This window comes from Nocardiopsis sp. SBT366, assembly GCF_001083815.1.
In the GTDB taxonomy this organism is placed as follows: domain Bacteria; phylum Actinomycetota; class Actinomycetes; order Streptosporangiales; family Streptosporangiaceae; genus Nocardiopsis; species Nocardiopsis prasina.
This window is the reverse complement of the sequence record NZ_LAVM01000011.1, coordinates 1-87,803: the sequence shown is the minus strand read 5'-3', so window position 1 is coordinate 87,803 and position 87,803 is coordinate 1. Positions and strand designations below refer to the sequence as shown.

Below are 87,803 nucleotides of genomic sequence, written 5' to 3'. Positions count from 1 at the left end.
TCTGGGGGCCGCAGGGGCGGCGTTGGCGCTGATCGTGACGGCGGGGTTCGCCCCACTCGACGAGCAGGACCTCGCACGCTCGTTCTACGGGCAGCACATCGACTGGCGACCCTGCCTGTCCCCGGAGGAACTGGCCGAGGCCGAACCGGTCGAGGGCGACCCCGACTGGCGGGCACGCCTGGAGTGCGGCACCGTCACCGTTCCCGTCGACCACGGTGACCCCGGCGGCCGGACCATCGAGACCGCCGTGGTGCGGCACCCGGCCCAGGGACCGGCGGACCAGCGCCGGGGCTCCCTGGTGTTCAACTTCGGCGGCCCCGGCCGCGCGGGCGTGGCCCAGTTCGAGTCCGGACCCCTCCCCGTGAGCAGGCGGATCCGTGACTCCTTCGACCTCGTCTCCTTCGACCCGCGCGGCGTGGGGGAGAGCGCAGGGTTCACCTGCCCGGAGTGGGACGCCATGGAGCGGCCGCTGGAGGAGATCGCGGGCCTCGAACCCGACAGGGTCGGCCCCGACCAGCTCCGGGACCTCGAACGCACCGCTCATAGGTTCACCTGGAGCTGTGTGGACGAGGTCGGCACGGAGTTCCTCGCCAACATGGGCACCGTCAACGTGGTCCGCGACCTCGACCTGGTCCGCGACGCCCTGGGCGATGAACGGCTCACCTACGTGGGTTTCTCCTACGGCACCTACGTCGGCGCCCTGTACGCCGAGATGTTCGCGGAGAACACCCGCGCACTGGTGCTGGACGGGGCCCTCCAGAACCAACGCGGCGTGATCGCGGACGGGGTGGAGCAGAGCGAGGGGGCGCAGAGGGCCTGGGAGGCCTTCGTCTCCTACTGCCTGGAGAAGGCGCCGGAGTGCCCGTTCACCGGTGCGGAGGAGGCCCCGGCCGAGGCCGAAGCCCTCCTGGCCGGGATCGACGCCGACCCGATCGTCGTCCAGAACACCAGGATCGACCGTCACGAGATGCTCGCGCTGCTCCGGGACTCCCTGTACACCGAGCGGCAGTGGGAGAGCGACGCCCGCCTGTTGGCCCGGATCGTCGAGGGCGACACCCAGGACCCCTTCGTCCAGGCCTACCTGGGGAGCTTCGTCGCCGGTCAGCGGGACGACCGGGGTGCGACGCAGTCAGCCTTCACGGCGGTGCAGTGCGCCGACCACGCGCGGCCCGGTGGCATCCGTGCGTACCAGGAGGGAGCCCAGCGCGCGGCGAGGGTGTCCCCGTTCTTCGGCGGCGACGAGATCTGGTCGTACCTGCCCTGCGCCTCCTGGCCGGACACCGAACTCGCGCCCGGCGGCCTGAGCGCCCCGATGGCGCCGCCGCTCCTGGTCGTCGGAACCCGAGCCGACCCGGCCACCCCGTACGCGTGGTCCGAGGAACTGGCCGACCAGCTGACCACGGCGACCCTGCTCACCTACGAGGGAGGCGGGCACACCGCCTACGCGGGCGGCCGCGCCTGTGTGGACGGCGTGGTCGACGCCTACCTCCTGGACGGCGTGGTCCCCGCGACCGGCGCCTCCTGCCCCGGAGAACTCTGAGCGGACCCGGACTCGTCCAACGCGGGCCGCTCGGTGGGATCGGACGCCTCGCGGTAGCGGCCGGGGGACAGTCCGAACTCGCGCTTGAAGGCAGTGGCGAAGGCGAACTGGGACGAGTAGCCCACCCGAGTTGCCACCGAGCTGATCGGAGCGTCCTCCTCGCGCAGCAGCCGAGCGGCCGTGGTCAGCCGCCACCACGTGACGTAGGCCAGAGGTGACTGCTTCACCAGCGCCGTGAAGCGACGGGAGAAGGCGGCACGGGAGAGACCGGCCCGCTCGCCCAGCTCCGCCACGCTCCAGGTGTGCGCGGGGTCGCGGTGCACGGCCTGGATCGCGGCGTGCACCCCGGGGTCGCGCAGGGCGCCCGCGAAACCGCAGCCCGGATTGTCGCCGCTCTCCCGGATCTCCTCCAGATAGGTGCGCAGGATGTACACGACCAGCATGTCCAACAGGTGCGGGATCAGGGTGTCCCCACCAGGACGGTTCGTCCCCAGTTCCCGACCGAGGAGCCCCACCGCCAACGGGAGCTCCGATCTCCGTCCCACCTTTGCGGGCAGGTGCACCACGGAGGGCAACTCAGCGAGCAGGGGATGCGGTCTCGACGCGCTCGCGTGGTAGGAGCCACCCACCGTGACACAGGTGGGCTCGCCGTCACCAGAGTCCCCGATCGTGGTGGCCCCGAAAGTGGTCGGGACCTCCTTGGGGCGGGCGTACCCCCGTGAGCACACCAGGGTGGGCACGGTTTCACCGGCCGCGGCCGTGGCGATGTCGCTCTGGTGGCGTAGCACTCCGGCGCAGTCCACGGCGCCCTCGGTCTGTGGGGAGCTGCCCAGCGAGTGCTCCCGGCCGCGCGGCAGGAACAGCACGTCGCCCGGGCCCAGCTGGAGGGGCTGCTCGCCATGTGTCAGGAGCCAGGTGGAGCCCTGCAACACCACCAGAAACTTGGCTCCGGGGATCTCCGGGAACCGTGTCGCGTAGGGGGCGTGCCACTCGATCCGTGCCGAGTGCGGCTGACCCGTGCGCACCGTGGAGATGACGTCGCTCAGTACATCCATAGCGCGATCGTACTCGCTCGTGGACGATCACGCATAAATTCAAGCGGATCACGCATAGGAAGTCTCGAACACGCTCCGTATGGTCGTTACGAACCTCCATCGAAGCAGGGAAATGAGCTATGAGCGTCACCGAGCCCCGAACCGTCACCCGCCCGACCTGGCAGCCGCGCCTGGTCGCCGTGCTCGCGGTCACCGTCGTCAACACCGTCCTCGCCCTCGCGGCGCCCCTGTTCGGCGCCGACCTGGTGGTCGCGCCCCAAGGGCAGGAGCCCGGGGCCCTCGCATGGCCCGCCTTCACGGTCTTCACCATCGGGTTCGCCCTGCTCGGTTGGGGCGTGCTCGCTCTGGCCGAGCGCCTCCTGGGTGCCCGGCGCGGCCGTCTGGTGTGGACGGTCGTTGCGGTGCTCATCGTCGCGGGCATGTTCCTGCCACCGCTCACTGTGGGCGCCACGACCGCGACGGTCGTCGTCCTGCAACTGGCGCACCTGGTCGTGGCCGCTGTCATCCCCGTGTTCTGGCGCACCTCCCGCGCCTGAGGCCGCTGACACGCCACGGCCACCTCTGATGAGGTTGGCCTCACCTAGCCAAGGAGGCCGTGGCGTGTCCGACGAGCGGCCCGAGTTCGACCATCTCCTGCACTGGGTCCCGGACGTGCCCGAAGCGGGCCAACAGTAATCCGGTGAGTTTTACTGACCCTGACGGGCTGTTCCTTCGCAAGACCTGGAACAAGGTGCGTCGTGCGGCAAGTCGAGTGAAGAATCGAGTACGGACATCCGTGCGCAGCCGGTGGAACAACTCCCGAGCCCGAACCATTCGTCAGTCCATTCGACGTACGACCATCAGGATTCAACGCCGTACCTTCAATCGAGTCGAGCGTGTGACACGGAGGGTTCCCTTCCGGCGGCAGGCGTGGAACGCTATGTATGGGCTAACTGCGTCCACCCAGAGAATCAATTCGGGCATGTGGGTTGCCGATAGAATAGCCAGGACAATTGGGCTCCCAACGCAAAAGGAGACGTTCGAGAGGTTCGGAGGAGACAAGAACTCTAGGTCATTCCGGAGTGTCGAACTCGCCTTTGATGCGGGTATCGAATTGGCAACAGGGCCTATTCCCGCGGGCAGTGCGATGCGGGCCCTGCGCAACGGTGACAAACTCAAGGATGTCTTCTCCCGCTTCCGCAGGGGCGGGAACTGCAACAGCTTCGCTGCGGGAACCCCGGTGGTGATGGCTGATGGAACCACCAAGCCGATCGAGGAGGTTCAGGTCGGTGACCAGGTGTTGGCCACCGATCCTGAGACTGGCGAAGAGGGCACTCGTGAGGTGCTGGCCACGATCGTGGGGTCGGGTGCCAAGACCCTCGTCGAGATCACCGTGGACACCGCCGTTCAGGTGGAGGCCACCGACGTCGGACACGGTGTGATCGATGAGGCGCTCGGTCGTCCTGGGCCGATGGTGCTGGGTGATGTCATCATCGCCACTGATGGGCACCCTTTCTGGTCCCCGGAGCTGGACGCCTGGATTGACGCGATCGACCTGGTTCCGGGCATGTGGTTGCTCTCCTCTGAAGACACTCTTGTCCAGGTCACCGGGATCGAGGTGTGGACACAGCCCGCCACGGTCCACAACCTGACCATCCAAGGCATTCACACGTACTATGTACTCGCTGCTCAGACGCCGGTCCTGGTTCACAACAGCAACGGGTGTGTGAACTGGGCGTCCAATAGCGTGAAAACTTGGGGGCACACATTCAAGACCTGTGGCGCTGGGGCGAAGAACACACAGGCGCTGACTGATCGTGCGCGCAGTACGGGGAACCAGCAAGGTCAATGGTTGGACAACGATGCTGCTGCAGAGTTTCTCAGGGGGATCCATGTCGAAGGAGCAGGCCCCAGGTCGGTGCAGATCCCGGAGGGAATGGGTCAGGTCATTATGCCGGATGGGAGCATTGTCCAGGCACGCGCAGCTACCGTCGTACCGAGCCGAAATGGTCTGTACAAAACAGGATTTCCGATCATTGGCTCGAACTAGGAGGCTGGAGAGATGAGCTTCTCAGTGTCGTTGACTCTGGCCGTGCCGCCAGCCGCCCCGCCTCCTGACTCAGCGAGTCTGGAGCTGGATGGAGACTACGAAACTCTCGTCATGGAGGCGTGTAGTGTCCTCTCCGAAGTTGAAGGCTGCAGATTCCACATTGGCGGCTTCGGGGATGATGAGTGGCCGCTCGATGTCGCGTATGACTTGTCTGTTTTCATGGAGCAACTGCCATCGCTTCTGGTGGGCGTGCGCGAACGCCGCGAAGTCGAGGTGGATCTTTACTCGCAAGGCATCGAGAGGACTTTGACCTTCCGGCCAAGCGGAGATCTCGTGATGATTCACTGTGATTCTCGGACCCACTGGGTTCCAGATCCGGTGTGTGAGAGCATCGCGCAGTGCGAGCTGGTTGCGATGCTCTCAAAATTGGCCGAGGAGTTCGCTGGAGGGTTGAAGGCGATCAATTCTGAACTGTCAGAGATCGCGCCATTCGAAGGCTGGTTGGAGGGTGAGGCGTAGCCTGGCTGCCCGATCCCGCAACCCTCGCGCTGAATAGCAACAGCAAGGTTGAAGCCCCGTCAGGTGCGTCCTGGCGGGGCTTCTGGGGTGGTTGACGGCAACGTCAGCGGACGGCGGCTCCGACGAGGGGCCGGGTGAGGGTGGACACTTCGATCGGGGCGCCGTCGGGGCGGGTGAAGACGCAGCCGCTGTCCTTCCATTCCATCCCCATCGCCTCACGTTCCTGGAGTTGCTGGTCGCGGTTTGGTTCGAGGGCACCGCGTGGGAAGCGCGATACGTCGTTCGGTGCGTGCCCTGCTGTCGGTGCTGGGGGTTGTCCTTGGAAAATTTGTTCTGGATTGGAATTCCGACTGTACATTTGATCCCGTTGGGACTGTTTATGACGGTGCTGCCAACATGACGTCGACGGTCATTGGGAATGAGATTTCTCAGCGTGGGTGATTCAAAGCCAGGGTTCGATATTGAATGACTTTTCGGGGTGTTATCTTGAGGGTTGATGTCAGATTCCAGCGGTGGTCTTCGGTGTCGGCCGCCTGTGTTTTCTCCCTGCTCTTCGCTCTGTTGCTTTTTGGGGTTGGGGTGGGGGTGGCTGCGTCTGGGCAGATGAATATCGATGGAGTGGCGTTCATTTTGATTATCGTTCCGGTGGCGTCTGTCTTCTTCTGGTTCATATTCAAGCTGTCAATATTCTCTGGCCTTGATCCGCGACAGGGTGTGAGTTCGGAATTTTTCGAAGGGGGAAGATATTCCGATTGACCTGATCTCCTCGGTGGGGTGGAAGGGCGGAGTGCATCTCACTTTGGTTGACGGGAGCAGGGTTGGCTGCCTGGCCTATCCGAACTCGCTGTTTTCTTTGGCATTGCGATACGGGAACTTCAGGAATGTGGCCACATCGTTGGGAAGGGAAATCGAAAGAAGGTACAAAGCCTCCAATGAAGGGGACTTCGTGGGTTTGCAGGAGAGGCAACGATGGCATGCGTACCTAATGCCATGCATCGGCTTGTCCTGCGCTCTTCTGATCCTGGTGGGCTATCTGACCTCTTCCTGAGGTGGACACGTCTTCTGTGGCCAGGCGAGTCTCGTCAGCCGGACTTCGGTCTGGTGCGTGCTGATCGGAGATACCGCTTGACCCTCTGGTTACTGCAACCCTGAGACTGGCGTCATGGGCCTTTCGATCAAGGATTTCAGCGAGATGAGCGAGCTCTCTCCGCAGACGTTGCGCTTCTACCACTCCGAGGGGCTGCTGGTCCCCGCCATAGTCGACGAGGACACCGGGTACCGCTACTACGACTTCGAGCAGGTCCAGTCCGCCCTGCTGGTCAGTGCCCTGCGCGGCACGGGCATGAGCGTGCGGGACGTGCGCCGGGCGGTGGAGGCACCCGACACGGCGGCCGGGCTGCTCGACGAGCACACCGAGGGGTTGCGCCGCCAGCGCGAGGCCGAGGACGAGGCGATCACGACCGCCCGCAGCCTGCTCACATCGTGGCCCGAGGTGCGACGGCGGGAGGTACCGGAGATGACGGTGCTCTCGACGGAGGTGGCGGTGGTCGGGGTGGAAAAGCAGAGGGGACAGCCGGACCAGTACGACTGGGACGAGGTCGCCGCAGCGGTGAGGGCCGCCGTGGCGGAACTCAGCGCCCTGGCCGAGGAACACGGTGCCGCGGTCGCGGGGGCCCCATGGTTCACATGGGCCGGTGAGACCCACGAACAGCGGGAGAGGGCACTCACCCCGGAGGGGCCGCACTGGCTGGCCAAGGTCCCGGTCGCGGCAGAGGCCCGGCAGTTGGCCGCTCTGGCTGAGCGTGTCGACGTGCAGACCTTCGAGGCCCGCGAGGAACTCGCCATCCACCTGCCGGGCAGGGCCACCATGCCCAAGCACGCCACGGCCCAACTCCGGCTGGTGACCGAGGCTCCCGAGGGTCTCTTCCCCGACGCCTCCACGCAGCGCCACATCCTGCACGGGGACGGGATCGAGACCGCCGTGCGCCTGAACCCCCTCAGCGGGGACCACACCTGAGCCACGGTGGCACCCCGCCACCGGGAGAAGTACGCAACTGCTCCGGTCCGACCCGCGTGCCGACGCGATGATCGCCTCGGCTCTCGGCTGTGTCGAGGCGCTCCTGTCCGCGTGGAGGCCGAAGCGCCACACTGAGCCGCTCTCGGGGATCCTGGCCATCGCCATGGGGCCACCTCCCACTTGAGGGGTCCCCGGACACGACGACGCCCCGGCCGAGTTCCGGCCGGGGCGTTCGCCTGTGCGGCTACAGCTTCGAGGCGGCGGCCTCGTCCACCCAGAACACCGTCTTGTCGGTACCGCGCGCACCGGCCACCGGGGCCTCGTCCACGCTGCCACCGGCCACACCCAGGCGGACCGCGTCGGCCTTGGCCGCACCGGAGGCCAGCACCCACACCTGGCGGGAGCTGCGGATCGACGGCAGGGTCAGGCTGATCCGCGTGGGCGGCGGCTTGGGGGAGTCGTGCACCGCGACCGCCGCGGCCTCGTTCTCGTGCACCCCCGGCAGACCCGGGAACAGCGAGGCCACGTGGTTGTCCGGGCCCAGGCCGAGCAGGCACACGTCGAACTCGGGCACCGGGCCGCGCCCACGAGCCGCCACGGAGAGCGCCTGCGAGTAGTTGGTGGCCGCCCGCTCTGCCTCGGCGTGGTCGGTCCCGTCCGACGACGGCATCGGGTGCACCTGGTGCGACGGGATGTCGATGTCGTTGATCAGCGCGTCACAGGCCTGAGTCTGGTTGCGCTCGGGGTCCCCCTCGGGCAGGAACCGCTCGTCACCCCACCACAGGTGCACGTGCCCCCAGTTCATCCCGCTGGCGAGCGCCTCGTCCCGCAGGACACCCAGCGTCTGGATGCCCACGCCGCCGCCGGTGAGCACCAGGTGGAACTCGCGCTCCTCGGCCTCGGCGCTCACGATCAGCTTCGCCAGCCGCGACACCACGCTCTCGGCGAGCTGCTTGGCGTCGGTGGTGCGGACGATCTCCGGTTCGGTCATCCTCATGCTCCGCTTCCAGCGAGCAGCGGACCCAGGTGGCGGGCCGCACTCGCGTACGTCTCGTCGGCGTCCAGGCGGCGCAGTTCCTCGGCCAGCGCCTGGGAGGCGCCGCGCCGGGACAGCGCCACCGTCTGGTCCGGCTGACCGGTCCTGGACAGTGTGGCCACCCGGCCGTCCACCCGGGAGATCGTGATGTCCCCCTGGTCGGTGGTCAGCCGGACCTCGGTCAGGCCGGGCCCGTGCGAGGTGCCGCGTTCCACCTCCACCTCCAGCCTTTCCGACAGCCAAGCGGCCAGCAGCTCGGCGCTCGGGTAGTGCGGTTCGGCCGTCACCTTGGCCGAGTTCACCCAGCCGCACGGCTGGTCCATGGCGCTGGCCAGCAGCGACCGCCACGGGGTCAGCCGCGTCCAGGTCAGGTCCGTGTCACCCGGACGGTAGTGGGCTACCCGCTCCAGGAGGTCGGCTACCGGATCCTGGGCGCGCAGGGCGTCGGTGATCCGCCGTTGGGCGAGCTTCCCCACAGGGTCGGCGGCCGGGTCGGCCGGACCCTCTCCGGGCCACCACACGACCACGGGCGCGTCCGGGACCAGCAGCGGCGTCAACACGGAGTCGGGGTGCTCGCCCAGCGGACCGTACAGGCGCAGCAGCACCGCCTCACCGGGGCCGGAGGTGCCGGGGCGGCGGATCTCCGCGTCGATGGCGGGCTCGGCCCCCGGGTCGCGGCGGATCAGCGCCACCACCCGCGAGGGGTGCTCGCGCCCCGCCTCGGTGGCCGCGCGGACGGCGTCGTAGTGGTCGGCCTCGTCGGTGACGATGACCAGGGTGAGCACCATGTTCATGGCGCCCCCGCCGACGCTGAGGCGCTCGGCCATGAGCGCCTCGGTGATCTGCGAGGTCGTGGTGCGCGGCAGATAGAGCGTCATCTGTTCCTCCCGGCGTGGACGCGGACGGTCACGGGCGGCGCCACTGGCGTCCGTCCCTGGCGAGCAGTTCCTCGGCCGACTCCGGGCCCCAGGTACCCGAACCGTACTGTTCGGGCTGGCCCGACTCGGCCCAGTACTCCTCGACCGGGTCGAGGATCTGCCAGGACAGCTCCACCTCCTCCTGGCGCGGGAACAGCGGCGGGTCGCCGATGAGCACGTCCAGGATGAGCCGCTCGTAGGCCTCGGGGCTCGCCTCGGTGAAGGACTGCCCGTAGGTGAAGTCCATGCTCACGTCGCGCACCTCCATGGAGGCGCCCGGCACCTTCGACCCGAACCTCAGGGTGACCCCCTCGTCGGGCTGGATGCGCAGCACGAGCGCGTTCTGCCCGAGTTCGCTCACGTCCCCACGGGCGAACAACTGCTGCGGGGCGGCCTGGAACACCAGCGCCACCTCGGTCACCCGGCGCCCGAGCCGTTTGCCGGTGCGCAGGTAGAACGGCACACCCGACCAGCGCCTCGTACCCACGTCCAAGCGCAGCGCCGCGTAGGTCTCGGTCACCGATTCGGACGGGATGCCGTCCTCCTCCAGGTACCCCGGGACCGCGGCCCCGCCCTGCCAACCGGCCGCGTACTGGCCGCGCGCGGTGCCCTTGGACAGGTCGTCGGGGAGCGTCACCGCGGAGAGGACCTTCTCCTTCTCGGCGCGGATCGCGTCCGCGCTGTAGGAGACCGGCTCCTCCATGGCGACGAGCGCCAACAGCTGGAGGAGGTGGTTCTGGATGACGTCGCGGGCCGCGCCGATCCCGTCGTAGTAGCCCGCGCGTCCGCCCACACCGATGTCCTCGGCCATGGTGATCTGCACGTGGTCCACATAGCTGCGGTTCCACAAAGGCTCGAACAGGGTGTTGGCGAAGCGCAGCGCCAGGATGTTCTGGACCGTCTCCTTGCCCAGGTAGTGGTCGATGCGAAACACCGCCGACGGCGGGAACACGTCGTCCACCACCGCGTTGAGCTCCTGGGCGCTCTCCAGGTCGTGCCCGAACGGCTTCTCGATCACCACCCGGCGCCACGGCGTGGTGCCCCCGGCACCCTCACCCTCCTCGGGGGTGGCCAGACCACTGCGCTTGAGCTGGGTGACCACGGTCGGGAACAGCTTGGGCGGCAGCGACAGGTAGAACGCGTAGTTGCCGCCGGTGCCGCGGTGGGCGTCCAGCTCGTGGACGGTCCGGGCCAGTTCGTCGAAGGCCGCATCGTCGTCCAGGTTGCCCTGTACGAACCGCACGCCCTCGCTGAGCTGGCGCCACACGTCCTCGTGGAACGGGGTCCGCGCGTACTTGCGCACCGCCTCGTACGCCTCGGCCGCGAAGTCCTGGTCCTCCCAGTCGCGGCGGGCGAACCCCACCAGACCGAAGCCCGGCGGCAGCATGCCGCGGTTGGCCAGGTCGTAGATGGCGGGCAGGAGCTTCTTCCGGGCCAGGTCACCCGTGACGCCGAAGAGCACCAGCACGCTGGGCCCGGCGATACGGGGGAGCCTTCGGTCCAGGGCGTTGCGGAGCGGGTTGGGTACCGCTCCCGGCATCACCGGTTCTTTCACGGGTTCCGTCTCTTCCTGTCAGGAACGGCCTGGTGGCTGCTGGAACCCGCGTCCGCGCGGCTCGTGCGCGGACGCGGGTCGGTGACCGGGAACGGGGTCCGGGTCAGGAGAGCTCGTCGAGCTTCAGGGTGAGTTGGCCCAGCAGGCTCTCCCAGGAGTCGACGAACTTGACCACGCCGTCCTCCTCGAGGTGACGCGTCACGTCGTCCAGGTCCACGCCGACCTCGGCCAGCCCGGCCAGGTCGGCCTGGGCGGAGTCGTAGTTGGCGCGGACGGTGTCCCCGGTGATCTCACCGTGGTCGGCGGTGGCGTCCAGGGTGGCCTGCGGCATCGTGTTGACGGTGCCGGCCGTGACCAGTTCGGTGACGTAACGGGTGTCCGCGTAGGCGGGGTCCTTCACACCGGTGGACGCCCACAGCGGCCGCTGCGGGGTGGCGCCCTCGGCGGCGAGGGCCTGCCAGCGCTCGGAGGAGAAGACCTGCTCGTGGTCGCGGTAGGCCAGGCGCGCGTTGGCGATGGCGGCGCGGCCGAGCAGCTCCTCGGCGCGCGGGGTGCCGATCTCCCTGAGCCGCTTGTCCACCTCGGCGTCCACGCGGCTGACGAAGAACGACGCCACGGACTGGATGCGGGACAGGTCGTGGCCGTTCTCGCGGGCCAGCTCCAGACCGGCCAGGAACGCCTCCATGACCGCGCCGTAGCGGGCCAGGGAGAAGATCAGGGTCACGTTGACGCTGATGCCGTGCCCGAGCGCCTGGGTGATGGCGGGCAGGCCCTCGACGGTCGCCGGGATCTTGATCATGAGGTTGGGCCGGTCGACCAGCCACCACAGTGACTTGGCCTCGGCGACGGTGCGCTCGGTCTCGCGCGCCAGCCGCGGGTCCACCTCCAGGGAGACCCGGCCGTCCAAGCGGTTGGTGGAGTCGTACACGGGGCGCAGGGTGTCCGCGGCCCAACGGATGTCGTAGGCCGTCAGCAGCCGGACCGCCTCGTCCACCGACACCCCGCGCACACCCAGTTCGTGCACCTGGATGTCGTAGGCGTCACCTTCGGCCAGAGCCTTGTCGAAGATGGACGGGTTCGAGGTGACGCCGGTGACGTGGCGGGTCGACAGCAGTTCGGCCAGGTTGCCGGTGCGCAGTCGGTCACGGCTGATGTCGTCCAGCCATACGGACTGACCTGCCTCGGCCAGGTCCTTCAGAGCGGTGCTCATGTGGGTCTCACGCCTTCCTGGAATTCACACGGAGTGCGGGCCGCCGGGGCCTCCCGGCGGCCCGCGTCGTCAGCTTCCGACCTTGGCCAGGCTGTCGCGGACCGCCGCGACGACCGCCTCGGAGGTGATGCCGAACTTCTCGTAGAGCGTCTCGTAGGGGGCGGAGGCGCCGAAGTGCTCGAGGCTCACCGAGACGCCGGCGTCGCCGACGTAGGAGCGCCAACCCATGGCGATCCCGGCTTCGACGGAGGCGCGGGCGCGCACGGAGGACGGCAGGACCTGCTCTCGGTACTCCGGGCTCTGGGCCTCGAACCACTCCACACACGGCATGGAGACCACGCGGGTCGGCGTACCGGCCGCCTCCAGCTCGGTGCGGGCGGCCAGAGCCAGCTGCACCTCGCTGCCGGTGGCGATGATGATCGCCTCGGGGCTGCCGCCGGAGGCCTCGGCCAGGACGTAGCCGCCCTGGGCGGCGCCCTCGGCCGAGGCGTACTCGTCCCGGTCAAGGGTGGGCACGTTCTGGCGGGTGAGGGCCAGGGCGCAGGGGCCGTCGGCGTTGGCCATGACCTCGCGCCAGACCACGACGGTCTCGTTGGCGTCGGCCGGGCGGATCACGTTCAGGCCCGGGATGGCGCGCAGCGCCCACAGGTGCTCGATGGGCTGGTGGGTGGGGCCGTCCTCGCCCAGACCGATGGAGTCGTGCGTCCACACGTAGGTGACCGGCAGCTTCATCAGCGCGGCCAGGCGCACGGCCGGACGCATGTAGTCGCTGAACACCAGGAACGTGCCGCCGTAGGGGCGGGTGGGGCCGTGCAGGGCGATGCCGTTGAGGATCGAGCCCATGCCGTGCTCGCGGATACCGAAGTGCAGCACGCGCCCGTACGGGTTGCCCGGGAACATGCTGCTGGCCCGGTCGAAGGGCAGGAAGGACGGCTCGCCCTTGGGCGTGGTGTTGTTGGACCCGGCGAGGTCGGCGGAGCCGCCCCACAGCTCGGGCAGCACCGGGGCGATGGCGTTGAGCACCTCACCGCTGGCCTTGCGGGTGGCCACCCCCTTCTCGCTGGCCTCGAACGAGGGCAGGGAGTCCTCCCAGCCCTCGGGCAGCTTGCCCGACTGGAGGCGGTCGAAAAGCTCGGCGTGCTCACCGGCGCCGCGGTGCCAGGCGGCCAGGGCCTCGTCCCACGCGGTGTGCGCCTCGCGGCCTCGGACCAGGGCCTCACGGGTGTGCTCGATCACGGAGTCCTCTACCGCGAACGGGGCGTCGGGCAGGCCGAGGATCTCCTTGGTGGCGGAGATCTCGTCGGCGCCGATCGCCGCGCCGTGGATGGCGCCCGTGTTCTGCTTGTTGGGAGCGGGCCAGCCGATGACGGTGCGCAGGCGGATGAAGGTGGGACGCTCGGTCTCGGCCTTGCCGCGCAGGATCGCCTGGTAGAGGGCGTCGATGTCCTCGACGTACTCGCCGGTCGCGGTCCAGTCGACCTCCTCCACGTGCCAGCCGTAGGCGGCGTAGCGGGACACGACGTCCTCGCTGTGCGCGATGCGGGTGTCGTCCTCGATCGAGATCTGGTTGTCGTCCCAGATCATGACGAGGTTGCCCAGGTTCTGCGTCCCGGCCAGGGCGCTGGCCTCGTGGCTCACGCCCTCCTGGACGTCGCCGTCGGAGCAGAACGCGTAGACGTGGTGGTCGAAGGGGCTGGCGCCCGGACCGGCCTCGGGGTTGAACAGGCCGCGCTCGCGGCGGGCCGCCATGGCCATGCCGACGGCGTTGCCGACACCCTGGCCGAGGGGGCCGGTGGTGGTCTCCACACCGGCGGTGTGACCGACCTCGGGGTGGCCCGGGGTCAGGCTGTCCCACTGGCGCAGGTTCCGCAGGTCGTCGAGGGTGAGGCCGTACCCGGCGAGGTAGAGCTGGATGTACAGGGTGAGGCTGGAGTGACCGATCGACAGCACGAAGCGGTCCCGGCCCACCCACTCGGGCGCTGCGGGGTCGTGCCGCATCACCTTCTGGAAGAGGAGGTAGGCGGCGGGCGCGAGGCTCATCGCGGTGCCGGGGTGACCGTTACCCGACTTCTCTACCGCGTCCATGGCCAGCGCCCGAACCGTGTTGACGGCGCGGAGGTCGAGGTCCGACCACTCCAGGTTCTTCGGGGTGTGGGCGTTCACGGACTTGTCTGCTCCTTCTCGGCACCCGTGCACCCGGTTCCGGGGCGGGTGTGGGTTGTGTGCGTGCTGTAGGCCGGGCACCCCGTCGGCGGCCCACCGGGTCGGCGGATCGCGGGGGAGGGCGGGATCGGCTTCGACGGCTCGCGCGGCGTGGCCCCGTGGCGTGGGGCTCGGGCCGCGGAGTCGGCGCGACAGCGTCTGGGTCACGGTGTCCGGAGCTCGGTCCCCGTGGTGACGGGGTCGAGAACAGGGCCGTATGTGAGCCTATCGTCCGTGGCCGTGGATGTCGTTTCCCGACACCTTTGGTTACTGGCTGGTAGGGGCCCGTGGGCGCCGCCTCGCGTCCGCCCGCAGGTGCCGTGAGGTGCGGCCGTGCGGCCGCTCGGGGCGCGTGGCACGTTGGAAGCTCCAAGGGGCCTGTGCGACCCTTCTGTACACCCAAGCGGAGGTCCGGTGCCCGGAGCGATCGGTCGCCAGGGCCGGAGGTCATCCGTACGGAGGGGGCTGGTCACCGATCCGGACAGGTAAGTACTACACTTTGTCGTTGACGGGGTTTTCGCTGATCCTGCCGCTTTGTCGGTCCGATCCACCCCGCGTGGCGAGCAGTGTCGATTCCCTAAGAGTTGTCGAGGTATCCGCGTGTCTGAAACCGAGCCGGCCCCCCAGGGGACACGAGTGCCTCCGGGCGTGAGGGCGCCGATCTGATGGCCCTCACCAACCGCGCACCCCACACCGGTGAGTCCGACATCGAGGCGTCCGACCCCGAGGCCCCCCGCAAGGCCTCCTTCGGCGACCACGCCCGTGCCTACGTCGCCCTCTCCAAGCCCCGCGTCATCGAGCTCCTCCTCATCACCACCATCCCGGTGATGTTCGTCGCCGCCGGGGGCGTGCCCCCGCTGTGGACCGCCGTCGCCACCCTGGTGTTCGGCACCATGTCCGCCGCCAGCGCGAACGCGATGAACTGCTACATCGACCGCGACATCGACCGTGAGATGCGTCGCACCCGACAGCGTCCCGGCGCGATGGACCTGGTCACACCGCGCGGAGCCCTCACCTACGGGCTGATCCTGGCGATCGGCTCCACCGTCGGCTTCCTCGTTCTCGTGAACGTGCTCTCGGCCGTGCTGTCGGTCTTCGCGATCGCCTTCTACATCTTCGTCTACACGATGCTGCTCAAGCGGCGCACCGCGCAGAACGTCGTGTGGGGCGGCATCGCGGGCTGCATGCCGGTGTTGATCGGCTGGGCCGCCGTCACCAACAGCCTGGACTGGGCGCCGTTCGTGCTCTTCCTGGTGGTGTTCTTCTGGACGCCGCCGCACACCTGGACGCTGGCCATGCGCTACCGCGAGGACTACGCGGCAGCCCAGGTCCCCATGCTGCCCGTGGTCGCCAGCGACCGCCGTGTGCTGCTGGAGTCGGTGCTCTACACCTGGGCGACCGTGATCGTCTCCCTGATCTTCTGGCCGGTCGCCGGGACCACCTGGTTCTACGGCGTGGTCGCCCTGGTGCTGGGCGCTCTGCTGGTCGTGCAGGCCCACCGCCTGCTCAGCCGCTCCAAGGCGGGCGTGACCGGCGCCCAGCTCAAGACGATGAACTTCTTCCACCTCACCAACGCCTACCTGGCGCTGCTGTTCGTGGCGGTCACCGTCGACCCGCTCATCGCGCGCTTCCTCTCCTAGACACCGGCCCCGCTGGCACGTTGGCCGCGGGGTCCTTCACGACGGCGTTCCTCCCACGGGGGGGAACGCCGTTCGTGTGGGTGGGCGCACCTTCCCGTCACGGGTGGGCGCTCCAGCTTCCCGATGGCAACAACCACCCCTTGCTCCCGCTTCCTCGAAGCGGCCACCAGGCAGCTCTGTGAGGTGGACACCAACCTGGTCGTCCCGCAACCCCTGGCCTCGGCTCTGGCGATGGCCGACACCCGTGCCCGCGCCGCCGTGGAGAGCCTCCTGCCCCACGCCCTCCACTCGCACACCAGCCCCTCCACCCAGATCACCGACACCTGTGCGGACCTCCCCGCCTCAGCCGACTCCGGAACCTCCGCCGCGGGGTTCCCGGAGATTCCAGTCTCCCCGATCGGAAGCGGGCCGGACGGGTTGTCCACAGGGTCGATTTCGGAGGCATCCGCGCCACGAGGCGCTCCACTCCCACCAACCCCGGCAACCACCACCCGGTCCAAGGCCCGCGACTGGTCGGCCCGCCGAGAGCCCCCGCTCCGTCCCGCCGACGGCCACAGCGGTACCGAGGCTTCGGAGGGCCGCGCCCACCCACCCCACGGCCGTGCGCTCCCAGCTCGACACCTTCGCCCGGGGCTGACGCCCTGTGAGGGTCTCAGGAGGACGGGGTCTCAGCTCCGGCTGACGCCCCGCCCCCCGTTGCGGCGCCACACCAGGACCGCGGACCACACGACGGTGGCCACGAGTACCAGGGCCAGTGGCACGTGCGCCTGGAGCGGCCCGTAGGTGCCCAGGGCGGCCTGCGGGAAGCCCAGCACGAACGCCAGCAGACTCACCAGCGCCACCAGCCGGTCATGCGCGGGACCGGCCGACGATCCCGCGCGCCACACCAGGACGGCGGCCAGCAACTGCACGCCGCTGGCCACGTGCACCGCGAAGGCGCCGCCCCAGTGCAGAGGCAGGGCGGCCATGTTGAACGTGATCAACTGTCCCGCCGTGAGGAACTCCCACAGGAGAGCGGCCAGGCTGGCGCCCACCGCGACACGAAGGAGCAGGAGCCAGGGTGGGTTTCCCCCGCGCTCGGTGGTGGTGTTCGGGTCCATGCCGTGGCCTCATCTTCCGTGTTGACGATCGCTCCGATCCTCTCGTACCCAACCGCAGCCGGGCACGAGATCGCGGGCGTGGCGCGGGTCGTGGCCCCCGCCCTCCGGGGACCGGCGCCGAGGCGGAGCCGACCCCGCCGAACGCCCGCTGACCCGCTACGATCTGTGCCCATGCCCCGACTCGACAGCAGGGCGATCCTGCAAGGACGCCGCTCCCGGTACTCGATGACCCTCATCCTGGGCACCACCGTCAGCGTGGTGTGCATGATCGGCATGCTCACGTACCTGTGGTTGCTGGCGATGGCCGGGGGAGCGGCGGCGGGGATCGACGGCGCCACGGGGTTCCTCGTCAGCCTGGTCGCGGCGATCATCCCGGTGACCATCCTCGTGCCGCTCATCCTCATGCTCGACCGGCTCGAACCCGAACCCGGCTGGGTGCTCTTCTTCGCGTTCGCGTGGGGAGCCGGGGTCGCGGTCGTGGCGTCGTTCCTGCTCAACAGCTGGGGGTTGACCTACCTCACCCAGCCGGTGTTCGGCGACGGCGTGGCGGAGTTCCTGAGCACGTCACTGGTCGCGCCGGTGGTGGAGGAGAGCGCCAAGGGCATGGTCCTGCTCATCCTGTTGTGGCGGCGCCGCAACGAGATCGACACCTTCACCGACGGTGTGGTCTACGCCGGGATGGTGGCCACGGGGTTCGCCTTCACCGAGAACATCCTCTACTTCCTCAGCGCCTTCTTCGACGGCACCCTCGTCGCCACCTTCGCCATCCGGGGCCTCATCGCTCCGTTCGGTCACCCCGTCTACACCGCGATGATCGGGTTGGGCGTGGCCTACGCGGCGATGCGCACCGGCCGGTTGCGGTTCCTGGCGCCGATCGGGGGATGGGTGGCGGCCGTGCTGCTGCACGGCATGTGGAACGGTTCGACCTACTTCGGCTGGACCGGCCTGGGCGTGGCCTACCTGGTGCTCTTCGTGTTCCTGCTCGGCATCCTCGCGATCGCCGCCCACGATCGGCGCGGCCAGGTGGCGGCGATCGACCGCTACCTGCCGCCCTACATCTCCACGGGGCTGGTCACCCCGGCCGACATCACGATGCTCAGCTCGATGACGGGCAGGCGTCGCGCGCGAGAGTGGGCCACCCGCAACGCGGGGGCCCGGGGCCGCTCGGCGATGAAGGACTACCAGCTGGCCGCCACCGAGCTCGCCCTGCTGCACCAGAAGCTCGACGCGGGCCTGCCCCGGGACGACTGGAAGGTCAACCGGGACTCGTTCCTGGCGTTGATGCACGTGGCCCGCGACACGTTCCTGGGGCGCGTCCCCCAGCCGGTGACGCCCGGCTGGGCGGAGAACCCCACGGACTCCGGCTTCCTGCGCCGGGCCGACTTCGCGCACGTCATTGCCCAGGCCCGGGCCGAACAGCCTACTGTCCAGCAGCCGCCGAGCCAGCAGAACTACGTTCCCCGGCACGGTCAGCCTCCCCGCTGACCTCCTCACCCGGAGGGACCAGGCGGGTGGTGGCGAAGTACAGGCGGGAGATCGCGACCCAGGTGAGCGCGGAGCCCAGCACATGCAGGACCACCAGGGCCTCGGGCAGCTCCAGGGAGTACTGGACGTAACCCAGGACTCCCTGGAGCACCACGATCACCAGCAGACTCACGCTGCTCGTCCGCGCGATGCGGGAGGCACCGCCGCGGAAGGCGATCGCGGTGGCCAGGATGCTTCCCAACAGGGCGAGCCAGCCCAGGGCCGAGTGCACCCGGGTGACGGTGGGCAGGTCCAGCTCCCAGCGCGGGGCTGCGGCGTCGCCGCCGTGCGGACCGGTGCCGGTGACCACGGTTCCGGCGATCAACAGCAGGAAACCGACCACCACCAGGCCGATGCTCACCGCGTGCAGCATCGGTCCCACGGCCAGCTGGGGCCTGCCCTCGGGTTCCTGGCAGCGCACGTAGAGCGCCACCGTGACGAAGACCATCACCATGGACAGCAGGAAGTGGGTGGCCACCGAGGCCGGGTGCAGGTCGGTCCAGACGGTGATGCCGCCGACCACGCCCTGTCCCAGGACACCGAACGGGATGATCGCGGCCAGCAGGACGAGGTCGCGGCGGCGCGGGGTCATGCGCAGCACCGCGATGAGGGTGATCACGGCGACCGCGAGCACCACGAAGGTCAGGGTCCGGTTGCCGAACTCGATGGCCGCGTTGAGGGCGGCGTGACCGGTGTCGATCGGCACGAAGCTCTCTGGCGTGCACCGGGGCCACTCGGAACATCCCAGGCCCGAGGAGGTGACCCGCACGGTCGCGCCGGTGACGGCGATCCCGGCGTTGACGGCGATGTTGCCCAGCGCCCAGGCCCGCAGCGACTTCTGGGTGGGGTTCCAGATGGTCCGGGCCAGGAGGATCAGTGCCAGGACGCCCGCGGCGGCCACGGCGATCTGCCAGCCCCAGAGGGGGAATCCGAGCAGGATGATGTCGTCCATCGCGTCCGCCGCGAGCGGGGTGATCGTGTTGAGGGCCGTCGTCGCGGAGGCCGGGGATGCAAACATACGACAGACTGTAGTACATCCTTCCGAGGGAACGAATGCGCCCTCCACTTGTGCGTTGGCCTGCGCAAACCCGGTGCGCCGAAACCGTGTTCCCACGGTTCGTGTTCGAGTGTGTGTGCCAGGCACCCGGGATCGAACGGGCCGGTCGCGGAGCAGGACAGGCCGGGGAACCCTCCGGGCCCGCGAGGCCCACGGGTCACCGGCCGGGCGCCGAGCGGCCCGGAACCGGCCCGGCCCACCGGTTCGTGTGGCCGGGGGCCTCAGGGAACGCGCAGCTCGTCGGCCCGGGCGCCGAGCAACGACCCGAACGCCTCCATGCCCTCCGGGGTCACCTCGACGGCGCGGGGTGTTCCCGTGCGAACGATCCATCCGCAGGTGAACGCGTGGGAATCGTGGTGCCCGGAACCCAGCACATCGATCCCGACCGCTGGAATCCGCTGGTCTACAACTTCCGGCACTACTTCGGTCTGGGAACCGAACTGGGACGCTCCCACCGCTCTCAGACCCCGCCACGGGAGCCGGTCGGCCGGGCGGTCCGTCCCTAGGGGCTGCTTCGTGGACGCTTTCGGCGGCGGTTGCGGAGCCGCCATCGACGCGAGCGGCCGTCCCTCCTGCTGCGCCGCTACGCACGGCGCGGGGCGCCGCAGCGGGGCCCACCCGGAGTTGGCTGTCCGCGCTTCGTCGGCTCGGTGAGAGGGAGCCTGGTGGCCGCGAGCGCGGAACATCCCGGGGCACCCCTCGGATCGGCCGTGCCCGCGCGACGGGCCGCGCGCACGCACGGGGGCCCCGGAGTACTCTCCGGGGCCCCCGCCGTCAGGATCGTGGGTCAGACCAGTCGATCCGCTACTTGTTGTTGCTGTTCTGCGCGATGCACTGGTTCAGCAGGTTCAGGTCGAGGTTCAGCAGACCGAGGGTCTGCTGCTCCTGGACGCACTGGTGGTAGACCGACGAAGACTCCGCGGAAGCGGCCCCGGCACCCAGCCCGAGCAGGCTGGCGGAAAAGAAAGCGGTCAGGGCGAGCTTGGCGGCGATGCGCATGGGTTTCCCCTTTTAAGTGCGAGTGCTCAGGAATTGGGTCGGCTGTCCCGGAGGCCCGCCGTCCCAGAGGCAAGGGTTGCCGGTGCCGACTCGTCGGAAACACCGACGGAACGAGGTTTGCCTGATCAGTGGCGGTGATCTTCCGTCCAATGGACGAGGGCCTTCCGCCTTGGCCTCTAGTTGTCCCCACTCGTATCCGTGTTGGTGTGGTCACGCTCGGTGTGTTTTTGCTCATCGCGGTCGGCCGAGGTCCGAGTCGCGCCCGCGCTCGCGGCGATCACACAGCCCACCGCCAACCACTGCCACACGGTCAGCAACTCACCCAGCAGCACCAGCCCCACCATGGCGGCGGCCGCGGGCTGGAGGCTCATGAGCACTCCGAAGACCCTCGGCGGCATGCGTCGCAGCGCGTTCAGCTCCAGCGTGTAGGGCACCACGGAGGAGAGCACGCCCACGGCCAGGCCGAACAGGAGCAGACGCCAGTCGAGCAGGGCCGCGCCGCCCTCGGCGATCCCGGCCGGTGCCAGCACCAACACGCCCACCACACTGGCGATGGCCAGCCCCGACGCGCCGCTGAAACGCTGCCCCGTGGCGGCGCTCAGGAGGATGTAGCCCGCCCACGCGGTGGCGGCCAGCACGGCGAACAGCACGCCCACCGGATCGAGCTCACGGAACTCGATCCCCAGCGCGGCCACACCCAGCCCGGCCAGGCCCGCCCACAGCAGGTCCACCCGGCGGCGTGAGCCCAGGATGGCGATGGCCAGCGGACCGAGGTACTCGATGGTCACCGCGATGCCCAGCGGAATGCGCGCGAAGGCCTGGTAGATGAAGTAGTTCATCGAGGCCAGGGCCACGCCGTAGCCGATCACCACCATCCAGTCGGTGCGGCTGCGCGCCCTCAACGCGGGCCGGACCAGCAGGCCCAGGATCACGGCGGAGGTGAGCAGGCGCAGCCACACCACGGCGGCCGGAGGAAGGACCTCGAACAGGTTCTTGGCCACGCCCGCCCCGGTCTGCACCGAGACGATGCTGATCATGACCAGCCAGACCGGGGGCAGGGACCCCAGGGCGGCGCCGGGGGAGAGGGGGCTCGTCGAGCCGCTCCGAGAACTCATGTTGAGTCATCCTACGTTTTGCGTGACCCTCTCCGTCTCATGGGCCCCCTCGCTCCCGGGAACACCGGGGACGGTGGTCCCGAGCCCGGGCTGGGTCACCAGGGCCAGCAGGAGGAGCAGCCAGGCCACGATCACCGTGCCCGGTTGCAGCAACGTCATCACCAGCCCGACGACCGTGAGATCGCCCTCCCCGGTGAGGATCTGGACCCCGATCCACAGGAAGGGAAGCGCGGCCGCCACCAGGTTCACCGCGAGCGCCGCCCAGACCATCCAGGCCCGCGCGGGCCGACGCCACACGAGGAGCGCTCCGCCCACCACGAGAAGGAAGAGGGGCGGCCCCAGGTAGCGGACCACGATGAACCAGGGGACTCCGATGGCTTCCATGGTCGGTCACCCTATCGAGGCGTTACACCATGAACCGGGAAGAAACGGGATGGATGCTCACAGGCGGCCCGAACGTGCGCCGGGGGTCCCAGTGGTGTGAAATGGTCCGAGCCCGTGGAGATCACGGGCGGCCCCGTTCCCGCAGGAGAGTTCCCCGCCATGTCCTCCCGACGCAGTGCCCAGCGAGTCGAAGACCAGGTGTCGTACGTACCCCGGTGGCCGATCGTCGCCGGTGCCTCGGCCCTGGTCCTGGCGGTCGCGCTCGGAGGCTACGTCGCGGGGATGTTCGTCGCCGAGAGCGACACACCCGAGGAGATGTCCGTGGTCTCCGGCATCCTCGTCGAACCCACGGGCGGCCCGGAGGAGCAGGCCGAACCCGAGGAGGATGAGGAAGAAGAGGAGGAGGTCACCCACCCGGCGGGCCTCGACCCCGAACTCGTCTACGCCCTCCAGAGCGTCCACGGGGACCGCGTCATGGATGTGGCGGGAGGCTCCGACGAGAACGGTGCCCCGGTACACCTGTGGGACCGCCACGACCAGGCCCACCAGCAGTGGCGGTTCGTGCACGTGGAGGACGACTTCTACGAGATCGTCGGCGTGGGCAGCGGCAAGCTGCTGGAGATCCCCACTGACGAGGCGGCCCAGCCTGGCTCGGCCCTGCTCTCGCGGACCGGAGGGGACAACCAGCAGTGGCGGGTGGTCGAGAGCGGTGACGGCGAGGTCCGCCTGCTCAACCGTGCCACCGGTCAGGCGCTGGAGGGCCAGGGTGGCGCACCCGACAACGGCACGCTGGTCGCCCAGGGCGAGGACGGTGGCCACCCCCACCAGAAGTGGCGCCTGCTCCCGGTCGAGGGCTGACCCGGATGACTCAGCGGGGGTTGACGACAGGCGTCCCCCTGCTAGCCTCGTGCGCATGTTCTCCCCCCGTGCGTGATTCGACGCCCCGACCACGGCCCGGTCCCGTGGTCCCTCGGCGTCCACGCACGTTCGCGGCGCCCCCGCGCGCCGCCCGTCCCTGACGGAGAACACCCATGACCCCGCCCCACCGGGCGCCGACCTACCGTGCCGTCCTGCGCGTCACGGGGGTCCCCCGCTTCCTCGTTCCCGCCCTCCTGGGCCGTCTGTCCTACGGGCTGGTCTCGCTCGCCCTGGTCCTGTCCGTGGTCCACACCACCGGGTCCTACGCCGACGTCGGACTGACAGCCGGCCTGTTCGGACTCACCGCCACCGTCCTGTCGCCCCTGCGGGCCTCGCTCATCGACCGGCACGGGCCACTCCTCACCCTGCCCCCGATGGCCGGACTCCACGGGCTGGCCCTGCTGGGCCTGACCGCGGTCTCCTGGAACCCCGGCGGACACCTCGGTCTCCTGGCCGCCCTGACCTCGGTCGCGGGAGCCTGCGCCCCGCCGCTCGGCCCGGTCACCCGCACCCTGTGGAGCCACCTGGTCCCCGACAGGGGTCTGCTCCAGCGGGCCTACAGCCTCGACACCGTCGCCGAGGAGCTGATCTTCTTCACCGGACCGCTGCTCCTGGGAGCCCTGATGCTGGTCGGTCCGCCCTCGGCCGGGTTGGCGCTCGGGGCCTCCCTGATCGTGGTCGGGACCGCGGGCCTGCTGACCTCACCTGCCGCCCGCTCCCTGCACACCCGCCGTCCCGCGCCCACTGTCCGGCCCACGGCGCAGGAGCGGACCGAACCCGATCGAACAGCGCCGGACACTCGGCACCTCACCGCCCGCGGGGGTTTCCTCTCCGCCGTCGCGGTCTCGGCCGCTACGGGCCTGATCCTGGGCTCGGCCGCCCTGCTCAACGTCGCCTTCGCCGAACAGCGGGGGGCGGTCGGGGCGGTGGTCCTGGTGAAGTCCGCCCAGGCCGCGGGCAGCGCCCTGGGCGGACTGGCCTACGGGGCCCTGTCCTGGCGCGCGGGCGCCAGGACCCGGCTGGCCCTGCTCGGCCTGGCCCTGGGCGGCGGTGTGGCCGCGGCCGCGCTGGTCCCGGGCGTCCCGGCACTGGCGGCGCTGCTGTTCGTGATCGGTGTGTGCGGCGCGCCGATCATCACCACCGCCTACCTGCTCGCCGACGAGTCGGTGACGGCCGGGTACCGGACCCGTGCCGGAAACTGGGTGAACACCGCCCACAACGCGGGTTCGTCGGTGGGAGCGGCGAGCGTGGGCCTGTTCCTCACCGTCGCACCGCCCGGCGCGGGCTATCCGCTGGTCGGAGCGGTGCTCGTGGTGGTGTCGGGCGCCGTGCTGTTGGCCGCCGGGTTCACGGGCAGGACGCGGCTCAAGCGCCCAACAGAAGCGACCGCGTCGTCCGCCACGTCGTCTCGTCGGCGGCGGTGAGCAGGAGCCGCCCCTCCTCGTCGGGGCGGTAGGGGGTGCCCTCCGGTCGGAGACTCACCCCGCCCGCCTCGGTGAGCAGCAGGCCACCGGGCGCGTGGTCCCAGGGCGTGGGATCGGCGAACAGCATGAAGTCCAGCTCGCCCGCCAGGAGCCGCGGGTAGTCCACTCCCACGCAACCGGAGCCGCCGTCGAGCAGAGCGAACCCCGGGACCGCGGCGTGCACGCGGTCGCGTTCCCGGGGAGACAGGAACCGGCGCTGGGTCATACCCCGCAGCTCAGCCGGGTCCGCGGGGGCCGGAGCGCGGTGCACCCGCACACCGTCGCGCCAGGTCCCCGAACCGAGTTCGGCCACGTGCACGGTGCCCTCGGTGGGTCTCAGGATCCACGAGGCCACCGTCCGGCCCCCACGGACCAGTGCCGCCATGACGGCGAACCGGCGGTCACCGGCGGCGAAGTTGCGGGTGCCGTCCACGGGGTCGACCACCCAGGCGGTGGGCTCCCTGCCCAGGACACTGACCAGCCCGGGGTCGGCGGCCGTGGCCTCCTCACCCACCACCGGCGCGTCGAGCAGCTCACGGAGTCTGCGGCCGATCAGCTCCTCGGCCTCGCGGTCGGCCACGGTGACGATCTCACCGGGCGACTTCTCCGACACCTCGTCCTCGGACAGCGCACCGAAGCGCGGCAGGATCGTCGATTCGGCGGTCTCGCGGAGGATCGTGGTCACCGCGTCGATGTCGATGGTCATGACCGACACCCTAGGGCGCGGACCCTCAGTGACGGAGGCCGGACCGGAACGGCGGCGCTACTCCCAGCGGAACAGGCGGGAGGCCAGGAAACCGGCGACGGCCGTCCACACGACCAGCACCGCGAAGGCGCCCAGGCCGGGAAGGGACCCGTCGGTCAGCACGGCGCGCAGGCCCGAGCCGAGCGCGGTGATCGGCAGGACCGACACGGCCTGCTCCATCGGACCGGGGAAGCTGCTCGTGGGGAACAGGACCCCGCCCAGGCCCAGCATCAGCACGTACACCAGGTTGGCCCCGGCCAGGGTGGCCTCGGCGCGCAGCGTGCCCGCCATCAGCAGTGCCAGGGAACTGAACGCCGCCGTGGCTAGCAGGAGCAGCGCGAGCACGGCCAGCACACCCACCGGTTCCAGGGAGGGGGACCAGCCAAGGAACAGGGCCACCACGCACAACACGGTGATCTGGATGGCCTGCACGCCCAGGACCGCCAGCGTCTTGGCCGCGAGCAGCCCGAAGCGGGACAGCGGTGTGGCGCCCAGGCGCTTGAGTACTCCGTAGCGCCGCTCGAACCCGGTCCCGATGGCCAGGCCGGTGAAGGAGGTGGACATGACCGCCAGGGCCAGGACCCCGGGGGTCAGCGCGTCCACGCGCGCGCCCTCGCCCACGTCGAGGACGTCGACCAGGCTGAACCCCACCAACAGCAGCACGGGGATGACCATCGTCAGCAGGAACTGCTCGCCGTGGCGCAGCATGACCCGCAGTTCCATTCCGGCCTGGGCCGCGACCATCCGCCACATCGGGGCGGCGCCGGGCGCCGGGGTGAACAGGCTTGCGTCGAGGGCGGGCTTCGGGGCGTCGGTGACGGCCGACGCGGCCGTCCCTGAGGTGTGCTCGGTCATCAGTCGCGCAGTTCCCGGCCTGTGGTTTCGAGGAAGACGTCTTCGAGGGTACGCCGCCGTACGCGCAGGTCCTCCGCCAGGACACCGGTCGAGGCGCACCAGGCGGTGACCGCGGCCAGGAACTCCGGGCCGAGGTCGTCGGGGTCGTCGGTGGCCACGGAGTACTCGTTCCGCCCCCCGGACTGGGTGGCGCTCACCCGGCCCCCGGCGGGCAGGGCCGCCTCCAGGGCCCCGGCGTCCACCGGTGAGGGGGTGGAGAAGCGGACCTCGCGCCGTCCCTGGGTGAGTTCGGCGGGGGTGCCCTCGGTCACCACCGCGCCCCGGTCGATGATCACCACGTGGTCGGCGAGCCGCTCGGCCTCCTCCATGTAGTGGGTGGTCAGGATCACGGCCACGCCGGCCTCGCGCAGTGCCGAGACCAGGTCCCAGGTGGCCATGCGCGCCTGCGGGTCCAGCCCGGCGGTGGGCTCGTCCAGGAAGACCAGTTCCGGGCGGCCGATCACCGCGCAGGCCAGCGAGAGCCGCTGCTGCTGGCCGCCGGACAGACGGCGGAAGGGGGTGCTGGAGACGGAGGTCAGACCCAGGCGCTCCAGGAGGAGGTCGGGGTCGATCGGTCTGGCGTGGAAGGAGGCCATGAGCCGCAGCCACTCGGCGGCACGGGCGCCGGTGGGCACCCCGCCGGACTGGGGCATCACGCCCACGCGGGGTTTGAGCTCGGTGGCGTCGGCGACGGGGTCGAGCCCCAGGACCCGCACCTTCCCGCCGTCCGCGTGGCGGAATCCCTCGCAGATCTCGATGGTGCTGGTCTTGCCCGCGCCGTTGGGGCCGAGCAGGGCGGTCACCGCGCCGCGGCGGGCGGTGAACGTGAGGCCGGTGACGGCCGTGGTGGCGCCGTAGCGCTTCACCAGGTCGACGACCTCGACGGCGGCTGTGTCCATGGGGCCTGAGTTTACGTGCGCCCGTGCTCCGCGCTTCACCACCCCGCCTTTCGGAGGGCTGGCCGCGTTCGGGCGCGGACCGAACGTCCCACTTCGGACAACCAGAACACGGCGGTGTTTTTGGTGCGGGTGGTGGAAGAATGGCGCATGGCCCCTGGTTGTGCCTGAGTGGCGTGGGCGCTGCCGGAGACCGGTCGGAGCTCGAACCGCGGCTCCCGCCAGGACTCGCCGACCTTCCGGCCACCCGGTTGGTCGGATGGTGATACCGCGATCTCACCCATTGGGAAATCGGATCGGCTTCGAAGCCTGTGAAAAGGGGGTCCGTGCGTCACTTCCGCGTGAACTCCCAGATTAGGCAAGCCTGACCTTCGTGATCAAGCGCATCGAGGCGGGTTTGCCTAGGTGGACTTATTTAGGCCACACTGATGTTGTCTAAAACCGAGAGCCGAACGACGAGCGGGAGGGGGACACTGTGTCGGACCTGTCCGGTACGCCCGGTGCGCCCCGACCTCTGAGCGGTCCCGATCACGGGACCCGTGCCCGCGTCGCCCGGCTCATCCTGGAAAAGGGTCCGATCACCGCCTCCGCACTGGGGGAACGGCTCGGACTCACCCCGGCGGCCATCCGCCGCCACCTCGACAACCTGACCGTCGAGGGCATGGTCGAGGCCCGCGACGCACGGCCCACGCACGGCCGACGCCGGCGGGGTCGTCCCGCCCGCGTCTTCGCCATCACCGAGGCCGGGCGTGACGCCTTCGTCCACGCCTATGACGATCTCGCCTCCAACGCCCTGCGCTTCCTGGCGCGGACCTCCGGTCCCGAGGCGGTCGGCGAGTTCGCCCGGAGTCAGGTCGCCGACCTGGAGCAGCGATACAAGCCCCTGCTGGACGCCGTACCCCAGGAACAGAGGGTCCGGCTGCTGGCGGAGGCGCTCTCCAACGACGGCTACGCCGCCACCTCGGGCCAGGCGCCCGCGCCGGGTGGCGGCGACCAACTGTGCCAACACCACTGCCCCGTCGCGCACGTGGCCGCCGAGTTCCCGCAGCTCTGTGAGGCCGAGATCGAGGCCTTCGCGCGGCTTCTGGGCACCCCGGTGCGCAGGTTGGCCACCATCGCCCACGGCGACGGTGTGTGCACCACGCACGTCACCCCACGGGGAGACGGGGCGAGCGGGGAGGACGGCACCCCCGCGTCCAAGAAGGCCATCCGCCAGCGGGCGGGCGGCTCAGTTCACCAGAAGGACGTCTGAGTCCAGGAGGAGTCCGCGCATGACTTCTGTCGCGCATCCCGAGCTCGAAGGGCTCGGAACATATGAGTACGGCTGGGCCGACTCCGACGTCGCCGGAGCCTCGGCCCGTCGTGGCCTGAACGAAGAGGTCGTCCGGGACATCTCGGACAAGAAGAGCGAGCCGGAGTGGATGACCAAGCTCCGCCTCAAGTCGCTGAAGCTCTTCGACAAGAAGCCCATGCCCGACTGGGGCGCGGACCTGTCCAAGATCGACTTCGACAACATCAAGTACTTCGTGCGGTCCACGGAGAAGCAGGCCACCTCCTGGGAGGACCTGCCCGAGGACATCAAGAACACGTACGACAGGCTGGGCATCCCCGAGGCGGAGAAGCAGCGCCTGGTCGCCGGTGTCGCCGCCCAGTACGAGTCCGAGGTCGTCTACCACCAGATCCGCGAGGACCTGGAGGAGCAGGGTGTCATCTTCCTGGACACCGACACCGCCCTCAAGGAGCACCCGGAGATCTTCGAGGAGTACTTCGGCTCCGTCATCCCGGCCGGTGACAACAAGTTCTCCGCGCTGAACACCGCCGTGTGGAGCGGCGGGTCGTTCATCTACGTGCCCAAGAACGTGCACGTGGAGATCCCGCTCCAGGCCTACTTCCGGATCAACACCGAGAACATGGGCCAGTTCGAGCGGACGCTGATCATCGTCGACGAGGGCGCCTACGTCCACTACGTCGAGGGCTGCACCGCGCCGATCTACAAGTCGGACTCGCTGCACTCCGCGGTCGTCGAGATCATCGTCAAGAAGAACGCCCGGTGCCGTTACACGACCATCCAGAACTGGTCGAACAACGTCTTCAACCTGGTCACCAAGCGCGCCATCGCCGAAGAGGGCGCGACCATGGAGTGGGTCGACGGCAACATCGGCTCCCAGGTCACCATGAAGTACCCGGCCGTCTACCTGATGGGCGAGCACGCCAAGGGTGAGACCCTCTCGATCGCCTTCGCGGGCGAGGGCCAGCACCAGGACACCGGCGCCAAGATGGTGCACTGCGCGCCCAACACGTCCTCGAAGGTCGTCTCCAAGTCGGTGGCGCGCGGCGGCGGCCGCTCCTCCTACCGCGGGCTGATCCAGGTCCAGGAGGGCGCCCACCTCGCCAAGTCCTCGGTGGAGTGTGACGCGCTGCTGATCGACACCATTAGCCGCTCCGACACCTACCCCTACAACGACCTGCGCGAGGACGACACCGAGCTCGCGCACGAGGCCACCGTCTCCAAGGTCAGCGAGGACCAGCTCTTCTACCTGATGAGTCGGGGGATGGGCGAGGAGGAGGCCATGGCCATGGTCGTCCGAGGTTTCGTGGAGCCCATCGCACGGGAGCTCCCGATGGAGTACGCACTGGAGCTCAACCGTCTGATCGAGCTCCAGATGGAAGGATCGGTGGGATAAGTTGACGACCGCGAACACAGAGCCCAAGGCGCACAGCCACGGGCTGGGGCAGATCCCTGTCTCCAAGCTCGACACGCACGGCTCCAAGGACGTGGACGCCTTCCCCGTTCCGAACGGGCGTGAGGAGGAGTGGCGGTTCACGCCGCTGCGCCGCCTCAAGGGTCTGCACGACTGGAAGGGTGTCGCCGACGGCACCGACGAGGTCTCCGTGGACGCCCCCGAGGGCGTCACCGTCGAGACGGTCGGCCGTGACGACGAGCGGCTGGGCAAGGCGGGCCTGCCCGTCAACCGCGTGATCGCGCAGGCCTACACGTCGTTCGAGAAGGCCACGGTCGTCACCGTGCCGCAGGCGCTGGCCGCCGACAAGGCGATCACCATCGACCGCAAGGGCCTGGGCGGCACCGCCTTCGAGCAGCTGCTCATCGACGTCAAGCCGCTGGCCGAGGCCACCGTGATCATCACGAACACCGGTACCGGTGTCCGCGCGGGCAGCCTCGACGTCCACGTCGGCGAGGGCGCCAAGCTCACGCTGATCTCCCTCCAGGAGTGGGACGACGACGCCGTCGAGGTCAGCCAGCACAACGCCCGGGTCGGCAAGGACGCCAGCCTCCGGTCGATCGTGATCACCCTCGGCGGTGACGTGGTCCGCCTGTCGCCGCGCGTGTCCTACGACGACCGGGGCGGCAACGCCGAGCTCTACGGGCTCTACTTCGCCGGTGACGGTCAGCACCACGAGCACCGCTCGCTGATCGACCACAACGTGTCCAACACCCGCTCGCGGGTGGACTACAAGGGCGCGCTGAACGGCAAGGACGCCCACGCGGTCTGGATCGGTGACGTGATCATCGGCGAGGGGACCACCGGTACGGACTCCTACGAGAACAACCGGAACCTCCAGCTCACCGACGACACCCGTGTGGACTCCGTGCCCAACCTGGAGATCTTCACCGGTGAGGTCGCGGGCGCCGGACACGCCAGCGCCAGCGGGCGGCTCGACGACATCCACCTCTTCTACCTGCGTTCTCGCGGTATCCCGGAGGAGGAGGCCCGTCGCCTCATCATCCGCGGCTACTTCCTGGACATCGTCAACCGCATCGACGACCAGGACCTGCGCGACCACGTCATGGAGAAGGTCGAGCGAAAGCTTTCCGCGCATGAGTGAGCAGGGCGGTTGGGTCAAGGTCGCCGAACTCGACGAGATCCCCGAGGAAGGTGTCCTGGGGATCGAGACCGACGACGAGACCCCCATCGCGCTGGTGCGCACCGAGGGCCAGCTCTACGCGCTGCGGGACGTGTGCTCGCACGCGGAGGTCCGCCTCTCGGAGGGCGAGGTCGAGGACGGCACCATCGAGTGCTGGCTCCACGGCTCGTGCTTCGACCTGCGCTCGGGGGCGCCGGTCAACCCGCCCGCGACCCAGCCGGTCCCCACCTACGACGTGAAGATCGACGGCGACGACGTGCTCGTGTCGCTGGATGACAAGAATTCCTGAGGCCTGAAATGACGAAGTTCGAAATCCGCGGTCTGCGCGCCGACGTCCTCATCAACGAGGACGAGCGGCAGGAGATCCTCAAGGGCGTTGACCTCACCATCAACTCCGGTGAGACCCACGCCATCATGGGCCCCAACGGCTCCGGCAAGTCCACTCTCGCCTACGCGATCGCGGGCCACCCGCGCTACGAGATCACCGAGGGCGAGGTCCTCCTCGACGGCGAGAACATCCTCGAGATGGAGGTGGACGAGCGGGCCCGCGCCGGCGTCTTCCTCGCCATGCAGTACCCGGTCGAGGTCCCGGGCGTGTCCATGTCCAACTTCCTGCGCAGCTCCGTCAGCGCTGTGCGCGGCGAGGCGCCCAAGCTCCGCCAGTTCTCCAAGGAGCTCCAGGGCGCGATGAAGGACCTGTCCATCGACTCGTCCTTCGCCGCCCGCGGCGTGAACGAGGGCTTCTCCGGCGGTGAGAAGAAGCGCCACGAGATCCTCCAGCTGGAGCTGCTCAAGCCCAAGGTCGCCATCCTGGACGAGACCGACTCCGGCCTGGACGTCGACGCGCTCAAGATCGTCTCCGAGGGCATCAACCGCGCCCAGGAGAGCAACGACCTCGGCGTCATGCTCATCACCCACTACACCCGCATCCTGAAGTACGTGCAGCCCGACTTCGTGCACGTCTTCTCCGGCGGCCGCATCGCCGAGTCCGGCGGTTCGGAGCTCGCCGACGTCCTCGAGTCCGAGGGCTACGAGCGGTTCGTGAAGGCGGGCGCGTAACCATGACCCTCCGCGAGCCCGGTCAGCCCGACACGGCTCCGCTCGACACGAAGGCGATCCGCGAGGACTTCCCGATCCTCTCCCGGACCGTCCGTGACGAGCGCCCGCTGGTGTACCTCGACTCCGGGGCGACCTCGCAGAAACCGCGCCAGGTGCTGGACGCCGAGCGCGGGTTCTACGAACGCCACAACGCGGCGGTGCACCGTGGGGCGCACCAGCTCGCGGAGGAGGCCACCGACGCCTACGAGTCGGCGCGGGAGACGATCGCCAGGTTCGTCGGCGCCGACTCCGACGAGGTGGTGTTCACCAAGAACGCCACCGAGGCGGTGAACCTGGTCGCGTACGCGATGAGCAACGCGGCCACGGCCGAGGAGGGCCTGCGCCGCTTCCAGGTCGGTCCCGGCGACGAGATCGTCGTGACCGAGATGGAGCACCACGCCAACCTGGTGCCCTGGCAGCAGCTCTGCCAGCGCACCGGCGCGACGCTGCGCTGGTTCCCGGTGACCGACGAGGGCCGGCTGGACCTGTCGGACCTGGCCGAACTGGTCAACGAGCGCACGAAGCTGGTGGCGTTCGCGCACCAGTCCAACGTGCTCGGGACCGTGAACCCGGTGGCCACGATCACCGCGCGGGCCCGGGAGGTCGGCGCGCTGGTGCTGCTGGACGCCTGCCAGTCGGTGCCGCACATGCCGGTGGACGTCCGTGAACTCGACGTGGACTTCCTGGCCTTCTCGGGGCACAAGATGCTCGGTCCCAACGGGATCGGCGTGCTCTGGGGACGCCGGGAGCTGCTCGCCGCCATGCCGCCCTTCATCAGCGGTGGTTCGATGATCGGCGTCGTGCACATGAGCCACTCGACCTGGGCGGACCCGCCGCAGCGCTTCGAGGCCGGTGTGCCGATGGCCCCGCAGGCCGTCGGCCTGGCCGCGGCCTGTGACTACCTCTCCGAGGTGGGCATGGACCGGGTCGCCGCGCACGAGCACGAGCTCACCGAGTACGCGCTCAAGCAGGTCGGCGCGGTCGAGGGCGTGCGGATCGTGGGCCCGACCGAGGCGGTCGACCGGGGCGGCGCGGTGTCGTTCGTCGTGGACGACATCCACCCGCACGACCTCGGGCAGGTGCTGGACGACAGGGGCGTCGAGGTCCGGGTCGGTCACCACTGTGCCTGGCCACTGCACCGCAAGCTCGGTATCGTCGCGACCACACGCGCGTCCTTCTACCTCTACAACACGTTGGAGGACGTGGACGCGCTGGTGGAGGCCATCCGGGCCGCCCAGAGGTTCTTCGGGACCCGGGACTAGTACGAGGATTCTGCCTGACCATGCAGTTGGACGCGATGTACCAGGAAATCATCCTGGACCACTACCGGAACCCGCACCACAAAGGGCTGCGCGATCCGTACAACGCCGAGGCGCACCACATCAACCCCACCTGTGGGGACGAGGTGACGCTCCGGGTGACGCTGACCCCTGACTCCGGTTCGGAGCTGGACGAGAGAGCCGTCGTCAGCGACGTCTCCTACGAGGGGATGGGCTGCTCGATCAGCCAGGCCAGCACCTCGGTGCTGACCGACCTGCTCATCGGCAGGACGGTGGCCGAGGGGATGACGACCCTGGACGCGTTCACCGAGCTGATGCAGTCCAAGGGCAAGGGTGAGCCGGACGAGGACGTGCTGGAGGACGCCGTGGCGTTCGTCGGCGTGTCCAAGTACCCGGCTCGGATCAAGTGCGCCCTGCTGGGGTGGATGGCCTGGAAGGACGCGGTGTCGCAGTCCTTGGAGAAGGAAGGCGCCTGAATGAGCGACAACGAGACCACGAAGACCGAGACCGCCGAGAAGCCCGAGGCCGCTCCGCTCTCTCCTGAGCAGGAGGCGCTGGCCGAGGAGATCGGAGAGGCGCTCAAGGACGTGATCGACCCGGAGCTCGGCGTGAACATCGTCGACCTGGGTCTGGTCTACGGGGTGAACCACGACGACGAGTCGATCACCCTGGACATGACCCTGACCAGTGCGGCGTGCCCGCTGACCGACGTGATCGAGGACCAGGCCAACAGCGCCCTGGACGAGTTCGAGCGCGAAGTGAAGATCAACTGGGTCTGGATGCCGCCGTGGGGTCCGGACAAGATCACCGACGACGGCCGGGACCAGCTGCGCATGCTGGGCTTCAACGTCTGATCCGACCCTGTCGGAGCGCGGGCCGGGACCCCCTGGGGTTCCGGCCCTTCGTGTGTCCGGGGTCGCTGGCGCCCACGTTCAGCACCGGTGCCGGTCGAGACCGGCCAACTCCTGCACCTCGTGTGCGACGTCGTGCGGTGTGCGTGCCGGTCTTCTGAAGGGGATGCGGACGTCGTGGTCGCCGTCCGGGCCCTCCAGCCGCAGCCGCAGGCCGTGCCGGTCCACCCCGAGCGGTCGGGGCCGTCCCGGCGGGAGCTGGGCTCCGCAGTGGTTGACCAGCGCCCAGAGCACGTCGGGGTGGTCGTCCTCCAGGTGACGCAGCCAGGGACCCTCCCAGCGGCCGAAGGGGTCGGCCGCCGCGTCCGTGAACTCCTCCGGGTGCAGCAGGTGGCAGCCGTCGTGGTCGGAGTGGATGATCAGGTGTGGGTCCATGACGATCAGGGTGCGGCCGTGGCCCAGGTCGAGCAGGCGTTCGTCGGGGTCGTCGGCCAGGGCGGAGAGCGCGCGGTCGCGGGCCTCGCGGGGGGAGGGGAGGCGCAGCTCGCCGCAGATCCACAGCAGGGACCGGGTCGGGTCGCGCAGGTCCACCGGGGCCGTGTCGGTGAACTCGATGGTGGCCTCCAGCACCCCCTCACCGATCTCGGCCAGGACGCGGTGCTGGTCGGGGACGAGCAGGGTGACCTCGCCCTGGAACGTGGTGTGGCAGACGGCTCCGGTCAGGTGCAGGGAGACGTCCGCGCTGGTGACCGTGGCCGGGTTGGGGCGGGAGAGAACCGAGCGCGCCCGCTCGGCGGGGGAGGGCGTGAGGGAGTTCGGGTACGACAGCAGGAGGACCACCTCAAATCAATTAGGTAAGGCTAACCTACATCCTGCGGCTTCGGTTCGGAACCCCTCACACGCGCCAACGACGAGGGGCCGCACCGGAACGTGTCCGGTGCGGCCCCTCGTGACCAGGTGTCTAGTGCGTGGCGAACATGGCCGAGCGCAGCTCCCCGGCGATGTCCTCGTCCCCGCGCATGGAGAGCGCCTCCAACAGCGCCTGCGGGTCCGCCAGCGACTCGTCGCCGTTGTCGGTGATGCGACGCGACAGGATCCTGAGCGCATCCTCCGTCGCGGCCGGTGCGGTGTACCCGATCAGGTGCAGCGCACGCGCGGCCGGAGGGTGCCCGCTGAGGTCCCCGGCGGGCAGCTTGCGTGCGTCCAGACGGTCGCCGGAGACCGTGATGAACATACGGTCACCCGGCTGGGCGGCCTGGCGGCGCAGCAGCGGGCGAAGGGAGTCGAAGGCGGGCTGGTCGCGCCAGACCAGCACGAGCAGGTCGGCGCCGGGAGCGGTGAGGCAGAGCAACCGGCCGGGCTGCAACCCCAGATGGGTGGCGTATCCGGTGGGTACGGCCACCGGTGCGCCGTTGAGGTGGTCCGCGGTGATGTCGATGCGGTGCCACCAGCGCCCGTCCGGAGCACGGAAGCAGCGGGCCGAGGCGGCCGGGTCGCTCGCGCCGGGGCGGACCGGGGCGGCGTGCGCCGGGTGCGCCACGGGCGCAACCGGTGGCGGGGCCAACGGTACGGGCGGGAGGTCGGGCACGAACCCGCCCTGGTCGTGGGCGGGTCTGTGGTGGTGGACGTGTTCGGGGGCGTGGGTGACGGGCTCGGGACCCGGCTGGCCGTCGGGGCGGCGCCGGATCGGCAGGCCGTTCTCGGTGGTGGCGCCGGACCCCTCGGTGGAGTGGCCGTCGCCGGGGGCCTCCATGGGGACGGAGGTGTCCACGTACACCTGGCCGTCGCGCAGGCTCACCCCGGGGGTGCTGAGCAGCCAGGCGCGCAGCTCCTGCTGGCGAATGCCGATCCGGCCCAGGCGGATGCTCGCCTCGGTCAGGTTGGGCGCGTCGCCGCCCAGCAGCTCACGGGTCTGCCACCGCAGCTTGTGTGGGTCGTCGGCGATGAGCCAGCCGTTGTGCATCCGCCGGTCCGTGAACAGGGTGATGATCACGCGCCACAGCGGCGTGTGCAGCGTGGGCACGTCCACCGGGTGGTCGGGGTGCGCGTTGATGAGCCGGTCGATGGTGGTCGCCGAACCGAGCTGCTCGGACAGTTCGCGCAGGTGCCTGGTGATGGAGGCGCCCTCGGGGGAGCCCAGCCAGCGCAGGAGGCGCTCCTCCACCTTGCGTTGGGCTCCGCGTATCTCGGTCACGTCCACCGAGATCTGTTCGGAGAGCACCCGGATGCTGATGGGGTCGGTGGCGAAGAGCCGCTCGGCGGCCACCGTCCGCTCCAACTCGGGCCAGGAACGGAACATCTCCTCGACCTGGTCCACCAGCGGGTGCTGGCCCAGGACGGGTGCCGGGGGCTCCTCGACCCGTTCGGGTGAGGGCGCCTTGGTCCTGCTGAAACTGGGGCGGCGCAGGGTGCGTCCGGGGCCCAGGAGCGAGCTGCGGAACTGCGAACGCAGGTCTCCGACACCGCTGGACGTGGGAGCGGCGGCCTCGCTGCTCACCGCCTCGGCGCTCAGTGCCGATCCGGGGATCATCGCGGCCGAGCTGACCATGCCGCCGACCGCCGCAGGGGCCTCCACCACGGGGGCGGGACGCTGCTCGACGTGTTCGACGATGGGCTGCTCCTGGTCCCGCTGGGCACGTAGGGCGCGCAGGGTGCGGATCGCGCGGGTGGCCGGGGTCTGCGGCGGGTTCGCCGGGTCCTCGGAGTCGCCGTCCCCGCTGGGCGCGTCACCGGTTCCGGTGGCGGTCTCCAGGTAGTCCAGCGCGCTGCGCACGTGTTCGGGAGCGGAGTCGGGCAGCCAGTGCGCGATGGTGCGCACGGCCTCCGTCATCAGCGCGGGGGAGGGGGTGGGGCCGCCGGGGAGCTCGCAGCAGGGCTGGAGCGCACGCCAGGCGACGGTGCTCACGATGTCCAGGACACCGCAGCCCGAGAGCCGCCACTCGTGCATCTCCTGGGGGCTGGACGCGATGAGGCGGTCCCAGTCACCGGCGGTGGCGAAGACCGCGCCGCGGACCGGTTCGGCGAGGTCGGAGCAGTCCACGTGCTGGGTGCGCAGGCTCGGCAGGAACTCGGAGAGGGCGATGTGCCCCCAGTGTTCGACCGCGAGGCGGGCCAGGCCGTTGGCGAGCCAGGGAGGGCCGGCGATGTCCAGGACGCGGGTGACGGGCAGCGAGTACCACCAGCCGTCGATGAGACGGTCATGGTGGAGCAGGGGTGCCACATCCGGCGATCTCGACCACCGCAGGGCGGGTGCGAGGTCGACGAGGCAGATCGGAGAGACGGCGTTCATCCGCTGGGGACCTCGACCTCCTGGTGTCTGCACGTGAATTGGGGAGGAACCGCACGGGCCTTCGGTTCGATGCACCACAGTACGCGCCCTTGACCCGGAGGAGGACGGATCTTGAACCGGCTCGGTCGTTCCGCGTGGGGGCACGGCGGGCCGAGGGACAGGGGTGCCGTGAGCACTTCTCCGAGATCGTACGTGCCCCGGGCGCTCATGGGTAGTCCCAGGGTGACCGGGTCCACCGATACCCGGAGGTGACCTCGGCGTGTGATCACCGTGACAAAGGAGTTTCGCCCTGAAAGGCCATCAAGCGCTGTGAGTTACCTCATAGCGGACTTTCGGCTCTTCTCGGGCGCTCCGGGCGTTGTCCTCTCAGCGCTCCGGGGCCGTGTGTGAGCCCGGCGCGCTGACGTTCGGCGCGGGTATGCTGGATGGGCACTGTCCTCGCCCGAGCGCCCCCCGGCCGGGTGCCCGCGACGCGGCTCACCTCGGGGCCGACGGTGCTCGGACATTCGGGCCAGCGGCACACCGCGACCCGCCCAAGACTTCCGTTCCCACGCACCCCGGCGCATGGCAGGCGCGGGGACGGTCGATCCGGATGATTGGTTGACGTGACAGACCTTGAGATGAATCCCCCCGCTGCTGCGCCCGCGGACAGACCGGAGCTCATCCGGTCCTACGTGGCGATCGGTGACAGCATCACAGAGGGGATGGAGGACGACAGCGGCCCCGGCGGCGACTACCGGGGGTTCGCGGACCGCCTCGCCGAACACCTGGGCACGCTCTCCCCGGACTTCCGCTACGCCAACCTCGGCGTCCGAGGGCGTCGGATGAAACACATCTTCGGTGAACAGCTCGAACAGACCCTCGCCTGGAAACCCGACCTGGTCACCGTGCTCGCGGGCGGCAACGACGTCCTCCGCCCCGGCGGCGACCTCGACGAGCTGGCCGAGAAGTTCGAGTGGGGCGTGCGCCAGCTGCGCGACGCGGGCATCCGCGTGGTGATCCTCGCGGGCCACGACACCGGGTGGATCCCCGTCCTGCGCCTGTACCGGGGCCGGATCGCGGTATTCAGCATGCACATGCGGGCCGTGGCCGAACGCACCGGGACCGAGATCGTCGACCTGTGGGCGCTCAACGCCCTCAACGACCCACGGGCCTGGAGCGACGACCGGCTGCACCCCAACGGCGCCGGACACCAGATCGTCGCGGCGCGCGTCGCCGACCTGCTCGGACACCCGATGGGTCCGCCCGAGTCCTGGACCGACCCGTGGGCGACCCCGCCCCAGCAGCTGCCCCGCATCCTGCGCCGCAGGGAGGGCCGCCGTTGGGCCCGCCAGTACCTCGTTCCGTGGCTGCGCCGCCGTGCGATGGGCCGCTCCTCCGGTGACGGCCTGCTGCCCCGCCGTCCCGAGCTGGACTACCTGCACGACGAGCAGACCCGCGACCAGCTGCGGGAGGAACTGCGCAGGAGCGGGGCGGACACGCACTACAACGACTACTCGGCGGACGACACACCCCCGACCAGCAGTCCCTCGGGCACCAAGGGCCCCGAGCCCCTGCGCTGACCCCACCGGATCCGCGTACCCCCGCCGTGGCCGCGCCCCCTGTCCTCAGGGGGTGGCGGCCACGGTGCCGTCCAGGGGCGGCGGGGCCGTGGGGAGCTCGGTGGTGGGGGAACGGGCTCCCCGCTCCCACCGGGTTCACTGGCGGGACAGCGACTGGATGAGGTCGCTCACGTGCACGACCCCCACGCACTGGCCGTACGGGTTCGTCACGATCAGGTCGTCGTAGACCCGCTCGCGGTCCCGCCCTGCCACTCGCAGCGCCGAGATCGCCGACATCCACGCGGGCACCGTCCGGGGCGACTCCGCCAGCCGCAGGGCCGGGCGCTTGGCGTGCAGCGCGTGCCCGTACCGTCCGGTCACCGACAACAGGAACCGGGTCCGGTCGATGACACCCGTCGGCCGCTCCCGGTGGTCGATGAGGACCACGCTGTTGAGCGCGGTGTCGCCGGTGAACGCCTCAAGGACGTGCTCGCCCGTGGACTCGGCGTCGAAGTCCAGCGGAGGCACCATGAACTCGGTGACCCTGGGACCGGCGTCGGTGTCGTCCAAGGCGGTGGCCGCCGGTTCCGGCACCGGGGTCACCCTCTCGCCGGGCCGCCAGTCCGGTTCGGCGAAGAACGCACCGCTGCCCAGCCGTACCCCGCACTCGCGCAGGCGCACGATCTCCTCACCCCGGGCCACGCCGGAGGCCATCGCGTACACGCCGCTGCTGCGCCCGATCCGGGCCAGCCCGTCCACGATCCCCCCGTTGCGCTGGTCGCCGTCGATCCCCGACACCAGGACCGGGTCCAACCGGATCAGGAACGGGGTCGCCTCCACGATCAGGTCCGGCCGGGCCATCGCGGTGCCGAAGCCGCAGCGGAACCCGAGCGAGCGCAGCCCCGAGACGGCCGTCAGCACGCAGGCCCGGGGCAGGTCCACCAGGTCCGCGGTGAGCATCAGGGTGACGTCGCGCGGGCGGCGACCGGCCCGGCGCAGCGCACCCTCGACCAATCCGGGCAGATCGGTGCCGTCGACGAGCGCGGACGAGGGCAGCGGCAGGACCAACGGCAACAGGCTCTCGACACCGGCCCCGGCACGCACCAGCGAGGCCAGCCACTCGGCCACCATCGCCGACCCGCCGCCCTTCCCGTCCGGGCGGCCCAGCCCCGCCGGTACGGCGGCCACGACCTCAACGGCCACCACGGCACCGGAGTCCAGGTCCACGACGGGGCAAAAGGCCGGGCCGCGACGACGACGGCCGGGCCGGTCGTCGTCGCCGGGGCACGGTGGGGCGTGTGACTGGGGCAGTGTGGACACGTCATCCATGGTCGCGCGCGGGACGCGCCCACCTGAAGACCCTCGCGGCGGAGTTCAACCGTTCTTGCGGCACGGGCCGCCGAACGTTCACGAACGGTTGACCGAGGTCACGGACACGACAGTGGGCGTCACCGTACGGTGACGCCCACTGGAGGACCAGGTGCCGCAGCGCGGGGGCGCGGCCGGTCGGATCAGGCGCGGCGGAAGGCCACGGCGATGTTGTGGCCGCCGAAGCCGAAGGACTCGTTGACGGCGGCGACGTCCCCGCTCGGCATCTCCCGGGGCTTGTCGCGGACGATGTCCACGGCCACCTCGGGGTCGAGCTCGGAGATGTTGATGGTCGGCGGGATCAGGCCCTCATGCAGGGCCAGGATCGTCGCGATCGACTCCACCGCGCCCGCGCCGCCCAGGAGGTGCCCGGTCATGGACTTGGTGGAGGTCACCGTGACGCGGTCGGCGGCGGAGTCGCCCAGCGCCGTGCGGATCGCCCGGGTCTCGCCGACGTCCCCGGCCGGGGTCGACGTGGCGTGCGCGTTGACGTGCACGATGTCGCTCGGCTTGAGGTCGGCGTCGGCAAGCGCCTGGGTGATGGCGCGGGCCTGACCGGCGCCCTCGGGGTCGGGCATGACGATGTCGTGGGCGTCGTCGGTGTAGCCGACACCGGCGGCGTGGGCATACACGTGCGCGCCGCGCTTGGCGGCGTGCTCGGCCGACTCCAGGATGAGGATGCCCGCGCCCTCACCCATGACGAAGCCGTCGCGGTCCTTGTCCCAGGGACGGGAGGCGGTCTGCGGGTCCTCGTTGCGCGTCGACAGCGCGCGCATGGAGGCGAAGGAGGCGATGTTCAGGGGGTGGATCGCGGCTTCGGTGCCGCCCGCGATCACCACGTCGGCCCGGCCGGCGCGGATCATGTCCACACCGTTGGCGATGGCCTCGGCGCTGGAGGCGCAGGCGCTGACGGGGGCGTGGGCGCCCGCGCGCGCGGTGAACTCCAGGGCCACGGCGGCGGCCGGGCTGTTGGGCATGAGCATGGGCACGGTGAACGGGGAGACCCGCTTCCAGCCCTTCTCACGGAAGGTGTCGTACTGCTCCAGGATGGTGAGGATGCCACCGATCCCGCTGGAGACCACCACACCGAGACGGAGGGGGTCGACGTCGGGGGTACCCGCGTGGTCCCACGCCTCCTGCGCGGCGATGAGGGCGAACTGCTGGGTCCGGTCGAGGCGGCGCAGTCTGGGGCGCGGCAGCTTCTCGGAGGGTTCCTGCGCGATCCGCCCGGCGAAGTGCACCGGAAGCTTCTCGTGCCAGTCCTCCGGCAGCATGCTGATCCCGGAGCGGCCGTCGAGGAGCGCGGACCATGTGGTCGCGACGTCACCCCCGAGGGGGGTGGTGGCGCCGAGGCCGGTGACGACGACATCGGTCTTGGACATGATCCGATCGCCCTTCTCGTGGGTCGATCCCGGCGCGTGTGCCGGGAGGCGTGGCGAATGAGTGGGTCTGGGGCGTCCTGGTGGGGACTGGCGGGCCGCCGGGCCGGAGTGTGGCCCGGCGGCCGGACACGCTACTTCTGGATGAAGTTGATGACGTCCTGGACCGTCTTCAGGTCCTTGAGCTGGTCGTCGGGGATCTCGACGCCGAACTTGTCCTGCGCGGCGACGGCGATCTCCACCATGGACAGCGAGTCGATGTCCAGGTCGTCCACGAAGGTCTTCTCCGGGGTGACCTCGGCGGGGTCGGTGCCGACGATCTCCTCGACGATCTCGCCGAGGCCCTTGAGGATGTCCTGCTCGCTGTGCTCGGCCATGTTGTTTCTCCTTGCTTGACGCTTGACGAATGTGGTGTCGGGTGGCGGTCCCGAACGGCAGCGGGCGAGCCCGCCCGGCCGGGACCGGAAGGATCAGGGGATGCGGATCACCTGTGCGGCGTAGACCAGGCCCGCACCGAATCCCAGAGTGAGCACGATGCTCCCCGACGGCAGTTCCCCGCGTTCGACCATGCGCGACAGCGCGAGAGGGATCGAGGCGGAGGAGGTGTTGCCCGCGGTGACGATATCGCGGGCCACGAGCGCCTGCGGCGCCCCCAGCTTGCGCGCGATGGACTCGACGATCCGCAGGTTGGCCTGATGGGGAACGAAGGCGGTGAGCTCGGACGGCTCCACGCCAGCGCGCTCCAGGGCCTCCAGGGCCACCTTGTACAGCTCGGTGGTGGTCCACCGGAAGACGGCCTGGCCCTCCTGGTGGAGGTACTTGCCCTCACGCAGGTGGATCGTGTCGGCGCGTTCGCCCGAGGAACCCCAGACGACCGGTCCGACACCGTGGTCCTCGGAGGCCGAGACCACGGCGGCCCCGGCACCGTCGGCGAAGATCACACAGGTGGACCGGTCCTGCCAGTCCACCCAGTCGCTGAGCTTCTCCGAGCCGATCACCAGGACGTTGCGGGAACTTCCGACCCGGACGGAGTCCGAGGCCAGCCCCAGCGCGTAGACGAAGCCCGCGCAGGCCGCGTTGACGTCGAAGGCACCCGGGGCGGCGATGCCGAGCCGGGCGGCGACGGTCGCCGCCGTGTTGGGGATCTGGTCCTGCACGGTGCAGGTGGCCACGATCACCAGGTCGATGTCCTCGGGGGAGAACCCGCCCGCGGCGAGCGCCTTGCCTCCGGCGGCCACGGCCATGCTCGCCACGGTGTCCTCGGGACCCGCGACGCGACGCTCCCTGATGCCCACACGGCTCTGGATCCACTCGTCACTGGTGTCGACACGGGCTTCCAGATCGGCGTTGGTCACGACCCGCGACGGCTGGTACTCGCCGAAGGAACGGATCGAGGCGCCGCCGGGTGCGCTCGGGACGTTGAACATGCTCAGCCTTCCTGCTGGCCGCTCGCGGGGGAGATGGTCCCCGCGTGCTCCTTGATGAGGGCACCGGCGCGTTCGAGGTCGTCGGGGGTCTTCACCGCGAGGATCTCGATGCCGCGCAGCGCGCGCTTGGCGAGCCCGGTGAGGGTACCCGCCGGGGTCAGCTCGATGAACGCGGTCACTCCGAGGTCGGCGAGCGTGTCGGTGCACGCGTCCCAGCGGACCGGAGAGGAGATCTGCGAGACCAGACGCTCCAGGTACTCGGCGCCGCTGTCGACCACGGCGCCGTCCGCGTTGGACAGCAGTCGAACGCTGGGGTCGGCCGGGGTGAGGCCCTGGGCGGCGGCCCGCACCCGCTCCATGGCCGGGGCCATGTGCTCGGTGTGGAACGCGCCCGCGACGGACAGGGGACGCAGCCGGGCCCGCTCGGGCGGGTTCTCGGCGAACGCCGCCAGCTGGTCGCTGGTACCGGCGGCCACGATCTGCCCGGAGCCGTTGTCGTTGGCCGGGGTCAGACCGGCGGCCTCGATGGCGGCCAGCACGTCCTCGCGCTGACCCCCCAGGACCGCGGTCATCCCGGTCTCGGTGCGGGCGGCGGCGTCGGCCATCCCGCGGCCGCGCTCGGCGACCAGGGCCAGCGCGTCCTTGGGGGAGAGCACACCGGCCAGCGCGGCGGCGGTGAACTCACCGACGCTGTGACCGGCCGTCGCGTCCACGAGGGAGGGCGAGGCGGGCAGCGGTGCCCCGGGGGCGGACGGCGGGCCGAGCAGCGCGGTGGCGGCCGCCAGACCGGCGCTGACCAGCAGCGGCTGGGCGACGGCGGTGTCACGGATCTCGTCCGCGTCCGCCGTGGTGCCGTAACGCACGAGGTCGAGACCGGTCACCTCGGACCACGACGCGAACGTCTCGGCCATGCCGGGGAGTTCGAGCCACGGGGAGAGGAATCCGGGAACCTGGGCGCCTTGGCCTGGAGCAACGATTACAAGCACGACATCAACCTTGCCCTGTAGGAGATCACCAGTTGGATGGGGAGAGACACGAAGTTCACCGGACACCGTTTGTAGGTAATCCACAAAAGGACGCCGGTCATGTGCCCACAAACCCGAAACAGGTGGAGGAGATCACTTTCCGACGGTACGCGGGGCCGTCCGCGGCTCCCTCCCGGACCGGGTCGACCCGGGGGGTGACGGCCGACACGGAGGCGAACCCGGGACCGTGTGCGGAGAGGATGCGAACCTAGACGAGTGAACACCGAACCCCGACCGACCGAGGACGGCGCGAGCGCGCCGACCGGGAGCGGCGCCCCACAGGACAAGATCCGCGCCGAGACCGTACGACGCCTGGAACGCTCCATGGGAGCGCTGGGCACCGCCGCCGTGAGCCGAATGGAGGAGCGGCTCGGCTGGTTCCGCCGGATGTCGGCCCAGGACCGCTCCTGGATCGGCCTCGTGGCCCAGTCCGGGGTCGCCGCCTTCGTGGACTGGTTCCGTGACCCCGACCGCGGTCGGCCCGCGATCACGGTGGAGGTGTTCGGCACCGCCCCGCGCGAACTCACCCGCTCGGTCTCCCTCCAGCAGACCGTCGACATGATCCGCGTGGTCATCGAGGTGGTGGAGAACCAGGTCGACGACCTGGCCGCTCCCGGAGGCGAACAGCAACTGCGCGAGGCCATGCTCCGCTACACGCGTGAGGTGGCCTTCAGCTCGGCCAAGGTCTACGCCCGCGCGGCCGAGGCCCGTGGCGCCTGGGACGCGCGGCTGGAGGCGCTGATCGTCGACGCGCTCCTGCACGGCGACCAGGTGGAGGGGCTCCAGACCTGGGGTTCGGCGCTGGGGTGGTCGCACACGCCGGTGATCGCGATGGCCGGGGACATCGGCGACGAGGACGGCGGGAAGGTCATGGACGACCTGCGTTCGGCCGCGCGCCGTCTGGGCTACGACGTCCTGGCGGGCATGCAGGGGCGCCGAGTGGTCGTGGTGGTGGGGGTGGGTGACCGCCACCCGGTCGACGATCTCCCGATCGAACCCGTGGAGCCCCTGGCGGGGTTGTTCGGGGACGGGCCCGTTGTGGTGGGCCCGGCCGTGGCCGACCTGCACGCGGCGGGTTCGTCGGTGCGGTCGGCGGTGAACGGTCTGCGGGCCGCGGTGGCCTGGCCGGACGCGCCCCGGCCCGTGCTCGCGGACGACCTGCTGCCCGAGCGCGCGCTGGAGGGTGACGCCGAGGCCCGGCAGCAGTTGGTGACGGAGGTGTACCTGCCCCTCCAGGGAGCCGGTTCGCCTCTGCTGGACACCTTGTCGGTGTACCTGGAGCACGCCTCGTCGCTGGAGGCCACCGCGCGCATGCTCTTCGTGCACCCGAACACGGTGCGCTACCGGCTGAGCCGGATCTCCGAGCTCACCGGGCACATCCCCTCGGACGGCCGCGGCTCCTTCGTGCTCCGGGTCGCGGTCGCCCTCGGCCGTTTGTCCGAAACCCGTGACGGAACACTCTGATGTCCGGTGTCGGCCAAGTACGAGAGAGTGACCTCCACCACGTCGTAATCTGATCGTTGCCTCCCTTTTCCGTTGGTTTATGGAAGTTTCACCAGCGTCGGGTAGGTGTGTAACTGACTGTGCGCGCCCGGGGACTACGCGAAAAGAGATAGCTTTGATACGGGCAGGTTGCAGGTGGAGCCACAGACGACGAAAACCCTCGGGCGTCGCTCCCCGCACCGCTCCGTCACGACGTTCTTGGGGGGTCCAACGCTGTGGTCGAGCGACCGAGGAAGAGGTTCCGGATACTACGCCCGGTGATCGATTTCGTACTCCAACCCACGCAGGAGGGTGAGCTGCGCAGACGGGTGCTGTTCTGGCTCCCCGCGCCGCTCCCGGTCCTGGGACTGGTGTACCTGCTGGTGGGCGGGGCGATGTCCGCCGCCGGATGGACGATACTGCTGGCCGCGAGCGTGGGCGTGGGAACGCTGCTGCTCGCGGTGATCGTGCAGCCCACCCCGCTTCCCGAGGGGCTGGCCCCACCGGTCTCGGCCCGCCGCTCCCTGCACCGGTTCCGGCAGTTCACCCAGTTGCGGGTGGCACTGGCCCTGGTACCGGTGGTCATCGGCGCCGCCGCCGCGATCGCGGGCGGAGGCATGTACCCGCTGTTCGCCGCGCTGGCCCTGGCCTGGCCGCAGCTGCTGCTGGCCATGCCCACGTTCTTCACCATCACCAAGGCCCGTCGCGCCATGGAGGCCTGGGGCACCACCGCCTACCTGTGGCACGCCCTCTCACGCCCCGCCAGGGTCACCTGGCCGGTCCTCACCCCGCTGGCCCGCTCCTACCGCGCCTGGCGCACCGACCGCGCCCGCCGTCTGGCCCGCCAGAAGCAGGAGGACCAGCAGCAGGACCAGGCGTGGAAGGAGGCCGTCGACGAGGAGAAGCGCAACCCCACCGAGACGGCGGCCCCCGTCGGGGACGAGCCCGGGACCGAAGGGCCCCGGCTCCAGCGCACCCGCAAGCTGCACGCCCTCCCCGAGGAACTGGACGACCAGGACAACGAGCCCACCACGCTGCTGCCCAAGCCCGAACTGGTCGAGACCGAGGACACCCCCTCGGCGGGATCGGGCACGCGCGGCACGGTCAACCGGGCCGCACGGCAGCTCCTGGAGGAGGGTGGCGCGCTCGGCCTGAGCGTGCGCAACCGGCGTCGAGGGCACGCCAACCGCCGTCCGCCCTCGCACAAGCCCTAGGGCCATCCGGCCGGGACTCCCGGCACGAGCGGTCCGAAGTAGCTCCGGCGGCGCCCAGACGGGCGCCGCCGGAGCTACTTCGTTTTCCAGGGTTCAGACACGGGTGCGGCGTCGGACCTCGGGAAGGGCGTCGTCCCCGCCCTGCGGGCAGTGGTACCAGAGGGCCTCGGCCTCGCGGCCCTCGAAGACCACCTCACCGATGGTGTTGCCGAAGTAGGGCCGCTCCTCCAGAGCCCAGGACAGCGGGCTGCGGCGCACCCCGGCCAGTCGTGTCATGACCCTCCCTGCGACGTGCAGGGGCCAGCTCGCGGACAGCGTGGCGGCACGGCGCAGGTTGGGAGGGAGCTGGTTGCACAGCGCGGAGGAGACCAGCTGGGCGACCCGGGAGGTCGTGCGCCCCTCGCGCGCACGCGCACGCGCCAGATAGGAGAAGTGGACGTCCCCGCCGAGCAGGAGGACCGTGGCGGGCGCCGGACCCCGAGCGCCACGGGCGACGTCGAGCACGGCGTCCGCGAGTCGGTGGAAGGAGTACTGGAAGGCGCCCCAGTGCTCCAGGTCCAGTGCCTGGCGCAGGCGCTCCGCGGGGCCCCGCGCGGCCGAACCCCAGGCCCCCGCGCACACGGCCTCGTTCCAGGCCTCCAGGTGGTGCACGGAGGGCGGCAACAGGATCGGAACGGTGGAGGCCACCACGAGGTGGTCGGGGCCGCCGGTGAGGTGCCGGTCCAGCCAATCGTGCCCCTCGGCGCCCAGGATGGACCGTGAGCCGCCGGAGGGGTCGTCCTCCTCCAGTGACCGGCCGCAGCGGGTGTCGGCGACCAGGACCCGCACGTCGCCCAGGTCGTGGTGGTGGCTCCACCGGTACGAGGAGGGCTCGTCGTGCGCACGCCAGGCGAAGGAGTCCACGGTGTCACCGGCGTCGGTTCCGCGATCGCGGTGGTCCCGCACGGACGCCCACAGTGGGTCCTTGGCGCGCGCCTCGGGGGAGAGGTTGCCCACGTGCTGGTACACCCAGTAGGCGCCGATGCCGCTGGTCACCCGGGTGCGCCACCACGGCTTCCGGTCCATCGCGCCGCGCCAGGCGGCCGAGGTGTTCCAGTCGTCACGGATGTCGTGGTCGTCGAAGACCATCAGCGTGGGCACGGTGGAGAGCAGCCACCGCACCTGGGGGTCGGACCAGGCCTGGCGGTAGAGCTCGGCGTACTCGTCGAAGCGGACGACCTCGTCCTCGGGGGCGCCGTCAGGGTCGACCTCGCCGCGCCTCTCCCTGAGGAAGGCCCGCATGGGCTCCTGGACCTCGTCGGCGTAGACCTGGTCGCCGATCAGCAGCAGGACCTGGTTGTCCCCGGTCGCGCCCTCGCGGGCCAGACGGCGGGCGGTGGCGCGGAGCATGTCGGGTCCGTAGCGGACCAGTCCCTCCGGAGTGTCACCGGTGGGGGTGTGGCAGGAGCCGTACAGCAGTCTCGTCGGCGCACCGGGGGACAGAGTGCGCAGGACGCTGGGCGGCAGCGGGCTGTCGGGTTCGGGCCACACCCGGTCCTCACCGAGGAAGACCTCGTAGGGGAGGACGGAACCCGGCGCCAGGCCCTCGATTTCGCACACGGCGTAGTGGTGGCCGTGGACCGTGAAGGTGCGGCTGGCCGAGATCGGCCCGCCGTCCACGCGAACCCGGACGTGACAGGGGGCGTCCGTCTCCACCCACACCGTCGCCGTGGTGGGACCCACGTGGCGAAGCACGGGTCCCAAAAGTAACGAGACAGTCACCCTTATCCCTTCTTTCGTCCAGTTTCACACACGTCGGAGAGGAGTATGGCCCCTTCAGGGGGCTTCGGCCACCCGCGGATTCACAGGTGATGGTTGCACCGGGGGCCAGGCTGCGCGAAGGTGTCGCTATGCGGACACTGATCCTTGAGCTGCACACAGGCGGATCGGAGAGCGTTACCGACATCACCGCGCAGTGCGGTGACTTCGTCGCCGAGAGCGGCGGCGACGGCCTGCTCAACGTCTTCGTCCCGCACGCGACCGCGGGTGTGGCCATCATCGAGCTGGGCGCGGGGTCCGACGACGACCTCCTTGCCTCCCTCGACGACCTGCTGCCGGCCGACGACCGGTGGCGCCACCGACACGGGTCCCGGGGACACGGACGCTCGCACGTGATGCCGGCGTTCGTCGCACCGCAGACCACGGTGCCAGTACTATCCGGCAGACTCGAACTGGGAACGTGGCAGTCCATCGCGATCGTGGACCTGAACGTGGACAACCCGGATCGGCAGGTCCGGTTGTCCTTCCTGGAGTCCGGATGAGCTGATTCGACTCGGGCCGGGTTCGGCCGCGCGTTGACGGGATATGCCACTAGCGTGTGAACTAGGCCATCAGCGATGGTTACGGACCCACGTGACGGGCGACAAAAAAAGCCCGGCATCGTTGTGACAACTGCTTCGTGCAGGCAAGATTGAGAAAAACCATCTGTGGAGGAGAACTTTCGTGAGCGCGACCGCGGGCCAGGCACAAAGCGAACGCGGCTTGGCTGACCGACTCGGATTCAAGCCGGGTCAGGTGGTGCAGGAATTCGGGTTCGACGACGACGTCGATGAGGGACTGCGCGCTTCCATCGCCGAGCTTACGGGCGAGGCACTGGTCGACGAGGACTTCGACGGCGACGTCGACGCGGCACTGCTGTGGTGGCGGTCCGACGAGGAAGGCGACCTCACCGACGCTCTGATGGACACCGTGACGACCATCGCCGACGGAGGGACCATCCTGGTCCTGACCCCGAAGGCCGGTCGTGAGCTGCACGTGTCCCCCAACGACGTGGCCGAGGCCGCTACCACCTCGGGCCTGTCCCAGACCAGCGCGGTCAGCATCGGCGCCGACTGGTCGGGCACCCGCCTGGTCGTTCCTAAGCGGTGACGGACACCACCCGCACAGGGTGAGACGTCCGGCGTCGCGCGTCCCGGCAGACTCGGACGCGCGGCGCTGAGGGGCGCCCGCCGACCGGCGGGCGCCGGTACCGGCCCGCGCGGCCACCCGACACGAACGCGAGCATGACCGACACCGTCACCGTGGGCGCCCGCGCGCCCGAGTTCAGCCTCCCGGACCAGTACGGCCAGGACACCGTCCTGAGCTCCCTGCTGGGCGGCCCCGTGCTCATCGTGTTCTACCCGTTGGCCTTCTCCGGGGTGTGCTCCGGGGAACTCGCCGACCTGCGTGAACACCACGACGAGCTGCGGGACCTCGGGGTCACGGTGCTGGCGGTGTCCGTCGACTCGACCTTCGCCCTGCGCACCTGGTCGGACCGCGAGGGCTTCCCCTTCGCGCTGCTCGCGGACTTCTGGCCACACGGCGCGACCGCCCGCGCCTACGGGGTCTTCGACGACCAGCGGGGAGTGGCACGGCGCGGCACCTTCCTCGTCGACGCAGAGGGCACCGTCCGCTGGGCGGTGCACACTCCCGTCGACCGTCCCCGGGACGTCGGCGAGTATGTCGCCCAGGCACGCCACCTGGCCGGATAAATCCGGCGCGAGGACCACCACGAAGCGGTATGATCTCTCGCGACGCACACAAGGGCGCGTAGCTCAGTTGGTTAGAGCAATTGCCTTACAAGCAATAGGCCAGGGGTTCGAGTCCCTTCGCGCCCACTCGACTTCGAGACGACCCCGTTCGGGGGCCTTCGGCCGCCTCACCGGGGCGTCTCGTCTTTTTCTGGGGGACGATCCCCGGCCCCCTCGTAGTTGGCTTGGCCTGGATCCACGTGGAAGACCGTGAACCGGAGGCTCCCGGACGACACCGGGAGCCCGGGTCCGACACAGGCGGAGCGGGGGCGGCGAATGGCGGACAGGGCCGACTTCAAGCGGAGCCTGGACTCCTACCAGGCGGGGCGCGGCCGGTTCCGAATCCTCGAGGTGCCCGACCTCCGGTATCTCATGGTGGACGGCCACGGTGACCCGAACACCACCCCGCTGTTCGCCGAGGGCATCGAGGCCCTCTACCCGGTGGCCTACAAGCTCAAGTTCGCCAGCAGGCGCGAGCTCGGCCGCGACTACGTCGTACCGCCCCTGGAGGGGCTGTGGTGGGCACGGGACATGGAGGCCTTCACCGTCGCCCGGGACAAGTCACGGTGGGACTGGACACTGATGCTCATGGTCCCGGACTGGATCGACCCGGACATGGTGACCGCCGCCGCCCAGGAGGCGGGGCGCAGGAACCGGCCGACGCGACTGGACGACGTCCGCCTGGAAGAGCTCTCTGAGGGACGCTGCGTGCAGACGCTGCACGTGGGCTCCTTCGACGAGGAGGCCGAGGTGCTCGCGCGGATGCACGACGGGTTCATCCCGGAGCACGGTCTGCGGATGGTCGGCAGGCACCACGAGGTCTACCTGAGCGACGCCCGCAGGACCGCCCCCGAGAAGCTGCGCACCATCCTGAGGCAGCCGGTCACCGACCGCTGAGCGGCCCCGTTCCGGTGCCCTCAGCCGGGGATGACCACGACCGGGCATTTGGCCCGCACGGTCAGCCTCTGTCCGACCGACCCCCGCAGGAGCCCGGCGGTCAGCCCGAGGCTCCGGGTCCCGATGACGAGCAGGTCGGCGTCGGAGGAGCGCTCCACCAGGAGATCGACCGGGTTCCCCCGCTGGCTCTCCTCGCGGACCCGCACGTCCCGGTCCGACTTCTTCGCGTCCTCGATGACCGTTGCCACGGCCTCAGAGGAACGGTCGTCCCGGGAGTCTCCGAGCGCCCGGAAGACCAGGAGTTCCGCCCCGCGCACCCGGGCCTCCTCCAGGGCGAAGGACACTACCGCACGCGTGGAGGCACCTCCGTCGATGCCCACGACGACGCGTCCGCGTCCCTGCGAAGCGACCCCCGAGACGACGGCCACGGGACCGTTGGAACGCCCGATCAGCCTCCGGCTCACGGATCCGGCGATGGTTCCGGACAGGAACCCCAGCCGGCGCGTGCCGACCACCAGAGGGCCGCCGTCAGCGGAGGCGACCAGCGCGTCGACGGGGTCACCGGAGACGACGAGCATCTCGATGCGGTCCTCCGGCACGCTCCCCACGGCTCGGGAGAAGGCCGCCTCAGACTTGCGCTGGAGCCGCTGGTTGCTCTGGAACTCCTCCCGGGAGATCTGCCTCCTGGAATCCGCGATCGGGCTCCTGTTGGCGGGGCCGGACCCCACGGTCACGATCCTCAGTGAGGCATCCCAGAGGCGCGCGTAGGCGCTCGCCCACTCGACGGCGTCGAGACTGGCCCGGGAGCCGTCACCACCCACGGTCACGGTCGGTCGAACGTCCACGGTTCTCCTCATCGGAACTCAGTCGCCACGAGGTGGGCGCCGTCCCGCCGACACGGTCGGTTCCGTGTCAGCAGGCGCTTTCCTGCTTCTCGGCGGTGACGCCGCCGAGGTCGTCGGTGATGGACAGGTCGGACTCTGAGGAGGAACTCCCGAAGCCCTCCCAGTCGGACCCCGCGACCAGTTCGAGGGTCTGCTCCAGGCCCCCGACCTCCTCGGTCCGGGCGTTGGTGATCGAACCCGCCAGCAACTCGGCGGCCTCCTCGTCCCCGGGGCCGTGGAAGACCGTGGTCGCCTCGGGCGCGCGCTGTTCGGGGTTGCCAGTGCCGGTGACCACGAAGCCGTCGTCGACCAGCACCGACTGGATCTCCAGGGCCAGCCCCTCGATCCCGGTGTTGTTCACCACCTCGACGGCGACGTCCCCGGGCTCCACCGAGACGTCCTCGGACGTGTCGTCGCTGTCGCTGTCGCCGTCGTCGTCGCCGCCACCCAGGTCCTCGCCGTTGTTGATCGCCTCGAACAGGGCCGGGGCGGCGTCGCTCATGATGATGCGGTTCTCGTCGGCCGGGTGGGCGCCGTTGGGAACCGTGACGAACTGGACCCGGTCCAGGTCGACCTCGCGCATGGAGATCGCGATGTCGGCCATGGTGTCGACCGTCAGCTCCTCGTCGGTGGTGATGGACTCGGTGACGGCTCCGAGGAAGCGGGTGATGGTGACGGGGCTGGTCATCACCTCGCTGCTGAGGACCTCGCGGAGCATGGCGCCCATGAACTCCTGCTGGCGGTCGATCCGCGACAGGTCGCTGCCGTCGCCCTGCGAGTAGCGGGAGCGCACGAAGCCGAGCGAGTCCTCGCCGTCCAGGCTCTGGAGCCCGGCGTCCAGCACCAGGTGCGCCTTGGGGTCGTCGATCGGTTCGGGGATGCACATCTCCACCCCGCCGATGGCGTCGACCATGTCCTTGAAGCCGACGAAGTCCATCATCAGGAAGTGGTCCAGGTGCACGCCGGTGACCTGCTCGACGACCTTCCACTGGCAGCCCACACCGCCGAAGGTCATCACGGAGCTGATCATGCCCTGCTGGGGCTGCATGCCCTCGTACCCCTCCACCGCGTCGCAGCCGGGCAGGTCGACCATGAGGTCGCGGGGCAGGTTGACCAGGGTGGCGGCGCCGTTGTCCACGTTGATGCTCGCGATGAGCATCGTGTCCGGCCGCGCGCCCTCGGCGGCACCGTAGTCGGCGTTCTCGCCGGAGCGCACGTCCGAGCCGATGACGAGGATGTTCAGCACGCCCTCGACGTTCGTGGGCCGGTCCCACTCGTCGGTGTCGACCTGGGCGGTCGTGATGTTGCCGACCAACCCCCGGTACCAGCCGTAACCGAGCAGGCTCGCGATGATGACCAACGCTGTCGCGGCGCAGGCGACCCACTTCCCAGTGGAAAGCCCCAGGGATGGCGAACCCGACAAATCCCCGTCTCCTCTCTCGTTCCGGCCGAACCCGAACAGCGTGCCAGTGCTTTCTGAGTACTTCCTGAGGACAACCTGAAGACGCCCTTCAGGTTGGGTTCGCGGCCGTTCCGGGGGTTGTCGCGTCACCCGCGGGGGAGGGACGTCAGTCGTGCGCGCGCACGTCCTCGACCGCGCCGGAGGGGTCGAGGATCACCTCGTAGTCCTGTCCGTCCGCACCCAGGACCCGGACCGCCCACCCGGGCCCGGCGCCCTCGTCGATCCGCTCGACACCGGTGGTGCTGGCGCCCTCGCCGACGGCCTCCTCAGCGGTGGTGGAGACCTCCTCACGGTCGGCCTCGCGGCCGTCTCCGGTGTCCTCCCACGGGGCGGGGCCGCCGTCGGTGTCCCGGAACTGGAGCCCGTTGATGGTGAAGACGACCACGCCGTCGCGCGCGTCGTCGCCCCCGGCTGCGTAACGGACCCCGAGCGTCACCTCGGTGCCCTCCAGAGCCCGCAGTTCCTCCAGGATCGTGCCCGCGGTGCCGTCACCGTCGAAGTCCTCCACCACCGGATCGGTGAGCAGCCACGCACGAGGACCGAAGTCGACCCCCACCCCGGCGACGTACCAGTCCTCGGGGGCACCACCCGCACGCAGTTCGCCGATCAGCTGCTCGAAGCCGTCGACCGGCCGGGACGTTCCCTCACCGACCGGGTAGCGGAGCGTGGGGGCCCCGGTGAAACCGTCGAGGCGGATCGTCTCCACCGTCAGTTCCGTGTCCTCGAGCACGACGTACGCGCCCGCGCCCAGGACCGACAGGGCGGCCGCCGCGCAGGTGACGAGGATCGTCCTGCGGCGTCGCGTCATCGGTCCCTCCAACTCCGGGTGTCGAGAGGACCCCATTGTCCATCAGGTCGATGATGGGAACCTGAAACCAACCTGAAGACGGCTTTCAGGTTTCCTTCATCATGGGCTCAGCATCGACCGGCATGCTGGGCTGTCCAAGGCAACGGGAGGGTTCGGCGCGGTGGCGATTCTGGTGGTGGAGGACGAGGAGGGCATCGTCTCCTTCCTCCGGCGCGCTCTGGAGAACGCCGGTCACACGGTGGTGACCGCCTCGGACGGCGTCGACGGCCTCGTCATGGCGCTGTCGACCGACGTCGAGCTGGTCGTCCTCGACCTCGGGCTGCCGGGCCTGGCGGGCGAGGAGGTCCTGCGCCGACTCCGGCTGCGCCGACCCTCGGTGCCGGTCATCGTGCTCACCGCCAAGGACGCCGTCAGCGATCGGATCGTCAACCTCGACGCCGGGGCCGACGACTACGTGGTCAAGCCGTTCAGCGTGAACGAACTGCTGGCGCGGATCCGTGCCAGGCTGCGCACCAGCGCGTCGGATCGCACCGACGCCGTGACCGCCCGGGGCGTGACCCTCGACATGGGACGGCACACCGCCTTCGTTGACGGAGCCGTCGTCGCCCTGTCCGCCCGGGAGTTCGCCCTGTTGTCGGTCCTGCTCCACCATCCCAGCCAGGTCTTCTCCCAGTCCCAGCTGCTCGACCTGGTGTGGGGCTACGACTTCGACGGGGCCTCGAACGTCGTCGAGGTCTACGTCAGCCAACTGCGCCGCAAGCTCGGAGCGGATCGCATCCAGACCGTGCGCGGCGTCGGCTACCGCCTGAGCGGTGGCGAGGGGTGAGCCTCACCAGGCGTCTGGTCCTGCGGGCACTGACGGTGATGGTGCTGGTGATCGGCGGGGTCACCGTGCTGACCCACCAGTTGGTCCTCGTCTCCGGCCGCAACGACGTCGACGACCTGCTGCGTCAGGAGTCCGCGCTGCTGAGCGACACGTTGGGGGATCAGCTGCCGGCCGCCGCGGGGCTGGACGGCATGGTGTCGGGCCCCGAGGCCGAGCGCGCCGCGCACCGGGCGCTGGAGATCCGCCCCAGCGGCCCCCGGCACGTGTCGTTGGTGCACGTGGACGGGGTCCGTCTGCAGAGCACGGGCGGCCCGGCCGAGGTCGCGGGGCTCATGCGCGGGGACGACGCGCCCGCCCCGGCGCCGGGGGTCGCGCGCACCGTGGACACCGACGTCGGCCGGGTCCGGGTGCTGGACACCCCCCTCACCGACGCGGCCGACGAGAAGATCGCCGTCATCACCGTCGCCGCGCCGTTGGACACGGTCCAGGACACGGCCACCACGGTCCTGCTGTTCACCGCCGTGGCCGGGGCCATTGGCATCGGCGGGGGAGGGGCCGCGTTGTGGCTGGTGGTGCGGCGCACCCTGGCTCCGGTGCGGAAGGTGTCGGCGGCCGCACAGAGGATCTCGCCGACCGACCTGGCCACCCGCGTCCCGGTTCCGGACACGGAGGACGAGATCGCGGAGCTGGCCACCGAGATCAACCGGATGCTCACCCGGATCGAGCAGGCGGACACGGGACGGCGCCGCTACCTGGCGGCGATCTCCCACGAGATCCGCACCCCCCTGGCCGTCGCGGAGGGGCACCTGGAGCTGCTGGGCGGCCCGGAGGCGGAGATCGTCCACGCCGAGCTGGAGCGCTTGCGGCGCGTGCTGGAGGACCTCATGGCGGTGGCGCGCGGCGGTGACGGGATCGACGCCGACCGGGGCCCCGTGTTCCTGCCCGACCTGTTCGAGGCCGTCCGCGCCAGGGTCCGGTCCCTCTCCCACGCGCGGTCCGTGGTCTTCCACGAGGCCGCCCCGCAGGTCGTGCTCGGGGACCAGGCCCGGCTGGAGCAGTGCCTGATGAACCTGGTCTCCAACGCGATCGACCACAACCCGCCGCACGTCCTCGTCGACGTCGCGACCAGGGTCGAGGGGGACACGGTGGCCCTGACCGTCACGGACGACGGGAACGGGATCGACCCCGACGTCCTCCCCCTCGTGTTCGAGCCCTTCGTGACGACCCGCCCCAACGAGGCGGGAGGGCTCGTCGGCCTGGGACTGTCGATCGTGCGGTCCCTGGTGACGGCCCAAGGCGGAGACGTGGACGTCGAGAGCGGTCCCGAGGGGACCACGGTCCGGATCCTCCTGCCCCTCGCCAGGGCCTGACCAAGGCGCCCGGACGGGAGCGAGTCACCCCTCCTGCGGAGATTCGGTCACCTCCCTCCGCAACCGCCGACAGCACGCCAGAACCGCCTGGTTGTGGCAAACCTCGCGTTCGGCGATCCCCAGCGGGGCCTGGCGGGACACTTTTTGTGGAGATCCCACAAAGCCTCGGCCCCGGCGTGAGCAATTCGGGACATTGGTGTACCTCCAACTGATCCACCAAGCTAGAGGAAGGTGCAGGCGGCGCTCCGAGATCCGGACGTCGCCTTCTGCGTTGAGGTACTTGGGAGGGGCATTCGGTGTTCAGTCGTGTCGCCATCGTCAACCGTGGAGAGGCCGCGATGCGGCTCATCCACGCCGTCCGGGACCTCTCGGCGGAAACCGGGGCACGGATCGAGACGATCGCCCTCTACACCGACGCCGACCGCAACTCGACCTTCGTGCGCGAGGCCGACGTCGCCTACGACCTCGGCCCGGCCTCGGCCCGCCCCTACCTGGATCTCGCCGTCCTCGAACGCGCCCTGCTGGAGACCGGAGCCGACGCCGCCTGGGTCGGCTGGGGCTTCGTCGCCGAGGACCCGGCGTTCGCTGAGCTGTGCGAGAGGATCGGCGTCACCTTCGTCGGTCCCAGCCCCGAGGCCATGCGCAAACTCGGCGACAAGATCGGCTCGAAGCTGATCGCCGAGGAGGTCGGCGTCCCCGTCGCCCCTTGGAGCCGGGGCGAGGTGGCCACCCTGGAGGAGGCCCTGCGCGCCGGTGACGAGATCGGCTACCCGCTGATGCTCAAGGCCACGGCGGGTGGTGGCGGTCGCGGTATCCGCATGGTCGCCTCCGCCGAGGACCTCACCGACGCCTACGAGCGCACCAGCCAGGAGGCGCTGCGCGCCTTCGGCTCCGGTGTGGTCTTCCTGGAGCGCCTGGTCACGGGTGCCCGACACGTCGAGGTGCAGGTCATCTCCGACGGCCAGGGCACCGCGTGGGCGCTGGGCGTGCGCGACTGCTCCGTGCAGCGCCGCAACCAGAAGATCATCGAGGAGTCCGCCTCCCCGGTCCTGGAGCCCGAGCAGGCCGCCGAGCTCAGGGCCTCCGCCGAACGCCTCGCCGTGGCCGTCGGCTACCGGGGCGCCTGCACCGTCGAGTTCCTCTACCACCCGGGTGAGCGGCTCTTCGCGTTCCTGGAGGTCAACACCCGCCTCCAGGTCGAGCACCCCATCACCGAGATCACCACGGGCACGGACCTGGTCCGCATGCAGCTCTTCGTGGCCTCCGGCGGGAAGCTGGAGGGCACACAGCCCGGGGAGATCGGGCACGCGGTGGAGGCCCGCCTCAACGCCGAGGACCCCGACCGCGACTTCGCGCCCTCCCCGGGCCGCATCACCCGCCTGGACATGCCCTCCGGCCCCGGCATCCGCGTTGACACCGGTGTGCGCGAGGGTGACAGCATCCCCGCGGACTTCGACTCGATGATCGCGAAGATCATCGCCTACGGCCGCGACCGCGAGCAGGCGCTGGGCCGCCTCCGCCGCGCCATGTCCGAGACGACCGTCATCATCGAGGGCGGCGCGACCAACAAGAGCTTCGTCCTCGACCTGCTCGACCAGCCCGAGGTGATCGACGGCAGCGCCGACACCGGCTGGATCGACCGCGTGCGCTCCGAGGGCCGCCTGGTCACCCACCGGCACTCCGCCGTCGCCCTGGCCGCGGCGGCCATCGAGGCCTACCGCGACGAGGAGGAGGCCAGCCGCCAGCAGCTGCTGTCCACCGCCCACGGCGGCCGTCCGCAGGTGCAGCACGACACCGGCCGTCCCCTGGACCTCAAGCTCCGCGGCGTCGGCTACCGGGTGAGCGTGGCGCGGATCGGGCACAAGCGCTTCCGTGTCAGCGTGTCCGGTGGCGGCGACGTCCACCCCGCCGACGTCCAGGTGGAGCGGTTCGACGCCCACAGTGGGCACATCACCGTCAACGGCCGCCGGTACCGGCTCGTGTCAGCCACGCACGGCCCGGTCCACCTGGTCGAGATCGACGGCGTCACCCACCGGGTCAGCCGCGACGAGGGCGGCGTCGTCCGCTCGCCCGCCCCCGCCCTGGTGGTCGCCACGCCGCTGTCCGTGGGGGACGAGGTCGAGTCGGGCGCCCCGATCCTGGTCCTCGAGAGCATGAAGATGGAGACGGTGCTGCGCGCGCCGTTCCGCGCCCGGGTGCGCGAGTGCCCCGTCGCGGTGGGCGGCCAGGTCGAGACCGGCGCCCCGCTCATGCGCCTGGAGCCCCTGGGCGACGACGACGCCGAGGACACCGACGACCAGGCCGGGACCGTCGAGATCGACCTGCCCGCGCCGGTTCTGGCCGCCTCCGCAGGACAGCGCGCCGACCAGGGACTCAGCGACCTGCACGGTCTCCTGCTGGGCTTCGACTTCTCCCCGGAGGAGCGCTCGCGTGTGCTGGCCGACTACCTCACCGCTCGTGAGGAACTCGGCGCGGAGCCGATCGAGGGCGAACTCGACCTGCTCACCGTGTTCGCGGACCTGTCCGAACTGAGCCGCAACAAGCCGGGCGGCGCCGTCGACGCGGAGCAGGACCACCGGGTGCACAGCCCCCGCGAGTACTTCCACAGCTACCTCCAGAGCCTCGACGTCGAGCGCGCCGGGGTGATCGAGGGCTACCAGAACAGGCTCACCCGGGTCCTCGCCCACTACGGCGTCACCGACCTCGACCGCACCCCGGAGCTGGAGGACGCGGTCTTCCGGATCTTCCTCGCCCAGCAGCGCATGGGCGGCTACGTCACGATCGTGACGGAGCTTCTGCGCCGCTGGCTGGCCGACGCTCCGCCCCAGGAGCCGCTCGGCGAGCGCGCCGGGCTCGCCCTGGAACACCTGATCGAGGCCACCCAGGTCCGCTTCCCGGCCGTGTCCGACCTGGCCCGGGGCGTGGTGTTCCGCTGGTTCACCCAGCCGCTGCTGCGCCGCAACCGCGCCCGGGTCTACGCGTCCGTCCGTGACGAGCTGCGTCACCTGGACCGCGAACCGGACTCCCCGGACCGCGCCGACCGGATCCAGACCATGGTCGCCAGCTCCGAACCGCTGGTGCGACTGATCGGTCAGCGGATCGGGCGCCCCGGCAAGGACCACGCTCCGCTGCTCGAGGTCCTGACCCGCCGTTACTACGGCAACCGCGGCCTGTCCGAGGTCTCGGCGAGCCAGAGCGGTGGCTGCCAGCTGGTCACCACCGAGCACACCAACGCCCAGGGGGTGACCCGTGTGGTCGCCACCGCCGTGGACCTCGCCGACCTGCCCGACGCCCTCGGGGCCGTCGCCGAGCTGGCCGCCGACGCCCCGGAGCACGGACTGGTCGCCGACCTGTACGTGACCTGGGAGGACCAGCCGGACGCCGACGCTATGGCGGTGCGGCTCGCCCGGATCCTGGCCGACCACACGCTGCCCAAGGGCGTGCGCCGCGTCACCGCCACCGTCGCCGGGACCAGCGGCGCGGTCATGCACCACCACTTCACCTTCCGTCCCGAGGGCGGTGAACTGGTCGAGGACCGGCTGATCCGGGGTCTGCACCCGCAGATCGCGCAGCGGCTCCAGCTCCAGCGGCTGCGGGAGTTCGACCTCACCCGCCTGCCGTCCGCCGACGAGGAGGTCTACCTCGTCAAGGCGGTGGCGCGCAGCAACCCGTCCGACGAGCGGCTGATCGCGCTGGGCCAGGTCCGTGACCTCACCCCGCTGCGCGACGCCGAGGGCCGACTGGTCGCCCTGCCCGCCGTGGAGGGCACGCTCGCCGCCTGCCTGGACGCCATCCGCAACATCCAGGCGCAGCGCCCGCACAACAAGCGCTTCGACACCAACCGCATCCTCATGTACGTGTGGCCGCCCACCGAGCTGAGCATCGACGAGCTCAACGCCCTTGTGGAGCGCATCCTGCCGACCACCGATGGCGCCGGGCTGGAGGAGGTCCAGTTCGTGGCCCGCCAGCGCACCGACGAGGGCGAGCTCACCGAGATGGCCGTGCGGGTGGCCCTCGAACCGGGCAGCGACGCCCGCGTGCACGTGGGGGAACCGTCCACCGAACCGGTGCTGCCGCTGGACGACTACCGCCAGAAGGTCCTGCGAGCCGCCCGACGCGGAACCGTCTACCCCTACGAGCTGACCGACATGCTCACCGGGACCGAAGGGACCTTCGTCGAGCACGACCTCGACGAGAACGGCGTGCTCGTGCCGGTCGACCGGCCCCGGGGACGCAACACGGCGGCGATCGTGGCCGGCGTGGTCACCACTCCCACCGAGCGCCACCCCGAGGGCGTCACCCGCGTGGTGCTGCTCGGCGACCCGACCAAGGCACTGGGCGCACTGTCCGAGCCGGAGTGCTCGCGGGTCATCGCCGCGATCAACCTGGCCGAGAACATGGGACTGCCCCTGGAGTGGTTCGCGCTCTCCGCCGGTGCGCGCATCTCGATGACCTCCGGTACCGAGAACATGGACTGGGTCGCGGCCGCGCTCAAGCGGATCGTGGAGTTCACCCAGGACGGCGGCGAGATCAACATCGTGGTCGCCGGGATCACGGTGGGCGCCCAGCCGTACTGGAACGCCGAGGCGACCATGCTCATGCACACCAAGGGCATCCTGGTGATGACGCCGGACTCCGCGATGGTGCTCACCGGCAAGCAGTCGCTGGACTTCTCCGGTGGTGTGTCGGCCGAGGACAACTTCGGTATCGGCGGCTACGACCGGGTGATGGGCCCCAACGGCCAGGCGCAGTACTGGGCGCCGAACCTGCCCGCCGCCCGCGACGTGCTGATGGCGCACTACGACCACACCTACGTGCTGCCGGGCGAGGACGGGCCGCGCCGGGCCCTCACGAGCGACCCCGACCACCGGGACGTCTCCGACTTCCCGCACTCCGTTGAGGGCAGCGACTTCACGACGGTGGGGGAGATCTTCTCCGCCGAGCACAACCCGGACCGCAAGAAGCCGTTCGACATCCGCACGGTGATGCGGGCCCTGGCCGACCAGGACCACCCGGTGCTGGAGCGCTGGGCCGGGATGGCCGACGCCGACACCTCGGCGGTGCAGGACGCGCACATCGGCGGTTGGCCGGTCTGCCTGGTGGGCATCGAGTCCCGCTCGGTGGCGCGGCGCGGGTTCCCGCCCACCGACGGGCCCGACACCTACACGGCGGGCACGCTCTTCCCGCGTTCGTCCAAGAAGACCGCGCGGGCGATCAACGCGGCCTCGGGCAACCGCCCGCTGGTGGTGCTGGCCAACCTGTCCGGCTTCGACGGTTCGCCGGAGTCGATGCGCAAGCTCCAGCTGGAGTACGGCGCGGAGATCGGCCGGGCGATCGTCAACTTCGACGGCCCGATCGTGTTCTGCGTGATCTCCCGCTACCACGGGGGAGCGTTCGTGGTGTTCTCCAAGGCGCTGAACCCGAACATGACGGTGCTGGCCCTGGAGGGGTCGTTCGCGTCGGTGCTGGGCGGCGCTCCGGCCGCTGCGGTGGTGTTCGCCGGTGAGGTGAACAAGCGCACCGCGACGGACCCGCGAGTGACCGAGCTGCAGACCCGGGTGTCGGAGGCCGGTGCCGCCGAACGCGCCGAGCTCAACGCGGAGCTCTCCGAGGTGCAGGCCTCGGTCCGAGCCGAGAAGCTGAGCGAGGTCGCCACGGAGTTCGACGGCGTGCACAGCATCCAGCGCGCGGTCGAGGTGGGCTCGGTCGACGCCATCATCCGCGCCGCCGAGCTGCGCCCGAGCATCATCGACGCCATCGCCAAGGGCATGAAGCGCTAGACGGCACGGAAAACGGCCAGCCCCGTTCTGGGGGCTGGCCGTTTTCCGTGTGTCCGTGTGGAATGATGTCCGCCAAGCGTCCGCAGAAACGAGTCAGGCGATTATCAAGCGGAGATAACGGCCCGCATCGCCGCAGGTCATCAAGCGTGAGCCCCGCGCACGCGGGGATGGACCGGCGCTCAAGCTGCGAACGCTCGCCGCGTCCACGTGAGCCCCGCGCACGCGGGGATGGACCGCGTCCGAGGGTGAGTTGCCGCCGGTTCTCGCTGTGAGCCCCGCGCACGCGGGGATGGACCGGAGTGCGTCTGCCGCGGCGACAGAACACGTTCGTGAGCCCCGCGCACGCGGGGATGGACCGGACGTGATCCGATGACCCGCCTCACCCCGGGCGTGAGCCCCGCGCACGCGGGGATGGACCGGCGGTTCAGTCTCAGATTGAGGCCGCGCCGGAGTGAGCCCCGCGCACGCGGGGATGGACCGTCCGAGAGTCAGAGAATGACCCTGGGGAATCCGTGAGCCCCGCGCACGCGGGGATGGACCGAGGACCCGACCGTGCTGGCCGGTTTCCTCCTGGTGAGCCCCGCGCACGCGGGGATGGACCGATGGTCGAACTCGTCCACTACCGGGGCATCGCGTGAGCCCCGCGCACGCGGGGATGGACCTGCGGTCTTGACCGCCTCTGCGACTTCGTCCGTGTGAGCCCCGCGCACGCGGGGATGGACCGCGCCCACTGGGGGGTGCGGGCGAAGAGCCACCGTGAGCCCCGCGCACGCGGGGATGGACCGGAGGGCCGGTTGCAAATGGCCCGTCTGATGGCGTGAGCCCCGCGCACGCGGGGATGGACCGGCGCCATGCGTAGGCCTGAGCGGTGTTACTCAGTGAGCCCCGCGCACGCGGGGATGGACCGGGCCGGTGGGAATACGTCTCCCCCCTCCCCCAGTGAGCCCCGCGCACGCGGGGATGGACCGGGTCAGCAGGTGGGGGCGCTGGTCCCCCTGTCGTGAGCCCCGCGCACGCGGGGATGGACCGGCCGCCCCTCACGGCCGCAGGGTGCACCTGCGTGAGCCCCGCGCACGCGGGGATGGACCGGTCCCCCGCATGTGCACCTGCCCGTCGGGGGTGTGAGCCCCGCGCACGCGCGGGGATGGCCCGTGCTCGGTGTAGAAGAGTTCGGGGGCGTGTCATCGCCTCGGAAACGCGGGTCCATCAGGCGGGTGCCCCCACCACCCGAACCGGTGGCGGGGGCTGGTGCCTACTTCGTGTCCTCACCGGCGGGGAGCGGCAGCGGGAGCGCCGGTGGACCGATCGGCAATTCCCCCTCCAACGCCCTCCAGGCCGCCGCCCACCGCTGGAAGTCGGCGGACGTTCCCTCAAGAGCGACGACGAAGGCGTTGAGCAGGGCGAACGTGGGGAGCCTGTCGGATCGGAGGGCCTCGCAGAAGCGGGACGAGGACCTCACACCCACCCGGTCCGCCATCACCCTGAAGGACGGCGATCCGGCCCAGCGCCGGTACTTGTTCATCAGTTCGATGAACTCGGGGACGCTCTTGGCCTGCACCGGGTCCGGCTTCATCCCGGCACCGGGCAGATCCTCGGGAACCTCGGGTACGAATCGCGCCTGCACGAAACTCCGCTCAGTCGGGGACCAGATGTGGGTCCGGCGTTCGGGACCGACCGGTCCCTGGACCAGGAGGACGGGGACTTCGCCCCAGAGGTTGCCGTCCTCGTCCATACGGATGTTCTGGGGGTCGACGTCGGTCTGGATGACGTACCTGGGTCCGCGTGCCTGGTCCATCAGTTCGCCTCCCGGGAACGTCGGTTTCCCGGAGAATCCGGGTGTCGATGTGCGGTCAAAATGGGAGAACCCTTCATGGCTGGTTTTCATGTTCGGGGTTTTCGTGGTCGGCTGGATGATCGCCTGGCCCATTTGTGTGCAGATCGGGGCGAGGGATTGGAGACGCCGCAGACCGGCTGGGAGGTGACCGAAGGCCGATGAGGGGAAATTACCTCACCAAGAGGCCACGTGCCCACCAGGCGACTGGAGGTATGTCCGTCCCTGGTCGCTTAGGTGTCGTAATTGACTGTGTCGCCAGTAGGCACGGATTTGTCACCGGTGCAGTCCTATGGTGTTCGGAAGTGTTCGATAATGTTCGTTTGGCAGCGAATGTCGTTCGACGGCTTTAGAATTTGGACTGATGGGTATGAGTGTGTTCGGTCGCAGGCCTTTGTCTGAGCCATTTTCGGCCCTGCGGATACCCGCATTGCGGCATAATGCCAAATGGGAGGGGCGGCTGGATGACGGTCGGTTGGGACTGGAGACCTCAGTCGACCGGCGACGGGCCCTCCACGCACAAGGGCCGCACCCCTCGGGGTGCGGCCCTTGCTCACGGCGAACCGGTCAGATCCAACCGTGCTCCGAGGCGATCCGCGCGGCCTCATGACGGTTCGAGGCGTCGAGCTTGGAGATCACCGAGGCGAGGTGGTTGCGCACGGTCCCCCTGCTGAGGCAGACACGTCGGGCGATCTCCTCGACCGGCGCGCCGTCGCGCGCCAGGGCGAGGACGTCGGACTCACGCGGACTGAGCGGGGAGTCCCCCGCGCTGATCGCCTCGGCGGCCAGGTCCGGGTCGACGTGCCGACCACCGTTCGCGACCTTGCGCACGACCTCGGCGAAGCTCCGGGAGGACACGGTCTTGGGCAGGAAGCCGCGTGCACCCGCGGCGAGTGCCGACTTCAGGTAACCGGGGCGTCCGTGCGAGGTGACGATCACACAGCGACATCCCGGCAGCTCGGTCGCGAGCCGACGGGTCACCTCGATGCCGTCGGGCCCGGGCAGTTGCAGGTCGAGCAGCGCCACGTCGGGGCTGACACGAAGCGTCGTGGCCAGGGCCTCGTCGCCCGACGCCGCCTGGCCGACCACCTCGAAGTCGTCCTCCAGGGCGAGCAGTCCGGCTATGGCGTCCCGGATGAGGTGCTCGTCATCGGCGACAAGCAGACGGATCACGCCTGGCCCCCTCTGCGGAGCGGGATCGCGGCGTGGAGCCGGAACCAGTCGCCGTCATGGCCGGTGTGCACCCGTCCGCCGATCGCGCGCACGCGCTCGGACATCGCGTCCAACCCGGTCCCCTCGGCGAGCCGCGCGGGATCGGCGGTACCGGCTCCGTCGTTGGCCACGCTCAGGTGCATCTCGTTGTCCTCCTCCTTGGTGGTGAGCGTGACCCGCGTCGCCGTCGAATGGCGCAGCAGGTTCGTCACGCCCTCTCGTACGACCCATGCCAGCGCCTCGGCGTGCGCTGCGGGTACGGGATCCCCGGTCACCGTGCAGCGGATGCCAGCGGACTCCAGGAGGGATCTCGCTCCCGACAGTTCGTCCTCCCAGGTCGTGCGGTGTTCGCCCCGCACAACCCGACGGACCTCGCTGCCCGCGTCCTGCGCGAGGCGCCGCACCTCGGTGATCTCCGCTGCGGCGCGTTGGGAATGGCCACGATGAACGAGCTCCGAGGCGAGGGAGCTCTTGACCGCCATGGTTGCCAGGGTCCGGCCGAAGACGTCGTGGAGGTCGCGGGAGATGCGCAGGCGTTCGTTGGCGAGGGCGAGCGCCGCGCGGTCCTCGTGTGCGGCCTGGAGGTCCAGAAGCACCCGAAGCATCCACGCGCTCGACCAGCAGAGCCACAGGACGACGCTGACCATGACCAGCCCGACCACCAGGAGAACGGGATCGCCGAAACCCACCAGCGCGACAGTGAGGGCGAGCGCCGCAGCGTTGAGCAGCAGCATCCGGTCCCCGCTGAGGGAGAGCCCGATGCTGGCGCCGCTCGCGCCGATCGCCGCCGCGACGGTCAGACCCAGAGCGGGGAACGGAAGCGTGAGGGTCACCGCGACGAAGGCGGCGAGGACCAGTACCCACGCTGACACCCAGATCAGCGGCAACCGCCCCGCGCGGCCGACCACGGAGTCGACGCTCCAGTTGGCGACGAGGACGTTTCCGGTGACCAGGGCCAGGGTCAGCGCCCCCAGCGCGACCAGTGACACTGTGGGCGCCGCGATCGGGCCCCCGGCCTCGACCACGCTCCTGAAGAGGGTCCCGGAGGGGATCGTGGTGGCGAAGTAGGTGGACCAGCGCAGGTACGCCTCGAACCTGCGCGGGCCGACCGAGGGGGAGGCGTTCATGGCCCTCATTCTCCCCTCACCGCTGTTCGGGGTGCGGGCTCGCGGGGGTCAGGGCCGGTCCGGTCCTGTGCGATCGCCACCACACCACGGCGGCGATCACGGCGACGGTGAGGGTGGGAACCAGCAGGACCGGAGACCCCGCACCCGCGGACCGGTCCGTCACGGCGGAGCCGATGTCCGTGTGCAGGGCCGCGGCGATGACGAAGGTGACCGTGTTGAGCAGGGCGTGGATGACGACCGCGATCTCGATGCCGCCGGTGCGCCAGGTGATGACGGCCAGGCTGGCCGCGAGCGTGAAGTACCAGAGGTTGATCCAGGGGTTGTCCGCACCGTGGAGGACCGTGAACAGTGCGCTGGAGACGAGGACGCCGAGGAAGAGCGAGACGCGCGGTCCGCGTCCCCAACTCCCCGCGATCCGGAACACGAGGCCGCGCAGCCCGTACTCCTCACCCGCTGATTGCAGGGGAGTCAGCAGGAGGGTGATCACGATCAGGACCACCAGAGAGGCGGCCGACCAGTGCGTCCGTTCCCCGGCGGGGGACAGGTTCAGGACGAGTAGCGAGAGCAGCCAGACCGGGCCGATGAACACGAGCGCCCGGCCGAGGACGTCGAACCTGAACCGGGAGGCCACCGAGTGCAGCGAGGCTCCCCTGACTCCGTAGAGCCAGCGCTGGAGCACCATGCTCCACGGGATCAGGAGGGTGAGGGAGAACATGGTCGCGCCGTGGTAGAGCGGTGTGTAGTCGGTTCCGCCCATGGCCGGGTTGACCCTGCCCATCCTCAGGTCGGCGAAGCCCGCTGCCTGGGCGGCGGCGAAGCTGAGGACGAACATGCCGAGGATCAGGAGCGCGATAGCGAGGAGGCCGCGTCCGACGCGGCGTTTCCCTCCGGCGAGGACCCGGTGGTACTCGACCCCGGGCGGGACGTGTCCTCGTGCGCGGACGTGCTGTTCTCCGGCTACGGGCTGCGGAAGCGTGTCGTTGAAGCTCATGTCCCGAACCTAGGCAGACGAAGCCCTGTCACACAGTGTCACCAGTCAGGGGCTGGTTCGGTGTTCCGCATGGAGTGGCCATGACAGATGTCATGGGCGGGGTCGGCTGTCCTGGCCCTCGACGGGCTTTCCCCGGGCCCGGCGGAGCCCGTCGGGGCGGCCGATCCGGGTTCCGTGCCGGACGGGTGGGACAGCCTCACGTACGAACGGGAGGTTCCGGTCTCGGCCGCGCGCCTGTGGGCCCTGGTCTCCGACCCCGGGCGTCGGGCGGAGTGGGAGCCCGGCCCCGTGGGTGATCGGGGACGGAACGGTCGACCTCGTGTCGCCGGACCAGCCCGTGAGGAGGGAGACGGTCACGCACCGGGTCGAGGGCCGGGAGATCGTCTGGACGCGGGACGACGAGGGGACCGGTCAGGCGCTCCTGGTCGTCGTCGAGTCGATCGGTGAGCGCGCCCGGCTGCGGGTGCGCAGGAGCTGGCCGAGCGCGCTGCGCCACCGACGGATCGCCAACCGCCTGCTCCACTGGATCGTCCGCAAGCAGCTGCGAATCCACGTCCGGACCATCACCCAGGCCGCCGCCCAGGACCGTCCGCGCCCCGAAGCGCGTCTAGGGCTCTCCGCTGAGAAGGGCGGTCACGCGCTCGGCCTCGGCCGCCAGGAGGGCGCCCAGCTCGGCGACGCGGGGCTGGTCCAGACGATAGACGGGCCCCACGACGCTGAGGGCCGCGACGATTCCCGTCGCGGCCCTCACCGGGGCGGCCACGGCCATGACCTCGGGTTCCACGATGGAGACCGTGGCGATGAACCCCTCGGGAGGGGTGGCGTCGCGCAGGGCCTGACCCACGGCGGACCCGTCCTGCGGGAAGCGGTGCCCCACCCAGCTGACGTGGCGGATCGTGTGACTGCCCTCGGCCTGGGCGATGTACAGGACTCCCTGGTCCGGCGTGCCCACGCACAGGTAGCTGGACTCGCCGGTCGCGCGGGCCAGCTCACCCAGGGACGGCTGCGCGAAGGCGGCGAGTGAGTCGTGGCTCAGGGCCCGGGCCCCGATGCCGACCAACCGGTGACCCGGGCGGAAGGCACCGTCCTCCCCCCGTAGGGCGAACCCCGTGGACTCCAGGGTGCGCAGCAGACGCAGGGCGGTGCTGGGCGCCAGGTCGGTCCGGCGCGCGCACTCGGTGAGCGACACCTCGCCCTGTTCGGCGACCACCGCCAGGAGTTCCAGCGCCCTCTCGACGGTGCGGGTCGACTGCTCGGCCACGTTGTTCCTCCGGTGAGAAATCCGCCCGGGACACGGGCGAACGACGAGTTGTTTCCATACAATGCAAGCATGCTGCCACCTGATGGCAGGCTATCGCCACGGGATGTTGAGGGAGGCGGGCATGCTGAACCTGGACGGATCTCCTCTGGACTGTGGCCGGATCGCGCGGGCGGCACGGTTCGAGGAGCCCGTCGCGTTGACGTCCGAGGCCTGGGCTCGGGTGGCCGCCGCGCACCGTGGAGCCGAGAGGGCCACCGAGCGGGGGCCGGTCTACGGGCGCAACACGGGGGTGGGCGCGAACCGGGACGTCGCCGCTGGAGCCGAGGGGCACGGCCTGCGCCTGTTGCGGAGCCACGCGGCGGCGGGCGGGGCACCGTTGCCCGGGGAGGCGGTGCGCGCGATGCTTCTCGTGCGGATCAACCAGATCGCGGTGGGCGGCTCGGGGATCTCCCCGCAGACCACCCGGGCGCTTCTCAGCATGCTCAACACCGGGGCCCTTCCCAACGTCCAGGAACACGGCACCGTGGGCACCGGTGACCTGGCGGCACTCGCCGGGGCGGGGCTGACGTTGTTGGGCGAACGACCGGCGGACGCCCCCTGGGCCCCGATGGGAGGCTTTCCCGAGACGGACGCGTTGGCGCTGATCAGCAGCAACGCGCTGACCCTGGGCAGGGCCGCGCTCGCGGTCGCCGACCTTGACCCGCTGCTGCGCGTCGCCACCGTGACCACGGCCCTGTCCGCGCTGGCCTGCCGGGCCAACCCTGAGGCCTTCTCCGCTGAGGCCGCCCGCGCCGCCGTCGTGCCGGGCGCGGCCACAGTCGCCCGGGGGCTGCGTGACCTCATGGGTTCCGTTCGGCCCGCACGGGTCCAGGACGCGTTCGGGTTCCGAGCGGCGCCCCAGGTCCAGGGGGTCGTCGTCGACGCCCTGGCCGAACTCGCGGGGCTGGTCGGCGCACTCACCGCCACCGCGCAGGAGAACCCGTTGGTGGTGGCGGACCGGGTCGTGCACCACGGCGGGTTCCACATGGCCGGGTTGACGCTGCGCCTGGACGCCCTGAGACTGGGCCTGGCCCAGGCGGCCCCGGCGCTGTTGGGGCGGTTGCGCGCCCTGTCCGACCCCGCGGTCACCGGGCTGCCCGCCTTCCTCGCCACGGGCCCGGCGGGTTCCTCGGGCACCATGATCATCGAGTACACGGCGGCCTCCTCCTACGGTGTCCTCCGAGCCTCGGCGGCCCCGGCGTCCCTGGAGACCGTGGTCCTGTCCCGAGGAGCGGAGGAGGACGCCAGTTTCGCGCCGTTGGCGGTGCGGCAGACGGAGACCGCCACCGCCGCTCTGCGCACCCTCCTGGCCTGTGAGCTCCTCACCGCCCTGCGTGCCCTGTCGTTGCGGGGGAGCGACGCGTCCGTGTTCCACCAGGCCAGGCACGCCCTGCGCGCACAGGGCGGTGCGGACGAAGACACCGACGACCGCGACCTCCAGGAGGACCTGGACGCCGCCGAACGCGCGCTCCCGCAGCTCGGGGGTCCGTTGGCAACGCAGTGGGACGCCGCGCCGGAGCGGGCGCGGGCAAGCGGGTTCTGACCGGCGACGGGCCGGGCCGGGCGTTGGGTGGGTGCGGCCCACCCACCCTCACCACTTCCGGCCGAAACCTCCCGGACCTAGCCTTGACGGCATGGGCACTGACCGAAGCTCCGATCCCCGGTTCCACCTGGGGGAGTTTTTGAGCGCCAGGCGTTCACGGCTGCGCCCCGAGGACCTCGGGCTGGTCACGTACGGCCGCCGCAGGGTTCCGGGCCTCCGCCGCGAGGAGGTGGCGCTCCTGGCCGGGGTCAGCACCGACTACTACATGCGCCTGGAACAGGGCCGCGAACGGCATCCCTCCGCGCAGGTGGTCGAGGCGCTGGCCAGGGCGCTGGAGCTGGACGGGGACGCCGCGGACCACCTGCGTCGACTGGCGCGCGCCGATGGACGCCCGCACGGCCGGGCCCGCCGGGACTCGCGGGTCTCCCCGCACCTGGCCCGCCTCTTAGAGCGCTGGAGTGACACTCCGGCCTTCGTGCTGGACCACCCTCTGGACATCCTGGCCCGTAACCCCCTCGCCGAGGCCCTGCACTCCGACTTCGCCTTGGACGACAACCTGGCGCGCATGGTCTTCCTCGACCCGGCCGCGCACCGATTCCACCGCGAGTGGCGGCGGACCGCATCGGCGACCGTCGCCGAACTCCACCGCGCGGCGGGCCTGAACCCGGACGATCCCCGGTTGAACGAGGTCGTCGGTGAGCTCGCGCTCAAGAGCGCGGAGTTCCGTACCTTGTGGGCGCGACACGACGTACGGGGCAAGACGGGCGACGCCAAACCGCTGCACCACTCCGAGGCGGGCGACCTGGACCTGCGCTACGACAGCTTCACGGTCAACGGCGCACCCGGGCAGCAGCTGATCGTCTACCAGGCGGAACGGGGGAGCCCCTCGGAGGGCGCTCTGGCCCTGCTCGGATCCCTGCACGCCGATGTCCACGATCGGGGCGACCCGGCGGAGCGGGACCGCAACGGCCGGGACCGGTTCGATTCGAGACCGGGGTTCCGGGAGTCGCCGCCCCGGTGACTGGGAGTCGCGCACCAGGGATGACGGCGACCTGGTTGCCCCGGCGTAGCGGGACGAGACTTCGGGGTGAAGGCGGTGGAGCCCTCCACCGCGCGGCATCCGACCGAGGAAGCACTCATGAGCTCCGAGACCATCGCACACGACCCCGGGAGCCCCGTCCTCCTGGAGGAGATCCGGCGTCGGGCCGACGACCCCGGGCGGCGTGTCCTGTTCACCAACGCGACCGTGGTCACCATGGACCCGGAACTCGGGATCCTGGAGCGCTCGGACGTCCTGGTCGAGGGGGACTCGATCGCCCGGGTGGGTCCCGGCCTGGAGGCGGAGAACGCGGTGGTGGTCGACGCCACGGGCACGATCATCACTCCGGGGTTCGTGGACACCCACCGGCACGCCTGGCAGTCCCAGCTTCGCAGGATCATGCCGGACGTGAACGATCTCGTGGACTACGTGACCACCACCCTGGCCGGTTACGCGCCGCTCTACGAGCCCCGGGACATGTACGTCGGCACCCGGCTGGCCGCGCTGTCGGCGATCGACGCCGGCATCACCTGCATGCTCGACTTCTCACACAACTCGAGGTCGCGCGAGCACTCCGACGCCGCGGTCCGGGCGCTGGTGGACAGCGGCGTCCGCGGTGTCCACGCCGCGATGGGGCCGCACTTCGGCGCCTGGGACCAGCAGTGGCCCGGAGACCTCGCCCGGCTCCGGGAGGAGTACGCGGACGGTTCGGACCAGATGCTGACCCTGCGGGTCGGGGCGCTGGCCACCGACGAGATCGCCGGACCGTCCCTGGCCTACGGGCCGGAGCTGGCGCGCGTCGCCAGGGAACTGGATATCGGGGTCAGCGTTGACGCGGTCTTCGGTACCGCGTCGTCCCGGTCCGTGCGGGCCTGGGCAGACCAGCGGCTGCTGGGGCCGCACGTCACCCTGATCCACGCCACCGGCCTGACCGACGAGGCGTGGAAGCTGATCGGGGAGACCGGGACCACGGTCTCCCTGGCACCGACCTCCGACGCCCAGATCGGTCTGGAGACCGCGATCCCCGCCGTCGACGAGGCACTCGCCGTGGGAGTGCGCCCGGGGCTGAGCATCGATGTGGAGGTGGCCCTGGCCGGGGACATGTTCACCCAGATGCGGGCCCTGCACACCGTGCAGCGGATGCGCGCGGTCAACGCCGCCTACGGTGCCGAGGCCGAACCGGTCCGGATCGGCGTGCACGACGTGCTGGACTTCGCCACCCTCCAGGGGGCACGGACCAACGGGCTGGCCGGAGTGACCGGTTCGCTCACCCCGGGCAAACGCGCCGACCTCCTGGTCATCGGTGCCGAGGACCTGAACAACATGCCGCTGAACGACCCGGTCGGCACCGTGGTCCTGGGCGCGGACGCCCGCAACATCACCGCCGTCCTGGTCAACGGCGAGCCCCGCAAGTGGGGCGGGAGGGTGCTGGACCTGGACCTGGACGCACTGCGGGAAGAGGTCCACGGCTCACGGGACCGTCTCCTCGGACGGTCCGGGACGCAGACACCACCGCACGAGCGACACCGAACGATCACCGACGCGTGAACGCCACCAAGCGAGAACAGGACATGAGGAGCACCATGAACGAGACCCCGAAGACCCCTGCGTCGAGCGACCCGACTCCCGCGGTCCAGCCGAGGCGCGACGAGGCCCTGCTGGCCCAGGTGAGCGATGCGGACGGACGCCCACTGCTGCTGACGGGCGGCGTCGTCATCACGGACGATCCGCGGATGGGCGACTGGCAGCGGGCGGACGTCCTCATCGGGGGAGAGGTGATCGTCGGGGTCGGTCCGGGCCTGCTCACGGCGGCCGGGGACGACGGCATGATCGTGATCGACTGCTCGGGGACCGTCGTCCTGCCCGCCTCCCTCGATCTCACCGGGGATCGTGTGGGCGGCACCCTGACCCCGGGTGGGACCGCGAATATCGCCGTGTTCCGGATCGCCGACGAGTCCGGAGACCCCGAGGGAGCCGCTTCGACCGGTAACGGTCGACTCGACCTGCTGATCACCGGCGGGCGGGTCAGGATCTGGAACGGACGGCCGGTCGAGGAGCCGGGTTCCGACACGGAGGGGGTGACCGAGCCCGTCCACGACCCGGACCACCCCCACACGGGGCTGTGGGTGGAGGAGAACGGGTTCGTCCGCCAGGAGCTGCTGCCGAACGGTCGCTACGACGAGGCACGCGGTGACAGGGAGAGCGCCTACACCGGCCGGTACTGGGTCGACGGTTCCCGGATCGACTATCTCGACGACCTGGGTTTCTGGGCCTTCGGAGAGTTCGACGGAGACGTGTTGCACCACGCCGGATACCGCTTCACCAGGCGCTGAGGCGCTGAGGCGCTGAGGTGCTCGGGCGGCGCCGTACGGCCACGGGCTGACGTGGACGGTGCCGCCCGGGACTCACCGCACGACGTCGAGGATCTGCTTCTGCACGCCGTTGGAGTACACCTGGTGCTCGACGAGTTCGAGCCGGGTCAGGTCCTTGTCGGTGTCGCTGAACAGTCGCTTGCCCGCTCCCAGGAGCACCGGGAAGACCAGCAGGTGGTAGCGGTCGACCAGCCCGGCGTCGGCGAGGACGTGGCCCAGGGTGGCGCTGCCCTGGACGGAGAGCGGGCCGCCCTCGGTCCTCTTCAGCTCGGCGACGTCCTCGACCGTGCGCAGGATCGTGGCGGGCCAGCGCGGGTCCTCCTCGGTGAGCGTGGTGGACACCACGTAGCGGGGCTTGGAGTTGTACCCGGCGAACTCCTCCATGCGGGGCCACACCCGGGCGAACGCCTCGTAGCTGCGCCGACCCAGCAGCAGGGCGCCCGCCTCCTCCTGTTCCCGCCCCTTGATCTCGAAGGCCGCCTCGTCCGCCTCCACGGAGTTCATGGTCCAGCCGGAGTTGCGGTACCCGCGTTCCCCGCCCGGGGCCTCCATGACCCCGTCGACGGACACGAAGGCGGTGACGATCAGGCTGCGCATGGTGGCTACCTCGCTGCTGGGGCGTTGGCTGTCCTGGGTTTTGTACCACCGGGGTCGGACATCGCGGGTCAGGCGGTCGCCGCGACGGCGGCGCGTCGGACACGCCGAGCGGGGACGTGGGTTGATCCGGTGGGGTGACCGGTGGCAGGCTCCTGAGCGAGGAGACCGCCACGACAACGGCGTCGTGGCGGCCTCCCTCCGCGCCGGTCAGTCGCGGCTCGGCGGTTCCTCGCCGAGGAAGAAGGCGGTGGTCCGGTCCCGGGCCGCCTCGGCCTGGGGACGCGATTCCCCGGACACCACGCTGGCCTCGGCCCAGTGCGCGCTGCTCGCCGTGATGAATCGGCGGCCCTCGTCGGTGCGTTCCCAGCCCTGCGCCTCCTGCGGCGTGAGCGCACCCGCGTGCAGGTGCTGGGCCAACCCAAGCAGGGCCAGGTCCCAGCCCACACCGGTGGCGCCCGGGCCGAACTGCTCCCAGAACTGAGCCACCGAGTCCGCGTCCGCGGTGTGTTCCAGGGTCAGCCGCGCGCCGTCGCCGTCCGGGTCCACCCGGACCGCGATCCAGCTGACGTCCCCGCCGTACTCCCAGGTGGCACTGAAGGAACGGGGTGCCTCGCAGGTCTCGACGGTGCCGTTCGCGTTGCCCTCCACCTGGTACCGGCCGCCCTGGCGCAGGTCCCCCGAGACGGGGGCGAACCAGCGGGGGAGCCGTTCGGCGGAGGTACAGGCCTCCCACAGGTCCTCGACCGTGGTGGAGTAGCGCTGGCTGATGGACGACACCAACGTCCGGCGTCCATCACGATCCCCGGTCTCCAACGCTCGGGAGACGGCTTCGATCTGCCCGTCCACGTCGACGGGGTTGCGCTCGCTCATGGTCACTCCTGGGTGCGTCGTTGTCGCTTTCCCCGGGCGATCTCGGTCTCCAGAGCGGCCAGCCGCGGCGCCCAGAACCGGCGGAACGGGTCCAGCCAGTCGTCCACGGGGCGCAGCGCCTCGGCGTCGATGGAGTACAGCCGCCGGGCTCCCTCGGCGCGCACGGTCGCGAAGCCGTGGTCCCTCAGGACCCGCAGGTGCTGGGAGACGGCGGGCTGGCTGATCCCGAACTCCTCGCGGACCACCGTGGTGAGTTCGCCGGAGCTGAGCTCCCCGTCGGAGAGCAGCTCGAGGAGCCGCCGTCTGACCGGGTCACCGAGAACGTCGAAGGCATGCATGACCAGAGTATATCAATCGAGGCTTATATAAGTGGATGCTGAGGTAAAGGATCTCGGACGCGAAGGAGCCCCGCGCGCCGAACGTGCGGCTCGCGGGGCTCCGTGGCGTGTCCGGGTCAGCCCAGGACGACGGGCAGGCGGTCGAGACCGCTGGAGACGATGGAGGCCGTTTCGGGGAACTCCTCGCCCTCGGCCAGACGGAGGTTCGGGAACCGCGTGAACAGCTGCTCCAGCGCCGTGATCCCCTCCAGTCGGGCCAGACCGGCACCGAGACAGAAGTGCGGGCCGTGCGAGAAGGCCAGGTGCGAGTTCTGGGCGCGGCGCAGGTCGAAGACGTCCGCGTTCTCCCCGTGCTGAGCCGGGTCGCGACCGGCGGCACCGAAGCCCATCAGCAGGGCCTCGCCCTTGGGCACGCTCACCCCACCCAGGGTGACGTCCTCGGCCGTGTAGCGCAGGGGCATGTACTGGACGCTGGCGTCCCAGCGCAGGGTCTCCTCCACGGCGTCGGCCCAGGACGCCTCGCCGCCGCGGATGAGAGCGAGCTGGTCCGGGTGGGTGAGCAGGGCGTGGACCGCGTTGCCGATGAGGTTCATCGTGGTCTCGTAGCCCGCGCCGATCATGAGGATCAGGGTCCACACGAGTTCGCTCTGCGACAACCGCTCGTCGCCCTCGGCGCGCGCGTCGAGCAGGGCGCTGGTCATGTCGTCACCCGGGTTCTTCGCCTTCTCCTCGGCCAGCCCGCTCAGGAAGCTCTGGAGGTCCGTGTTGGTCCGGGCGGCCACCTCGGGGGTGATGGTCGCGTCGAAGACCCGGTGGATCAGCGTGTGCAGGGTGTCGCGGTGCTCCTCGCCGACACCGAACAGCTCGGAGATCACCGTCATCGGCAGGGGCAGCGCCAGGCCCGCCCGGAGGTCGACCGGACCAGGGCCGGCGGCCTCGACGGCGTCCAGGAGCTGCCCGGTGATCTTCTCGACGCGGGGACGCAGCGCCTCCACCCGGCGCGGGGTGAACGCCTGGGACACCAGGGCGCGCAGCCGCCGGTGCCGGTCCCCGTCCGCCGTGAGCATGTTGTCCGGGGCCACCCAGGAGATGAGCGGCCAGTCCATGGGGATCTCGCCCTCGGCCCAGGGGCGCCAGTGCCGCGCCTCCTTGCGGACCCCGGGGTGGGCGAGCGCCTCCATGAGCACCTCGTGTCCGGTCAGCGCCCGAACAACCACGCCACCAACGATCTCAACTTCGACGACGGGGCCTCGGGAGCGGAGTTCTGTGGTCTGTCGGTGGAGGTCGTAGGGGTGGAGGACGGGGATGTCTGTTGCCATGGAGGTGTCGTGCCCTTCGGGGAGACGGGGGTGAACGTTACCGGCAGCTGGGAGAGCGCCAGGGCGAACGGGGCGGGTCGTCGGTGGACGTCCTCCTTGTTCGTCCGCAGGTCGGGCAGGCGCTTGGTGAGGGTCTCGACCCCGACCTGCGCGATAGCGTACGCGAATCCCTGTGCCGGGCACCGGTGCGGTCCGACCCCGAACGCGAGGTGCGCGCGGTTGCCCGACTCGATGTCCGGACCCTCCCCTGCCATCGTGGCATGCGCGGCCGCGTATCCGAGGAGAATCGGCTCACCTGCCCGGATCACCGTGCCCGTGCTGACCCGCACGTCCTTCACGGGGTACAGGACGGGGTAGTTGTTGACCGGGGGGTCGATCCACAGCAGCTGGTCGATCGCCTCGCCGATCCCCACGCGGGCACCTCGGAAGGCCTGCCGGACCTCGTCGTCCGCGAGGAGCGTGTGGGTGGTCCCGGAGATGAGGTTCGCGGTGGGTTCGGCCCCGGCCCCGATCGTCACCACGAGCTGGTGCAGGAGTTCCTCGTCGCTGAGCCCGGACCGGTGCTGGAGCAGCCAGGAGGTGACGTCCTCGCCGGGCTGGGCGTGCTTGGCGGAGATCGCGTCGGACAGCGCCCGCTCGTACTCGCCGTTGGACTTGACGACGTCGATGCCGTCCCACAGGGCGCTGAGGGAGTTCAGTACGCGCTCACCGACGTCGCGGGAGAAGCCGAAGATCTCGCACAGGACCAGGAGCGGGAGCAGGCGCGCGTACTCGGAGACCAGCTCGGCCTGACCGCGTTGGCAGAAGGCGTCGATGAGGATGTCGGCGTGCTGGCGTGTGATGTCCCCGATCCGGCTCTCCGGGACGCGGCCCAGGGAGTCGATCACCGAGCGCTTGAGGCGGGCGTGCTCGTCGCCGTCGGAGTACAGGAGGTTGGGACGGTGCATCATCATCGCCACGACCGGGGCGTCGTCGGGGATGCGGCCCTCACGCCAGTCGAGCCACAGGCGGGAGTCACGGCGGAAGGTGCGGGTGTCCCGGCACCACGCGGTGATCAGTGCGTAGTCGGCGACGACCCAGGCCTTGATCCCGGGGAAGATCTCGGCGGGGAACACGGGGCCGTGTTCCTTGACCATGCGCCGGTTGACCGCGTGCGGGTCGGCGGTGAATTCAGCGGAGTGCAGCTCGGCGTACGGGCATCGGGGGGCCACGGGCATCCTGTTCTGGGAGGCGACGAAGCGCCCAGTCTAATGAAACTTTGGGTTCTTTTTACATCTTGCGTCACTCCCGAATCTCTTGTCCCAGGGGGCCTGTGGTGCGTGGGGCCGCCCAGTGCAGGTTCGGACATCGCGGTGTAAATCGGGCGTCGTCGCGCTGACCAGGCAGCCCGCGATCGAACACGGCCCGCCGGCCAGGCGGGCCCGCCAGCGGCGTCGGCCGGTGTTGGGCCCGCGTTGGGGAACCCGTCGAATCGACCGGTGACCAGCACCACCTCCGGTCCGCTCCGCCCCGCCGCCGGGCGTCCGCGCGGTCGGGGCGCACGGTCGGGTGCACGTCACGCCGCCCTAGCCCAGGAGTGCCTGTTCGATCTGACGGGACGTCTGCGCGGCGATGTCCGGGTGCGCGGCGGCGTGGACGACGTACGCGATCAGACCGGTGGCCAGGGCCCAGCCCCGGCCCCGCGCCCACAGCGCGTCGTCCTCCCCGGGCCCCAGTCCGAGCTCCGATCCGAGTTCCGCGCGAAACTCCGCCCGGGTGGCCGGGGACATCAGGGCGAAGGCCATCATGAGGTCGCGTGCGGGGTCGCCCACGCCGAGACTGCCGAAGTCGATCACCGCGCTCACCTCACCATGGGTGGTCAACAGGTTGCCGGTGTGGAAGTCTCCGTGGAACCAGACCGGTGGGCGGTTCCACGCGGGGGCGTCGAGCGAGTTCTCCCAGAGGGAAGTCAGGGCCCGGGCGTCGAAGGTGTCGGCGACCATGGCGATGGAGGACCGGGTGTCCGGATCGCGAAGCGCCAGCGGTTCGCCCGCCAGGCGTTCCGGGACGTCGCGTGGTGTGCTCCGCTGGAGGGCGGCCAGGAACCGGGCGAGCCGTCGGGCGCCGACGGTGCTGTCCGCGAGCGCCTCGACCGTCGCCGTCTCACCCGGCAGCCAGCGCGACACCGACCAGCGCCACGGGTACCCGAACCCCGGTGCGCCCACGGCCACGGGCTCCGGCACGGCCAGCGGGAGGTGCGGGGCCAGGCGCGGCAGCCACAGTGACTCCTTGTCCGCCTGCCCGGCCGCGTCCGCGTGGCGGGGGAGCCGGACGGACAGGTCCTCGCCCAGCCGGTGGATCACGTGGTCGAGGCCGCCGGGGCGGACCGGCCGAAGCGGCAGCCCGGCCCACCGAGGGAACCGTTCGTCCACGAGCCGCCGGACCAGCCGGGTGTCGATCTCGGGGCACCCGTGTGGGGCGGTCTCGGTCATCAGGGGCCACGTCCTTCTCTACGTCTGCTCGTGAGGCGGCGCCCCCATCCCACTCCCCGGCCCCAGGGTCCGTCCACTCCATTTTCCCGTTCGAGGTGGTGGAGTGTGGTCAGGCGTCGGGGCCGGTGGCGTGTCCGAGGGCCACCGCGCCCCGGTAGCCGTCCGGACCCATCGTGGACATCGCGTCGAGAGAGGCGTCGGGGACGGGCAGCAGGTGCGCGTCCACCCAGGTGTCGCCCGTGGCGGCGTTGGTCCAGGGGTCCTCGACCACCACGGCCCTGGGCACGGCGCCGTGGCAGAGAACCCAGTGCGGCACGTCGAACCCCTGCATCGTGGCGAGTGAGAGCAACAGCAGTACCCGGCGGCCCCGGGTGAGGGACCCGCGCAGCCCGTCCAGGGAGAGTCGGCGCGCGTCGAGGGGGAGCCCGGCCCGCTCCGCGTCGGCGCGCGATCCCCGCTGGAGGACGGCGCGCCACTCGCGCTCGTCCCCGGCGTAGGAGTCCAGGAGCACGGGCTGGTCGGTGTCCAGGTGCACCGTGACCGACGCGTCCGGCCACGAACGGTGAACGGCGACGCCCAGGCCCACGGGTTCGCAGGCCGGGAAGTTGGTGGCCCCGCGCCACAGGCCCAGCTCGGCGGCGCGGTCGAAGGACCCGGGCGGCAGCGCACCCGCCCCGACCCGGGCCATCAGCGCGGTGACGGCGCCGCAGGTGAAGTTGGTGGTCTGCCGGTAGTACGGGGGCTCGGACACCTCGGCTTCCACCAGCCAGCGCACGTGGCCCGCCGGCGGCTGACCGGGGTCGTCCACCCGGCCGCTCGGGCCGTCCAGAGCGGTGAATCCGAGGGCCGCGGCCTCCCCGGGACTCACGCTCCACCCCTCCCACTTGACCTGGGAGAGCCCCCGCTCCTCGGCGAGCGCGACGACCGCCGCGACGGCGCCGGACGCGTCGCCCACCGCGTCGACGATCTTCGTGTACGCGGTCCCCGGTCTGGCCGTCACCAGAGCGGCACCGGCCCACGCGCCCCCCGGGCCCTCGGTGACGGCCACGATCTCGGGGGAGTGGGTCGAGCGGTCGAGAGCTCCCCAGCGCTCCAGCACGTCGACCGGGGCGACCGGAGCCAGTTCAGGGGGTGGAGCGGCAGGGTCGAACGTGACTACGACCCGGTTCTCCGGCGGTCGCGCGTGGTGGGAGGGCATTCGGTACTCCGTGAGTTCTCGGGGTGGACGGGCGCCAGGCGGGCGCCGTTGGTCGTTCACACGCGGGAGCGGCGCAGGATCCAGAGCAGGTAGGGGCCTCCGACCAGGGCGATCATGAGTCCCGCCGGGACCTGCGCGGGGGCGATGAGGGTGCGGCCCAGGGTGTCGGCGACACAGACCAGCAGTGCACCGGAGACCATCGCCACCGGCACACTCCGTGCGTGCCGGGCCCCGACCAGGGCGCGCGCCAGATGGGGAGCCACGAGCCCGACGAAGCCGACCACCCCCACCGCGACCACGCTGACGGCGGCCAGGACGGCGGCGACGCTCAGCAGGGCCAGCCTGGTCCGACCCACTCGTATGCCGAGGACGCGCGGGGTGTCCTCGTCCACGGCGAGCAGGTCCAGGTGGCGGCTCAGCAGCAGCACCAGGGGCGCCGCCACGAGGAGGACCAGGGCGACGGGCAGGACGTCGGGCAGGGTCCGGCCGTACGTGGTCCCCGACAGCCACGTGAAGATGCGCGGTGTCTGCCAGGGGTCGGCGCGCAACAGGAGGAAGGTGGTGATGGCGCTCAGGCTGTATCCGCACCCGATGCCGATCAGGACGAAGCGGTCCGGGCGCAGGGAGCCCCGCCAGGCCAGCACGCAGATCAGCGCGAAGGTGGCCAGGCCCGTCAGCACCGCCATCGTGCTGAGCGAGACCACGCCCCCGGCCGGGTTGGAGGTCACGACGATCACCGCGCCCAGGCCCGCCCCGGCTGTGATGCCCAGCAGGCCGGGCTCCGCGAGGGGGTTGCGCACGGTGCCCTGGACGACACTTCCGGCCAGGGCGAGCGCGGCTCCCGCGAGGACGGCTGCGACCACACGCGGAAACCGATCGTCCAGGGCCCGGCCGACCAGATCCGGGGCGGTCCCCTGGAACCAGAGCGCGAGGTCCCCGGTCCGGAGCCACAGGCTGCCAGCGAGCACGGCGACCAGTGCGGCCGCCGCCAACAGAGCGGCCACCACGAGCAGGACCACCACGAACCGCCGTGTGGAGCGCGGACCGGCCCCCGCCCCCGGCGGGCGGCGGAGGGGGCCCGCGTCGCGCAGGCGCAGGGCCAGCACGACGATGAGGAGCCCACCGAGCATCGCCGTGGGCACACCGGTGGGAATGGATGCGGCGCCCTCGGCGCCCAGCAACGCGCGCAGGGACGCGTCCGCGAGCAGGATCAGAGCGGCGCCGAGCAGCCCGGAGACGGTCACCAGGAACAGGTGCCGGTGCAGGGCGGGAACGCGGGAGGCGATCAGCCGCGCCAGTACGGGGGCGCCCAGCCCGACGAAGGCGATCGGACCGGCGAGCGTCACCGACGCACCTGTCAGGATCACCGCGCAGACCACCGCCGTGATCCGGGTGGAGTGCACGGGAACACCGAGCGAGGACGCGGTGTCCTCACCCAGCCCGAGGACGTCCAGCCGACGGCTCAGCAGTAGCGCCACCACGAGCACCGCCACGATGAGCGGCATCGCGCGCAGGGACGCGTCGACGTTGAGCTGGGCGAGGGATCCGCTGCCCCAGGCGAAGAGCCCGGTGGTGTTCTCCTTGAACAGGATCAGCAGCATGCCGGTGGCCGCGTCCAGGGCCATCGCCAGCGCCGAGCCCGCCAGCACCAGACGTGTGGTGGCGGTCCCGGCGGCGCTGCCCGTGAGCGCCAGCACGAGTGCCGCCGCCAGCAGGCCGCCGCCGAAGGCCACCAGGCCCGACGCCCAGAGCGGCACGGCGAGGCCGAACGAGGCGACCAGGGTCAGCGAGAAGTAGGAGCCCGCCGTGACCGCGAGCGTGTCGGGGGAGGCCAGCGGGTTGCGTGTGACGGACTGGAGGAGTGCCCCGGCCACGCCCAGGGCGAAGCCCACGGCCACACCGGCGAACAGGCGAGGAAGCCGCGAACCCTCCAGCACGTCGCCGACGGGCACCCCGCTGACCTCCTCCCGGTCTCCCGCGAGGAATCGCACGAGGTCCCACCAGCCCACACCCGAGGTGCCCTGCGTGAGGTGCCACAGGCCCAGCGCGCAGATCGCGGTGACCAGCGCCGTGACCACCGCGGCCCCGGCGGCCCCGCCGCGCGGGCCGGGGCCCGGCGACGGAACCGGCCGGGGCCCGGCGGAACGGAGTTCGCTCATTACTGCGTGAGGGAGTCGACGAAGGCGTCGATGGCCTGGGCGGTCGAACGCGGGCCGCCCGCGCCCCAGACCCTCGGGGGGAAGGCGTGCGCCCGCTCCTCCTTGACGGCCGGGAGGGAGGTCCAGATCGGGTTCTTCTCCAGCTCCTCCACGTAGCCGCCGACACCCTCGTCGTTGGCGTAGAAGAGGTTGGCCCCACCCACGGCGGTCAGGCCCTCGACATCGGTCTGCGCGAGACCGTAGGAGGGGTCGACGCCGCCGTCGCCGTAGGCGTCGTTGATGTCGTCGGTCCAGGCGGAGGTCATCCCGAGCTCCTCGCCGAGCGCGGTGAACAGGGCGCCCTGACCGTAGGGGCGGATGGTGAGGTTGCCGCCCTGGAGCCATCCGTCGAAGAAGAGGAAGTCGGTGGTGGGGAGGTCGACGTCGGCCACCTGCTCGCGGGCCTCGGCCAGGTGGTCCTCGAACTCCCGAACGACCTCGTCGGCCCGTTCGGTGCGGCCGGTCGCCTCGCCGATCATCTCGAAGACGTTCAGCATGTTGCCGATGGGGTCGGCCGGGTCGGCGCCCCGGGTGACGAGGACCGGCACGCCGCGCTCCTCCAGCCGGGCGATGATCTCGTCGTCGGGTCCGGCGGCCTCCACGACGATGAGGTCGGGGTCCTGCGCGTACAGGGTGTCGAGGTCGGGCTCCTCGCGGTTGCCGATGTCGGTCACCCCCTCGGGCAGCTCCTCCGCGCTCACCCACGTGCTGTAGCCCTCGGGGTCGGCCACGGCCACCGGGGTGACGCAGAGCGTGAGGGCGTCCTCGACCTGCTGCCACTCCAGGACCGCGACGCGTGCGGCGGGCTGGTCGAGTTCCACCTCCCGGCCGACGCCGTCGGTCAGCGTCACCGGGTCGGTCGAGGTGGCCGTGGCGTCCTCGGCGCAGTCCTCCGAAGGGGGCGCCGCGAGGGCCTCGGGCTCGGTCTCGTCGACACTGGTCGTGCCGCACCCCGAGGCGATCAGGGCGACGGCCACGGCCGTGAGGGTCGCGAGTCTGCTGGCACTGGTCATGGTGGGTTCTCTCTGCTTCGAACTGCTCTGGGGACTTCGCTGAGGGGTGGGGACGCCGGGCACGGGGAAACGAGGGGCGGTGCCGGTCAGTCAAGGGGAGGACCTATCGGTGGGCCGGGTGACGGCCCACCGGGTCCATGCGGAGCCGACCGGTGGGGTCCCGGGTGACCTCGATCCGGAGGCCGTAGACCTCGCTGAGGTTGTCGGTGGTGAGCACCTCCGAGGGCGGCCCCTCGGCGTGCGCGCGACCGGAGCTCAACAGCAGCACGCGGTCCGCGACGCGCGCGGCGTGGTCCAGGTCGTGCAGGACGACCCCGACCGCGACCCCGTGGTCCTCGGCCAGGTCCCGGATCAGGTCGAGGGTCTCGATCTGATAGCGCAGGTCCAGGTGGTTCGTGGGTTCGTCGAGCAGCACCACGCCGGTGTCCTGGGACAGGCAGGCGGCGAGCCAGACGCGTTGCATCTCCCCGCCGGAGAGCTGCCCGGCGGCCCGGTCGGCCATGTCCCGCACACCGGTGACCCGCATCGCGCGTTCGATCGCTTCCCGGTCCGCGGCTGAGGGGCCCGCGAATCCGCGCCGGTGGGGGTGGCGACCGAAGGCGACGACCTCGCTCACCGTGAGTCCCTCCGGCACGGGCCGGGACTGGGCGAAGAGCGTGACCTCCCGGGCGAACCGGCGTGCGCTGAGCAGGGACACCGGTCGGTCCGGCGCGCCGTCGCCGCCTCCGAGTGTCACCTGGCCGCCGTCGACACGGTGGAGGCGGGCCAGTGCGCGCAGGAGGGTGGACTTTCCGCTGCCGTTCGGTCCGACCAGTGCGGTGACCTGACCGGTGGTCAGGGTCAGCGAGGTTCCGTGGACGACGGTGGTCCCGCCGTAGCGGAGGACGAGCCGGTCCCCGTTCAGGGCGCTCACGCGCGGCGCGGTGCTCGGCGCACCACCCGCCCGAAGGGTGTGGCGCGTCGGACGTGAGCAGGGCCGACGCGGCAGGAAGTTAGGTTAGCCTTCACTCACTCAGAATAGGTTCGGGCGCGCGCTGGCTGCAATCAGGACTTCCGGACAGCCGATACGGAGAACCGGTCAGTGCCCGCGTGAGTGACCCGTGAACGCGCCCGGGGTCGTGCCCATCACGCGTCGGAAAGCGTCGATGAACGTGCTGGTCTGGGCGTATCCGAGGAGTTCGGAGACCTCCTGGACCTCGTTTCCCTCACTCAGCAGTGACAGGGCCCGGTGGACGCGCAGTGACTGTCGCCACTGCGCGAAGGACAGCCCCGTGGAGGCGCGGAACACACGGGTGATCGTGCGGGGGCTGGTGCCCAGGCCGCGAGCCCACTCCTCCAGCGAACGGTCGTCCGACGGATCCGCCATCAGGGCCTCGGCGATGCTGTCGGCGCGGGCGTCACCGGGCAGCCGCAGCGCCAGGCGCGGAGCGGTCGGCTCCAGCAGGTCGAACACGACCGCCTCCGCCCGCGAACGCGCCCCGGTGTCGATGTCCGTGCGGGCCAGGTGGATCAGCAGCGACTCCAGCGCCGGGGTCATCGCGATGGCCGTCGGCTCCGCGAAGGCGAAGGGCGTGCTGTCCGGGGAGAAGAAGGCGTTGTGCAGCCCCGCCCCGGCCGTCAGACGTCCCGTGTGCACCTCACCGGCGGGCACCCAGAGCCCGCACCCCGCCGAGACGGTGAACAGGCGCTCTCCCGCACGGGCGGTCAGCGCCCCTTGGCGCACCCACACCAGCTCGTGTGCCGGATGCGCGTGCGGCTCCCATTCCGTGGGCCCTCCCGGCGCGTGCGACTCCGAGACGATCACGAAGGGGGAGGGCGCTCCCTCGGGCAGCGCGGAGGCCCGGCGCAGTCGGGTCCTGGGCTCACGCCGCCAGGCCCCCGCCCCGGCGCCCTCGGAAGCCACCGCGAACTCGGCCACACCCACTGGCGCCCCACCCCCTTCCGCTCCGGGAAGCCACCGTCGACGACCTGCGCCGACACCGTAAAAATAGCCGAACTCACCCAGGTCATCACATCGGGTTCGACACACTCCCGCTTCGGGCGCGGGTGGGTCCCGGAGGGGGACACGCGGGTCAGGTCGTGGTGCTTCTTCCCTGCCCGGTCCGGTGGCGCACGCGCACCAGCTGGGCGAGCAGGGCCAGAACGGGCAGTTCCAGAAGCGGGCCGACCACGAGGGCGACCGCGATGAGCGGCCGGTCGGGGAAGGCCGCGACAGCGATCGCCAGGGCGATGGGCGAGTTGCGGGCGGTGGTGACCATGGTCAGGGTCACCCTTTGGTCGGCGGGCAGACGCGCCAACCGGGACAGGCCGACCGCGACCAGCGGCAGGACCACGAAGAACACCGCCAACGGGAGGAGCAGCGCGAGCAGGTCGCCCAGGTGTTCCAGGACGGTGCGGGCCTGCCAGGCGAACATCGCGAACACGGCCGCGTACAGCAGCGGAAGCACCAGGCGCCCGGCCGGTTCGCTCACGTGCCGCTCGCGCCAGTCGGCGTCTCTGAACCGGGCCGCGCCCCACCGGACCAGGACCGCCAGGGCCAGCGGCACCACCAGGACGAGCAGGACGGCCTCGGCGAGGGTGCCCGCGTCGACCATGGCCGCCCGCCCGCCCAGCAGCAGCACGTACACCGGCAGCAGGGCCAGCTGGAGGACCAGGTTGACCGGCAGCAGGGCGGCGGCGATGCCGGTGTGGCCCCGCGCCATGGCGGTGAAGACCAGGTACCAGTCCGTGCAGGGGGTGACCAGCAGCAACAGCAGGCCGATGCGCAGGTCCGGCTGTCCGCCGAGCAGGCCCGCGCCCAGCGCCCAGGCCAGCGCCGGGGTGAACACGAAGTTCAGGACCAGGCTGAGTCCCACCAGGGTCCTGGCCCGCCGGACCTCGCCCACGTGGGCGGCGTCCATCCGCACGAACACGGCGGCGAGCATCACGAGCAGCGCGGGCAGCACCACGTGTTCGGCCGCCGGGCCGATCGGCGCCAGCAGCCCCGCCACCAGGCCGGCCACGGCGGCCAGGGCCACGAACAGGCTCTGGAGGCGTTCGGCGATCGACATCGGTCAGGTTCCGTTCACAGTGTGGCGAGGAAGTCCAGGAGGGCCCGGTTGACCTCGTGGGGGCGCTCCTGCTGGGTCCAGTGGCCGCAGCCGGGCAAAGTGAGGTCGGCGTGCAGCTTCGGGGCGATCATGGTCAGCGCCGCGCGGAGTTCGGGCACGCCCCGAAGGACGGAGACCATGTCGCGGTCGCCCACCGCGTACAGCGCCGGGACCTCGACGCGCAGCCCCCGGAACGCGGCCATCAGGTCCTGGTTGCGGTCGATGTTGCGGTACCAGTCGAGGGGGCCGGTGAAGGCGTCCGGTGCGGCGTAGTCCCCGGCGAACACCTCGATGTCCTCGGCGGTGAGCCACGCGGGCAGCTCCTCCGGCTCGGGCAGGGTGTCGATCAGCCGTACCCCCTCGGGGGCGACCCACGGACGCGGCGGGCTGGCCCCGGAGGCCCCCACCAGGATCCGCCGCAGCGTCGAGGCCGGATCCGCCGACATCTCGGCGTCGGCTCGGCCGGGCTCCTGGAAGTAGGCCTGGTAGTAGCCCTCGCCGTAGGCGCGGCGAGAGGACTCGACGGAGGGGAGCCCGGCGGGCGGCAGCGGCGGAACGCTGAGCCCGGCCACGGCACGGACCAGGTCGGGCCGCAGCAGCGCCGTGGTCCACGCGACCACCGCTCCCCAGTCGTGGCCGACCACCACGGCCTCCTCGGCTCCGAGCGCGCCGATCAGCGCGGTGACGTCGCCGACCAGGTGCGGCAGCGTGTACTCCTCGGAGCTGGGCGCGCGGTCGCTGCGGGCGTACCCGCGCTGGTCGGGGGCGACCACCCTGTACCCGGCGTCCGCGAGGGCGGCGAACTGGTGCCGCCAGGAGTACCAGCTCTCCGGGAACCCGTGCAGCAGCAGGACCAGTGGTCCCTCGCCCTGTTCGGCGACGTGCAGGCGGAGGCCGTTCACCTCGACGCTGTGGTGCTGGATGCTCAACGCGACTCCTCTCCTACCCCCGCCGGGAAACCCGACGGGGGGAACCGGACCGGCGGGGGTCAGCCTAGGGGCTGGCTCTTTTAACACTATCCCAGCCCACGCGACAGGCCGAAATATCGTAAGGCGGCTTCTTCTTT

Annotated in this window: 76 protein-coding genes, 1 tRNA gene and 1 CRISPR repeat array; of the genes, 33 read left to right on the top strand and 44 right to left on the bottom strand. The window is 70.6% G+C overall.

Features of this window, described 5'->3' with window-relative positions; translation table 11 throughout:
* The first annotated feature begins 1 nt into the window (after window position 1).
* Window positions 2–1,540 (top strand): alpha/beta hydrolase, encoded by a 1,539-nt coding sequence (locus ADX84_RS05390; protein WP_369801056.1) that lies wholly within the window; start codon window positions 2–4, stop codon window positions 1,538–1,540.
* Here the strand turns inward: ADX84_RS05390 and ADX84_RS05385 are convergent.
* Complete coding sequence (locus ADX84_RS05385; protein ID WP_049568432.1) at window positions 1,483–2,595, bottom strand: AraC family transcriptional regulator; 1,113 nt, start codon at window positions 2,593–2,595, stop codon at window positions 1,483–1,485. The genes ADX84_RS05390 and ADX84_RS05385 overlap by 58 nt on opposite strands.
* A 119-nt stretch (window positions 2,596–2,714) precedes the next feature.
* Between ADX84_RS05385 and ADX84_RS05380 the strand changes: the two genes are divergently transcribed.
* The 3 genes from ADX84_RS05380 (at window position 2,715) to ADX84_RS05370 (ending at window position 5,143) form a co-directional block, all read left to right on the top strand.
* Window positions 2,715–3,131 (top strand): DUF6069 family protein, encoded by a 417-nt coding sequence (locus tag ADX84_RS05380; protein WP_049568428.1) that lies wholly within the window; start codon window positions 2,715–2,717, stop codon window positions 3,129–3,131.
* Between the two features lie 590 nt (window positions 3,132–3,721).
* A complete protein-coding gene (locus ADX84_RS05375) occupies window positions 3,722–4,624 on the top strand; it encodes a polymorphic toxin-type HINT domain-containing protein (RefSeq protein WP_049568424.1) in 903 nt (300 codons plus the stop codon).
* 12 nt (window positions 4,625–4,636) lie between these two features.
* Window positions 4,637–5,143: a hypothetical protein gene (locus ADX84_RS05370; RefSeq protein ID WP_049568420.1), complete on the top strand. Its 507-nt coding sequence runs from the start codon at window positions 4,637–4,639 to the stop codon at window positions 5,141–5,143.
* Between the two features lie 428 nt (window positions 5,144–5,571).
* Here the strand turns inward: ADX84_RS05370 and ADX84_RS25950 are convergent, their stop codons facing one another.
* Window positions 5,572–5,814 (bottom strand): hypothetical protein, encoded by a 243-nt coding sequence (locus ADX84_RS25950; protein WP_156208029.1) that lies wholly within the window; start codon window positions 5,812–5,814, stop codon window positions 5,572–5,574.
* 491 nt (window positions 5,815–6,305) lie between these two features.
* Here ADX84_RS25950 and ADX84_RS05365 point away from each other — a divergent pair, with 491 nt between their 5' ends.
* Window positions 6,306–7,160, top strand: coding sequence for a MerR family transcriptional regulator (locus ADX84_RS05365; protein ID WP_082206301.1), 855 nt, complete (start codon window positions 6,306–6,308; stop codon window positions 7,158–7,160).
* A gap of 244 nt (window positions 7,161–7,404) precedes the next feature.
* Here ADX84_RS05365 and pgl read toward each other — a convergent pair whose 3' ends face one another.
* From pgl to tkt, 5 genes are all read right to left on the bottom strand, one after another.
* Window positions 7,405–8,151, bottom strand: coding sequence for a 6-phosphogluconolactonase (gene pgl / locus ADX84_RS05360; protein WP_049568417.1), 747 nt, complete (start codon window positions 8,149–8,151; stop codon window positions 7,405–7,407).
* A 2-nt stretch (window positions 8,152–8,153) separates the two neighbouring features.
* Window positions 8,154–9,074, bottom strand: a complete 921-nt coding sequence (locus ADX84_RS05355; RefSeq protein WP_049568414.1) for a glucose-6-phosphate dehydrogenase assembly protein OpcA — start codon at window positions 9,072–9,074, stop codon at window positions 8,154–8,156.
* A 28-nt stretch (window positions 9,075–9,102) separates the two neighbouring features.
* Window positions 9,103–10,653 (bottom strand): glucose-6-phosphate dehydrogenase, encoded by a 1,551-nt coding sequence (gene zwf, locus ADX84_RS05350; RefSeq protein ID WP_049568412.1) that lies wholly within the window; start codon window positions 10,651–10,653, stop codon window positions 9,103–9,105.
* Window positions 10,654–10,771: 118 nt separating this feature from the next.
* Window positions 10,772–11,878 (bottom strand): transaldolase, encoded by a 1,107-nt coding sequence (tal, locus tag ADX84_RS05345; protein WP_049568410.1) that lies wholly within the window; start codon window positions 11,876–11,878, stop codon window positions 10,772–10,774.
* A 69-nt stretch (window positions 11,879–11,947) separates the two neighbouring features.
* Window positions 11,948–14,041 (bottom strand): transketolase, encoded by a 2,094-nt coding sequence (gene tkt, locus ADX84_RS05340; protein WP_049568406.1) that lies wholly within the window; start codon window positions 14,039–14,041, stop codon window positions 11,948–11,950.
* A 704-nt stretch (window positions 14,042–14,745) separates the two neighbouring features.
* On the opposite strand from tkt, the gene ADX84_RS05335 reads away from it, so the two are divergent.
* Window positions 14,746–15,720 (top strand): heme o synthase, encoded by a 975-nt coding sequence (locus ADX84_RS05335; protein ID WP_049568403.1) that lies wholly within the window; start codon window positions 14,746–14,748, stop codon window positions 15,718–15,720.
* 668 nt (window positions 15,721–16,388) lie between these two features.
* Here ADX84_RS05335 and ADX84_RS05330 read toward each other — a convergent pair.
* Entirely contained in the window at window positions 16,389–16,820 is a 432-nt protein-coding gene (locus tag ADX84_RS05330) for a hypothetical protein (RefSeq protein WP_049568399.1), read from the bottom strand.
* 171 nt (window positions 16,821–16,991) lie between these two features.
* On the opposite strand from ADX84_RS05330, the gene ADX84_RS05325 reads away from it, so the two are divergent.
* Window positions 16,992–18,305 carry a PrsW family intramembrane metalloprotease gene (locus ADX84_RS05325; protein WP_049568396.1) on the top strand — a complete coding sequence of 438 codons (1,314 nt, stop codon included), beginning with the start codon at window positions 16,992–16,994 and terminating at the stop codon, window positions 18,303–18,305.
* Here the strand turns inward: ADX84_RS05325 and ADX84_RS05320 are convergent.
* Window positions 18,241–19,362 carry a heme A synthase gene (locus ADX84_RS05320; RefSeq protein ID WP_199776476.1) on the bottom strand — a complete coding sequence of 374 codons (1,122 nt, stop codon included), beginning with the start codon at window positions 19,360–19,362 and terminating at the stop codon, window positions 18,241–18,243. The two genes, ADX84_RS05325 and ADX84_RS05320, sit on opposite strands and share 65 nt — an antisense overlap.
* A gap of 383 nt (window positions 19,363–19,745) precedes the next feature.
* Between ADX84_RS05320 and ADX84_RS25945 the strand changes: the two genes are divergently transcribed.
* Window positions 19,746–19,907 carry a hypothetical protein gene (locus ADX84_RS25945; RefSeq protein WP_234003845.1) on the top strand — a complete coding sequence of 54 codons (162 nt, stop codon included), beginning with the start codon at window positions 19,746–19,748 and terminating at the stop codon, window positions 19,905–19,907.
* Window positions 19,908–20,205: 298 nt separating this feature from the next.
* Here the strand turns inward: ADX84_RS25945 and ADX84_RS05315 are convergent, their stop codons facing one another.
* From ADX84_RS05315 to ADX84_RS05305, 3 genes are all read right to left on the bottom strand, one after another.
* A complete protein-coding gene (locus tag ADX84_RS05315) occupies window positions 20,206–20,400 on the bottom strand; it encodes a hypothetical protein (protein WP_049568393.1) in 195 nt (64 codons plus the stop codon).
* Window positions 20,401–20,576: 176 nt separating this feature from the next.
* Window positions 20,577–21,515, bottom strand: coding sequence for a DMT family transporter (locus tag ADX84_RS05310; RefSeq protein ID WP_049568390.1), 939 nt, complete (start codon window positions 21,513–21,515; stop codon window positions 20,577–20,579).
* Between the two features lie 6 nt (window positions 21,516–21,521).
* Window positions 21,522–21,899 carry a hypothetical protein gene (locus ADX84_RS05305; RefSeq protein WP_049568388.1) on the bottom strand — a complete coding sequence of 126 codons (378 nt, stop codon included), beginning with the start codon at window positions 21,897–21,899 and terminating at the stop codon, window positions 21,522–21,524.
* A 159-nt stretch (window positions 21,900–22,058) separates the two neighbouring features.
* Here ADX84_RS05305 and ADX84_RS05300 point away from each other — a divergent pair, with 159 nt between their 5' ends.
* Together ADX84_RS05300 and ADX84_RS05295 are read left to right on the top strand one after the other, a co-directional pair.
* Window positions 22,059–22,757, top strand: coding sequence for an RICIN domain-containing protein (locus tag ADX84_RS05300; RefSeq protein WP_049568384.1), 699 nt, complete (start codon window positions 22,059–22,061; stop codon window positions 22,755–22,757).
* 173 nt (window positions 22,758–22,930) lie between these two features.
* Window positions 22,931–24,241 carry an MFS transporter gene (locus ADX84_RS05295; RefSeq protein WP_049568381.1) on the top strand — a complete coding sequence of 437 codons (1,311 nt, stop codon included), beginning with the start codon at window positions 22,931–22,933 and terminating at the stop codon, window positions 24,239–24,241.
* Here ADX84_RS05295 and ADX84_RS05290 read toward each other — a convergent pair.
* The 3 genes from ADX84_RS05290 to ADX84_RS05280 are packed head-to-tail and all read right to left on the bottom strand — an operon-like array spanning window position 24,183 to window position 26,818.
* On the bottom strand, window positions 24,183–24,986 hold the full coding sequence (locus ADX84_RS05290; protein ID WP_049568378.1) for an inositol monophosphatase family protein: 804 nt from the start codon (window positions 24,984–24,986) through the stop codon (window positions 24,183–24,185). The genes ADX84_RS05295 and ADX84_RS05290 overlap by 59 nt on opposite strands.
* A gap of 57 nt (window positions 24,987–25,043) precedes the next feature.
* Window positions 25,044–25,880, bottom strand: coding sequence for an ABC transporter permease (locus ADX84_RS05285; protein ID WP_049568376.1), 837 nt, complete (start codon window positions 25,878–25,880; stop codon window positions 25,044–25,046).
* The gene (locus tag ADX84_RS05280) at window positions 25,880–26,818 is read right to left on the bottom strand and encodes an ABC transporter ATP-binding protein (protein WP_049568373.1); all 939 of its coding nucleotides are present in this window, start codon (window positions 26,816–26,818) and stop codon (window positions 25,880–25,882) included. Before ADX84_RS05280 ends, ADX84_RS05285 begins: the two co-directional genes overlap by 1 nt.
* A 472-nt stretch (window positions 26,819–27,290) precedes the next feature.
* Between ADX84_RS05280 and ADX84_RS05275 the strand changes: the two genes are divergently transcribed.
* Genes ADX84_RS05275 through ADX84_RS05240 form a run of 8 tightly spaced genes read left to right on the top strand, consistent with a single transcriptional unit; the run spans window position 27,291 to window position 33,932 of the window.
* Window positions 27,291–28,067 carry a metalloregulator ArsR/SmtB family transcription factor gene (locus ADX84_RS05275; protein WP_017545107.1) on the top strand — a complete coding sequence of 259 codons (777 nt, stop codon included), beginning with the start codon at window positions 27,291–27,293 and terminating at the stop codon, window positions 28,065–28,067.
* Between the two features lie 19 nt (window positions 28,068–28,086).
* Window positions 28,087–29,499 carry a Fe-S cluster assembly protein SufB gene (sufB, locus tag ADX84_RS05270; protein ID WP_049568370.1) on the top strand — a complete coding sequence of 471 codons (1,413 nt, stop codon included), beginning with the start codon at window positions 28,087–28,089 and terminating at the stop codon, window positions 29,497–29,499.
* A 1-nt stretch (window position 29,500) separates the two neighbouring features.
* Complete coding sequence (gene sufD, locus ADX84_RS05265) at window positions 29,501–30,661, top strand: Fe-S cluster assembly protein SufD (RefSeq protein WP_049568367.1); 1,161 nt, start codon at window positions 29,501–29,503, stop codon at window positions 30,659–30,661.
* A complete protein-coding gene (locus ADX84_RS05260; protein WP_049568364.1) occupies window positions 30,654–30,989 on the top strand; it encodes a non-heme iron oxygenase ferredoxin subunit in 336 nt (111 codons plus the stop codon). Before sufD ends, ADX84_RS05260 begins: the two co-directional genes overlap by 8 nt.
* 8 nt (window positions 30,990–30,997) lie before the next feature.
* Window positions 30,998–31,759, top strand: a complete 762-nt coding sequence (gene sufC / locus ADX84_RS05255) for a Fe-S cluster assembly ATPase SufC (RefSeq protein ID WP_017545103.1) — start codon at window positions 30,998–31,000, stop codon at window positions 31,757–31,759.
* Between the two features lie 2 nt (window positions 31,760–31,761).
* Window positions 31,762–33,060, top strand: a complete 1,299-nt coding sequence (locus ADX84_RS05250; protein WP_049568361.1) for a cysteine desulfurase — start codon at window positions 31,762–31,764, stop codon at window positions 33,058–33,060.
* 20 nt (window positions 33,061–33,080) lie between these two features.
* Window positions 33,081–33,554, top strand: a complete 474-nt coding sequence (gene sufU / locus ADX84_RS05245) for a Fe-S cluster assembly sulfur transfer protein SufU (protein WP_017545101.1) — start codon at window positions 33,081–33,083, stop codon at window positions 33,552–33,554.
* Entirely contained in the window at window positions 33,555–33,932 is a 378-nt protein-coding gene (locus tag ADX84_RS05240) for a metal-sulfur cluster assembly factor (RefSeq protein WP_017545100.1), read from the top strand.
* Window positions 33,933–34,010: 78 nt separating this feature from the next.
* Here the strand turns inward: ADX84_RS05240 and ADX84_RS05235 are convergent, their stop codons facing one another.
* Window positions 34,011–34,769: a DUF2470 domain-containing protein gene (locus tag ADX84_RS05235; RefSeq protein ID WP_049568358.1), complete on the bottom strand. Its 759-nt coding sequence runs from the start codon at window positions 34,767–34,769 to the stop codon at window positions 34,011–34,013.
* Between the two features lie 121 nt (window positions 34,770–34,890).
* A complete protein-coding gene (locus ADX84_RS05230) occupies window positions 34,891–37,218 on the bottom strand; it encodes a hypothetical protein (protein ID WP_049568354.1) in 2,328 nt (775 codons plus the stop codon).
* 620 nt (window positions 37,219–37,838) lie between these two features.
* On the opposite strand from ADX84_RS05230, the gene ADX84_RS05225 reads away from it, so the two are divergent.
* Complete coding sequence (locus ADX84_RS05225; RefSeq protein ID WP_199776475.1) at window positions 37,839–38,780, top strand: SGNH/GDSL hydrolase family protein; 942 nt, start codon at window positions 37,839–37,841, stop codon at window positions 38,778–38,780.
* 135 nt (window positions 38,781–38,915) lie between these two features.
* Here ADX84_RS05225 and ADX84_RS05220 read toward each other — a convergent pair whose 3' ends face one another.
* The 5 genes from ADX84_RS05220 to ADX84_RS05200 form a co-directional block, all read right to left on the bottom strand.
* Complete coding sequence (locus ADX84_RS05220) at window positions 38,916–40,088, bottom strand: EAL domain-containing protein (protein WP_049568348.1); 1,173 nt, start codon at window positions 40,086–40,088, stop codon at window positions 38,916–38,918.
* Between the two features lie 182 nt (window positions 40,089–40,270).
* Window positions 40,271–41,509, bottom strand: coding sequence for a beta-ketoacyl-ACP synthase II (gene fabF / locus ADX84_RS05215; RefSeq protein ID WP_049568345.1), 1,239 nt, complete (start codon window positions 41,507–41,509; stop codon window positions 40,271–40,273).
* Window positions 41,510–41,640: 131 nt separating this feature from the next.
* Window positions 41,641–41,883: an acyl carrier protein gene (locus ADX84_RS05210; protein ID WP_049568342.1), complete on the bottom strand. Its 243-nt coding sequence runs from the start codon at window positions 41,881–41,883 to the stop codon at window positions 41,641–41,643.
* 93 nt (window positions 41,884–41,976) lie between these two features.
* Window positions 41,977–42,933, bottom strand: a complete 957-nt coding sequence (locus ADX84_RS05205; protein ID WP_049568338.1) for a beta-ketoacyl-ACP synthase III — start codon at window positions 42,931–42,933, stop codon at window positions 41,977–41,979.
* Window positions 42,934–42,935: 2 nt separating this feature from the next.
* Window positions 42,936–43,844, bottom strand: a complete 909-nt coding sequence (locus tag ADX84_RS05200; RefSeq protein ID WP_049568335.1) for an ACP S-malonyltransferase — start codon at window positions 43,842–43,844, stop codon at window positions 42,936–42,938.
* Between the two features lie 330 nt (window positions 43,845–44,174).
* On the opposite strand from ADX84_RS05200, the gene ADX84_RS05195 reads away from it, so the two are divergent.
* The gene (locus tag ADX84_RS05195; RefSeq protein WP_049568332.1) at window positions 44,175–45,422 is read left to right on the top strand and encodes a CdaR family transcriptional regulator; all 1,248 of its coding nucleotides are present in this window, start codon (window positions 44,175–44,177) and stop codon (window positions 45,420–45,422) included.
* A gap of 296 nt (window positions 45,423–45,718) precedes the next feature.
* Window positions 45,719–46,654 (top strand): hypothetical protein, encoded by a 936-nt coding sequence (locus tag ADX84_RS05190; protein ID WP_082206300.1) that lies wholly within the window; start codon window positions 45,719–45,721, stop codon window positions 46,652–46,654.
* 93 nt (window positions 46,655–46,747) lie between these two features.
* Here ADX84_RS05190 and ADX84_RS05185 read toward each other — a convergent pair whose 3' ends face one another.
* Window positions 46,748–48,415, bottom strand: a complete 1,668-nt coding sequence (locus ADX84_RS05185; RefSeq protein WP_049568326.1) for an alkaline phosphatase D family protein — start codon at window positions 48,413–48,415, stop codon at window positions 46,748–46,750.
* Window positions 48,416–48,543: 128 nt separating this feature from the next.
* Between ADX84_RS05185 and ADX84_RS05180 the strand changes: the two genes are divergently transcribed.
* The 5 genes from ADX84_RS05180 (at window position 48,544) to ADX84_RS05160 (ending at window position 51,099) form a co-directional block, all read left to right on the top strand.
* The gene (locus ADX84_RS05180) at window positions 48,544–48,954 is read left to right on the top strand and encodes a secondary thiamine-phosphate synthase enzyme YjbQ (RefSeq protein WP_017545088.1); all 411 of its coding nucleotides are present in this window, start codon (window positions 48,544–48,546) and stop codon (window positions 48,952–48,954) included.
* Window positions 48,955–49,135: 181 nt separating this feature from the next.
* A complete protein-coding gene (locus ADX84_RS05175) occupies window positions 49,136–49,561 on the top strand; it encodes a DUF3052 domain-containing protein (protein WP_026129353.1) in 426 nt (141 codons plus the stop codon).
* 134 nt (window positions 49,562–49,695) lie between these two features.
* Window positions 49,696–50,163 (top strand): peroxiredoxin, encoded by a 468-nt coding sequence (locus ADX84_RS05170; RefSeq protein ID WP_049568322.1) that lies wholly within the window; start codon window positions 49,696–49,698, stop codon window positions 50,161–50,163.
* Window positions 50,164–50,215: 52 nt separating this feature from the next.
* Window positions 50,216–50,289: transfer RNA gene (locus ADX84_RS05165), tRNA-Val, on the top strand.
* Window positions 50,290–50,478: 189 nt separating this feature from the next.
* Window positions 50,479–51,099: a GyrI-like domain-containing protein gene (locus ADX84_RS05160; protein WP_049568316.1), complete on the top strand. Its 621-nt coding sequence runs from the start codon at window positions 50,479–50,481 to the stop codon at window positions 51,097–51,099.
* A gap of 20 nt (window positions 51,100–51,119) precedes the next feature.
* On the opposite strand, the gene ADX84_RS05155 is transcribed toward ADX84_RS05160, so the two are convergent.
* The 3 genes from ADX84_RS05155 to ADX84_RS05145 all read right to left on the bottom strand — a co-directional run bounded on the left by ADX84_RS05155 (window position 51,120) and on the right by ADX84_RS05145 (window position 54,253).
* The gene (locus tag ADX84_RS05155) at window positions 51,120–51,944 is read right to left on the bottom strand and encodes a universal stress protein (RefSeq protein WP_049568313.1); all 825 of its coding nucleotides are present in this window, start codon (window positions 51,942–51,944) and stop codon (window positions 51,120–51,122) included.
* 67 nt (window positions 51,945–52,011) lie between these two features.
* Window positions 52,012–53,406 (bottom strand): LCP family protein, encoded by a 1,395-nt coding sequence (locus ADX84_RS05150; protein WP_049568310.1) that lies wholly within the window; start codon window positions 53,404–53,406, stop codon window positions 52,012–52,014.
* Between the two features lie 145 nt (window positions 53,407–53,551).
* Window positions 53,552–54,253, bottom strand: a complete 702-nt coding sequence (locus ADX84_RS05145; protein ID WP_049568308.1) for a PepSY domain-containing protein — start codon at window positions 54,251–54,253, stop codon at window positions 53,552–53,554.
* 160 nt (window positions 54,254–54,413) lie between these two features.
* Between ADX84_RS05145 and ADX84_RS05140 the strand changes: the two genes are divergently transcribed.
* From ADX84_RS05140 to ADX84_RS05130, 3 genes are all read left to right on the top strand, one after another.
* Window positions 54,414–55,079 (top strand): response regulator transcription factor, encoded by a 666-nt coding sequence (locus ADX84_RS05140; RefSeq protein WP_049568305.1) that lies wholly within the window; start codon window positions 54,414–54,416, stop codon window positions 55,077–55,079.
* The gene (locus ADX84_RS05135) at window positions 55,076–56,449 is read left to right on the top strand and encodes a HAMP domain-containing sensor histidine kinase (protein ID WP_049568302.1); all 1,374 of its coding nucleotides are present in this window, start codon (window positions 55,076–55,078) and stop codon (window positions 56,447–56,449) included. Before ADX84_RS05140 ends, ADX84_RS05135 begins: the two co-directional genes overlap by 4 nt.
* Window positions 56,450–56,745: 296 nt before the next feature.
* Complete coding sequence (locus ADX84_RS05130) at window positions 56,746–62,229, top strand: biotin carboxylase N-terminal domain-containing protein (RefSeq protein WP_049568299.1); 5,484 nt, start codon at window positions 56,746–56,748, stop codon at window positions 62,227–62,229.
* Between the two features lie 146 nt (window positions 62,230–62,375).
* Window positions 62,376–63,381: direct repeats of the CRISPR family, unit length 29 nt; unit sequence GTGAGCCCCGCGCACGCGGGGATGGACCG.
* A 100-nt stretch (window positions 63,382–63,481) separates the two neighbouring features.
* On the opposite strand, the gene ADX84_RS05125 is transcribed toward ADX84_RS05130, so the two are convergent.
* The 5 genes from ADX84_RS05125 to ADX84_RS05105 all read right to left on the bottom strand — a co-directional run bounded on the left by ADX84_RS05125 (window position 63,482) and on the right by ADX84_RS05105 (window position 68,651).
* A complete protein-coding gene (locus tag ADX84_RS05125) occupies window positions 63,482–64,024 on the bottom strand; it encodes a hypothetical protein (protein ID WP_049568296.1) in 543 nt (180 codons plus the stop codon).
* Between the two features lie 603 nt (window positions 64,025–64,627).
* The gene (locus tag ADX84_RS05120) at window positions 64,628–65,233 is read right to left on the bottom strand and encodes a DNA-binding response regulator (protein ID WP_049568294.1); all 606 of its coding nucleotides are present in this window, start codon (window positions 65,231–65,233) and stop codon (window positions 64,628–64,630) included.
* Complete coding sequence (locus tag ADX84_RS05115; RefSeq protein WP_049568291.1) at window positions 65,230–66,399, bottom strand: sensor histidine kinase; 1,170 nt, start codon at window positions 66,397–66,399, stop codon at window positions 65,230–65,232. The genes ADX84_RS05120 and ADX84_RS05115 overlap by 4 nt, the downstream gene beginning before the upstream one ends.
* A 16-nt stretch (window positions 66,400–66,415) precedes the next feature.
* The gene (locus tag ADX84_RS05110; RefSeq protein ID WP_049568290.1) at window positions 66,416–67,390 is read right to left on the bottom strand and encodes a CPBP family intramembrane glutamic endopeptidase; all 975 of its coding nucleotides are present in this window, start codon (window positions 67,388–67,390) and stop codon (window positions 66,416–66,418) included.
* Window positions 67,391–67,997: 607 nt separating this feature from the next.
* Window positions 67,998–68,651 carry an IclR family transcriptional regulator gene (locus ADX84_RS05105; protein WP_049568287.1) on the bottom strand — a complete coding sequence of 218 codons (654 nt, stop codon included), beginning with the start codon at window positions 68,649–68,651 and terminating at the stop codon, window positions 67,998–68,000.
* Window positions 68,652–68,772: 121 nt separating this feature from the next.
* Between ADX84_RS05105 and ADX84_RS05100 the strand changes: the two genes are divergently transcribed.
* The 4 genes from ADX84_RS05100 (at window position 68,773) to ADX84_RS05085 (ending at window position 73,605) form a co-directional block, all read left to right on the top strand.
* On the top strand, window positions 68,773–70,233 hold the full coding sequence (locus tag ADX84_RS05100; protein WP_049568284.1) for an aromatic amino acid lyase: 1,461 nt from the start codon (window positions 68,773–68,775) through the stop codon (window positions 70,231–70,233).
* Window positions 70,234–70,324: 91 nt separating this feature from the next.
* Window positions 70,325–71,254, top strand: a complete 930-nt coding sequence (locus tag ADX84_RS05095; protein WP_049568282.1) for a helix-turn-helix domain-containing protein — start codon at window positions 70,325–70,327, stop codon at window positions 71,252–71,254.
* A gap of 117 nt (window positions 71,255–71,371) precedes the next feature.
* Window positions 71,372–72,820 carry an amidohydrolase family protein gene (locus ADX84_RS05090; protein WP_049568450.1) on the top strand — a complete coding sequence of 483 codons (1,449 nt, stop codon included), beginning with the start codon at window positions 71,372–71,374 and terminating at the stop codon, window positions 72,818–72,820.
* A 35-nt stretch (window positions 72,821–72,855) separates the two neighbouring features.
* Window positions 72,856–73,605, top strand: a complete 750-nt coding sequence (locus ADX84_RS05085) for an Atu4866 domain-containing protein (RefSeq protein WP_082206303.1) — start codon at window positions 72,856–72,858, stop codon at window positions 73,603–73,605.
* A 72-nt stretch (window positions 73,606–73,677) separates the two neighbouring features.
* On the opposite strand, the gene ADX84_RS05080 is transcribed toward ADX84_RS05085, so the two are convergent.
* From ADX84_RS05080 to ADX84_RS05020, 13 genes are all read right to left on the bottom strand, one after another.
* Entirely contained in the window at window positions 73,678–74,241 is a 564-nt protein-coding gene (locus ADX84_RS05080; protein ID WP_049568279.1) for a dihydrofolate reductase family protein, read from the bottom strand.
* A gap of 207 nt (window positions 74,242–74,448) precedes the next feature.
* A complete protein-coding gene (locus tag ADX84_RS05075) occupies window positions 74,449–75,111 on the bottom strand; it encodes an SRPBCC family protein (RefSeq protein ID WP_049568276.1) in 663 nt (220 codons plus the stop codon).
* A 2-nt stretch (window positions 75,112–75,113) separates the two neighbouring features.
* Window positions 75,114–75,449, bottom strand: coding sequence for a helix-turn-helix transcriptional regulator (locus tag ADX84_RS05070; RefSeq protein ID WP_049568273.1), 336 nt, complete (start codon window positions 75,447–75,449; stop codon window positions 75,114–75,116).
* Window positions 75,450–75,565: 116 nt separating this feature from the next.
* Window positions 75,566–76,666, bottom strand: coding sequence for a cytochrome P450 (locus ADX84_RS05065; protein WP_082206297.1), 1,101 nt, complete (start codon window positions 76,664–76,666; stop codon window positions 75,566–75,568).
* The gene (locus ADX84_RS05060) at window positions 76,648–77,985 is read right to left on the bottom strand and encodes a cytochrome P450 (RefSeq protein WP_234003844.1); all 1,338 of its coding nucleotides are present in this window, start codon (window positions 77,983–77,985) and stop codon (window positions 76,648–76,650) included. The genes ADX84_RS05065 and ADX84_RS05060 overlap by 19 nt, the downstream gene beginning before the upstream one ends.
* Before the next feature lie 348 nt (window positions 77,986–78,333).
* A complete protein-coding gene (locus ADX84_RS05055) occupies window positions 78,334–79,239 on the bottom strand; it encodes an aminoglycoside phosphotransferase family protein (protein ID WP_049568268.1) in 906 nt (301 codons plus the stop codon).
* Window positions 79,240–79,348: 109 nt separating this feature from the next.
* On the bottom strand, window positions 79,349–80,437 hold the full coding sequence (locus tag ADX84_RS05050) for a peptidase C39 family protein (protein ID WP_049568265.1): 1,089 nt from the start codon (window positions 80,435–80,437) through the stop codon (window positions 79,349–79,351).
* Between the two features lie 56 nt (window positions 80,438–80,493).
* Complete coding sequence (locus ADX84_RS05045) at window positions 80,494–82,596, bottom strand: iron ABC transporter permease (RefSeq protein ID WP_049568261.1); 2,103 nt, start codon at window positions 82,594–82,596, stop codon at window positions 80,494–80,496.
* Complete coding sequence (locus ADX84_RS05040; protein ID WP_049568258.1) at window positions 82,596–83,648, bottom strand: iron-siderophore ABC transporter substrate-binding protein; 1,053 nt, start codon at window positions 83,646–83,648, stop codon at window positions 82,596–82,598. Before ADX84_RS05040 ends, ADX84_RS05045 begins: the two co-directional genes overlap by 1 nt.
* Before the next feature lie 103 nt (window positions 83,649–83,751).
* Window positions 83,752–84,561 (bottom strand): ABC transporter ATP-binding protein, encoded by an 810-nt coding sequence (locus tag ADX84_RS05035; RefSeq protein ID WP_156208028.1) that lies wholly within the window; start codon window positions 84,559–84,561, stop codon window positions 83,752–83,754.
* Between the two features lie 165 nt (window positions 84,562–84,726).
* On the bottom strand, window positions 84,727–85,566 hold the full coding sequence (locus ADX84_RS05030) for an AraC family transcriptional regulator (protein ID WP_234003843.1): 840 nt from the start codon (window positions 85,564–85,566) through the stop codon (window positions 84,727–84,729).
* A gap of 154 nt (window positions 85,567–85,720) precedes the next feature.
* Window positions 85,721–86,698, bottom strand: a complete 978-nt coding sequence (locus tag ADX84_RS05025; protein ID WP_049568253.1) for an arsenic resistance protein — start codon at window positions 86,696–86,698, stop codon at window positions 85,721–85,723.
* Window positions 86,699–86,712: 14 nt separating this feature from the next.
* Entirely contained in the window at window positions 86,713–87,666 is a 954-nt protein-coding gene (locus ADX84_RS05020; RefSeq protein WP_049568249.1) for an alpha/beta fold hydrolase, read from the bottom strand.
* Window positions 87,667–87,803 lie beyond the last annotated feature (137 nt).

Bases quoted from the DNA above. Each gene is read 5' to 3' on its own strand.
- ADX84_RS05300 (WP_049568384.1), top strand. From the start codon at position 22,059: ATGTCCTCCCGACGCAGTGCCCAGCGAGTCGAAGACCAGGTGTCGTAC.
- ADX84_RS05325 (WP_049568396.1), top strand. From the start codon at position 16,992: ATGCCCCGACTCGACAGCAGGGCGATCCTGCAAGGACGCCGCTCCCGG.
- pgl (WP_049568417.1), bottom strand. From the start codon at position 8,151: ATGACCGAACCGGAGATCGTCCGCACCACCGACGCCAAGCAGCTCGCC.
- ADX84_RS05225 (WP_199776475.1), top strand. From the start codon at position 37,839: ATGAATCCCCCCGCTGCTGCGCCCGCGGACAGACCGGAGCTCATCCGG.
- ADX84_RS05220 (WP_049568348.1), bottom strand. From the start codon at position 40,088: ATGGATGACGTGTCCACACTGCCCCAGTCACACGCCCCACCGTGCCCC.
- ADX84_RS05045 (WP_049568261.1), bottom strand. From the start codon at position 82,596: ATGAGCGAACTCCGTTCCGCCGGGCCCCGGCCGGTTCCGTCGCCGGGC.
- ADX84_RS05080 (WP_049568279.1), bottom strand. From the start codon at position 74,241: ATGCGCAGCCTGATCGTCACCGCCTTCGTGTCCGTCGACGGGGTCATG.
- ADX84_RS05110 (WP_049568290.1), bottom strand. From the start codon at position 67,390: ATGAGCTTCAACGACACGCTTCCGCAGCCCGTAGCCGGAGAACAGCAC.
- ADX84_RS05075 (WP_049568276.1), bottom strand. From the start codon at position 75,111: ATGAGCGAGCGCAACCCCGTCGACGTGGACGGGCAGATCGAAGCCGTC.
- ADX84_RS05295 (WP_049568381.1), top strand. From the start codon at position 22,931: ATGACCCCGCCCCACCGGGCGCCGACCTACCGTGCCGTCCTGCGCGTC.
- ADX84_RS05090 (WP_049568450.1), top strand. From the start codon at position 71,372: ATGAGCTCCGAGACCATCGCACACGACCCCGGGAGCCCCGTCCTCCTG.
- ADX84_RS05370 (WP_049568420.1), top strand. From the start codon at position 4,637: ATGAGCTTCTCAGTGTCGTTGACTCTGGCCGTGCCGCCAGCCGCCCCG.
- ADX84_RS05285 (WP_049568376.1), bottom strand. From the start codon at position 25,880: ATGACCGAGCACACCTCAGGGACGGCCGCGTCGGCCGTCACCGACGCC.
- ADX84_RS05095 (WP_049568282.1), top strand. From the start codon at position 70,325: ATGGGCACTGACCGAAGCTCCGATCCCCGGTTCCACCTGGGGGAGTTT.
- ADX84_RS05160 (WP_049568316.1), top strand. From the start codon at position 50,479: ATGGCGGACAGGGCCGACTTCAAGCGGAGCCTGGACTCCTACCAGGCG.
- fabF (WP_049568345.1), bottom strand. From the start codon at position 41,509: ATGTCCAAGACCGATGTCGTCGTCACCGGCCTCGGCGCCACCACCCCC.
- ADX84_RS05305 (WP_049568388.1), bottom strand. From the start codon at position 21,899: ATGGAAGCCATCGGAGTCCCCTGGTTCATCGTGGTCCGCTACCTGGGG.
- ADX84_RS05050 (WP_049568265.1), bottom strand. From the start codon at position 80,437: ATGCCCTCCCACCACGCGCGACCGCCGGAGAACCGGGTCGTAGTCACG.
- ADX84_RS05205 (WP_049568338.1), bottom strand. From the start codon at position 42,933: ATGTTCAACGTCCCGAGCGCACCCGGCGGCGCCTCGATCCGTTCCTTC.
- ADX84_RS05200 (WP_049568335.1), bottom strand. From the start codon at position 43,844: ATGGCCGAGACGTTCGCGTCGTGGTCCGAGGTGACCGGTCTCGACCTC.
- ADX84_RS05315 (WP_049568393.1), bottom strand. From the start codon at position 20,400: ATGCGCATCGCCGCCAAGCTCGCCCTGACCGCTTTCTTTTCCGCCAGC.
- ADX84_RS05320 (WP_199776476.1), bottom strand. From the start codon at position 19,362: ATGTTTGCATCCCCGGCCTCCGCGACGACGGCCCTCAACACGATCACC.
- ADX84_RS05210 (WP_049568342.1), bottom strand. From the start codon at position 41,883: ATGGCCGAGCACAGCGAGCAGGACATCCTCAAGGGCCTCGGCGAGATC.
- ADX84_RS05170 (WP_049568322.1), top strand. From the start codon at position 49,696: ATGACCGACACCGTCACCGTGGGCGCCCGCGCGCCCGAGTTCAGCCTC.
- ADX84_RS05100 (WP_049568284.1), top strand. From the start codon at position 68,773: ATGCTGAACCTGGACGGATCTCCTCTGGACTGTGGCCGGATCGCGCGG.
- ADX84_RS05260 (WP_049568364.1), top strand. From the start codon at position 30,654: ATGAGTGAGCAGGGCGGTTGGGTCAAGGTCGCCGAACTCGACGAGATC.
- ADX84_RS05330 (WP_049568399.1), bottom strand. From the start codon at position 16,820: ATGGACCCGAACACCACCACCGAGCGCGGGGGAAACCCACCCTGGCTC.
- tal (WP_049568410.1), bottom strand. From the start codon at position 11,878: ATGAGCACCGCTCTGAAGGACCTGGCCGAGGCAGGTCAGTCCGTATGG.
- ADX84_RS05380 (WP_049568428.1), top strand. From the start codon at position 2,715: ATGAGCGTCACCGAGCCCCGAACCGTCACCCGCCCGACCTGGCAGCCG.
- sufU (WP_017545101.1), top strand. From the start codon at position 33,081: ATGCAGTTGGACGCGATGTACCAGGAAATCATCCTGGACCACTACCGG.
- ADX84_RS05145 (WP_049568308.1), bottom strand. From the start codon at position 54,253: ATGACGCGACGCCGCAGGACGATCCTCGTCACCTGCGCGGCGGCCGCC.
- ADX84_RS05290 (WP_049568378.1), bottom strand. From the start codon at position 24,986: ATGACCATCGACATCGACGCGGTGACCACGATCCTCCGCGAGACCGCC.
- ADX84_RS05240 (WP_017545100.1), top strand. From the start codon at position 33,555: ATGAGCGACAACGAGACCACGAAGACCGAGACCGCCGAGAAGCCCGAG.
- ADX84_RS05335 (WP_049568403.1), top strand. From the start codon at position 14,746: ATGGCCCTCACCAACCGCGCACCCCACACCGGTGAGTCCGACATCGAG.
- ADX84_RS25950 (WP_156208029.1), bottom strand. From the start codon at position 5,814: ATGAACCAGAAGAAGACAGACGCCACCGGAACGATAATCAAAATGAAC.
- zwf (WP_049568412.1), bottom strand. From the start codon at position 10,653: ATGCCGGGAGCGGTACCCAACCCGCTCCGCAACGCCCTGGACCGAAGG.
- ADX84_RS05115 (WP_049568291.1), bottom strand. From the start codon at position 66,399: ATGAACGCCTCCCCCTCGGTCGGCCCGCGCAGGTTCGAGGCGTACCTG.
- sufB (WP_049568370.1), top strand. From the start codon at position 28,087: ATGACTTCTGTCGCGCATCCCGAGCTCGAAGGGCTCGGAACATATGAG.
- ADX84_RS05375 (WP_049568424.1), top strand. From the start codon at position 3,722: ATGCGGGCCCTGCGCAACGGTGACAAACTCAAGGATGTCTTCTCCCGC.
- ADX84_RS05180 (WP_017545088.1), top strand. From the start codon at position 48,544: ATGCGGACACTGATCCTTGAGCTGCACACAGGCGGATCGGAGAGCGTT.
- ADX84_RS05230 (WP_049568354.1), bottom strand. From the start codon at position 37,218: ATGAACGCCGTCTCTCCGATCTGCCTCGTCGACCTCGCACCCGCCCTG.
- ADX84_RS05355 (WP_049568414.1), bottom strand. From the start codon at position 9,074: ATGACGCTCTATCTGCCGCGCACCACGACCTCGCAGATCACCGAGGCG.
- ADX84_RS05070 (WP_049568273.1), bottom strand. From the start codon at position 75,449: ATGCATGCCTTCGACGTTCTCGGTGACCCGGTCAGACGGCGGCTCCTC.
- ADX84_RS05125 (WP_049568296.1), bottom strand. From the start codon at position 64,024: ATGGACCAGGCACGCGGACCCAGGTACGTCATCCAGACCGACGTCGAC.
- ADX84_RS05025 (WP_049568253.1), bottom strand. From the start codon at position 86,698: ATGTCGATCGCCGAACGCCTCCAGAGCCTGTTCGTGGCCCTGGCCGCC.
- ADX84_RS05055 (WP_049568268.1), bottom strand. From the start codon at position 79,239: ATGACCGAGACCGCCCCACACGGGTGCCCCGAGATCGACACCCGGCTG.
- ADX84_RS05085 (WP_082206303.1), top strand. From the start codon at position 72,856: ATGAACGAGACCCCGAAGACCCCTGCGTCGAGCGACCCGACTCCCGCG.
- ADX84_RS05040 (WP_049568258.1), bottom strand. From the start codon at position 83,648: ATGACCAGTGCCAGCAGACTCGCGACCCTCACGGCCGTGGCCGTCGCC.
- ADX84_RS05060 (WP_234003844.1), bottom strand. From the start codon at position 77,985: ATGCCCGTGGCCCCCCGATGCCCGTACGCCGAGCTGCACTCCGCTGAA.
- ADX84_RS05310 (WP_049568390.1), bottom strand. From the start codon at position 21,515: ATGAGTTCTCGGAGCGGCTCGACGAGCCCCCTCTCCCCCGGCGCCGCC.
- ADX84_RS05250 (WP_049568361.1), top strand. From the start codon at position 31,762: ATGACCCTCCGCGAGCCCGGTCAGCCCGACACGGCTCCGCTCGACACG.
- ADX84_RS05385 (WP_049568432.1), bottom strand. From the start codon at position 2,595: ATGGATGTACTGAGCGACGTCATCTCCACGGTGCGCACGGGTCAGCCG.
- sufC (WP_017545103.1), top strand. From the start codon at position 30,998: ATGACGAAGTTCGAAATCCGCGGTCTGCGCGCCGACGTCCTCATCAAC.
- ADX84_RS05280 (WP_049568373.1), bottom strand. From the start codon at position 26,818: ATGGACACAGCCGCCGTCGAGGTCGTCGACCTGGTGAAGCGCTACGGC.
- ADX84_RS05365 (WP_082206301.1), top strand. From the start codon at position 6,306: ATGGGCCTTTCGATCAAGGATTTCAGCGAGATGAGCGAGCTCTCTCCG.